This window comes from Shewanella sp. GXUN23E, from assembly GCF_050865035.1.
In the GTDB taxonomy this organism is placed as follows: Bacteria; Pseudomonadota; Gammaproteobacteria; order Enterobacterales; family Shewanellaceae; genus Shewanella.
In genome coordinates this window covers 1-115,343 of sequence record NZ_JBOZWP010000013.1, presented here as the reverse complement: position 1 = coordinate 115,343, position 115,343 = coordinate 1, and the positions used below count along the sequence as shown (strand labels likewise).

The window sequence follows — 115,343 nt, the reverse complement described above, 5'->3', positions numbered from 1 at the left end:
GTCTTTTTTGCTTGAGTCACCCGCATCATAGATATCCACTATGTCAGACACGCTCAGGAACTGGGCTTTTTTTTCATCAACATCAACCGTATTTCCCGATACCCTGAGCAGATCCGTTCCCCGGGCGAATAATCCCAGAGTGTCATCGGCGTTGTGGTCAATCTCGCAGTTTTTGATGGTTAACCCGCCGCGAATGGACTGGAAAATGTAGCCACCGGCTGTACCGGCCATTAACGGATCAGCGGAGCCTTCGATTTTCCGGCGTTTATAATTGACGTTGTCCAGAGTAATATTGCTGCCGCCATTTTGTCCGCGTACAGCCACGGCCGGTGCGTTGGAGATATTGATATTTTTTGCCTTGATATTGGAGCTGTTAAAGAAATACAGGGTTTCTCCGCCAATTTTGGGGGACAGGGCAACCTTCAGGTTAGGGTTGACTCGATGATAATCATAAAGATAATCCCGGGTGATTTGATCCAGTCCGGAGAGTTCATAGTCGCTGCCGTTTAAATGACGTGCGGCGGTAAATTTCAGATCCGATGGTACTTTTTCATAGGTTTGATCTCCGTTGAACGTCACAATATAGCTCTTGTCTTTGTCTTCGTTGATAAACTGTTGCGGTGCGTCATAGCCTGAATCCAGAGTAATGGTGACTGTATCGTCCGATTTTGAGCTGATGGATGATGAAACCAATACTCCCTGGGAAAAAGGATATTTGTCGTAGGTAAAAGACAAGTCTTTGATATCTACATTATTACTACTGTAAACACTGAGACCATTCAGGCCGGTGGGAGTGCCTCCAATATCCTGATTGAAGCCCACAAATTCAACTATGGTTGAATCAATGCCGTTGCCCTGAATGGTCAGCGGATTGGCCGATGTCTTTCCGGCAATAGCGATGCGGGAACTATTGAAGTTGTAATTGGTGTCGGAGTGTTTGCTTTTTACACTGGCCGTTACCGGTGATTCAAATTGATAAGTACCGGTACCAAACTGTAAATTCACGGCTTTAGAGGCTGATTGAGCAATGCCAAAGTCGACCGCGTTTTGCATACAGCTGCTGTTGTCGGTGTTGCCCGGAGAGACTCCCCAGTCGGAAAGCGCAATGGTGCAAGCGGTGCCTGTGTCGGAGGAGCAGCGATTGGGAGTGATACACCCCTGCGCCTGAGCCATTAAGGGGGTTGCCAGCAAAGCCAGCATGAGTGTTGTTTTCCTCATATTATCCTCATTTTAGTCTTCTGTTTTTACTGGGTTACTGCAAATAATATTTATACGATAAATATGTCTACCACAAATGTTTTGATGATGTAAATAGTTGTTGCGGGTTGTATGTTTGTCGGGTCTGCAGCGCCTGTTAAACAATGATGAATAACTTTCAAAAAATACACGGGCTTAGTGCTGGTTAATCAGAACATACCAAGCGTAAGGCATATTTTATGGTGTCTGATTTCCGGTATTTGACCGGCGCAATGGACATGCTGAATTAAAGGCTTATCAGGGGGATAGTCGTTGGCAACAGGTAAGCCGCTGCTTGCTGATTAAATCTTTGCGGGAATGGTGGTGATGGCAAGCGGTCTTATTTTTGAGACGTATTTATCGTCAGTCAATTCAAATTGTTAGCCAAAATTCAGAGCCGCAGATAATAAATATGTCTTAAAAATAAGACGGTATTTATCGGGTAATATGAAAAATCAATCAGTTAATAACGGCATCTAAATTGCTTCTTCAGGTTGGTCATTATTCTCGGATATAAAAACGGGGTAATAAAATGAAGTCAGTTATTGGATTGATGATGCTGTTTGCCAGCTTACTGGCTGGCGGGGCCGAAGCCTCGACCCGTCCATTGTTTGCCGGGCAACACCAACAGATTGGCGAGGTAGACACCTACTTTCAGGGCTCGCAGTTGGTGGTCAGTGTTCAGGTCACCGAAGTTGGCTGGTGTCTGGCGCGTTCTCATCTGTATGTGGGTGACAGTCAACCGCCATCATCGGCACCGGGACAATTCCCCTATAGCCATGAGCTGGGCTGCGCGCTGAGCGATAACTATATGGTAGAGGTTGAGTCGGTTGATCAGTTTGTTGCTTATCATGCAGAAAGTAAGCAGTCCAGCTATCCCATTGGCGGGACAGTGTCTTATTCGGTCAGCTTCCCTGGTGATGATTCATATTTTAACGCAACCATCAATGGCGTGGGGCCTTATAACGCGTGGTGTATGGATCTGGGCCGAACTATCCGTCCGGGAACCACTTATACCAACTGTGAACTGCGGTCATTAAACGATCCGGATTTGGGTATCGTCGATCAGGAGCAGAATCTGGGTTATGTGTCCTGGATTCTGAATCAGGACTGGAGTCTTTATCCCCAGTACTCCTGGCAGGATATTCAGGGGGCAATCTGGAAGCTGACTGATGATACCAACCCTGTCGGCTCTGCCGGCGGTATCAACTGGAATGAGGCGAATGCACTGGCCATAGTAGCGCTTGCCATTGCCAATGGTGGCGACTATCAGGCTGACAATTTTGAAGGACTGGTGCTGCTGTGCCGCAACGAGTCTGGCTCGGTTGCCCAGCAGATTACCGTGGTCGCGGTGCCGGCCTACAATTTCTTTATCGGTGAAGACACCGCCTGGGCTGCCGGTGACAGCAACTGGTATAACCGCAAAGGTAACCGGATTGGTTGGGGCAGTTACTGGATTGAACCTTATTTGACATCCTACTGAATATCTTTATATGCCATGAAGCCGGCGCTATGCCGGCTTTTGCTGTTTCAATGCTGTGGTTGTGTGCGCCTCGCTGGTTTGCCTGAGAGCTGATTGAGCGTATGCAGTGTTTTCAGGCAAAAAGCAGTTGCTTGGCTGATAACATGGCCATAAGTACGCGGGCGTTTGCGATGCCGGCTGACATCACCACAAAGCGCTTTGTTCCTGTTTCCGACTGCCATAAACTACGCCAAACATTACAGGGAGTTAAGTGAATGGCGAAGCACATCAGTTTTGGTACCCCGGTGAATGATGCCGAGCGCTGGGCGTTTGGCTTGCTCAGTGAGGAGTTGCCAAAACATTATCTGCTGCTGACCAATGTTGAGATCCCCACCAAGAGCGGTCAGGCCATGGAAGTGGATGCGCTGGTTGTCGGCGAGTGGGGCGTGTATGTGGTCGATGTCAAAGGCTATATCGGGCGGCTGAATGCCGGATTGCACGCCTGGTCACTGGATGGGCGGGGAGTCGATAACAGCCTGTCCAAAGCCAACTACGTGGCACGGGTACTGGCGGGCAAACTCAAACATCGCATTCCTGTGGGGGTGTATGCCCCCTGGTGTCAGGGCATGGTGTTTGTGACCGGTCGCAAAGGCGAAGAAATTGAGCTGGAAAAAGATGACGGCGCGCTGAGTATCTACACACCCAGGCAGATTGTCGCCGCACTGACCAGTGAATGGGGGCTGACGGCGCCCAGACCACATCCTGTGACCGCTGAGCAGCGGGAAATGGTGCTGGACACCATAGGTCAGGTGGCGGTGATGGAAAGCCGTAATAATCGTATTCAGGACTTTATCAAACTCAGGTGTTTGTTTTTGCATGCGGGTCTGGAGATCTGGCAAGCGGAATACAGTCCCGGCGGCTGGACCGCTCCCTGGCTGTTGAAAATTCTGCTGCCGGTGCAGTTTGACGATGATATTGTTGCCCAGCGTCATGAGCAGCAGCTCAGAGACGAGTTCAAACGGTTGCAGGCGTTGTCGGGCTGTACCTGCGTACCGGCCTGTGCACCACTTATTCAGGATGGTGAGCAGGTGATCCTGCCCATTCGCATGCCCAGAGGCGTGCCCATGAATGTGTTCGAGGCTGAGCGTAAAACCACCTATCAGTTGCTGGAGATCCTGCGCCGCTCGGTGACCGGTCTGCAGCAAATTCACCGGCGGGGATTCTGTGTCGGCGGCTGGGCCGAAAACTGCGTATTTATCTCTGATAGTGGTGATGTGGAGTATATCGATATCACCGACAATCTCAGCCCCGCTGATGATACCCAGGCCTATGCCCGGCGCTTTGCCGCGCTGGCTGAGCTGACCAATCAGCCGAGGATTTACCAGTGGTATCGCCAGGCGGTGAAAGGGGCAACCACTGATTTGGACGCGCTGCGCTGCGATCTCAGTGCGCTGATTGATCTTGGCGTTTGTGACACCTTGCCCGAGTCGGTCACCATCGCGCCTGGCGCCGTGCTGGAACATCACTATCGACTGGAGCGCTTTATTACCGCCAGCGCGCAAAGTCAGCTGTGGCAGGGGACACATATTCAGGGGCGCTATCCGGTTGCCATCAGTCTTTATGAGCAGTGGGATGGAGCGTGGGCCTCACTGAGCTCCCTGTACCGTTCGCTTTCCCGTATCTATCATCCCAATATCGAGCGGGTGCTGGCGTTTGGCCAGTTGCCTCAAAGTCAGACGTTGTTTATCGTGCGGGCCTGGGAAGATGGCTGTTCACTCGATGAGCTGGCCGGTTTTGAGCCGGGTGATGCCAGACGCTGGTTTGGTGAGCTGCTCAGTGCGCTGCAGTACCTGCACCAACTGGATATTCACCACGGCGCTATCTGTCCGAAGAACATCATCATCAGCCGGGGGCGGGCTTATCTGATGAATTTTGGCGTTGGACTGGATATTGCCGCCAGTCACTATGCCAGCCAGTATGCCGATCCGTTGATTTGGGCTGAAGAGAGCCCGGAAGGACAGGATCTGTATGGTCTGGTGGCCAGTTTTGTTGATGCCTTCACCCCGGCCAGTTTGACCGGTAACAAAGATCCGCAGGCCATGCTCAAGGCGCTGTCTGCCTTTGAGCCAGGTTGGCTTGGGCAGGATCTGTACGCGGCCTGTGAGCGGGTATTGCGGCATGAGTTTATGGCAGAGCCGGGACAGTGTTATCTGCAGCAGTTTGGTCTGCCGTCTCATCGGTAATCCGGTAGGGGGCAAACAGCGCCAGTAACCATTGGGTAAAGGCCTGAATTTTGCCTTCTTTGTCCTTGTGTCTGGCTGGCGTCAGCAGGTAGTAACAGTAATCGCTGCGATAGGAGATATCGAAGGGGATCACCAGAGTACCATCAGCCAGTTGCGGCTCTATGAAGAAGCGCGGGATCAATGCGACGCCCATGCCGCTGGCCACCGCCTGTGCCAGCATGTAAAAGTGCTCAACCCCGAATTTTTCCTCTGTGGTCAGGGTGACGCCAGCCTGGTGCGCCCATTCGCGCCAGTTGCTGGGGCGGCTGGTATGTTTGAGCAGGGTCATCTGGTTCAGATCATCCAGTGTATTGAGTCTGGCTGCCAGCGCCGGTGCGGCGACCAGGCACATCTCCTCATCCATCAGCTTAATGTAGTGGCAATTGGCCGGGGGCTTTTTGCCCGAACGAATGGCAATGTCATAGTCCTGGCGCTGGAAATCCAGTTCAAAATCCCCAATGGACAAATCCACAAACAGCCTGGGGTACTGATTTCTGAATTCCTCCAATCTGGGGATAAGCCATTGAATACTGAGGCTGGGCAGTACGTTGATTTTCAGTGTACCGCTGCCCGCCTGTTGCTGTTTCAGTTCGCTGGTGGCATTTGCCAGAGTCTGCAGTGCCGATTGCACATGGGGCAGATAACGATGACCGGCGGCGGTCAGGGTGATTTTTCGGTGCTCGCGGATAAACAGCTCGCAACCGAGAAAGGCTTCCAGCGCCCGGATCTGTTTGCTGATAGCGCCATGGGTCACAAACAGCTCACTGGCCGCCAGGCTGATACTCAGATGGCGGGCAGCAGCCTCAAAGGCCACTACTGCATTCAGGGGAGGTAATGTGGACAAGGCAGAAATCTTTGGTGTGAGGTTTTCTCACAGTTTAACGAAAAATACTCCTTTGTCATCAAGGTTAAAAGCCAGTTTAATACTCACCACTACTATCCAATAACAAGTTTTTCTAAAGTACCCATGGAATTTGAACTGACTCTGCAAATCGCTGCGCTGCTGTTTGCCACCGCAGCGGTGGCCGGATTTATTGATGCCATAGCCGGTGGTGGTGGCCTGCTGACGATCCCTGCGCTGATGTGGGCCGGTTTGCCACCGGCCACAGCACTGGCTACCAATAAGCTGCAGGCCTGTGGCGGCAGCTTTTTCGCCAGTCTTTATTTTGTCCGCAAGGGCATGGTGAAGCTTACCGATCTCAAGTTGCCGCTGGCCTGTGCTTTTGCCGGGGCGGCGCTCGGTACCATTGCGGTGCAGCAGATTGATGCCAGTGTGCTGGAGGTGCTGCTGCCATTCCTGATCCTGGGTATTGCCGCGTATTTCCTGTTTTCCCCCAAGGTGACCGATGATGACAGGCACAGAGTGCTGACCCCCACTGCGTTTTCCTTTACTGCGGCGCTGGGGATTGGCCTGTATGACGGCTTTTTTGGGCCGGGCACCGGCAGCTTTTTTGCGCTGGCGTTTGTGATGCTTGCTGGCTTTGGTTTGGCTAAAGCGACCGCCCACGCCAAGTTATTGAATTTCTCTACCAATATCTCCTCTTTGTTGTTTTTTGCACTGGGTGGCAAGGTGATCTGGACTCTGGGATTACTGATGTTGCTTGGGCAGGCGCTGGGGGCCACGGCGGGTTCGCGCATGGTGGTGACCAAGGGCAGTAAAATCATCAAGCCGCTGGTGGTGACCATGTCACTGCTGATGAGCGCCAAACTTCTGTATCAACAATTCGCCTGATCTGCGTCGCTGATTTCAAGATTTTGTTTTCGCAGGATTTCACTTCATACTAGGGGCAATTTTTCCGGCCTGCCGCGCGGCAGGCTTTTGTGATGGAAAACCTGACCCATGCGCATTCTGCACACCTCCGACTGGCACCTTGGCCAGTCGTTTTACGGCAAAAGCCGCCAGGCCGAACACCGCGCCTTTCTGGCCTGGTTATTGGCGCAAATCGAGCAATTCCAGATAGATGCTCTGATCGTTGCCGGCGATATTTTTGATACCAGCACACCACCGAGTTATGCCCGAACGCTCTACAACCAGTTTGTGGTGCAGATGCAGGGCAGTGGCTGTCAGCTGTTTGTACTGGGCGGCAACCATGATTCCGTGGCCATGCTGAGCGAATCCAGCGAGCTGCTGGCGTGTCTGGGGACTGTGGTGGTGCCCAATGCACAGTCGGATGTTGCCGCTCAGGTATTCACCCTCCATGACAGGCAAGGGCAGGCGGTGGGCGTGCTCGGTGCTGTCCCTTTTTTGCGGCCACGGGATCTGATCACCAGTCAGGCCGGTGAAGATGGCGCGCAAAAGCAGTTGCGGCTGGGGGAGGCGATCAAGGCTCATTATGACGCTGTCTATGCCAAGGCTCATGCCGATGCCAGGGCTCTGGCAAATGCCAAGAGCCAGACACAGAAAGAGGCCGGGGAGGCCTTGCCGGTTATTCTGACCGGTCATCTGACCACAGTCGGCGCCAGCAGCAGTGAATCGGTGCGCGATATCTACATAGGTACTTTGGACGCCTTCAATGCCAGCGGCTTTCCGCCGGCGGATTACATTGCCCTTGGTCATATTCACCGGCCACAGAAGGTCGCAGGCACTGAGCATATCCGCTACAGCGGCTCGCCTTTATGTCTGAGCTTTGATGAACTTGGCAAAGCCAAGCAGGTATTGATGGCCGAGTTTGACGCCCATGGACTCACTGCGGTGCAGGAATTGAAGGTGCCCATGTTCCAGCCGATGGCACAGATTAAAGGCGATCTGGAAGGCATCGCCAGGCAACTGGATGAACTGAGTCTGCCGGGGGCTGTTGCTGAAACTGCCAATGATACTGACAGTATTCATGCTGCGGACCGAAACAGTATTGGTAAAACGCTGTGGCTGGCGGTGGAAGTACAAAGCCAGGAATATTTGTCGGATCTGCAATCCCGGGTAGAGGCGCTGGTGGGCGAGCGGCCATTTGAGGTGCTGCAGCTTAAACGTCAGCGTCAGCAAACCACCGGTATGACGCAAGCCGAGCAGGAAACCCTGAGTGAACTGAGCATTGAAGAGGTGTTTGAGCGGCGTCTGACGCTCGAGCATTTTGATACTGAGGCTGAGCAGGCACGGGTTGAGCGGCTGAAACAGCTGTATCGGACTGTCGCTGCGCAGGTGCAGTCAGCTGACGCAAATGTTGTTACAGATGAGGAGGCCGCGTCATGAAAATCCTCAGTCTGCGATTCAAGAACATCAACTCCCTCAAAGGTGAGTGGAAGATTGATTTCACCAAACCGCCGTTTCTGGATAACGGCCTGTTTGCCATTACCGGCCCCACCGGCGCAGGTAAAACCACCATTCTGGATGCCATCTGTCTGGCGCTGTATCACCACACGCCACGTCTGGGCGGTATATCCAAAACCAGCAATGAACTGATGACCCGGGGCACGGCCGAATCGCTGGCCGAGGTCGAGTTTGAGGTCAAAGGTGTGGCCTATCGCGCCTTTTGGAGCCAGCGTCGCAGTCGGGGCAAGCTTGACGGCAATCTGCAGGATGCGCAGGTGGAACTGGCCCGGCTCAGCGCAGATGGTGATGAGATCCTCGCCAGTCAGGTGAAGGCCAAAAATGAACAGATAGACAGCATCACAGGGCTGAATTTCGCCCGTTTCACCAAATCCATGATGCTCTCTCAGGGGCAGTTTGCGGCATTTCTCAATGCCGATGCAGGCGATCGCGCAGACTTGCTGGAAGAGCTCACCGGCACTGAGATCTACGGGCAGATTTCCCAGCAGGTGTATGAATGTTTCAGCCAGAGCAAACAAGCCTTGGACACTCTGAAAGCCAAAGCCGAAGGGGTGGAGCTGAAAACCGATGAGGAGTTGGCCCTGCTCAGGGAGCAGCAGGGTGAGATTGAGCTGCAGCTGAAAAAGCAGGATGCCGATGTACAGGCGGCAGCCGAGGCGCATCAGTGGCAAAGCCAGTGGATTGCCCTGCAGGAGCGCAGCAATGCGCTGCAGATGGCTGTGCAAAGTGCGCAGGCGCAGCTGACCGCCCACGAGCCTCAGCTGGCACAGCTTAATAGGGCGCTGCCTGCCGATAAGCTCAGGCCCTTGTATCAGTCACTGTCGCAGCTCAGACAGCGACTGCAGGATGACACCAGTCAGCTGGCTCAGCTGGCTGAGCGAAAGCGGCAAACCCAGGCTGAGCTGAGTGACCAACAGGCGCAGCTTTCACTGTGCCAGTCTGAGGTCGCGACGGCGCAAGCCGCGATGTCCGAAACCCGTAAACTGGTGGATGAGCAGCTGCAGCCACTGGATAATCAGCATGCGGTATTGACCGAACGATTGGCTGAGCTGAAACAACAGCAGGTCCACCAGGATGATGAGCTGCACAGGCTGAGCGAGCAACTGAGCAGCAAACAGCAGCAACAGGCTGAGCTTGAGGCCAGCCAACGGGCGCTGGAAACAGCGCTGGTTGGCTATCAGCACGCTCAGGCAATAGACAGTGCGCTAAGTGGCTGGGAGCAGCAGTTGCGGCAGCGCTCGACGCTGATTGCCGACATTCATCGCCTGAGCCAGTTACAGGCCGAGCGGCATCAGACCCAGTCAGGTTTTGCCGCAAGGCACAGGCAACTTGAGCAGCAGGCAATCCAGCATCAGAGTCAGCTGACTGCGTGCCAGGTCGAGGTGACCAGGCTGGCTGAAGCCATGCAATTGGCATTGGGGCAGCAGGATGAGACTGGCCTTAATCAGGCCATCGGCGCCTTGCAAAGCTGCCAGCCGCTGCTGCTTAAGATGCAAAACCCGGTCAATCAGTATCAGCAATTGATGACCGAACGCCATAGGTTGCAGCAACAACTGCAGGCTTCGGCCGATGAGGTGGTGCAGTGGCAATCAGAGCGGCAGCAGCTCAGGCAGGCTTATACCGATAAGCAGCAGGCGGCGCAGGATGTGCAAAAAATGCTGCAGCAGGAGCAGCAAATTGCCGATCTGACGGCGCTGCGTGATGCGCTGGTGGCCAATGAACCCTGTCCTTTGTGCGGCTCGGTCGAGCACCCTCTGGTTACCCAATACAAGCCTCTGGATGTCAGCGAAACCCGCCGTCGTCACGATGAACTGACAACAGCGCTGGAGGAGATCAAGGCCCGGGGAATGATCCTCAAAACCCTGATCGAGCAGCGAGGCACCCAGGATACGGCCACTCAGAACCGATTGAATGAGATATCGGCGGCGCTGGATGCCGCGCAGCAGGAATTTGCACATTTTATGCCGCAGATCCCTGCAGCCGCGATGGACATACTGGGCGTGCAGATAGAAGCGCTGACAATCGCTGACGCTGCTTGCCTGCAGCAGGCTCTGGAGCAGCTGGATATCAGGCTTGCGCCGTTGCTGGCACGCAGGGACGCCTATCGTCTGTCGCAGCAGCAATGGCAACAGGCTCAGCAGCAATATCACGAGCTGCAAAGGTTGGCGCAGGATGCTGCCCATCAACTCAGCCAACTTGCCGCCGAGCAGCTGCACTGGCAGCAAAGCCTGGCGGAACTTGAGAGTCAAAAGCTGGCGCTGACAAGCAGTCTGGATGCGCTCAATACGACGCTTGACAGGGAGCTTGAAGCGGTGGGTCTGGTTTTGCCGGAGCCGGAATTAATTCATGATGCAGGCGTTGTGGCGGAAGCCTGGCTGGCGGAGCTTAAAGACGCGCAGACACGCTGGAAGCAGCTGACTGCCCAGTATCAGCACAATGACAGGGCATTGGCGGCGCTGCAGGAGTCGCTGCCTGTGCTTAAGCGTCAGCATCAGGAGCTGACCGCGGCCAGTGACGCGCTGCATACCAGACAGCAGGCGTTGGTTGAACAGCTTGCCAGCAACCGGCAAACACGCCGCGCGCTCGCCGGTGATACCTCAACTGATGATTTGCTGGCGACCTGCGGGCAAGCTCTGGAGCAAGTCAAAGAAAGACTGGATACCGCCCGGGCTCAGACAGAAGATCTGGCAAAGGCCCTGGCGGGGCTGCAAGGTCAGCAGGCCAACCTGCTGGCATCCACTGCCAAATTGCAGGCAGAGCTGGCTGCGCTGGATGAAAACTGGCAGGCAAAACTGGCGGCCAGTCCTTTTGAGCATGAAGCGGCCTTCCTGCAAGCGCTGCTTGATGAAGCGGCCCTGACGGCCCTTATTGAGCTGAAAAACCGGCTGGAGAAAGCCATTGTTCAGGCAAAACTGGAGCAGAAACTTCATGCCAAGCAGCTGACGCAACACCAGATCTGGGGCGAGGCCAAAGAACTGGTGGACACTGAGTCACGTCCGGCTTCAGAGTATCTTGCTTTGCTTTCAGACAGGCTTGAGGTCGCCAACACTGCGCGCGATGCCCTGCGCATGCGGCTGGGTGAAATGAGTGGCCTGTTGGCAGAGGATGCCAGACGCCGGCAGGGGCAGCAGCAACTGTTCGCTCAGATCGAGGCTGCACAGGAGGCCTATCAGGATTGGGATGCGTTAAGCGGCCTGATTGGTTCACGCGATGGCAAGAAGTTTCGGGTATTCGCTCAGGGACTGACATTGGATCATCTGGTGGCGCTGGCCAATCGTCAGCTGACAAGGCTGCACAGCCGTTATGAGCTGCGGCGTAAATCCGCCGGGGTGCTGGAGCTTGAGGTGCTGGATACCTGGCAGGGCGACACTGCCCGGGATACCAGAACCCTCTCCGGTGGCGAGAGTTTTCTGGTCAGTCTGGCGCTGGCACTGGCGCTGTCGGATCTGGTGAGTCACAAAACCAGTATCGATTCGCTGTTTCTGGATGAAGGCTTTGGCACGCTGGATGCCGAAACCCTGGATATGGCGCTGGATGCGCTGGACAACCTTAATGCGTCGGGCAAGATGATTGGCGTCATCAGCCATGTGGAAGCCATGAAAGAGCGGATCCCGGTACAGATTAAAGTGCGCAAAATGGCGGGGCTGGGTTACAGCCAGCTGGACGAAAGGTTCAAATTCAATGCTCTTGCAGGCGATGGTATGGTTGCAGATTTGTGACATTCGGCGCTGGAGAACGCGGAACTTAGCAGGAATGCTTTTGTCGAATCAGAAAATTTTGCTATAAAACGGGCTGTTGCCCGTTTTTGGCGGGGAGTTGATAAGCCCTTTGATGAGTGGTGAGAAGCAATTTGCAAAAGCGTAAACAACCAAGATGGTTTTTGTCACTGAACCGTTTGCCTCAGGTTCATAAAACGGTATTGCTGACGTCCGGTCTGCTGGTCGGCGCGGCGCTGCTGTGGCCCATTGGTCAGAAACCTTTGCCCAAAACCGTGCCCGTTCCTATAAACGTCGAGGCGTTGCCGTCTGACAGCAGCAGTTTGCTGGCGGCGATCGCGGGCAAACCAGATGCTGAGTTTATTGTTGCCAAAGGCGATACTTTAAGCAGTCTGTTTGAGCGCGCCGGGGTCGATCAGCAAACCATGTACCGGGTATTGGAAGCTGACTTAAATATTCTGGCGCTTGACACGTTGCAGCCGGGCAACCGTTTGCAGTTTTATCTGGATGAGCAAAATGCTCTGACTCGTCTTGAGCTGTATTTTAATCCCGCCCGTCAGGTGGAATTTATCCTCGAAAGTGATGGCAGTTATCGCCATCGTGAGATCATCCATGACGGTTACTGGCGCAACCGGGAGATCAGCGGCGATATCCAGGGGTCGTTTTATCTGTCTGCCCAGCGCAAAGGGCTGACGGCGGCAGAGATCCAGCGAGTGGAAGAACTGCTTAAAGACAAGTTGAATTTCACCAAAGACTTACGGGCCGGTGACACCTTCAATGTGCTGCTGAGCGATCAATTTGTGGATGCAGAAGCGACCGGCGATACCCGGGTGCTGGCGGTGCAAATCGGCAGTGGTAACCGCCAAATCAATGCATTTATGGCGGATGACGGCCAGTTTTATGATGAGCAGGGCCACAGTCTGGCTCGGGCGTTTCAACGGTATCCGCTGGAGAAAAAATTCCGGATCAGTTCCAGCTTCGATCCCAGACGCAAACATCCTGTTACCGGTAAAACCGCACCCCATAATGGCACTGATTTCGCGGTGCCTTCCGGTACCAGGGTGCTGGCCCCTGGCGATGGAGTAGTGAAACTGGTCACTGATCACAGGTTTGCGGGTAAATACATAGTGATAGACCACGGCGGCAAGTACAGCACCCGTTATCTGCACCTGTCCAAACCGCTGGTCAGACAGGGGCAGAAGGTCAGCCGTGGTCAGCTGATCGCGCTGTCGGGAAATACCGGCAGAACCACCGGGCCGCATCTGCACTATGAATTTATGATCAATGGTCGGCCGGTGAATGCCATGACAGCAAAAATCCCCATGGCGCAGAGTCTGGCCAAAGACGAGCTGGATACTTTCCTGGCGAAGGTTTACAGCTATAAAATGCAAATGGGACTGGTGTAATGACCAGCTCACATGAAAAAGCCGGCGTTTAGCCGGCTTTTTGTTGTCTCAGTTTCGCCGCTTCTGCCTTGAGAGCACATTTGCACAGTTTGCCCTTGAGCGCAGGGCAGCCGCCGCATGGCTTACTTTTGTAGGGGCGCATGGCAAAGTGGGCAGCCGGAGCGGCTGACATTGGCCGAAGTTGTGTCACCTGAGCCAAAAACTGTCTGTCGTTGGCGGCATATTGACCGATGAGCGTTTTGAGTCGGCGTCTGAGCTGCCTTTTTTTTGTCGGAAGGTTATAGGATGACAGTGTACTTTGCACTGACATCTGTAATGAGGTTGCCAGCTGTTTACGGGTGCGCCTGAGGGACTGCTTTACGGATTTTGAGGAGTGTCCTGACCGCTGTAATTGCTGCCTGTACCACCTCTTTGCCTGTTTTTTACAGGCCTTTTTCAGAGCCTTACAGACTGATTTTACTTCAGCTACCGTTTGTTGTCTGGCCATCATACTCCGCCTTAACCTTTGCTCTGAAAATCTGCCCGATGGGACAATCAAAACTGGCTAAATTCTAAATGAAAATTATTATCAGTCAAATGATTTATGGGCTGAATGTTTTTGTTGCCTGTGATGCCAGACGATGTGTCTTGTCATGCCAATCCGCGCAGGCGTTTCGCCACTTCGCGGGAATGAAAAGGCACCGAGACTAGGCCGATATTGGCTCCTGGGCAACCGCTCCTGCGTTGCGCTATCTCCTTTCTCTATAGCGTTGAGCAATACCGATATTCGCTACATCCATGTGGCTTGTGGCAAGTTGAAGGTCCATCGGGATAAATCCCTGTTGATTTCCAACATCATTAGCAGCGCAGTATATGTGCCTTTTCAACTTGCCCTCTGATGAGAGCAAGCTTCAGTGCTGATTGGTGTCAGGCCACCCTGGCGCGGAAGTGGCAAACTGCTGGAAAACAGTAATCAGTGAGAAATTTTGCAGCAAAACGAACCGCCCAGCTGAGTGTAAAGTGTCTCTATTGCCAAATCGTCACGTTGGGTATCTGTGATGATCTGGTGAACCCGGACACCAAAGCCGGACGATAAACGTCAGGCAATAATGCAAAGGCATCAGATCAGGGCGTCACGAATAAACCGGTCAAAAACGACGCAGGCTAACGCAAAGCACTGGTGGCTGGACTGATGCTGGCGCCGTTAGTGATAAGCGGGTCAAGCCAATCATTGAGCCGGAAGGGTGGGGGAGCTAAAACCGGTTTTACTCGCCTTGCTGCTGATGTTCCAGCAGAGTGAGATAGAGTCTCAGGTCAAATTCCAGCTGGAAGTAATCCGGCTCCATGTGCTGACACAGTTGATAGAAGGCTTTGTTGTGATCTTTTTCTTTCAGGTGAGCCAGTTCGTGCACCAACACCATGCGGATGAGCGGATCCGGCAACTGTTTGAGTTTGGAGGCAATGCGAATTTCATTCCTGGTTTTAACCTTATTGCCCTGAACTCGACTGGCATAAGTGTGCAAACCAAGTGCCTGATGTTTAAGACTGATCTTGTCATCAAATACCACTTTGGCTAATGGCGGCGACTTTTTCAGATAACGTTGTTTCAACCCCATGGCGTATTGATACAGGGTGTTATCCCGGTTCAGTTCACTGTGGGATTGAGGATAGCGTTGCTTCAGCCAGGGTTCCAGCCGACCCGATTTGAGCAAAGCGGCGACTTTATCCTGAATGTCTGGGGCATAGCCTGCGAGATATTGCATGGTAAAACCTGAAGGGGCATCGCCGCCGGCACAGCTGCACCGGCGGACGTTGAAGATCAGTCTTTGCCGAAAATCTTTTTCATTTGCAGGGCATAAGCGACTTCAAAAGCTGGCTGCTGGAATTTTTTCAGTTCCAGACCGACGAAATCCACCTGAGGTGGATTGCGCTTCAGCAGTGCCTTCACATCATGCGGGGCGATCAGCGTCACCGGCAGATCGCACAATTGAATGGCGGCTTCCAGCTTGAAGCTTGCTGCGCTGCCGGCAAATTTGCCTTTTTGCTCACGGGCAATCAGGGCAACTTCATCAATCCGGTAGTCTTCCAGCAGTTTTTTGAACGCGAAGTGAAAATCCACCATGGATTCAGTGGTTTCGGCATGGGATACCTGGAAAGATTGCTTACGGCAATCCGGGATATTAAAGGTATCGCTTTCCTGACTCAGCAAACAAATAACAGCTTCTGAGCCTTTTAATTCAACACCGCAAATTCGCATGTAACACCTGTCTCTCAATTTCAAGGCCGCTATTGTAACGGGAATCTTGGTTTATACCAATCCGAAGCACAGTGAAATCATGCGCAGAGCGGGAAAGTTTATCCCCTGATGGGCAGACCTTACCGGGCTTGCAGTTTGCACGCTGTCAGGAAGCCGGATTATACATTGATTACACCAAGATGAAGGGCGATTGGACATGCGGTGTTTGGGCGGGGCAGCCTTCGGCGTTGATGAAAAAAATCCGCCACAGGGGCGGATTTTTTGGGGCAGCACACCTGTCTTGCATGCAGGTGTCTTTGTGTTCTTTTACTGGGCGCTGAACTGACCGCCGTTTTCGTTGGCAGAGGCATCACTCATCAGGTACAGATAGACGGGCATGATCTCCTGAGGCGTCTTCAAATCCTGTGGATTTTCTGCCGGATAGGCATTGGCACGCATGCCTGTGCGGGTTGCGCCCGGATTGATGCTGTTTACCCGGACACCGGAGCCGTCACATTCATCGGCCAGCACCTGCATCATACCTTCGGTGGCGAACTTGGAGATGGCATAGGCATTCCAGTAGGCGCGACCTTTGCGTCCCACGCCGGATGACGTGAAGATGATGGAAGCTGTGGGCGCTTTTCGCAGTACCGGCAGCAGTGCCTTGGTCATCATCGCCTGTGCGGTGACGTTCACCTGCATAACATCATTGAAGCTGCCAAAGTCGGTGTGCTCAAAGGGGCCCAATACACCCAGCAGACTGGCATTGTGCAGCAGGCCATCAAGGTGCCCGAATTGCTCAGCGATGGTCTCCGCCATGTCCTGATAGTTCTGCTCGGTGGCACCTTTCATATCCAGCGGTACGATGGCAGGTTGCGGATATCCTGCTTCCACAATGGCATCGTACACGGCTTCCAGTTTTTTGACTGTTCTGCCCAGCAGAATCACCGTAGCGCCATGGGCTGCGTAGGTCATGGCCGCCGCTTTGCCAATGCCATCCCCGGCACCTGTTACCAGGATGGTTTTTCCCTTCAATGCGTCTGCAGCGACTTGATATTCAGACATAGATACGACTTCCTTTTAATCGGGATTACGCCCGAAATGGCGCTCTCCTGAGGGGCTTAACACATGTTTTAAACAAATGACTGATCACAGGGTTGAGTGTAACAAAAATGTGGCTAACTCTATATTTTTACGTTAACTTTGTCGTTAGCTTGGGGCTGAAAAACAGCTCTGTAGATCGAATTGGCTGCCTATTGTGACCAATTTCTCGGGGAAAACAAAATTATTACAACAAGACTTGGGGTAAAACGATGAAAAGACTCTTTCTGGGTGTAGCAATCGCATCTGCACTGGGGCTCACAGGATGTGGCGGAGATACTTACAACGACATCAAAGCAGAAACCACGCCGCTGATCCCCGAGTCGCAAATGGTATTCGATCCTGCCAAAGGTAAAGTGCCTGTCCCGAACGACTTACTCTTCAATGGTACTTTGGATGGCACCCTGAATATGCCGGGTGAGGCTTCCGGAGATTACACCAATCCACAGCTGGCGCTGGGCGCACTCGATGGCTGGTCAACCACATCGCCTATCTCAATTGCACTGGCTCCTGCCAAGGCGCAGGATGGTACGCAGCTGACAGTGGATGCGGCTTCTGCAGCACTGCCGGGTGCGGTGCGGGTATTCGAAGCCACCGTGGGTGGTGCGCTTTCCGGTGACAGTGAATGTAAGGACGCGTTGTCGGTCTCTGCCTGTAAAGTGGGCGCAGAGCTGCAATTCGGGGTGGATTTTGTGACTCAGGCTGCCGGTGACTCGGTGGTGGTGGTGCCGCTGAAACCGCTCAAACAAAATCAATCTTATATTTATGCCCTGACCACGGTTTTGAAAGATTCGGAAGGCCGCAGTTTTACCGCTTCACCAACCTATCGTTCGCTGGAAAACGACATCAATACTCTGCCGCTGGAAACCCCGGAACAACTGTTTTTGCAGGGAGTCATCAACAGCTATGAAAAGGGCATCGCCGCAGCCCATGGTGTTGACCCGCAGTCAGTGATTTACTCAGGTTTGTTCACCACTCAGGCGATCTCTGATGTTTATGAAACCCTGAAGCTGCTGATGGCCAATCCCGCTGCCGGAAATCCATACAAGCCTGCGCTGGTGACGCCACCCACTCCGATTGGCAAAACCGCAGCACAATTGTTGCCACAGCTGGTACCCGGCACTGTGCCTTATATGATGGCGGATATTGCTGATATGTACGCCGCGCAAATCAAACTGCCGGTATACAGTGATTGCAGCAGTGCTGAATGTTTCCAGCGTGATGGCGATGGCAATCTGGTGATTGTCGATGGTAAGCCGGTTGCGCTGATTGATGGCCGTTGGCTGGCAGAAGGTGACAGTCCCGTGAGCGTATTGCTGGCGTTGCAGGCCGGTACGCTGAGTCAGGCCAACTTTATTGAGCAGGCTGTGGCGCAGGGAGTCAATCCTCAGGAGGCTCTGGCTAACCCAAGTTTATTGGCCGGTAAGCACTTTGTACTCGATGAGCTCGATGAAAATGGTGACTCTGTTGCAGTGGACGCCACCAAACATCTGACCAAATTCAACCCTATTCCCGAAATTAAAGGGTATGAAACCGTCAATGTGATGATTGCCATTCCCAATGCACAGAAGCTGGCGGGATTCCTGCAGGCACAAAACCTGCCGTTTGTACCGCCTGTTCAGGGCTGGCCAGCAGTGATGGCGATGCATGGTCTGGGTGGCGGCAAAGAGATGGCGCTGGCTTATACCGGTGCTTATGCGGCTCAGGGGATTGCGGTGATTGCCATCGATATGCCACTGCACGGCAGTCGTGGATTTGATGCCAACAAAGATGGCATCTACGAGGTGTCGGCCTCAGATCCGAAATTCGGTCAGGTGATTGGTCAGCCTGATGCTTTCAAAAACGGCAGCCCGCTGGTATTTGTGAATATTGGTTCAACTCTGACGGTGCGTGACAACTTCCGGCAGGCCGTTGCCGACCATCTGGGTGTACGTCTGGTATTGACCGGTCTTGCCCAGCAGTTGGCGGCTATGCAGCAACCTCAGGTATTTGATATCGGTAAGATCAGTATGCAGGGGCTGAGTCTGGGGGGCATTGTAGGGACTAATTTTGCCACCTATGCCAATTCAGGCCTGGTTAATCCTGCTGACGGCGAAGCCATTACCCCAAATCCTTACGCTATCAACGCCGCTTCTCTGGTGGCACCAAGCGGTGGTCTGGCTGGCTCTTTTGCCGGCAGTGCGACTTTTGGTCCGGTACTGTTTGATACCATCGTTGCGACTCCTGAGTTCCAGGCGCTGGTGGATGCCGCCAACAAGGAAGGCTATCAGCCGAATACGCCTGAATATGCGGCACTGGTGCAGGCGGTATACGCAGGCTTTATTCCATCCTTTGCGCTGGCGGTACAAACCGCGGTGGACGGTGCTGATCCGGTAAATCATGGTGCCATGCTGGCCGCGACAGGGACTCCTGTGCATTTGATTGAAGTGGTCGGCGATGGTGAGGGTAATCTGCCGGATCAGGTGTTGCCCAATGCGGTGGCAGGCTTCCCGATTTCCGGTACTGAGCCACTGATCCGCGCTATTGGACTGGATTGCGTGGACACCACGACTCAGGGCTCAGGTGCGGTGCGCTTTACCAAAGGTCATCACAGCTCTGTGATTGACCCCAGTGAAGTCCCCGGCGTTACTGATGGCATGGCGATGGCAGCGACCGCCGAGATGCAGTATCAGGTCAGTGGGTTTGCCAGAACTGCCGGCCTGGGTGAACCGACCATAGCGGTTGATAATGCCGATGTGTTGAAGGCTTGCGGAAACTAAGCCTTTGGATGATGACAAAGCCCGGCAAATGCCGGGTTTTTTGTGGGCGCGGGTTTCTGCTAGAATGTCGCACCTTATACCTGCCGGTTCCCTGATGCTGTCCGAAGCGGCAGAGGCAAAACCCTGAATGGAGTTGATGTTGGAATTTCTAAGTGAGTATGGCCTGTTTCTGGCCAAGGCGGTAACTGTGGTTGCTGCAGTATTGGCTGTGGTGCTGGTGGTGCTGGCCAGCGCGGTCAGACAGAAAAGTGACAAGGGTGAACTCATCATTACTGACTTGAGTGAGGAGCTGCGGGATCTGACGCACTACCTGAAGCAGGAGTTGATGAGTAAGAAAGCCTTTAAAGCCTATGAAAAGGCGCAGAAGGCCAAGGCCAAGGAAGCAGAGAAAGCCGGCGACGATGAGCAGGGTAAAGTGTTCGTTATTGATTTCAAAGGCAGTATTGATGCCGCTGAAGTTGCCAGTCTGCGTGAAGAGATTACGGCAGTGCTGACCATTGCCGACAATTCCCGGGATCAGGTGCTGGTCAATGTTGAAAGCGGTGGTGGCATGGTACACGGCTATGGTCTGGCGGCCAGTCAGTTGGCGCGGTTGCGTGAAGCGCAGATCCCGCTGACCGTCTGTGTCGATAAAATCGCTGCCAGTGGCGGTTACATGATGGCCTGTGTCGCCAATAAAATTTATGCGGCGCCGTTTGCCATTGTGGGGTCGATCGGTGTGATTGCCCAGATCCCTAACTTTAATAAGTTGCTGAAAAAGCACGATATTGACTACGAACAGCATACAGCCGGTGATTTCAAGCGCACCCTGACCGTATTTGGTGAAAATACCGAAGCAGGCCGGGAGAAGTTCCGTGAGGAGCTGGAAGAAACCCATAAACTGTTCAAGGCATTTGTGGGTAATTATCGTCCTGAGCTGGACTTGGCCAAAGTGGCCACCGGTGAGCACTGGTATGGTCAGCAGGCGATTGAGCTGGGGCTGATTGATGCGATCTCCACCAGTGATGATCTGCTGCTGGCTCATTGTCAGGACAGTCAGGTAATCAAGCTGAGTTATCGTCAAAAACGCAAGCTGTCAGACAAACTGGCGCACGGTGCCAGCGCGTTGACCGGTGCCCTGATGAACAAGCTTGCCGAGAAGAATCAGACAATCGGCTGAGCCTGAAGTGACAGTTTGCTTCAGTGTACGCTGTAATTGGATATAACAGCCTGCTTTTGCAGGCTTTTTTTTGATTTTTTCAAATCCAGGGTGACTTTCATTCCTGCCATTGATAGGGTGAAACTGTTAATCTTGTCACAAAATTATGCGTTGCGTCCTGTCAGGGATAATCAGGGAAATAATGATGGAGTTGTCAAGTTATCAAGCCAACCGAATGTTAGGGGATCAGGGATATCCGGCGTTTGAACTGCGCCATATTCTGGCGTTTACGGCGAGGCACTTTGGGGAATATCAGGCGCAGGCGCTGCTGCGTGCCATTGGGCTGGATAGTAATACGGTGCAGCACAGTCAGTTTGTGGCAGTCTGGCAGGTTGACTATGCACTGCGCATGCTGCATGAGTTATCCCATGATCCGGAAATTGGCGTCAGAATTGGCGCAACCTATCAACTGGCTGGTCTGGATATTTTATTGCCGCACTTTGCCACTTGCCGAACTCTGAGAGATTGCCTGGCGGTGGTCAATCGTATGCCCAGATTGGTGGGCAGCCTTTCTGATACCCTGGTGCTTGAAGAACAAGGTGAACTGGCCATGCGCTGGCTTAATACCGGCAGGCTTGAAATACAGCACTACCATACCATTTTCAGCCACAGCATAGGCGTGTTGCTGACACTGGCGCGGGAGTTGACCGGTGAGCGGGTTGAGTACAGCCGTCTGGCTTTTCAGGTGCCGGCGTTTGCCGGTCGTTATCTCAGCGCAATGACCGGGGCGACGCTTGCATTTGAACAAACCTATTGCGAATGGGCCGTCAGTGAGCAGATGCTGGCCTTGCCGGTGACTTATCCTTTCAGTCATGCAAAGACGCCGGCCGCCCTGCCATTATCCCCGTCGTTGATTGACCTGGTACTTGCACAGCTGCACCGGCATTTTCCGCAGATCCCCAGGCTGGAAGAACTGGCTGCCAGCCTTAACATGAGCGATCGCAGTTTACGTCGCAAACTGGCGGCGCTGGGCACCGGCTATCAGCCGCTGGTGGATATGGTCAGAGCACAACGTGCCATCGCCGCGTTGCTCGCCGGACAACAGAGCATTGCCGATATCGCCGGGCAGCTGGGTTATGTGGATGTCAGTCATTTCCGCCAGAGTTTCAAACATTGGACCGGACAGGCACCCGGTCACTTTGTCCGGCTTAATAGCAGTTCCCCAGAGTGGGAGACAAGCCGTTAATCCACTGGCTGACTAGTTCGACGCCTTCTGTGTGAGTTAATGCCCGCCCAAGAGGTGGCATTCTGTCTTTGGGCTCGCTCAGTTGCTGGCGGTATACCAGGATAGAGTGTTCGGCACTGCCGGGAACTATGTCGTAGTCCAGCCCTCTGGGGCCACCATCCCACCCGGGTGGTTGCTTGCAAATGCCATAGCTGAAACCTGTGTGATCGACAAAATAACCCAGTCTCAACCCGGATACGCTGGCATAGCCACTGTCGCTGTGACAATGACCGCAGTTAATCGCCAGATAGCCTTTGGCGCGCGCCTGCAGCGATACCTGCTGATTGTCCGGCGAACCGCTGAGCGCGATGGTATTGATGGCGGGCAGATTGGTCAGCAGGCCCTGTGCCTGCCACGTGAGCAGTTGATTATCCCCATTGAGCGACGTATTGAGCAGCCAGGGTTTGAGGCCGATTGGCACAATGGTGCTTTGACCTGTACTGTCGGTTTGCTGGTGACAGACCTTACATTCGGCACGGCTGGGGATTGGATAGTCAAAGGTCAGGCTATCTCCCTGATGATTCATGGTATGAGACTGACGACCACCGGCTATCGCCAGAGTGGCTTTGCCCGCTTGCCAGCGGTAGGGCAGAGTGGTCCAGCCTGCGTCACGTTTTATCAGCAGGCGGGTTTCTATCAGGGTTTCGTTTTGCGGTTCTTTGACCTGAGTATCGGCGGGCAGGGCAAAGGTTTTTACCAGCACTGTGCCGGTGGGAAAGGTCAGCGTTTGCTGATCGATATAGCTTATCGTTTGACCGGCAGGGATAAAGATAAAGCGATACTTGCTGGCGTAGTTGCTGAACAGCTCAGTAGACAGGGTATAAAAGATGCCCGGGCTGTTGGGATTGTTGGTGGGGTCCAACTCGTTGACAAACAAGCCATACTGCGCCAAGTCGTCACAATCTGCCTTGGCCAATGCTTGCCAGTTGACGTCACCATTACCGGCGTCGCACACCGAACTGGTTGGCGGAGGCGTTGGCGTTGGTGTAACCGGTGTTGGCGTGGCGGCTGTGCTCTCACCACCGCCGCCACAGGCCGCCAGGAACACTGTCAGCAGCAATGGGCACAGTTTGTTGAAGGTCATATCCGGTTTCCTTATCAAAAGGGTCGGCAATCGCCGACCCTTTGAACATCATGTCTCATAAAGATGACTTAGTTGGAGCAGCTGGCTGCCGGCAGGCGCTTAATCCATTCGTGTATCAGCGCAACACCTTCGTCGTGGGACAGGCTGCGACCAATTTCCGGCATGCGATCCCCCGGCTCGGTGGAATCCATACGGAAATGAGTGATGGACTCGTCCGGCTTGCCCGGCACCACGTCATATCCCAGGCTGCCGCCACCGTAAGCGATGGGCGATTTACAGGTGCCGTGAGAATAACCGCCATCCTCATCGTAGGCGCGCCAGTATTCCAGCTTGAGGCCAGTGTTGGAGGCATTGCCCTGTGGACGGTGACAGTGAGCACAGTTGATATCCAGATAACCTTTGGCGGTCTTCATCAGTTGAGTATCTGTCATCGCGGTCACGTCGCTGACATTGGCATCTTCGTAAGCGGGCTGGGCATCGACTTCACTGAGCGCGGGCTGGCCAGTCAAAATACCGGCCTCAGTCCAGTGAGTCAGCTGATTGATGGCGCCACTGCCATAGTCATGGGTGCGGTTCAGGTGACGGGCTTTGGGACCAATGGGCACGAACACCGCATTGCTGTTTTCATCAGCTTTGTACTGGTGACATTGCTTACACTGGTTGATGCTGGGTACCACATAGTCAAAGTTCAGGGCTGTACCTTTGTGGGTGACGGTTTTGCCCTGGATGGCACCGGCTTTGGCCAGCACTGCGTCTGACTTGTCAGCGGTCCACACATAAGGCAGGGCAGTCCAGCCTGATGCGCGGCGAATGAGCAGGCGGGTCTCAATCAGATCTTCGTTGGCCAGACCGCGGGTGGCGGTATCGGCTGGCAGGGCGAAGGTTTTGCTGATCACGGTTCCAACCGGGAAGTCGAACGACTCGGTGGCATGGTATTGAGCCTGTTTGCCGTCGGGGATGAACACATAACGGTACTTGCTGGCGTAGTCGGTAAACAGCGGGGTGTTCAGCTCATAAGGCACACCGCCTGAGTTGGCGGCGCCTGCCGGATTGGTGGCATCGACAAACAGATTGTAATCCGACAATCTGGGACAGTTGGCTCCACTCAGCGCCGCCCAGTTCACCCCGGTGGAGGCGGCGTCACACAAGGCCACATCGCCATCGCCTACCAGACCTCCTTCGCCTTCACCTATACTGCCACCGCCGCCGACGATATTACCGCCATCGCAGCCTGCTGTGTCATCATCCACGCCGCAGCCGAAGATGTTATCGCCAAAGGTGACAGTATGTACCGGCAGACTGAGCTGCGCGCAGTTTTGCAGTGCCTGCTGGGGTGACTCATACAGGAAATCATAGGGACTGAGCGCCACATTGCCATTGGCTATCAATCGGCCGATGCTGACATCGCCGTTATTCTGGAAGCAGACATTGTCGCTGCCATCGGCAGCAAAGGGTAATTCCCGCAGCCCCAGTTGCTGGGCGGCGCCTGAGTTGGCCAGCATCTCCCCGATACCATCGTACAGAATACCGGGCATAGCGCCACGGGTCAGCACATAGCCCTGGATCAGGTCTTGAATCAGATATCCATTGGGCTTGGCACCGTAATTGGTGATGCTGTTGTCGTGTACATAGACATTGCGCGGGGTGGCGCGCCAGCCATCTTCGATAGCCTGTCCAGGCAACGCATAGTTGCTGACAAAGGCACCGACATCCGGCTCGGCAATATGGAAGCTGGATACGGTCAGGCCCAGCGTGTCGTGATTGTTGATGTCGTTATTGAAGATCTCTACATCCCGGGTGGCGAGAATAATCACCCCCGTGCCCGGGGGCACAATATGCACACCGGCCGGATTGGCAGAGGCATTGGCAAAGTTGTGAGTGTTGTTGTCATACACCCTGTTGTTGAATACCCGTACGCTGGAGCCGTACCTGTCGTTGTTGATTGGCAGGTCAAACACCAGAATGCCGCCGGTATTGCCAAAGGCTTCGTTGTCATATACATCGGCGTATTTGGAGTTTTCAATCTCAATACCGGCCACGTTTTCCTTGGCGATATTGCGGCGCACCACAATATATTCAGACTGACCCACATAGATACCGGCATCAGCGCTGCCGCGTACATAGGTGTCTTCAATCAGAATATTTTCACATTCCACCGGGTACAAACCGTAAGCGCCGTTGTCTTTGTCCAGCGCGCCATCCCAGATAGTGGCAACCCGGCGCAGAATAATGCCATTGGTGTTCTTCAGCTTGATGCCGTTGTTTTTGGCTTCGTTAACGGCCAGATCTTCAATGATGATGTTGATGGCGTTCTGCACGAAGATACCGTCGCCGGAATTGGCTTCGGAGAAGTCCAGCACGGTTTTATCCATGCCATAACCCTTGATGGTAATATTTTTGGCAAATACCCCATCGCCGTCGACATCGCCGTCAAACAGCAGGGTGGATTGGATTTTGAAGTTGCCTTCCGGCAACACAATCACATCACCGCTTTGGGCATTGATCAGCGCTTCCTGAATGCGGGTAGTCAGATTTTCCCCGGCTTCAATCAGAATGGCGCCTTGTGGGAAAGTGGGGCCGGGTGGCGGTGTGGGTGTTACCGGCGTGGTGGGTTCGGTAACTGTATCCTGATTATCTTCAGAGCCACAGCCGCTGATCCCCAAAGCAACGGCGGAAGCTACCAAAGTTGGTAACAACCAGTGAGGTTTCTTGTTGAACATAGCATCTCCTGCCTTTTGTTGTATTTTTGTAACGCTCAAATGTGCAACATCGAACAGCTGTTTAAATTAGGCAATGTGAAATCCGGCCAAATTTAAGCTTCAGTTAAGCCAATGCGTAGTTGGGCTGATGTCCAATGAGGCCTCAGGACAGCAGGCTTGTGCAGAATAAGGTGGGGACAGAGGTCATTCATTGCACCGCGAACCATTGCGCAGGAAACCGCTGTCTGTGGTTGAAGGCCTGTCATTCAATGTGAAGGACTGGCGGACTCAAGCCTTATATCCAGGCTTCACAGATAGGGGAAGCGCGGCATCCTGTGATCTCTGTCCAATCAGGGTGCGACACCTTGTCGCAGTTTGCCGGTTTGCTTTTGTCATCTGCAGGTCGCCCATCCAGAATCACCGTCAACAAGCCGGTTACAGGCTGAAGTCAAATATGTTCCCCAGGGACTGCAAGGTGAGAATGGATGAAACACAATAAATTACTGTTGGCATTGTTAATGACGGGTGGATTTGGCGTGCAGGCGTGGGCAGAAGATGCACCTGCCTGCGAAAAAGCCCAGGGATGTGATGAGCGTATTGTCGTCACCGGTGAACTGATGCGTAAACCGCTCAGTGTGGTGACCGATCCCAAGAAACCCAGATTACCGTTGCCGGCTTACGATGGCGCAGGTTTTCTGAAAACCATTCCGGGATTCAGCATCAGCCGCAAAGGGGGCGCAGGTGGCGATCCGTCTTTGCGTGGTCTGGGTGGATCGCGTATTAATATCGTCAACGATGGCCAGCATGTGTATGGCACCTGTGGTGGCCGTATGGATCCACCAACGGCTTATATTTATCCAGAGTCTTACGACAGCATCGAGGTGATCAAAGGCCCACAGACGGTGCGTCATGGCCCGGTGGGCAGCGCCGGTACTGTGTTGTTTGAAAAGGACCGTCAGCGGTTTGTTGGTCAGGGGGCAACCGGCCGCGCCAGCGTCACAGCCGGCAGCTATGAACGTCTGGACTATATCGTTGAGCTGGCCGCAGGCGATGACAATCATTATCTGGAGCTGGATGCCAATCAGTCCTCCAGCGATCACTATGAAGACGGTGATGGCAATCCGGTGCAATCCAGTTATGACAGACGCAATATGGATTTTGCACTGGGCTGGACTCCGGGCGATGATACCGTGCTGGAGCTGAGCTACGGCAAGTCTGACGGCGAGGCTGAGTATGCTGACCGTGCCAACAAAGCCCGCGTGATTGAAAATGAGAACTTCACCCTGATGGGCGAGCATGACTTCAACGGCGACTATCTGCAGTCGATTGAATTTCAGGCCTACCACAATGAAAACGATCATGTGATGGATCAATTCGATCAGGGTATCAATGCTGGCACCAACGTGCGGCGCAAAACTCAGGGCGGTCATGTGTGGGCACAGTGGCAGCTGGGCAAGTTGTCCATGACCACAGGCGTCGACATGCAGGACTCTACCCACAAGGGCCGCGGTATCAATCCTGCCACAGACAATGGGCTGGATGATCTGCTCAACAAGCCGTTTATGGACAACATGAGTTATACCCAGTTTGGCGTATTCGGTGAGTTTGAATATGACTTCGATCCAGTGGTGCTGATCACGGGTATCCGTTATGACTACTGGGATACCGAGCTGCACGTGGCCCAAAAGGGTGACCGCCAGGATGATCTGGTGTCCGGCTTTGCCCGCATTGAGCATCAGTTTGGTGGCAACCAGTATTATCTGGGCGTCGGTCATGCCCAGCGTATCCCTGACTATTGGGAGATCATGAAGGCCAGCGCTGACAACCCAAGCCAAAAGGCATTTGATCTGGAGCCGGAAAAGACCACTCAGCTGGATGCCGGCTGGATCTACGAAATGTCCTCCGTGACCCTGTCCAGTGCGCTGTATTACGGTGAGATAAACGACTACATCCTGATCGATAACCGTAATGGCTTCAGCAAATCCCGTAATATCGATGCCACTATCTGGGGGGGAGAACTGGGGATGGAGTGGCGTCCCATTGAGGCGTTGCAAACTCAGCTGAGTCTGGTGTACGCCCACGGTGAGAATGACACAGATAATGAAGCGCTGGGTCAGGTGTCACCGCTGGAAGGTCGTTTGACCGTGGATTATCGCATTGGTGACTGGAGCGTTGGCGTGCTGTGGCGGGTTGTGGATTCTCAGGACAGAGTGGCACTGGGCCAGGGGAATATTTCCGGTCAGGATCTGGGGGAAAGTGCCGGCTTTGGGACTGTTGCGCTTAATGGTGGCTGGAAGCACGGCGAGCATTTGCGTCTGAGCTTTGGTGTCGAAAACCTGTTTGACCGCACCTACGCGGAGCATATCAGCCGTACCGGCGCAGGCAATGATATTCCAGGCAGTGTGCCCACTTTCAAGGTTAATGAACCCGGCCGTAACGCTTGGGTGAAACTGGAATACCTGTTCTAACCCTGCCTGTTACGTATTGGTTTTGATTCACTCCAGCCTGCCTTGAGGACAAGGATGTCTTCAAGGCAGGTTTTTTATGGCTGAGCGCAACAATAAATGTACCTATATATCTGTGTTGACATATATCGCGACTCACAAAGCATATCAGCGAGCGGATGTCCCGGGTTTGTGGCAAAGCGCGGATATAGAGATTGTTGTCCCCCTTGACCCTGAAGCTTGCAGCAGGAGAATCTGCACTGCACTGCACTGCACCGCGACTGAGCTGGCTGCCAGCATGAAACTATCGGGCATGAAACTATCCAGCATGCGGGCATGAAACTATGTTGAGCTGATGCTGGTTGTCAGGCTGATAATTCGATGTCGGTCCTTTGCTGATGCTGCGTGAAGGTGCATAACTAACTGCACCCAAGCAAGATATCCCTATCTAAAAGCAGTGTGGTAACAGTTCCCTGTTCAGTGGAGTAATGCCGATGGCGTAGGAGAGGAAGAGACCGTTATCGTTTTGCCGCAATCAGGCTGGTGATGTTTATTTTTGGCGGCTGTTGAAAAAACGCTCGGCATTGGCAAACAAAATGTCACATTGTTTTTTCTGCTGATCGTATTCAGCCGTGCCTTCTGTCAATGTGTCCAGAACTTCTTTTGCTTGATGATACTCTCCAACCAATCTCTCGAATTTTTCATCAAAATTATCTTTACGTATTTTTTTACCGACTTTACGGGTTGGTTTACGCATAGTTTTCTCCTGTTATAGTTCCAGCTTCTTGTTTTGCTCACGCGCTATCAAAATATCTTCAATTCGCTGCCGGATGTGATGACTGTTGCCTGATCTTTTGGGTTTGGTGCTATCACTCTGAGTCTTGTTTGCCGGTACTTTATTACTCATGGATTTGTCCTTTACTGTTTGAAGATCAAACACGCCAAAGATTAAATCACCAGGGTTATTAATTTTGCCGGTATAGTCTGACTTACAAAATGAATGTGTTAAGTCGATACATAGAATGCTGATGTTGGCTGATGTGCCAATTTAACAAGCCCATTTTTAACTGGGAGTATAGATGTCGGCCAATTTGGGGTTGGCACAGGTATAACGACCAATGAACAGACAGCGTTCCTGATTGTTACACCTAAGATTGAAGACGTTGGCAGGTGATGCCTGAGGACCATCTCTGGTATGCAGATTTGCACCTGCCGTGTCATCAACAGCAGGATATTAAGGTGCCTGACTTGCCGGGCCGCAGACACCTTTGACACAATCCGTTACGCCAGTGTGACGTTAGCGGCTTGCAGGCCTTTGTTGCCTTTTTCGACGTTAAATTCAACTCGTTGACCTTCTGCCAGCGTCTTGAAACCGTCGATAGCAATGGCTCTGAAGTGTACAAATACATCTGCGCCACCATTATCCTGAGCGATAAAACCAAAGCCTTTTGTTTCATCAAACCATTTTACTGAACCAGTTGTTTTAATAGACATAAATATCTCGAATAAATAAAAATTGAAGCTACTGAATTGGAAATGAAGAAAAAGCTATCGCAGGATAATTATGACAAACTGATTCAGTTTGAAACTGAGAAAATCTTGAACTAAATATATCAATAGTAACTGTGCTCGTCGAGCAAGTGCACACTATACACTTTGTCAGCATAATAGATAGTTATTTCTCATTTTATTTTCTTAATGCGTCAGTTTGTGCTGTCTGATTTTACCTCTGTAAATATCTGTAAAACCCTTGGTATAAGGTATTTGCAGTCAACAAAACGGCAGCACAGTAGGCTATATCCATATCATCTGCTCCCGAATGAGCGGCATTTAATACTCTATGCCGCGGGGTATGGTCATACTTTCGCCAAAGCAGGAATGATGGAATCGCGATCGCCGAATATATGTGCATCGCTATGATTAACCGGTGAGTTTGGCGCTGAGAGGCCGCAATTTTCCGCTCTTGCTTGACTTCTTTTCAGTCAGGCTTGAGCAAAGTTCCATGATGGGTTACAACACAGGCTTGAATGGCAGTGTGTGGACTGCAGAGAATGATGATAACCGGGAACACAAAATGATTAAGGAAAACGCGTATTTTGACGGCAATGTAAAATCCCTGGGCTTTAGTCAGCATGATGGCGAGAGCACTGTCGGGGTAATGGCGCCGGGTCAGTATACATTTGGTACGGGCGCCCCGGAGCGGATGACTGTGGTCAAAGGGGCATTAACCATTAAACGTGCCGGCGAACAGGACTGGACGACTTTTGCTGCTGGTGACGCGTTTGAAGTCGCAGGAAATTCGTCGTTTGAACTGCAGGTTGAGATCGCCACCGCGTATCTGTGTGAGTTTTTGCCTGTTTAATTGAGGCGACTGTGTGTTGGTGATTCTGTCTTGGCTATCCGGAACGGTATCTGCGGTTGCTGAGCGACGGTTTTCCCGGCACGTCTGACAATGAGAAAAGAGGCGCACTATCACCCTGCAATGCGCCTCTGATTGGTTTCAGTGTTGCAGGTGTGTGTCAAGAAAGACTGAAGCCTTATCCATCGCCATGGCGACGGCCAGTGGGTGGTCATACAGGTCATAATGAGACCAGTTTTCCAGATTGACCGACAACGGTCATGACAGGCTGGGTCATTAGCGTTTCCGCAAACGCAAAGGCATCCCAGCTTAATATTTTTTGTGCATGTGAGAACAACATGCGTGTTGCGCCGCCGTCTGTCTGCCCGCGTGGGGTTTTGTAGTAATCGGTGGCTTCGAACACATCGCGTTCTGTTAACCCATTTTCTTTTGCAAATTCAATCGTTGGCGGAAGCAGCTCGTTTACTTGCAATTCGCCGCCACGCGCTTGTGCGGTGCGTTGCTTCGCCATTGCCTCCAGCGTCCCAACAGGGTTGTAGGTACTGAAGCCCTCACGGAACAGGCGCCCCAAGTTAACGGGCGTAATGGCGACAACGGCTTTCAAGCGCTTCTCGGTTAAGGCTGAATGGATGATGTAACCCCCGCCTGCACAGATACCAATTCCGCCAATCCTGTTCTCATCGACGTAAGGCAAAGTGACGGCATAGTCGATAACCCGACTGACATCCTCAGTACGTTGGCCAGGATCTTCAACATAACGGGGCATGCCGCCGGATCCACCCTGAAAGCTTGCGTCATAGGCGATGACCAGGTAGCCGAGTTCAGCCAGCGCTTTTCCATATACGCTACCTGAGGTTTGCTCCTTACAGCTGCCGAATGGGTGAACGCTGATGATTACCGGGTAACGTTTGGACTCATCAAATCCCGGTGGAAAGAGGATTAGCGCGGACATGTCCCAGGCCATATCCGGGTTTTGGAAGGTGACTTTTTGAATGTTCATATCATTATCCCTAAGTTCAACATTGGCTCATTGGCCATCAAACGGGCTAGATTCCCGGTAAGCCTGTTACAGCGTCCGTTGGAAAAACGGCGCCAGAACACCGATCGCTTCAGCAATTGGCGATTCACCATCATAAAGATCCATATGGTTTGCGCCCTCAACGATATGCATGTGTTTATCTGTGCTTGCAGCGCGGGCCATCAGGTCATCACTCATCCATTTGCTGCCGGCGTTGCGACCCACAACGGTGAGCAGGGGTTGTGTCAGGAAGGCTTCTGCTTTGAAAAACGCATCATAGGTAATGATTTGGTTCAGACTGCGGGCGGTTGCAAACCCCGGTGCGGTGCAATATGCCGCGCGGTCGGTATGGTAGTACTCCCAAGCCTGACGCAGTTCTTCATTGGGTGCGTCTTCTTCAGTCAATGGCGCCAGGGGGATGGTGACAAACCCGGTACCGTTTGCGTCAGAGGTTCTGGCCTGTGAGCCAGCTTCGATATATGGGATCGCGTCGCTATCTTTCACACTGTTGTCCCAGCCGTTGCGGAACATCTGCCCGATATTAACCATGCTGACTGTCGCAACGGCTTTGATTCGGCGGTCATTTATCGCTGCGTTGGCGGTGTAGCCAGCACCTGCGCAAATGCCCATCGCACCAATACGCTCGTTATCCACGTAATCCAGGGTCGTGAGGTAATCGATTACGGCGCTGACATCTTCGGTCCGAATATGAGGATTCTCCAGCTGGCGGGGTTCGCCGGTGCTTTCCCCCTGATAAGAGGCATCGAATGCAATCGTCACCAGACCGTGTTCAGACAGTTTCCTGGCGTAGGTTCCGGCAGTCTGCTCCTTAACGCCGCCACCGGGATGGGAGACAATAACGGCAGGATACGGTTTGGATTTATCAAAGTTGTCAGGGAAGTTAATTACCGCAGAAATGGAGATACCCTGACCATTTAGATTGTTGAACATCACTTTAGACATCACGAAATTCTCCTGTAGCATTTTGCTGTTCAGCCCTGAGTGGAGGGCGTGGGTTTATATTAGTGAGCTGACTGTTATGGATAAATATCGTTTTCCATACATGACTGTTCAGGTATGCTTAACAAATGCCAATAGATCCTTCTTTACTCTCATCACTGACGTGGTTTGCGCATGTCGCCCGCCATCGCAGTTTTACCAAGGCTGCCGCTGAAATGGGGGTCACCCGTGCTGCGCTGTCACAACATATCAAAGGGCTCGAGCAGCGCCTCCAGATCAGGTTGCTGAATCGCACAATCCGAAATATGTCGCTGACCGAAGAGGGCCAGCGTTTATTCGATACACTTCAACCATCGTTGACTGATATTGAGAAGGTGCTGAACGAACTGAATGATCTGCATATTGAGCCCGCCGGACTCATTCGGATCAGTGTGTCAAGGACGGCGGCCCGCCTGCTTATCGAGCCACATCTGGGGGAGTTTTTATCCCGTTATCCGAGAATTCGCCTTGAAATGGTGATGGATGATGGTCTGACAAATATCGTCGCCGAAGGTATGGATGCCGGGATACGTCTGGGGATCAGCCTGGATGAACACATGGCAGCGGTGCCTGTTACCCCAAATCTGACCAATGCGGTTGTGGGGTCGCCGGATTACTTCAGGCAACATGGTAAACCTCAAACACCGGATGATCTGGAGCGGCATAACTGCCTGGCCTACCGTTTTACCTCGAGCAGTACCCTTGATCATTGGTCGTTAACATCGCCACATGCCGACAAACACACTGTGGTCTTTGAACCCAGGGGAAATGCGGTATTCAATGATGACTCCAGTATGATCCAAGCCGCAATCCAGGGGGTTGGGCTTATCAAACACATTGATTTATGGGTATTAAAACACCTTGAAGAAGGCAGGTTGGAGCGGGTGCTTACCGATTGGTGCAAACCCTTCCCCGGATTTTACCTCTATATCCCGTCACGAAATAATATGCCCAGGAAAATCAGAGTATTAATGGATTTTTTAATAGAAAAGCGTGAATTTCTCAAACCGGAAGCGCTGCGCCGTTTGGATTAACCGCCGGGCCCCATCGACCACAGTGCTGACGATGCATCTTGTCAATTGGACTCCCGGGCGGCAGCGGACAACCATTGAAAAAGGCGACACCAGGTCGCCTTTTGTCATTTGAGTGATAAATCGACCAACTGCCTAGCAGCCAGAGGGCAGGTCTGAACCTAATTACAAATCTATGCCAAAGCCAATAATAAACTGGTAATCGTTCTTGTCCGGCATGATGCCATTGCTGCCTGCCTGAGGATTGCCTGTGTGATCCCAGACTACAGACAGGTCCAAATCGAATATGTCGGTCAGATCCACTGACAGTGAAGCGATGGCGTGATGGCTGTAGCCACCTGAATCTTCGCTGGAATACTGCAGTTGATACTTGGTGGTGAAGTCGACATCACCGGACAGCTCAGTATCAAACACGGTTTCCAGCACCACAGAAGCGCTGCCGTCGTGCGGCTTTGCGCCGGTTTCCACCTGATCAAAACGGGTGTAAGTGTAGGCTGGGCCACCACTGATACTCCACTCGGTTTTTTTGCTGTCGATGATGTTGTAACCCAGACCGGCACCCAGAGTAGCCTTGTAGTCAATGTTCAGAAACGGATCTTTGTAAAGCTCGGCAAATACCGGGCGCACATAAAATTGTTTGGAAATGAACCAGTCGAAGTTGGAGTTCACCCTGTGATTATTGACCGTGCTGGTACCGTCACTTTTGGTGTAATTGCCCAGATAGTCGGCATTAAAGCGCGACTCAGTGGTGCGGCGGGTGGTTTTGGCGCGGGCACTGTAGTCGATTTGGTCTGTGTTGCCTGAACGAATGTTGGCGCCCAGGGAGATTTTGGCCGACCAGTAGTTGGCCTCACTTTGCTCTCCGGCGATGATAGTCATGATCTGGCCCGGGTCAAACTCCACACCATCCAGATAGCTGCGTCCATCCTCGACCAGAAGTTTACCGCTGCGGGTCGACAGATCGGTAAAGCCAATACTCACTGTGCCGGCACTTTGCAGCAGTTTGACGTCTTCCCAGTCGATCATCACGGTATCGAGCTCGTCGCTGTCAAATTCCAGTTTGTCGTCGTACAGGGTTTTGATCTCACCACGCAGCAGCTCGTTGGATTTGAGCTTCAGCCAGTCTTTGTGGCTTTGCGCCGGTGGGCGAATAGAGGTTTCAGCCTGGGCACCAGGCAGTGACATCAGGGTACTGACACTGAGTGCCAGCGCGGTATACAGACGGCGGGAATGGATAACAACAGACATGGAAAAGCGGCATCTCCTGAGCGGCTGGATTTGAGCCAAAAATGGAAGCGCACATTGTAATGAAATAACGCCCGGCTTCAAGTCGGGCAGCAAATTCATAACATGTTGATTTCAGGAGAATGTTGTCAAACTCTAACGCGGTTGGCGAAATCTTGAGCGTTAATCCGGGGCGTTGACAGCCTGGCTGATCCAGGGCTGCATCCACTGCGTAATCTGCTGCTGAGCCTGTTCATTGGGATGAATACCGTCGCGTTGCATCAAATCGGGGTGGGGCGCGATATCTGTCATAAAGAAGGGGATCAGGGCAATATCATAATCGTCGGCCAGCTGATGGTAGACCTGATTGAACATCCTGCTGTATCTGGGGCCATAGTTGGGTGGCACCATAATTTCAGTGAGCAGGACAGTGGCACCAGCCTGCTGGCCAAGGTCAATGATTTTTGTAAGATTTGATTTCAACCCGGCAGGATTGAAACCTCTTAGTCCATCGTTGCCACCCAGTTCAATCAGCAATACATCAGGATGGCTGGAATCCAGTAACGACGGCAGTCTGCGCAGACCTCCGGCAGTGGTTTCGCCGCTGACAGAGCCATTGATAATCTCGTGCTCAGGCATGGCCTGCCTTAATAAATTGACCCAACCTTTGGATTCTTCCATGCCATAGGCCGCGCTTAAGCTGTCACCCAGTATAAGGACAGATGCAGCTTTGGCTAAATTGGGTACCATAAGAGCCAGTATCAGCAGCGCGAGCGATATGCTGCGAACGAGGAAATTTTTGCCAGTGAAGGAAGGTAGATCAGTGAACAGTGCCATTAATGTCAGTCGCCTCTGTAAATCCGTTACTACTCAGGAGGGAGAGCTTTCTATCCTCGATGGCATAGAGCTTGATGTCAAGCAGGGAGAAAGCGTCGCAATTACAGGGCCTTCCGGTTCTGGCAAGTCAACTTTACTGGGGCTGCTTGCGGCACTGGATACGCCGACACAGGGGGAAATCTGGCTTGATGGGGTGGCGCTGAGCGGCCTGGATGAAGAGGCCAAAGCGGCGCTGCGTAAAGCCAAACTCAGTTTTATTTTCCAGTCTTTTATGTTGGTCGATACCCTGACGGCCCTTGAGAACGTCATGCTGCCGGCTGAGCTGGCGGGGATAAAAAATGCCCGCCAGAAGGCGCAGGCTATGCTCACCCGGGTCGGACTGTCACATCGTCTGGGACACTTACCCAGGCAACTGTCCGGTGGTGAGCAGCAGCGCGTTGCCATCGCCCGAGCATTTATCAGCGAACCCAGAGTACTGTTTGCTGACGAGCCGACCGGGAACCTTGATCCGGTCAACGGTACCAAAGTCGCCGACATGCTGTTTGAAATGAACCGGGAGTCTGACACCACTCTGGTGCTGGTGACCCATGATCTGGCGCTGGCAGAGCGTTGTGGCCGGCAATTGGTGATGGAAGATGGCCGCCTGACTGAAGTCACTCCCCCGTCCGCTGAGGCGGAAAAACCACAGTCGGCCCCGACAGAGCAAGGGCCATCAGAGCGACATTTATCAGCGCAAGCGCCATCAGAGCAGCAGGTTGCTGACTCAACATCCTCACAGCAGGAGGTGAGGGCATGAGTGGTACGCTGGCACTGCGTCTGTTTCGGCGCGAACTGCAGCAGGGACAGCTACTGCTGATCATTCTGGCAATCATGCTGGCGGTATTGTCTGTCAGTGGGTTGGCCGGGGTGAGTGAGCGGCTGCAGGCGGCTATTAATGGTCAGGCGGCCACGTTCATCGCTGCCGATCGCATCATAGATTCCCCTGAGGCTCTGCCTGACACTATGCTGGACAAAGCCAGCGAGCTTGGGCTCAGGCAGGTCACCAGCATGCGCTTTAACTCCATGCTGTTTGGCGATGACGGCTTTCAACTGGTGACCGTCAGAGCCGTGGGACCCGGCTATCCGCTTAGAGGTCAGATAGAGCTGGGCTCTGGCCCCACTCAATCACTGCCCGGTGACGGTGAGCTTTGGTATGAAAGCCGGCTGGCGCGACTGCTGGGGATGCAGGATAAATCAACACCGGCCAGCATAGAGTTGGGCGTAGCGCAGTTTCGTTTGAGCGAAGAGATCCGCCGTCTGCCCGATGCGGGCTTTAATCCCTTCGCTTCTTCGCCCGTGGTGCTGATGCGGCTTGCTGATGTAGCCCAAACCGGCATTGTGCAGCCCGGCAGTCGGGTGACTTATCTGTACCAATTTGCCGGCAGTGCAGATGCGCTCAATGCCTTTGAGCGTTATGCCAGGCCTTTGCTGACCACCTCTCAACGCTGGGTGGATGTCAAATCCGGTGACTCGCCCATTGCCGGGGCGGTGCAGCGGGCCGAGCGGTTTTTGCTGCTGGCCAGTTTGCTGGGGATAGCACTTGCCTGCGCGGCCATCGGTATCGCGGCCCAGCGGTATTGCCAGCGTCACTATGACGTGGTGGCCATGCTGAAAACCTTCGGTGCTTCCGGGCGGCAAATTCGCCAGCTGTTTGCGCTACATCTGTTGCTGGTGACATGCAGTGGCATCCTGCTTGGGCTGATGGGCGGTTGGTTGCTGGATCTGGGGATCAGCAGCATGTTGCCGGCGCAGTTGGCCGCCTATGATCCCTCCTGGCTGAGGCCTTTGCTGCTGGGGATTAGCACCGGGCTTATCAGTGCCTTTATGTTTTCCGCTTACCCGCTGCTGCGGTTACTTGCCATTCCCCCGCTTAGGGTGCTGCAGCGACAGCTCGAAGGCATGTCTACCGGGGCCTGGTTGCATCTGCTGCTCAGTCTGAGCGCCATGGCGCTGCTGGGGTATCTGTATTCAGGTTCGCTGGCGCTGACCGCGACCGTAGTGGCGGCTGTGTGTGCACTGGCGCTGCTGCTTGGGGCTCTGGGCTGGCTGATGGTGCGCATGGGGCACAGTGTTGGCCTTAAGACCACCAATCCACTGCAACTGGCGCTGGCCGGGCTGCGTCGCCGCGCCAGACAAAATGCGGTGCAGCTGGTGGGATTTTCCACCGCATTATTGTTGCTGCTGGTGATTTTGGCGCTGAGGCAGGATCTGCTCAACGAATGGCAACAGCAATTGCCTCAAAATGCCCCCAACTATTTTCTGGTGAATATCGCCCCTGAGGATGAGGCGCCGCTGGCGACATTTTTCGACGACAATGAGATCCAAACGACCGATATCTATCCTGTGGTGCGCGGTCGCCTGAGCGCAATCAACGGTGAGGCACTGATCACCACTGAGCAGCAGGAGTCAGGTGTTGTCGGCCGGGTAGGGATTGGCCGGGAGCTGAATTTGACCTGGCGTGACAGTTTGCCGCCCAACAATGATCTGCTCAAGGGGCAGTTCAATACAGGTTCAGGTGAAGTATCGATAGAAACCAAGGTGATGGAGCGCCTGGGCCTGCAACTTGGGGATGAACTGACCTTCACCATAGATAACCGGGATTTCACCGTGACGGTTACCAGTGTCCGGGCCGTCCACTGGGAAACCCTGCAACCCAATTTCTTTATGATTATGCGCCAGGAAGATTTGGGCCAGTTTGCCCATACCTCCATGGTGTCTTTCCATCTGGATGACAGTCGCCGGGCGCTGGTAGTGGATTTGATCAAGGCATTTCCCACTATTTCTGTACTGGATGTGGGCGCTATCGTCGGCCAGTTGCGGGAGATCATCGAGCAGGTATCGCTGTCACTGTCGCTGGTGTTGGTGCTGGTAGTGGCGGCCAGTGCGCTGGTGCTGTTTGCCCAGACGGAAGCGGGAATGGCGACCCGTCAGCGGGAACTGGCGGTTCTGCGCACCTTTGGTGGCAGTGGCTGGCTGCTTCGCAGTGCCACCGCGCTGGAATTTGCGCTGCTGGGGGGTATTGCCGGAGTGATTGCCGTACTGGTGGCAGAGCTTACCCTGTATTTGCTGAAAACCCAGGTGTTTGAACTTAATGTGTATATGCACTGGGATTGGTGGCTTTTAGCGCCGTTGGCTGGTGGGACGCTGGTCGCCGCGCTGGGGCTGTGGCGTTGCCGCCGTTTGCTTCGACAAAGTTGCGCTCAGCTGCTGCAATCCTGAGTGGTGTTCAGGCGGCTTGTGGGAAGCTGTTATTGGGGGCGCAGGCAGGCGCCCCGGTATAGTTCCCGACAGTCTGTATTGTCTTTATCCTGTCGTCATCTTGCTCAGGTCATCCTCCTCGCGTTGTTACCCCCATCCGCATCCTGTTTTTAGTGCTCAAGACTTAAATATTTCCCTGTGTTTATCGTGTGAGGTTTCGCCGAATGGCAATTCGCAGCGTCCATGTTGCTGTCGCCGGGTTCCCCTGAGTGGCGGATACGCCGATATGGGCATAAGTCGTGCCAGACATCGGACTGTTGTGGCTGTGCTAAGGTTAATCAGAGGTTCTTGCTGCAAGGGACTGTCTTTCGAGGTCAGGATGAAATCATTTACACAAAGTCTGGTTTGCCGGTTTTCCATCAAACAACGTCTGGGCATTATTTACGCCATGCTGCTGCTGATCGTCATCGGTCTGGTGAGTTTGTGGTTGACCGATACTTATCGCCAGGTCGCGGGGTTTGAGGAGAAACTCAATGGTCTGGAGCTGTTTGCTCCTCTGTATCAGGTGGTGGAATCGGTGCAGAAAACCCGCGGCCTGACCAATCGCTACCTGGCCGGTGATGAGAATGTACTGCCGTCCATCCGGGAGAATCAACTCAGGGTGGAGGAGGGGATAAATCAGATCCAGATCTGGGGTGAGCGAGGCAACAATTGGCGCACCTATCCGACCATTCGCAGTCAGTTTGACACGCTCAAACTGACCTGGCCGCAGCTGACGGCAACGGCCTTTTCAAGGCCTCCTGCTGAAACCTTTGCCGCTTATTCCGATTATGTGGGGCAGTGGCTCAAGTTCTCCAATCTGGTGATCCGTAAAACCGGCCTGAGTTATGACCCTGAATACCGTGCCAGTTATCTGGTCGCCATGTTGTTCCGGGATGCGCCGGTGATGGTGGAGGCCATGGGGGTGAGCCGTGGGTTGGCATCGGGCTTACTGGCCAGTGGCAAACCCCTGACCAATCTGCAGCAGCAAAGATTGGCTATGGTGTCATCGGATTTCAATTATCAGGTATTGGCCGATTCACTGATGCTGGCGTTTGATACCTGGGAGGCAGTACCTGAAGAGTTGCGCAGTGAAGCGCAGGCTTCCAAACAGGCGATTGCGGCCTACTCACAGGCACTGGCCGATGTATTGTCAGGCAAAGGTGGCGGGGTGACATCAGCGGAGATTTGGCGTCTGGGGACTGACTCCATCACGGCAACCAACACGCTGGTGATGAAAGCCCTGCCGGCGCTGACACAGATGCTGGTCAGCCGTATTTACGCCGCCAAGCAGCGACTGTACTGGATCCTGGCATTATCGTTACTGGTCGGCTCGCTGGCATTCTGGGCGATGTTGGCCGTATTGCGGGATGTGTTGTCCAGGCTGCATCAGGTGGTAGCTATTTTTGATGGTATCAAGGAAGGGAATTTTCATCAGCTGATTGATGTCAGTCGGCAGGATGAGCTGGGACGGGTGATGCGGGCGCTGGAAGATATGAAGGTGACACTGGCTCAGGCTGCCATTACCGAAAAACGACAACGTGATGAGATCCTGAAGGTGCAGCAGGCACTCAATCAGGTCAACACCTCCATTATGATGGCCGACAATGATCGCAACATTGTTTATATGAACCGGGCAGCCAAATCTCTGTTTGGCAATATCCGGGATAAGGTGAGTAAATCGGTTTCCGGTCTCAAGGGGGCGGATATTGAGAGCATGAACATGGATATGTTTCATACCGCCCCCAAACATCAGCAGGAGTTGCTGGCCAATCTCACCCATCCCCATAAATCCCATGTGAAAATCGGCGAGTATGGTTTTAACCTCACGGCGGCTCCTGTTTTTGGCGAAGAGGGAGAGCGGATGGGCACTGTGGTGGAATGGGTGGATGTGACTGAACAAATTGCCTCGGAAGAGGATATTGAACACTTGATTGAAGCGGCCGGTCAGGGAGATTTAACCCAGCGTATCAGCCTGGACGGCAAGTCCGGTTTTTATCTGGATGTCGCCAGCAAACTTAACCGTCTGATGGAGCAGATTTCCAGCGCCGTGGATGAAACTGCCAGAGTGCTGGACGCGCTGGCCTGTGGCGAATTGAGAAAAACCGTCAAAGGTAACTTTCAGGGCGTATTTGGTAAGTTGCAGCAGGATGCCAATACCACAGGTAAAAAGCTGACGGATGTGGTGTGCAAGTTGCGGGAAGTCGCATCGGCGGTGACGCTGGGCGCCGATGAGATTGCAGCGGCAAACCGGGATCTCAGTGCCCGTACTGAGCTGCAGTCAGCCAACGTGGAAGAAACCGCAGCCAGTATGGAGCAAATGGCCACAGGTCTGAAAAGCACCTCAGAAATCTCGCGCAATGCCAATGAACTGACCCAGAATACTACCCGCAAGGCCAGTGACGGTACCAATGTCGTCAACAATGCTATCGAAGCCATGCGCGCCATTGATGAATCCAGCCAACGGATTGCCGAAATCATTACCGTTATAGATGAAATTGCGTTCCAGACCAATCTGCTGGCGCTCAATGCTTCGGTGGAAGCGGCCCGCGCCGGTGAGCAGGGACGGGGTTTTGCGGTAGTGGCCGGAGAGGTCAGATCCCTGGCGCAGCGCAGTGCCGCAGCGGCCAAGGAGATTAAACATCTGATTTCAGACAGTGTTGAGCGGGTCAAAACCGGCAGTGAGCTGGTCAATGACTCAGGCAGTAAACTGGAGCAGATCCGCGACTCTATTGGAGAGCTGGCCAATATGATTGCTCAGATAGACATTAATGCCAGAGAGCAGGCCAATGGCGTGGAGCAGGTGTCGGTGGCCGTCTGCCAGATGGATACCTCAACTCAGCAAAATGCTGCCATGGTTGAACAGACTGCCAATGCCAGTGCCATCATGGCAGATCAGGCCAAACACATGATGTCGCTGTTGTCCTATTTCAGCTTCGATACTACGCAGGCAACGGCTGAAGTGGTTACCGATATCAGTCGTCGTTCTTTGAAACCGGCCAAAGGTAAGCGGGGGAAAAAGGGCAATGGCATGCGCCCTGCGGCCGGTGGCGAAGATGGGATGATCTGGGATGAGTTTTAATCCTGCCTGAGGTGTGGCAAGGATATGACTGACAGTGATAAGGTCCGGCAATGCCGGGTCATTTATTAGCCCGAAGTCGTCAGTTGAGTATGCTGCGCGGTAATCTATCCGCTGAATTAGTGCAATCGGTAAATAGGGTTGTATAAAAAATAGTCATGAGACTAGGTTTAACTCATAACCCTCCCACAGATGAGCCGTCGATCTGTGACATATCAACCAACACGACAGTGGGGTGATTACCATGTCATTGAAAGGATCCAGGACAGAGCAAAATCTAAAAGACGCCTTTGCCGGCGAATCTCAGGCCAATCGCCGTTACCTGTATTTTGCCTCTAAAGCAGACGTAGAAGGTTATAATGACGTTGCTGCCGTCTTTCGCTCAACGGCAGAAGGTGAAACCGGCCATGCGCATGGTCATCTGGAATATCTTGAGCAGGTGGGCGATCCCGCTACCGGACTGCCTATCGGGGCAACCTCTGATAATCTCAAATCTGCCATCGCCGGTGAAACTCATGAGTACACAGATATGTATCCCGGGATGGCGAAAACTGCCCGGGATGAGGGCTTTGATGAGATTGCCGACTGGTTTGAAACGCTTGCCAAAGCTGAGCGCAGTCATGCCAATCGTTTTCAGAAAGCTCTTGACCAACTGGATGCCTGACGGGCTGATGCTCGGGGAGCTGCGGCTCCCTGAATATGCCAGATGGAGGTGGTTATGAGCCGAAAAGAGGGGAGTCTGGAAGCGCCAACCCGGCATCCGCTGGACTGGCAATCACCGGTGTTTTATGACCGTGAGGCATTGAATACTGAGTTGGAAAGGGTGTACGACATTTGTCATGGATGCCGTCGTTGTGTATCCCTTTGCAATGCCTTCCCTGTGCTGTTTGAGCTGGTGGATGAGTCCGACACCATGGAAGTGGATGGTGTCGCCAAAACGGATTATAACAGGGTCGTTGATCAGTGCTATCTGTGCGACATGTGTTATATGAGTAAATGCCCCTATGTCCCCCCCCATGAATGGCAGGTGGATTTCCCTCATCTGATGCTCAGAGCCAAAGCCGTCCACTTTCATGAGCAGGGTGCCAGATTCCGCGACCGGCTGATTACCAGCACCGATGCCATGGGCAAAGCAGCGTCCAAACCTGTGATCAGCGCTATCGTCAACGCTGTTAATCAAAATGGTTTATTCCGACAGGCTTTGGAGTCCTCTCTGGGCATTGCCAGTGATGCCCCTTTACCCACATACCATTCCAATACCCTGCGTAAACGTGCAACCATCCTTGCCAAACCGATCATCGGAGCTCAGGTTGGCGAAACGACAGGTAAGGTTGCCCTGTACGCGACCTGCTATGGCAATTACAACAGTCCTCATCTGGCAGAGGATTTCTTCAGGGTATTTCAGCACAATGATGTACACCTTGAAGTGGTGCCCAAAGAGCAGTGCTGTGGTATGCCCAAGCTGGAACTGGGGGACTTGCAGGCCGTAGCCAGACTCAAAGAGGCCAATATTCCGGTACTGGCCAAACTGGTCGACCAGGGGTATGACCTGATTGCCCCGGTACCTTCCTGTGTGTTGATGTACAAACAGGAGTTGCCGCTGATGTTTCCTGACGATCCGGACGTACTCAAGGTGCAGCGGGCTTTCTATGATCCCTTTGAGTATTTATTTCTGCGGCACAAAGGCGGCGCCTTGAAGCTGGACTTCAGGCAGGGCCTTGGAGATATCAGTTATCACGTGGCCTGTCATCTGAGAGTACAGAATATCGGTTTGAAAACCCGGGACGTATTAGCGCTGATCCCGGATACCAAAATTAATGCCATTGAGCGTTGCTCGGGGCATGACGGTACTTATGCGGTAAAGGTCGAAACCCGGGACGCATCAGTCAAAATAGCCCGTCCGGTTGTCCGCAAAGTGGATGAACTCAGGGCGTTGCACGTTGCCAGTGACTGCCCCATGGCTGCGACCCATATAACTCACCTGTCTGAGTCAAATCAGCAGCCAGTGCATCCCATGACGCTGCTGCGACACGCTTATGGATTGTGAACATCAGGAGACAGCAATGCTGACCCATGAAGACTTATGGTCACTGGAAGAGTACGCCCGGCGCCGCAGCGATTTTCGGGCTCAGGTGATGGCACATAAACAGCACAGACAAATCGGTATTGGCGAGCATGTGCGTTTACTGTTTGAAGATGCCATCACCATTCGCTATCAGGTGCAGGAGATGCTCAGAATCGAACGGATCTTTGAACCTGACAGTATTCAGGAAGAGCTGGATGCCTACAATCCGTTGATCCCCACTGGTTGCAATTTGAAAGCGACCTTAATGTTTGAATACACAGATGTGCTGCAGCGCAAACGCATGCTGACTTTACTTAAAGGCGCTGAACATAGAGTCTGGCTTAAAATCGCCGGACATACGCCTGTGTATGCCATCGCCGATGAAGATCTGTCCCGCGCCAATGAGGAAAAAACATCCAGCGTCCATTTTTTGCGTTTTGAGCTGCCGGTGGCTGACCGACATGCTCTGATAGCTGGGGGCGAGGTGATGCTGGGGATTGACAGCGAATTTATCGAGCCTAATTTTACATTGCTTACCAGTGACACTTGTCAGGCACTGAGTGCCGATCTTTCCTCGTCCGCGCTGCAATAATATCAGTGCCTGTCACCTGAACCGTTGTGCTGCGGCCGGTTATAGATTGCCAGCCATTGAGTGGTGATCATGATTGGACGTTGGCACAATTATTCGCGAAAACCTCTTCTGTTCTTGGTTGTGGCAGAAAAGGCTGAGCCTTAATCCACATGCCAATATGAAAACAGCGATGCACTGTGCATCGCTGTTTGAGGCACTCACTGACTTCCAAACCTTTCCAGCCAGTGAGTGTCCGGCTTGCTGATAGTATTTGCTGACGCTACCACCAGTCGTTCAGATTTGTTGGAGCGCTGAAGCACTGTGTTGCTGGAGTGTCCACACTGTTCTATCAGCACGGTCATTTCAGTATGGATAATCAGCATAGTGCACGAGCCTTGTTATCCCAGTGCCAGCCACAGTCCGACGCCGACCATCAGAGAGCCGGCAATGCGGTTCATCCAGCGGATGTTATTACCCCGCTGAAGGAATAAACGCAGGGTTTTACCACCGGAAGCATAGGCCAGCATTGAACTGAACTCGGTCATTAGAATGATGAGTACCAGAGCCGTCAGCTGCGGGGCCACCGCCTGCTCAACATTGATGAACGGAGGCAGTAAAGAGATCATAAAGGCCCAGCCTTTGGGATTGGCTATCGCGGTAATAAATCCCTGGGAGATCAAACCTATGTTACTTACCTCTGGCGCAATGCCATCGACAATGGCCATCTTGCCACGGGCGCGCCACATATTGACCCCGGTGTAGATCAGAAATGCGCCGCCGATCCATTTCAGAAATTCAAATACCACAGGGTACTTCAGCATCAGGGCTGCGACCCCCAGTACCGCGGAAACGGCAACCAGAGCAACACCCATAAGCTCACCCAGCATCATCCACATGGTCCGGCGGACGCCAATACTCATTCCCAGAGTCATGGCAAGAGTCATACACATTCCCGGTGTAATCGCGACAAAGAAGAAGGTGGGAATAAACACCGCAAGCAGCGCAATGTCAGGCATAAATGATACTGTCTATTTTATACAATTGATGGGGAAAGGGATTTTAGAGGATTCCCGAAATGAAGAAAACCGACTTATCTCAGGGATAAGCCGGTTTTTTCAGGTCTGTGACAACGGGTGGGGGTAAACGGCACCGGGAATCATTGCTCTTCTTTGATATCTTCTATGTCAGGGGAGGCGACCGGCGGATATCGCCCTGGGCTAAAGTACGCCCCGGCGCATCTGATCACGCTCGATAGACTCAAACAATGCCTGAAAGTTGCCTTCCCCAAATCCCAGATTATTTTTGCGCTGGATGATTTCGATAAAGATCGGTCCAAACAGATTCTGGGTGAAAATCTGCAGTAGATAACCGGAATCATCACCATCAACCAGAATTTGATGATGTTTGATGCGTTCTCTGTCTTCCGTCACCTGAGGGACTTTGTCGAATATGGTGTCATAGTACTCGGGAATAATGTCCAGAGTACGGATGCCAGTGCCTTCCATCGCGTCCAGTGAAGCAATGATATCGCGACTGCGAAATGCCAGATGCTGCACGCCAGGACCATTGTATTCACGCAGATACTCGTCGATTTGGTTTTTGTCATCTCCTTTGCCTTCGTTGATGGGAATACAGAAGCTGCCATCGGGAGAGCGCAGGGCGTAGGACAGCAGGGCGGTCTGTACGCCACTGATGTCGAAATAACGTACCTCGGTAAAACCGAAAATTTCTTTGTAGAATTTGGCCCAGTGATCCATGGTGCCTTTGTAGACATTGTTGGTCAGGTGGTCCACTTCCATAAAGCCTTTGTCGGCGACAATGACAGGGGAAGCCAGATCTTCAAAATCCGTAACATAGATACTGTGGTCGGCCCCGAAACTGTCAATGAAATAAATCAGGCTGTCGCCGATGCCATAGATGGCCGGATACGGCATGTCTTTATGGCAGTCCTGCGCGGCTTTGGCTCCCCGGGCGATGGCCGTATCGAAGGCAAACCGGGCATCCTCAACCCGCCAGCCCATGGAGCAGATTGCCGGGCCATGGCGTTTGGCAAACTCAGCGCTGAATCCAGCACGCTCGCGATTCAGCAGAAAGTTGATATCGTTCTGCCGGTAATAGTAGATTTCTTTATCTTTGGCTTTTTTCAACATGGAAAAGCCAAAGTCGATAAATACCTGGTGCATAAAATCCGTATCTGGTGTGGCAAATTCGGTAAATTCTATGCCCATCAGTCCCAGTGGATTTTGTTCGCTTGCCATGGTCTGTTCCTCTTTCAATGGGTTGCCGGCTCTGTTGGCCGTTTCAAATGGGTCTGCCGGGTTGAGCCGGCAAATTAGTCTTCCAGCCAGGAGCGGTTGTAGTCGTCGCTCATGGTTTGCTTAACGTTGTCAGTCAATTTCAGCGGGGCGAAGGTGTCCACCATGACGGCGTATTCATAGGTTTCCTTTTTACCGATAGATGCCTCGGTTTTGCCCGGCTGCGGTCCATGCGGTACCCCTTTTTGATGCAGGGTCAGGTAGCCCGCTTCAATGCCTTTGCGGCTCATAAAGTCGCCGTCGACGTAATACAACACTTCATCACTGTCGATATTGCTGTGGTAATAGGGGGCAGGGATCGCCTGCGGATGGAAGTCATACAGGCGAGGCACAAAGTTGCAGATCACGAAGTTGTGAGCGGTAAACAGCAGATGATCTGAAGGCGGCAGGTGGATTTTGCCAACCTTGGGGGCGTACTCCTGGATATTGAATGCCCAGGGGTAAACACAGCCATCCCAACCGACCAAATCGAAAGGGTGCCACTGCAACATGAGTTGCTGGTATCTGTCACCGAATTTGCTGATCAGCGGAAAATGGCCTTTTTCAACGATGGCCGGTTGCAATTGGGGAACCCGGATGTCCCGTTCACAGTAAGGAGCTGATTCGAGCAACTGACCATATTCATTACGGAAGTGTTTGGGGACTTCCACCATGGAGAAGGCTTCGATAACGAACAGACGGACATTGTCCAGGCTGTCAAACCTCAATTGATAAGTGGTACCGCGGGGGATAACCAGATAGTCCCAGCGATTGACCTCCAGCACACCGTATTCGCTGTACAGTTTGCCGCTGCCTTCGTGCACAAAAATGACTTCATCGGCATAAGCATTACGATAAAAACACTTGGTGTCTTCGGTCACCCTTGCGGTGTACATCGCCACGTCATTATTGAAAAACAGTTTATTGCGGGCAGTGAAAAAATTACCGTCGCGATCTGCCTTGCGGGAGTCCAGTTTGTAGTTCTGGATCAGGCTGTCTTGCCAATGCTCTCCGTGCGTCACCGACAGCGCCGACACGTCCAGGGCTTTGGTCGGCATGTTGTGGTGATATTTGTTGGAATAGATGTTGGCAAAACCATGGGTTGAGAACAGCTCTTCGCGGTACAGCTCACCATTGGGCTTTTCAAATGCAATGTGCCGTTTGGAGGGGACTTGTCCCTGCATGACGTAAAATGGCATAGCGGTATTCCTTATCCAGCGCCGTTGGCCCTCGTTCAGAGCATTCCGGAACGGGGCTGCTGTTAATGTGATCTGTTTAACAATTTAGTTGTCGGCAGCAACAAAAAAAAGAATAATAAATCCATCAACATCATCTATTTTTCAGATGGTAACGTTGGTGTTACAGTGCTGTTCCACATTGGATGAATGCCGTATGGCGCCAGGCGCTGTTGGCAGGGGCATGGTGGATAGAGTGTCATGCCAGCGTGACAGGGAGCAGGGATGAAAATCGACATAGAGAGCTTCAAAGTACTGCAGGTTTTGGTGGAGTGCGGCAGCTTCGCCGGAGCTGCAGAGCAGCTGCACAAGGCCCAGTCGGCTATCAGCTATCAGGTAAAAAAGCTGGAGCAACATCTGGGGGTAACCCTGTTTTGTCGGGACAGCTATCGGGCGCAGTTGACTCCGGAGGGCAAGGCCATTCTGGCTGAGGGACAAAAGCTGCTGGCACAAATGGCCAATATAGAGCACCTGGCGCAGAGCTACAGCGAGGGCTGGGAGCCCAGGCTTGAGCTGGTTATTGATGGGGCACTGCCAATGGAGCCAATACTGATTGCGCTCAAGCGTATGGCCGAGCACAGGGTGCCCACCAAAATTCAGTTGTCGGTAGAGTTCCTCGGCGGGGTTCAGCACAGGTTTGAACGGGATAAGGCCAATGTGATGCTGGTAAAGGATTTCCGCCCTGCGCCTCACTATCAGGTCACGCTTTTACCGGATATTACCAGTTTGCTGGTGGTTTCACCGGCTCACCGACTGGCGGGGATGAAAGCCGTGCAACTGCATGAGCTGCGCCAGCACGTTGAACTGACGATTGAAGACTCCTCGCCGGCGCCACTCTATCAGGATGAGATGCAGTTTGGTGGCGACAAGGTGTTTTATCTGTCGGGCTTTATTATGAAAAAAAGCGCATTGCTGAAAGGTCTGGGATTCGGCTGGATGCCCGATTATCTGGTCGGCGATGAGCTGGCTGCCGGTGAGTTGGTGATGGTGGATTTTGCCGCTGGCAACCGCTTTACCTTCACGCCCAAACTGGTTTCAGGCAGCGAGCGTCCACTGGGAAGAGCCGGGCAACTCTTTACCCAGCTGATCCTGGAGGAATTCAGTCGCCCGGGCCTGCCCGGAGAGGCCCTGCGTTAATCCAGTACTTGCCTGTTGATGCTGCTGCGGCGCTGAGGTGAGCTTCAGACGCCTGCCATTCTGAGGATCTGCTGCCATTGCGGCTCTGTCACCGGCTGAATGCTGAGACGGCTGCGATTGACCAGCGCCATCTGGCTCAAATCCGGACAGGCTTTGATTTGCTCAAGCGTCACCGGTGTGGGCAGACGGCTGACAAAGCGAATGTCTATCAGCTGCCAGCGGGGATTATCTGGTGAGGATTTGGGATCAAAGTATGTTGATTCTGGATTGAATGCTGAAAAATCGGCGTAGGGTGCACTGGCCACCTCAGCAATACCAACAACGGCAGGGACTTTGCAGCTGGAGTGGTAAAACAGAATTTGGTCACCAATCTGCATGCTGTCGCGCATATAGTTGCGTGCCTGATAATTGCGGATGCCGGTCCAGGGCTCTGTGCCGACCCGTTGCAGATCATCAATGCTGAACTCATCGGGCTCAGATTTCATCAGCCAGTAATTCATCGCTTTCCTTAAGTTGTGTTCGGTTGTCAGGCAAGGTCTTTGGGTCGCGCTCTATATTGGCCGGTAAGTCCTGCCCGCAGGTTGTCATGGCGTTTACCGGCTATTATCGCCTAATTTCCTGACATTTTGACAAGCCCTTGATCAACCCTCAGACCTTAGCCTTTGGTCTTAGAGAGCGGTTTATTCCTTGTGGCCTTCCGGTGGGATTGGGTAAGGTCACAGGACGCGTCTCCCGGCGTTGGGGATGCCAGAAGATAATAACAAGCAAGGAGGCGATATGTCTGACAACAGGACAAGCAATCAACGAAATTCATTACCTCTGACCACCAGTCTATACCGGGGGGACACAGAGCGGCCGTTAATTCAGCAAACCATTGGCAGTTATCTGGAAGATATCGCATCACGCTACGGTGATAACCCAGCAGTGGTGATGCATCATCAGAATATACGCTGGAACTATCGCCGTTATCTGCAGGAGATAGATCGACTGGCAACAGGCCTGCTGGCATTGGGTATTGGTCAGGGTGATCGGGTCGGCATCTGGTCGCCCAACAATATTGAGTGGTGTCTGACACAATTTGCCACTGCCCGTATTGGCGCCATCATGGTGTGTATCAACCCGGCTTACCGGCCAGAGGAGCTGGAATATGCCCTCAATAACGTAGGATGTCGGGCGCTTATTACCCATGACAAATTCAAATCCAGTGATTATCTGGCCATGTTGGCGGAGCTGGCGCCTGAGCTGGCTTTCTGCGAGCCTGGCAAGTTGCAGGCAAACAGGCTACCAGAGCTGCGCTGCGTGATCCGTACCGGCACCGGGAAAACCGCCGGTATGTTTAATTTCCCCGATGTGTGCCAATTGGGTGGCGAAGCCGAATTGGCCCGGTTGCAGCAAATCGGTACACAACTGCGGGCGGATGATGCGATTAATATTCAATTTACCTCAGGTACCACGGGTAATCCCAAAGGGGCGACCCTGACTCATCACAACATTCTTAATAACGGCCTGCTGGTTGCCGATGCCATGGGGTTTGACGCCAGTGACCGACTCTGTATTCCGGTTCCCCTGTACCATTGTTTCGGTATGGTACTTGGCAATCTGGTGTGTATCGCCAAGGGCGCCACTGCCGTATTTCCCGGCGATGCATTTGACCCGGCCACCACGCTGGCAGTGGTCGAGCAGGAGCGCTGCACGGCGCTGCATGGAGTGCCAACTATGTTTATCGCAGAGTTGGAACTGCCTGATTTCAATCAATATGATTTGAGCAGCCTGCGCACCGGCGTGATGGCAGGGGCCACCTGTCCGGAAGAAGTGATGAAGCGGGTACAGAATCTGATGCACATGAAGGAGGTGGTAATTGGATATGGCCAGACCGAGTGCAGTCCTATCAATAATATGACTGAACGGGAATCATCCCTTGAAAAACAGGTTACTACGGTAGGCAGAGCCTTACCTCATACCGACGTCAAGATTGTTGATGAGTTTGGTGAACTGCTGCCTGTTGGGCATCCCGGTGAGGTGTGCAGTCGCGGTTACTGCATTATGCAGGGGTACTGGAATGATCCGGATAAAACCAGGGCGACGATAGATATCGAGGGGTGGTTACATTCCGGTGATCTGGGCGTTATGGATGCCGAAGGGTATGTGCAGATTGTCGGGCGGATTAAAGACATGATTATCCGCGGCGGCGAAAATATTTATCCCCGTGAGATTGAAGAAAAACTTTATACCCATAGCGATATTCAGGATGCTGCGGTATTTGGTGTGCAGAATGACAGGTATGGGGAGGAGGTATGCGCATGGATCAAGGTGCGTCCCGGCAGTCGCGTGACTGAAGCGGACATTCGCGAGTTTCTGTCGCAAAAGCTGGCTTACTTTAAGGTGCCAAAATACATCAAATTTGTTGAACAATATCCGATGACAGTGACGGGCAAGATCCAGAAGTTTCGTATGCGGGAACTGATGAATGAAGAACTGCATTCAGAAGAAGTCGTATCGTAAATCCTGGCGGGGTGAACGCCCTTTAATCACAGCGATTTCCGATAATGATAAAAGCGCCGCATTTGCGGCGCTTTTTCTGGATTATTCAGCCACGAAAGGCTGGGGACGTGGAGTCTGATGATTTGACGGTGGCAGAATGGGCAGAGTGATTTTTGGCTGCTCACCGGTCAGTGACTTAAGGAACGCCACCATCTGGGCTGTTTGTTTCGGATCCAATGCCTGACCCAACTGAACATCGGCCATCACGTTAACGGCATCTTCCAGCGTCCATACACTGCCGTCATGGAAGTATGGATAGGTCAGTTCAATATTACGCAGCGTTGGCACTTTAAATACGTACTTGTCTGCATCCCTGCCGGTAACGGCCTTGCGGCCTTCTGCCGGGTTGTTGGTATGGAAAGGTTTTACCAGACCCATCTTCATGTACATGGTGCCGCCTGCGGCTGGACCTGAGTGACAGCTGACACAACCTTTGTCTTTGAACAGCTGATAGCCGGCTTTGGCATCGGCGCTAATGGCTTGCTGATCACCCTTAAGATATTGATCAAATGGGCTGTTGGGGGTCACCAGAGTCTTCTCAAAAGCGGCAATCGCATCGGTGATGCGGTCGATATCGACTTTGCTGTCACCGTACACTTCTGTAAACATGGCGCGATAGGCTGGCATGGAAGCGACGGTATCGACGGCCAGCTCATGGGTGAAGCCCATTTCTTTGGGGTTGGCGATAGGGCCTCCGGCCTGCTCTTTGAGGTCTTTGGCACGACCATCCCAGAATTGCGCCAGCATATAGTCCGCATTCAGCACGGTAGGTGCGTTGATGGGACCCTGTTGCCATTGATCACCAATAGAGGTTGGAATGGCATCCACACCGCCAATCGACAGGTTATGGCATGAGTTACAGGAGATAAATCCTGACTTTGACAGGCGTGGTTCAAAGTACAGCATCTTGCCCAGTTCAACTTTTTCAGGCTCGGTGATCTTGGCAGGTTCAATCACCTGAATAGGTTCAGCCAGTGCCGGCACACTCAGTGCAATACTCATACATAGGGTGGACAATGTGAATGGTTTCATCGTTAGCTTCCTTGATGGCCTTGTACTTTGTAAGGTTTTTCAGGAAGTGTAATCTTGATTTAACTTATTGAAAAAACGAATGTTTAGATTGCCGCTATCGCAGCCTTTGATTGCTTTTGTGTGAAGTGTATCGCAGCGTTTGTTGGAATATGCTGATAGGAATAGTGAATTATTCCACCGGAGTCTGTAAGATGAGTCGGCAAGTGTGATTCAGGTCACTGGCCGTGACCCATTTAAACAGCGTCTATCACCATTACTAATCGATTTATGTCACTGTTCCCAGGACGCTGAGTATCATCCAATAATTCCAAGAGCTTTATCATTTCAGCAAACCGCTGAATTCATCCTGTAAAAACAATTGAGTAACACTTGCTGACTATACTGATGAGATATTGTCCGTTATCGCAACATCACGATGGCCCGGGAAAGTGGGCGCGGGAGGAAAAGATGCGACGAACAAGTTACCTGCAAGCAGTACTGTTATTGTTGTTATTGCTGAATCCATTGAGTTTGCGTGCAGATACGCTGTACCTGACCGCAGTGTACTGGCCACCCTATGCCGGTCCGAATCTGACCGAGCAGGGGGCGGTGGTATATGTTGTTAAAAAGGCCCTGGCAAATATGGGGCATGAGTTGAAAGTGGACTTTTATGGTGCCAGCCGAGCACAGAAGCTGGCAGCAAAACCGGGTGGAAAGTATCTGGGGATGTTGCCGGTTTATGAGTATCAGACCGATGAGCTGGTGTTTTCCCGACCGGTTGCAACCAGTCCAATTGGTTTGGTGGAAATGAAGCTGCATCCGTTAAGCTGGCTCGAGTTGGAGGATCTGCAGGCATATACCCTGGGCGTTGGGGAGCAGGTGCTGGCGATGCCAGAGTTGGCGCCCTGGTTTACCAATAAGCGCCAGCCGGTGCGTGAGGCCAGTTCAGATCAACAGAATTTGCGGATGGTGGCCACTGCCAGAGTGGATGCGGCGGTGATGGATATGAATTCAGTGAAGTATTTGCTGCAGACCAACAGTGTGCCAGGCATTGAAGACAAGCTGCAACCCGGTCGTCGCCTGTTGGCGCAGCCTCATTTGTTCGTGGCATTGCAGCGCTCTGACGAAGGGCGGCGCTGGCTGGAGATCCTCAACACGGGGTTGTCTGGTATGGATACCGCTGTGACCTTAGCAGAGTACTGGCAACAGCTTCGCGCCAAATAGTACTGTTGTCTGCCATTTGAAGCATACAAAAACAGCAGACCAGGTCTGCTGTTTTTCATGATGAAACCATCCTGGTTTCTGCGGTATAGCAAGTATCAGGCTCTGGCGACCACAGTTTGGCCTATGGGCATCAAACTCAGCATAGCCAGTTTCAGATGCTGCAGGCCAAACGGAATACCGATAATAGAGAGGAAACAGCCCACGGCCAGTGTTAAGTGTCCAATTCCCAGCCACAGTCCGAATAACAGGAACCAAATGATATTGCCAACAGTTCCGGCTGTACCCGTACCTATATCTTCACGGCCGGTGACTGATTCACGATTGGCTATGTCCTGACCAAAAGGCCAGAAGGTCAGCTCTCCAATCACAAAACAGGCTCGGCCAAAGGGGATCCCGATGATGCTGATAAAGCACAGCAGTCCGGCCAGCCACCATGCAAGCCCCATCACCAGCCCACCGGTAATCAGCCACAGAACATTGAGGATCAGGCGAATCAACGACATATAGAATATTCCTGCAAATAAAGAGAGTTACCCATTCTAAGCAGATACTATGCCAATTTTTAATTCATTGATATTTAAATAAAAATAATTTAGCAGCTGATGGGTGATGAGGTATTTCCCTGAATGTTGGGGAATTTGACCACCCTATTACTGCCATTTCCCTCACAAGCTTCTGGTCCCTTCAGCGCTTGATGTCTGGCAACTGATGGTTGACATTGGTGTCAGGCGCTGCAGGTTTTTCCGCTCATTCTCATTGATATCAATCCCGGCTTATTTCCGGCAGTCACAGACGTCATCGTTGGTTTACTGTGCGCGATGTCAGTCGCAGATGAAAAAGCCCGTATTGCGAGAAGCTGACGGCTGAGGAATGGGGTAAATAGGCTGATAATAAGTCCTGGCAGTTGGTATGGTGTATCGCTTACGGCACTGTGAATGCTCTGATGCGAGCGAAGGAATGAAGTGTGACAGGCGCGCCAATGTGCGTGCATGTGCTCACCTCGGCCATACAATTGATATAAACTTGGCGTTTTTTCCTCGGATGATGAGTCATGTTGTTGATCAACTCGCCCATCGAGCAGCATGAGCTGTTTGGTTTTCCCGTATTTATCAAGCGTGATGATCTGTTACATCAGGCCTTTGGCGGAAATAAAGCGCGTAAATTTGCGGCGCTGCTGGAGATGGACTTCAGTGAAATTGATACCCTGATTGGGTACGGTTCGGCTCAGGCCAACTCCCTTTATACCATGGCGGCACTGGCGCAGTTGAAAGGCTGTCAGCTGGAGTTTTATGTTGATCATATCAGTGACTGGTTGGCTGCTCATCCCAGTGGCAACTATCGCGGTGCTCTGGCACTGGGAGCCCGGGTGGTTCCGGTTGATCAACAGAGTGACAGAGGTGAGCTGAGCGTCGCTGACTATATTGAACAAAAAATACTGCCAGCGCGAACGCGGGCGATATTTGTTCCTGAAGGGGGACGCTGCGCGCTTGCGGCCAGCGGTGTTGAGCAGTTGGCGAAAGAGCTGGCTGATTGGCGCTCGACGCAGGAGTACCAACATGTGAAAGTTATTTTGCCAGCGGGCACAGGTACCACGGCACTGTTTCTGTCCCGCTATTTCCATCGCAATCATCTGGACCTGCAAGTCATTACTGTGCCCGCAGTGGGGGGAATCGATTATCTGCAAAGCCAGTTTACTGAACTGGAGGCGGATGCGTCCTGTCATCCACGAATTGTTGACTTTGGCCGGAAATACCATTTTGGCAAGCTGTATCGGGAATTTGCCGAAATATGGCTGCAGGCGCGAAGCCGCGAGCTGGACTTTGAACTGCTGTATGACCCACTGGGGTTAATGGCGCTCAAACACATTCGGCAGCAAGATCCGCAAGCTTGCCTGATGTACATCCATCAGGGGGGGATTTTGGGCAATGAGACCATGTTGGCCAGATATCGGCGCAAATATCCGGGTCTGTGTTTGCCCTGAGATATTTACTGGTCAGGCTCATCTGCGCATCGCAGATGTGGTCCTGACCGGCTATTGAGAGTACTGCATATTGGGAGGTTAACACTCGCCCCGAGTAATGGTGAAGCAGGGCCGTGATGAGAGTGTCTTTCTGTTAGCGTTGGTTAGGATTAAGCAACCATTTCATGAACTTCAGCGCTTCGGTACGCTTTGAGAAGGTTTGCTTGTTTTTTCCCTGCTTGTCTGTAAACGCGATGGAATTCTTGTTGATAGAAATTGCATCTACCGGAAAACAAACATTAATTTCATAGTTATCTACTTTGTATGACATGGTCACACTCCTTTCTTGTCCTTTTTCGCCTCAGAGGCGAACAAATAGGTTCAATAAACAAATCCTCAGCTTCGTCACCCACGAAGCAGCGATGTTGAGTTCAGGGGAAGAAACGTAATGGCTGGTTGGCCAGAGCGCCTCTTCCAAGCATTGACCCCAAAAACCATTTCAGCAAGTCAACCATATCCAGATGACGGTTATGTGAAGGCCTGAGATTTGGAGTTTTGGCGGGAGAAGTCCCGAAAAGGTCAATCCTGGCGAGATGTCGGGTGGTGAAGAACTACCCGACAAAAGCTATATTATCTATGGTTTTGGGATTGTCAATTCTGTTTCATCAACAATAATGGCGATCCTCCCGGACCGCCGCTGTCAGCGTCAATAGATTAATTCGCCAATAGGATTCAAAAGCTTACTTATCCCTTTGGTGAAGTAGAGCGGTGCATCCACCAGGGTGTAGCACAGGCAACCTGAAGCCGTTCTTGGGGCATGTTCATGCTCACTGCTCATCACGATAAAGTCGCCGGGTTGATAGTTGCTATACTCGTCACTGAACTCTCCGGCCAGCAACAGCGTCACCTCCTGACCTTTGTGAGTGTGAGCCGGGATCTCTCCTCCGGCAGCAATGTGCAGTAAGCTGGCTCGGGCACGATTTTCACCGGTTGCCAACCGCAGCCGATTGACTTTCCCTATACCTTTCCAGTTGTCCTGCAGTTGATGACGAAATACCCGCGGCAAGCTGTAGGTGTCACCGCCTATTGCTATCTGGGGTGACAGAACTGGTGTTGACTCTATTGCCGGTTCCATGGCGGTAATGCCTGTCAGCATGGTGACTGCGTCAAATTCACTTAACTCCGTTGCGCCAAAGGGAGCGACATCAAAGAGTTCTTGGGCGAATTTATCACTCAGCTGAGCGGTACGGGCTTTGCAAACCTCGCACAATTCACAGTGGGCGGCGACTGCGGTCGTCAGTGCCAGCGGCAGCTCGCCGGCGACGTGGGCCTGAAGCAGGGCATCACTGGGGTGGAAATTAATCATGATGTTTCTCCAGGTAGCTTCGTAACTTTTCCAAACCCAATCTCAAGCGTGATTTAACTGTGCCAATGGGGATCCCCAGGCGTTCTGCAAGCTCCTGTTGGCTGAGTTCCTGCAGGTAGACGCCCTGAACCACCTGCCGCTGCAACAGCGGCAACTTATCCATATTTTTAAGCAGCTTTTCTGACAGCATATGATCGCCCAGACCATCGCCACTGTCGCAGTCTTCAAACAAAGGCCAGATGTCATCCCCGTAGGCGTCTTCACGGTTGTGCTGAACCCGGCGCAGCATGTCAAAACACTGATTACGCATGATGGTGAACACCCAGGTGCTGACTGCGCCTTTCTCACCGTTGAACAGATGTGCTTTGGTCCACACTGTGGTCATGGTTTCCTGCAACAAGTCCAGCGCAAGACCTTGCTGACCGAGGCGTTGTACTCCAAATGCCCTGATCTTTGGGGCAAAATGTTTAAAGAGCAGGGCGAATGCCTGTTTGTCTCTGTGACAGGCTACCTGTTCCAGCAGTTGCAGTAACTGCTCAGCCTGTAACCCTGATGCTTCCGCTTCCATAATGATCCCTGTCGAGCAACAACTGCTCTGATGGTAGCTGGACTTTGCACCCCATGTCGTGACTTTTTCCATGTGTCTGTCCGGTTTTCACTGATGAGAGTCGGTACGCATTGAATGCCGGTGTGGATCATTCCTGAAACAGGGTTCTTATAAATTCCAGTGCTCTGTGATGATCGTCTGCGGCGATGCAGGTTTGCTTATCTTTGGCACTGACGGGAATGATTTCCAGCCAGCGCTGACACAACCAACTCAAATCCATAAAGTCACTGTTGTTGTAATGCTGCAGCTGGGCGGGAAGTTGTTTGAGTAACTCGCGCAGCGTGTCACCCAGCCGTACATCGATTTCAGGCAGGCGAGTCGCCGGCCACTGGGGCAGCAGCGAGACAGTGCCACGCCGCAAACCGTCATTTTCAGTGGTCATGCTATTGATGATAAATCTCTGCTCGCCACGCACAGTGATGCCGAGCATGCCATCCTGCAATCGTTCGAAGTCGGTTATATAACAATGGGTACCAAAGGTAAGCACTTGTTTGCCGTCGTCAGACAGCATGCACAGGCCAAAGCCAGCATTATGGGTCAGCGATTCGCTGACCAATCGCTGGTATCTGGGCTCAAAAATGCGAAGCTGGGTATAACCACCCGGCAATAAACAGATTCTCAGTGGAAACAGGGGAAGCTGCATAGACACCTCGATGAAACTTTTGTCCCGCTCAATACGTATGTTTTACTGGCAATGATCACTGGTTGCACTGCTGGAGACAAAGCAATGAAATTGAATCACTTCGAAAAAAGCATAATCAGTCATCCGTTGAGGCTATGGGTGCAGGCGCGTATTGAAGCGCCGCTGTCGCTGTCGATGTTTCCGGCCGGGCCAGGCAATATAGAGTCGGCGCTCGAGATTGGCTGTGGTTTTGGACAGGGTGTTGAATTGATTAAACGTCATCTTGGGGGACGACGTATCGTTGCCATCGATCTGGATGAGGAGCAAGTGGCTTTTGTGAGCCGTAAATACATCAATGACCCCGGGATTGAAGTGCTGATGGCCGATGCGACGGCTCTGCCATTTGCCGATAATCGGTTCGATCTGGTGTGCAACTTTGCCGTTTTCCATCATATTGTCGATTGGCAGCATGCTGTTGCGGAAGTATTCCGGGTATTGCGTCCGGGTGGATATTTTCTGCTGGAAGATTTGTATCGATTGGCCATCTGCAATCCACTGAGCCGCAGGCTGTTTGAGCATCCACAGGTAAACCGCTTTAATCATCAGCAATTGCTCAGCGGGTTGGCATCAGCCGGGTTTGTGTTGATAAAGGAGCGGTGTCTGCTGGATTTAACCGGCGTCATTCTGGTGCAGAAACCCGTCAGGGACTGATTAACCGGTTACTTATCCCAGATTTTGCTATCTTTAGAACAAACAACATTTTGCCGGACACTGGAATGCTCCTGCGGTGTAATTTTGACCGCCCATTTTGAATTTCCTGTCGCCAAAGGGCGTAATCTGGCCACAATGTCGCTATAATTGCTTAAAAATCATATCGGTTGAGTACAGGTTGTTCGAACCTGCCGCGCATGGGATAGCATATGTCAAAAGTATTGGAAACCGTCGATCAGAGAACCCAGCTGGTAGGTGAAAACCGCCTTGAGTTGCTGCTGTTTCGGGTAAATACATCCCAGCTGTTTGCAATCAACGTATTTAAAGTGCGTGAGGTCGTAAAGCTGCCAAGGTTGAATCAAATGCCCGGGAGTCACTCACATATTTGTGGCGTTGCCAACATTCGTGGCCAGTCGATCCCCGTTATCAACCTGAAAGGCGCTATCGGTTTTAAACCGATGGAACTGACCTCTGAGTCCAATCTCATTATCACTGAGTACAATCGTTCCATTCAGGGTTTTTTGGTAGGACAGGTCGAGCACATAGTCAATCTGACTTGGAATGATATTTTGCCACCGCCCAAGTCATCCGGTGCCAATAACTATCTCACGGCGATTACCCGGCTGCAGCATGGTGACCGCATTGATCTGGTGTCCATTATTGATGTGGAAAAAGTGCTGGCAGAAATTATTGACTACGACACCGAAGTTTCCAAAGAGTTGCTGGAGTCCGAAGTGACGGCGAGAATGGCTGGTACTCATGTGCTGGTGGCCGATGACTCAGGTACAGCCAGGCGTCAGGTAAAGGATGTGCTTGAGCCATTAGGGGTGAAGATCACTACGGTCAATGATGGTCTGGATGCTTACAAGTTGCTCAAGCAATGGGCTGAAGAGGGCAAGGTTGACAGTGAGCATCTGCTGATGCTGATCACCGATGCGGAAATGCCTGAGATGGACGGGTACAAGCTGACCCATGAGATCCGTCAGGATCCGTTGCTCAAACATCTTTATGTGGTGCTCAATACGTCGCTGTCCGGCAGTTTTAATAACGCCATGGCGGAGAAAGTTGGCTGTAACCGCTTTATCTCCAAGTTCCAGCCAGACATGTTGGTAACACTGGTGCAGGAGCGTATTCAAATGGTGGAAGCGGGTGACGCTTAAGCTGCGTCATTCAATGGGGATGAACAGACTGATGCGGAAACAGAGTGATTGTGTACTGGCTGAGCTCCCGCGTCATTCGAGCGAAAACAATGAAGAAATAACAATAAACCCCGAGCTGTATTAACGTCCAGGCTTAAGTCCAGGCCGCAGTACTGCCGGTCAAGCCCCTAGCGTGCGTCTTCTGCCAGTTCTCTCAGTACCCGCTGTTTATCCCGCGCACCTGAGGTACGATACAGTCTAGCGAGTTTGAGTGCGTAGCCGAAACGCGGCTGGCCCAACAAATTAATCAGCGACGTGAAAAACTCCCGGTCCAATCCATACAGCGCCTGATAATAATCTCTTGCTTTGCCTACACTGCCGAAAGACAAGCCATTGAAGGCAAACAGAGTGGCTCTATGCTCATCCAGCGCAATGCCATCCAGACTGAGCGGCCAGGGGCTGAAGTTCACTCTGTCTCTGGCGATTTCATACATCATCCAGCCACTTTCCCGGAACCCGGATAAAATCCGGCAGGAGAATCCTGATGCCTCAAGTTCTTCGCGGGTCCAGTTGTCGCCTATGGCCAGGTGTTTGGCATAGCGTTTGATGAGGGCATCTTTGACGCCGCTAAGGCATTCCCATACCGAAGTGGCGGGAGCTTTTACCGCCAGAGCATGGCACTCAGTGCAGCAGGGCAACTTAAGTGATGGGTGAGGGCTGTTTTTACCGGCTTTGAAGTTGAAGCTGGTACTGCCAGGTTCGCCACAGAACCAGCATAAATGTCGGTATTCAAACGGAATATCAATTACTGACATAACAAAAGGGCTGCAGTGGCAGCCCTCACAGGTCAATAACCCTGATTATTTGCTTTCTTCTTCGATATCGGCCAGCTCCTGGGCCAGCTCAATGGGATCCAGCTCAGGGCATTCGTTCTCGCCGTCCCAGTCGATGCCGACCAGCACGCCGTCATCGTTGAAATCAGATACCCAATATTCCAGAAAATCCATCAGTGGGATAGCGGCTGGCTGATAGTTGGCCCACTCATCGCTGCAGTGAGCTTTGGCTTTGTCTTCAGAAGACCAAAGAGGCATCACATCAGTGTCTTCAAACTCCACAGAGTCACAGACAACCCAACCCTCACCGGTCTCGTCCTGCAGGCCCCAAACACACTGGCTGTCTTTGACGTTTTCAATAAATGCTGCCAGAGCAGGCGTTAAATCAGACATGCTTATCCCCTTTGGTTTATTTGCCCCGGCATTATAGCGTGTCCTGCCTGTTCAGGGTCAATGAAATCCGGGTTACAAAGGGCACCATTTTGCGTCTGATTGGTCAAATTTAAGCAAAACAGCCTTGTTCCCCCCAAATCTTGATTGTTATCCCGGTCACATTGGGTCAGGATGAAACACAATTCAACAGGAGTCAGCTGTCTGGCGTGTCAGACAGATAAGTACGGAGTCGCGGAATTGAAGAAGTACCATTCGCTTTTCGCGCTGATGCTGGTGGCCAGTGGCGCCGCAGCAGAGGCGTTGCCGTCACTGGATAAGGCCGGATTTGACCAGTGTCTGCAGGAGTTACAGCAAAAAGCCCGCACCGAAGGTATCGATGAAATCATCATCAGCGGCACCTTGGGCAAATTAACTATGGTCGAACGGGTGATTGAGCTTGATCGCAAACAACCGGAATTTACCCAGACTTTTGCCGGCTATTTCAATAAGCGGGTGACTGACTGGCGGGTAGAGCAGGGCCGCAAACTGCTGAAAGAGCACAGGCCACTGCTGGATAAACTGACCAGAGAATATGGCGTGCCGCCTCAGTATCTGGTGGCCTTCTGGGGTATGGAAACCAACTTCGGTGGTTACAAAGGCAAGATGCCGGTGCTCGATTCGCTGGCGACGTTGGCCTGTGACCACAGACGCAGCAGTTATTTCACCCAGGAATTGATGCAGGCGCTGAAACTCAAGCAAAAATATGGTTTCAGTAATGAGCAGATGGTGGGCTCCTGGGCAGGCGCCATGGGGCATACCCAGTTTATGCCAACGGCCTATGCCAGTTACGCGGTGGACGGCGATGGCGATGGCAAAGCCGATTTGTGGAACAGCACTGACGACGCACTGTCATCGGCGGCACATTTTCTGCAGCAGCTTGGCTGGCAGCGCAATGAGCGCTGGGGCCGGGAAGTGGTATTGCCCGGCGGATTTGATTACGCCCATCTGACCGACGGCAAAACCCGCTCACTCAAACAGTGGGGGGAACTGGGGTTGACCCAGGCCAATGGCGGTAGACTGCCTGCGCTGGACATGCAGGCGACCTTGCACTTGCCGGCCGGGGCCGCAGGTCCGGCATTTCTGACCTATGGTAATTTTGATGTGATGATGCGCTGGAACCGCAGTGTATTTTACGCCCTGTCGGTGGGGCACCTGGCGGACCGTATTATCGGCGCCGGCGCTTTGAAGGTCGCGCCGCCTGAGCAAACGCCATTATCGCGCGATACCCTCAAGCAGTTGCAGGCAAAACTCAATGATTTGGGGTATGAGGTGGGCAAACCTGATGGTATCCTCGGCCCGAAATCCATTGCCGGTCTGCGGGCATATCAGCTCAGTCAGGGACTGGTGGCCGATGGTTTTCCACAGCCACAAACCCTCGAGAAGCTGGGCATTCTTTGATACAACTCAGTCAGTGACACTGAAGGTTAAACATGACAGTACAAGACAACATGGTGGTGCAGTTCCACTACACGCTGAAAGATGAACAAGGTGACGTGCTGGAGTCCAATATCGGACTGGAGCCAGTCGCTTATCTGCACGGCCACGATAACATGATGCCAGGTATTGAAAAGGCGCTGGAAGGTAAGGCGGTGGGCGACAAACTGTCAGTGACTCCGGATCCGGTCGATACCTATGGTGAAGTGATTGAAAACGCCGTGCAGCGGGTGCCGGTTAAGCACCTGATGGGCGCCAAAGTGTGGAAGCCTGGTATGGCGGCTATGGTGCATACCGATCAGGGGCAGCGTCAGGTGACTGTGGTCAAGGTCGGCAAGTTTATGGCGGACATTGACATTAACCATCCGCTGGCAGGCCGGGCACTGACGTTCGATCTGGAAGTGACGGGTATTCGCGAAGCTACAGATGAAGAGATCGCCCATGGTCATGCCCATGGTGTGGGCGGCCATCACCACGGCTAAGTAGGGTAATTACTACATTAGGTAAAGTGCCAGGCCCGGTGAATGCCGGGCTTTTTGCTGTCGATAAGCCATCGGCAGCGCGGAGAGTCGATGATTATTCAATTCAGTCAGGGCCGGTTAATTCTGACGCCCTTTGAAATCCAGGTACGCCTCAATGCTCCCGGCGTCATGCTGCAGGCCATGGTGGAAGATATCAAACTGCACCGGGATGTGCTGGTACTGAGCGCTGATGCCGGCGCGGTCAGGTGGAGCCTGAAGCTGGACCATGTGCAGCAGGCGGATGAGCTTATCGGGTTTCTCGGCGAGCAGATCCTGCTGTAGGTGCAGCAGGACCTGTCCACTTTTTACGTCAGTTATCAACTATCTATCCCGCCTGCCATGGGGAGTTAAGTAGTTAATTTCAGGCCCTATGGGTACGATTCGGGTCGGATTGATTTGCCCGTGGCTGAAGTAATAGTGCTGCTTGATATGTTCAAAGTTCACTGTCTGCGCGATACCCGGTTGCTGGTACAGATCCCTTAGGTAACCGGAGATTGCCGGATAGTCCTCAATACGTTGTCTGTTGGTTTTGAAGTGACCCACATACACGGCATCAAATCGGATAAGCGTGGTAAATAAACGCCAGTCGGCTTCCGTGATGCGGTTGCCGGTTAAATACCTGAGTGAACTCAGTCTTGTTTCCAGCTGATCCAGTGCATTAAACACAGCATCAAATGCCTGCTCGTAGGCGCTTTGGCTGGTGGCAAAACCTGCGCGATATACGCCGTTATTGATATTGGGGTAGATCCACCCATTGAGCTCGTCTATCCGGGTGCGCAGATCGACAGGATAAAAGTCCAGGGTATTGCCTGTTATGTCATCAAACGCGCTATTGAACATGCGGATAATTTCAGATGATTCATTGCTGACTATGGTTTGGGTTTGTTTATCCCACAGCACAGGCACTGTGACCCGTCCAGAGTAGTCTGACGCCGCCTGCTGGTAGAGCTGATACAGGTAATCCAGGCCGTACAGCGGATCAGGTTCAGCGCCATCAATATGCTGCGCCATGTCGCTTTGCGCCGGACCGGCAAATTCCCAGCCGTTTGCCAGCATATGGGGCTCAACCACAGTCACCCCAATATGGTCAGTCAGCCCTTTCAACTGGCGGAAGATAAGCGTCCTGTGCGCCCAGGGGCAGGCCAGTGACACATACAGGTGATAGCGACCGGACTGCGCCGCAAATCCCGGTTGGCCGTCGGGCCCCGGGCTGCCGTCCGCTGTCAGCCAGTTGCGGAATCTGGCTTCTTCCCTGACAAACTTACCGCCGCTTTTGTTGGTGTCGTACCACTGATCGACCCATTGCCCATTTTGCAGTAATCCCATGCTGTGCTCTCCTCTGTTAAGGCCATTGTGAACACAGGTTCAGGTGTGGTAAATAGCGAAATTTCGACAAACTTATTCGCTTTTTGCTGATACGGATGAATTTGCGTATGCTTGCAACTCTTTGTGAAGTACAGATTTTCAGGAGCGGTACATGACGATTGACGCAGTAATCATTGAGCCCCCAAAATCAGCCGATGCCGCCGTGATTTGGCTGCACGGGCTGGGCGATTCCGGGGAGGGCTTTGCCCCCATAGTATCGGCATTTAATCTGGGGCATGCTCACGGTATCCGGTTTATTTTCCCCAATGCGCCTGAGCAGCCGGTAACCATCAACAATGGTTACATTATGCGCTCCTGGTATGACATCAAAAGCATGAATTTGCTGGAGCGGGCGGATATGGCCGGCGTGCTGGCATCAGAGCAGCGCATTCGCGAGTTGATTGAGCAGCAAATTGCCGCGGGTATTCCATCTGAGCGCATTATTCTGGCGGGATTCAGTCAGGGTGGGGTGATGACGCTGTTCACCGCTTTGCGTCTGGAGCACAAACTTGCAGGGATATTGGCGCTGTCCTGCTATCTGCCCACAGGCGATCGTTTACCCGACGGCCTGCATGAGGCCAACAAAGATACACCGATATTGCAGATGCATGGTGAGCAGGACGATGTGGTGCCCGTCTCCGCTGGCTTGCTCGCCAACCATGCCTTGGTACAGGGCGGTTATCGCGCCGGCTGGCAGACTTATACCATGGGGCACAGTGTTCATCCTGAGCAAATAGTGGCTATTCGCAACTGGCTGATGACGCGTTTCTGAGCGCGCGGGAGTGATGGGTTTCGTTGCCCCAATCACATTCAAAGGTATTAAGGTATGGGGCCGGGGCGACATTCCTGTTATCATCCCGCCAGGTTATGGAAGGCTCGGAACTGAGCCGTATTTCTTCCGAGAAAAGGATTTATGTCAATATCTTATCTCCCAAGCACGGCGCTCGCCATGATGGTCTCAGCGTTGCTGTTGGCTGGATGTCAGTCCGCAGTAGCGCCACAAAATTGTGCGCAGGCCGGTGATGCCTGCGTCAGATTCTCAATCCTGCATACCAACGATCATCATGGCCGCTTCTGGCGCAACAAATATGATGAGTATGGCATGGCTGCGCGCAAGACCCTGATTGACGAGCAGCGGGCACAGATTGCTACGGCGGGCGGACAGAGTTTGTTGCTCTCTGGCGGTGATATCAATACCGGGGTGCCCGAGTCCGACATGCAGGACGCCGTGCCTGACTTCATCGGCATGAACCTGATTGGCTACGATGCCATGGCGGTGGGTAACCACGAGTTCGACAATGAAATGTCGGTGCTGGAAATGCAAAGGCAGCTGGCAGAGTTTCCCATGCTGGCGGCCAATATTTTCAAGCGCGACGCCAATCGCAGTGTGACTGCTGAGCACTATTTTGAGCCCTATCGCATCTTTAAACTCAATGGTGTCACGCTGGCTGTGGTGGGCATGACGACCAAAGACACCGCTCATCTGGTGCATCCGGATAATGTGGATGATGTCTACTTTGCCGATCCGATTGAAGTGATGCCCTCTGTGCTCAAGGAGATCCGTGAGTATCATCCGGATGTGCAACTGGTGTTCGCCCTTACCCACATGGGCCATTATGCCGATGGCAACCATGGCAGTGAGGCGCCGGGGGATGTGAAGATGGCCCGCGCACTGATGCCCGGACAATTGCACGGTATTATTGGCGGTCATTCACAAAATCCTGTGTGCATGGAGCCGGGCGGCAAACAATATGCCGATTTCAAACCCGGTGATGACTGCGTGCCAGACCGGCAGAATGGCACCTGGATCATGCAGGCCTACGAGTGGGGCAAATACGTGGGCCGCGCCGATTTCGGCTACTTCAATGGTCAGCTGGAGCTGCTGAATTATCAGCTGATCCCGGTGAATCTGAAGTTAAGAGATGCCAATGGCGAGCGTCAATCCGCAGGGCCGGTGATCCCGGAAGATCCCATGATGCTGCAAACGCTGGCGCCCTATCAGCAGACCGGCGAGCAGTTGCTGGATCAGCGAATTGCTTATTCAGAGGTGCTGCTGGATGGTCAGCGTGACAGCGTTCGCAGTCGGCAAACCAATCTTGGCTATTTGATGGGCGAAGCATTTCGCAATCATGAGCTGGTGAAGGCAGATTTCGCGGTCATTAATGCCGGTGGTGTCAGGGCATCGATAGAGCCTGGCGTGATCAGCTATCGTGATGTGCTCACCGTGCAGCCTTTCGGGAACTTTGTCACCAAGGCTACCATGACTGGCTCGCAGTTGCAGATCTATCTGGATCAGGTCACCTCGCTGACTGGTGGTGGGCTGGCACAGCTCAGTAACATCAAACTGGATGTGGATTGTGATGCCCGGCAGGCAAAGATCCACAGCATAGGTGGTCGTCCATTTTCACCGGCTGAGACCTACAGCTTCGCCATTTCCGGTTTCAGCGCTGCCGGTGGAGATGGTTACCCGATTATCGATGTACTCAATCTGCAACAGACAGACGCGCAGGTATTTCGTGAATATCTGCAGCAGAAAGGCAACATAGTTGAAAGTGAACTGAGCCTGGGCAATAACGTGCGTTATTTTGTTGGCAAGAAGCGGGTCAACAGTTGCGCCGAGCGCTGAACACACTTCATGACTTATCAGGCAGCCCGCGGGCTGCCTTTTTTATGGGCAATTTTTTTGCTTTTTTGGAGCATGTCCCGTCCTGAATGTGACCGCGCACTTTATAGTCAGAACTGCTACTCAACTGCTGGCTAATTAAGCAGGTGATCATGCGCCCTGTTGCTACTATCCCTCCTGCGATGCCAATCGCACCCAGATGATGGAAATAAACCTACAAAGAAGCACTGCATTCTCAATCACGGGCATTGCCCAGGGGAATGACGGTGCCTGATTATAAAAATGGAGTTGGATATGACCAACAAATTGGCCAAAGGGCTGATCACCACTGCGGTTCTCGCTGCGCTTGCCGGTTGCCATGACAATAACGACGAGCCTAATCCACTGCTTTGTTCCGACGGTTCATTGGATTGCACCAAATTTACCGTACTGCATACCAATGATAACCATGGCCGTTTCTGGCACAACAAAGATGGTGAGTACGGTATGGCTGCCCGCAAGACCCTGATTGACCAGATCCGTGATGAGGTTGAATATCATGGCGGGCAAACTATTCTGCTGTCTGGCGGTGATATCAACACCGGCGTCCCCGAGTCAGATATGCAGGATGCGGTTCCCGATTTTATCGGCATGAACCTCATCAGATATGATGCCATGGCCGTAGGGAACCACGAATTTGATAATCCACTGACCACTCTGGATATGCAGGCAAAAATTGCCCAGTTCCCCATGCTGGCGGCCAATATCTACAAGAAAATTGATGGCCAGCCGACCGATGAGCGATACTTCAAGCCCTATCAGGTGTTTGAGGTCAATGGGCTGAATATCGCCATTATCGGTTTCACCACCAAAGACACGCCAAAAGTTGTCAGCCCTGACAATGTCAAAGATCTGCACTTCACCGAGCCACAGGAAGAAATCCACAAGGTGTTGGCTGAAATAGCAGCCAATGAAACCGTGGATATGGTCTTCGCTTTGACGCACATGGGCCATTACGCCAATGGCGAGCACGGCACTGAGGCACCCGGTGATGTGATGCTGGCCCGCTCCCTTGAGCAGGGCAAACTGCAGGCCATTATCGGTGGTCACTCGCAAAACCCTGTGTGTATGGAGCCGGACGGCAAGAGTTACGCCGACTTCCAGCCGGGAGATGAGTGTAAACCGGATATTCAGAATGGCACCTTCATTATGCAGGCCTATGAGTGGGGCAAATATGTGGGCCGTGCCGATTTTGAATATCAGGATGGCAAGCTAAGCCTGGTCAACTACCAGCTCATTCCGGTCAATCTGAAGCAAAAGAATGAGGCCGGTGAACTGGTGTTTGCCACTCAGGAGATTGTGCAGGATGCAGTGGTACTGGACACCCTGAAATTCTATCAGGATCAGGGTCAGGCGCTGCTGGATGAAGTGCTGTCGCACACCGATGGCAAACTCAATGGCGATCGCAATGATGTGCGTGCGCAGCAGACCAATCTGGGGCAGTTGCTGACCCGCGCCTATGGTGAATGGGTGACCGACAACTATGCGGTAACCTCTGATTTCGCGGTGATGAACTCAGGCGGGATCCGCGATTCGATTCAGGCCGGTGATATCACTTACCGTGATGTGATTAAGGTGCAGCCATTCGGCAATGCGGTGTCTTTCGTGACCATGAGCGGCGCGCAAGTGCAGGATTATCTGGCCAATGTGGCAGTCAAAACCGGTGGCGGCATGCCGCAGCTGTATCCGATGGAAATGACAGTGCACTGTGATGCCACTGAGATTAATCCAGATGCCAGCGCCAGTGACATAGTCGCCATCAAGTCTCTGGGCGGTCGAGAGTTTGCCCTAGAAGACAAGTATACCTTCACCCTGATCAACTTCAGTGCCAAGGGCGGGGACAAGTATCCCATCGTCACCGAGCTGCCGACCTATGTTGATACTCAGATAGCCGATGCAGCGGTATTGCGTGAATATTTCGTCAAGCATAAAGACATTAAGGCGGTTGACTATGACCCTGCCCGGGGCGGTCACCCTGTGTTCATGCGTGCCGGTGATGTGGTGAAAAGCTGCGCCAAATAATGGATAGCTGACGTGCATTGTCAAAAGCAGCCTGCGGGCTGCTTTTTTTTATTAGCCTCCCAATGCAAAAAATTTTGTTTGCAGCCCTTGAAACGGCCAATGACGCCCCTATTTCTTATAGTGAGCTCAGTAAGCTCACCAGACTGTGCCTTCGGGGCAGTCGTTTATCCGGTGGCATGATATCCCCGGATGATAACGCGGGTGCGACAGGTGTCGGCCCGACATAACTTAACCCTTCAAGGTTTCAACATATTGCTTAATACAAGGATATGACTATGCGTAACTATGATTTTTCTCCACTTTTTCGCAGTGCCATTGGTTTTGATCGTTTAGCCCGTCTGGCCGAACATGCCGCCGCCAACAATGGCAATGCCAGCTACCCGCCATACAATATCGAACTTTTGGGTGAAAACCGCTATCGCATCACCATGGCCGTTGCCGGCTTTGCGATGGAAGAACTGGAAATCACCAGCGAAGGCGAAAAGCTGCTGATTAAAGGCGTGCGTAAAGAGCCGGATGCCGAGCGTCAGTATCTGCATCAGGGCATTGCCGAGCGCGGCTTTGAGCGTACCTTCCAGCTGGCGGATCATGTGATTGTCACCGGTGCCAATCTGCAGCACGGTCTGCTCAATATTGAACTGGTACGGGAAATTCCTGAGGCGATGAAGGCCCGTAAGATTGAGATCTCCACCAGCCGTTTGCTGGAAGCCGAGACGGCTGAGTAATCAGTATCAGTTTGAAAACAAAGGGAGCCACTGGCTCCCTTTGTCGTTTTTACCCAAGGCTTTGTATCAGCTGGCTTTCATGGCTTTATCGCCACGGGATAAGCCCACCACACCTGAGCGGGAGACTTCCACCACCTTGGTGGCCTCCGCCAGACTGCGGATAAAGGCATCCAGCTTTTCTGTGGTACCGGCGATCTGAATGGTATACAGGCCGGCTGTGACATCCACGATCTGGCCGCGGAAAATATCCGACATCCGCTTAACCTCTTCACGCATATCGCCCTGGGCCTTGACCTTAACCAGCGCCAGCTCACGCTCGATATAAGCGCTGTCGGTAATGTTGGACACCTTGAGCACATCAATCAGCTTGTGCAGTTGCTTCTCGATCTGCTCCAGCACAGATTCGTCAGCCTCCACCGTGATATTCAGCCGCGACAGCGTGGCATCGTCGGTGGGCGCCACGCACAGGCTTTCAATGTTGTAGCCACGCTGGGAAAACAGGCCGACCACTCGGGACAGGGCGCCGGGCTGGTTTTCCAGTAACAAACTAATAATCCGCCGCATCAGCTTTTCTCCGTCTTGCTCAGCCACATCTCATTCATGCCCCCGCCACGTATCTGCATGGGGTACACGTGCTCGGTTTCATCGACACTGATATCGACAAACACCAGGCGATCTTTCATCTCCAGTGCTCTTTTAAGCTGTGGCTCCAACTCATCGGGGGAGCTGATGGCGATGCCCACATGACCATAGGCCTCGGCAATTTTGGCGAAATTGGGCACAGAATCCATGTAGGAGTGGGAGTGACGCCCGGCGTAAATAATGTCCTGCCACTGTTTGACCATACCAAGGAAGCGGTTGTTAAGGTTGATGATTTTCACTGGAGTGTCGTACTGCAGGGCGGTCGATAGCTCCTGAATATTCATCTGAATTGAACCATCACCGGTGACGCACACCACGGTTTCATTGGGCAGCGCCATTTTCACGCCCATGGCGGCTGGCAGACCAAAGCCCATGGTGCCCAGGCCCCCTGAGTTGATCCAGCGACGGGGTTTGTCGAACGGATAATACAGGGCGGCAAACATCTGATGCTGACCCACATCCGAGGTAACATAGGCATCACCGCCGGTCAGTTTATACAGGGTCTCGATCACCTGCTGGGGCTTGATACGGTTGGAGTCCATCTTGTAAGCCAGACTTTTACGTGCCCGCCAGCTGTCGATATCAGCCCACCAGGCATCCAGTACGTCCGGCGCGCGCTCACCACTTCCCTGCTCATCCAGCAACGCCAGCATATCGTTGAGCACGGTATCGGCGCTGCCCACGATGGGAATATCTGCCGCCACGGTTTTGGAAATCGACGAAGGGTCGACGTCGATGTGCAGTACCGTAGCGTCAGGGCAGTATTTCTCCAGATTATTGGTGGTCCTGTCATCAAAACGCACGCCCACCGCGAAAATCAGGTCGCTGTTGTGCATGGTCATGTTGGCTTCATAACAGCCGTGCATGCCCAGCATGCCAACACTGTTGGCGTGGGTACCTGGAAACGCGCCAAGCCCCATCAGGGTCGTCACCACAGGAATATGCAACCGCTCCGACAGCTGGATTATCTGGTCGCTGCAGCTGGCCATAATCGCGCCGCCACCGATATACAGCACAGGCCGTTTGGCTTCCAGCAGGGCCTTGAATCCCCGGCGGATCTGGCCTTTGTGGCCATGCACTGTGGGATTGTAGGAGCGCAGGCTGACTGACTCAGGATACTGGTACTCAAATTTGTGCTGGGGATTGAGACAATCCTTTGGCAGGTCAACCACCACAGGACCGGGGCGGCCGGTGGCAGCGATATAAAAGGCTTTCTTGATGATGGACGGGATATCTCTGGGATCTGTCACCAGAAAGCTGTGTTTCACCACAGGGCGGGAGATGCCTATCATGTCGCATTCCTGAAAGGCATCGTTGCCGATCAGATTGGAAGGCACCTGGCCTGAAAGCACCACCAGCGGAATTGAGTCCATATACGCAGTGGCAATGCCGGTAATGGCGTTGGTGGCACCGGGCCCTGAGGTCACCAGCACCACGCCGACTTCACCGGTGGCACGGGCATAACCGTCAGCCATGTGCACAGCGGCCTGCTCGTGGCGTACCAGAATGTGTTCAATGCCGGAAGTTTCGTGCAGGGCGTCGTAGATATCGAGAACCGACCCACCGGGGTAGCCGAAGATGTGTTTTACACCTTCGTCAATTAATGAGCGCACAATCATACTGGCGCCGGAAAGCGTTTCCATGAAGATCTCCTTGTCATCACCGTGTTGGTAAACCAGTAATGAGTTACAACGACGGTAGTCGCTATAGCCAAAGGGTATTGCCGGTAGGCAATGACCCCAATCCATGTGTTCAACTGCCAAAGGGTGATTTAGTGGTTGAACTTTGTCCGAATTGAGCGAAATTCAACCCTACTTGCGAGTGAATTGTTTTTCAAGTGTTAATTTGGAAGCAGGGGCTAAGTATGAAAAATATTCAGTTTGATAAGAGGATTGTCACCGGTAACGCACAGGATTTTTGACCGCCGCCCTGAAACCGGATACAAGGAAGGCAGACGAATATCAAGGAACACTCAATGGAACGAAAGATCCTGCTGACCGATTGCCCGGATGCCACCGGTCTTATCGCGCAAATTACCAACATTTGTTACAAGCACCAGCTCAATATCATCAATAACCGCGAGTATGTGGATCACTCCAGCGGTCAGTTTTATATGCGCACAGAGCTTGAGGGCATTTTTAACGACTATACCCTGATGCTGGATTTGGATCGGGTGCTGCCCAAAGGCAGTCACAGACGTTTGGTGGGCTCAGAGCGCAAACGCATCGTGGTGCTGGTCACCAAAGAAGCTCATTGTCTGGGGGATCTGCTGATTAAAACCTTTGATGGCAGCCTGGCGGTGGAGATTGCCGCTGTAGTGGGCAACTATCCGGATCTGGCCAATCTGACCGAAAAGTTCGACATCCCTTACGTCACAGTGTCCCATGAAGGCTTGTCGCGGGAGGCCCACGAGCAGGCGATTGCCGATGTGGTGGATAGCTATGCACCGGATTATCTGGTACTGGCCAAGTTTATGCGGATTTTAACGCCGTCTTTTGTCAGCCGTTATGCCCATCGGATTATCAATATTCACCACAGCTTCCTGCCTGCTTTTATCGGCGCCAATCCTTATCGTCAGGCGTTTGAGCGGGGCGTGAAAATCATTGGGGCCACCGCCCATTTTGTTACCAACGATCTGGATGAAGGGCCGATTATTCATCAGCAGGTGATCCCGGTAGACCATAACTTCAGCGCATCCGATATGGCCAAGGCCGGCCGGGATGTGGAAAAAGCCGTGCTGTCGCGGGCACTGGGTATGGTGCTTGAGGATCGGGTCTTCGTTTACGGCAACAGAACCGTGATCCTCTGAGGCGTTTATGCTAGATTAGCGCCGATTTTACTACCCGGAGCCACGATGGATTTCAGCCAAATCAATAAACTCAGTGCCAAGTCATTCAATGACCAGAAAAATCTGATTAAACGCATAGGTAAAGGTCAGACTGTGCATTGCGCCGATTGTGGTCAGGTGCTGCAACTGCGGGTGCCGGGTAAAAACCCGCGCCAGCAGGAGCAAGAGGCGCTGTATGGCATTCATTGCCCCCGGGGCTGCACCGATATTGAACTGGAATTTGAAGCCTGAAATGAGTCCCTGTGCTGATTGATTCAGCACCCGCGGACTCAGGCGCTTAAAAACCATTTCGCCAGCGAAACACAGATAACAGAACCGGGGCGTGTTGCTGGTTAATCAGGCTTATCTGCGCAATATTTTATTCAGCGCAGTCTTTTACTCAGTGAAGAGTAAGCCAGGCCATAACAGCCAAGCACCAGCAGCTGAGTTATGAATATCATGAGTGCAAACGGCCATGCACTGCTGCTGTGAAATCCTGCCAGAATAGGCCCCGCCAGCGCGCCACCGCCAAACTTCAATGTGCTCATCACAGCCGTGGCCGTGCCGGTTTCTTCAGAAAATTGCATGATCACCAGCGCATCGGCATTGACCGAAGCCATGGCCCCGAAGCCAATCAATCCGGCGATCAATACCATCTGCAACCACAATGGCCAGGCCATAAAAGCCGCCAGCGCCAGCAACAGGGCAATAGTGCATGCCAGCAGCGAGCCCAGTTTCAGAATACGTTTCGAGCCCAGGCGGCTAACCAGTCGGGTATTGATGACATTGGCGAGCATCAGTGCGCCGACATTGGCACCAAACACCAGTGCAAAGGTGCTGCTGCTGAGCCCAAAAATTTCCATGTAGAGCACAGGCGCGGCGGTCAGATAGGTAAAAAAGGCAAATGAGGTGAGCATGCTGGCGCCGATCCCGGGCAGTATGTTGGCACGGCCAAAGACCCGCTTATAGCGACCAAAAAAGCTCATCGGCGTGTGCGATAGTGCACGGGGCGGCTCGGCCGGCAGGCGGACACAGCCGCTCAGTATGATCAGCAGCGCTGCATAGGTTGCCAGCAGCACAAATATTCCCTGCCAATGCCACAGCTGCATAATGCCGCTGCCGACGGTCGGTGCGATCAGCGGCGCCAGCATCATGATCAGCGACACATAGGACATGCCCTTGGCGGTGTGCTCGCCATACACCTGGCGGATATAACCTGGGACCACCACAGTGGCAGCAGAGCCAAAGAACGCCTGCAGCGCGCGGGCTGCCAGAAAACTGCCGATGTCCGGCGCCAATACCAATCCAATGCTGGCCAGCATGAAGCCCGTCAGACCAATACGCAGCATCAGTTTGCGGCCCAGTTTGTCGGCCAGCGGGCCAAACAGCAGCATGCCGCAGGCATAGCCAGCCAGATACAGACTCATGGATTGCTGCACCAGTGGCAGGCTGGAGTGAAGATCGGCGGCGATGCGCGACATGGCGGGCAGATACATGTCAATCGCCAGCGGGCTGATGGCAATGATGGCCGCCAGCAGTGGTAGCAGAATTTTAAGGCTGGCGTGAGGGGAGTGCGCGTCCACAGAAAGGCCCGGTAATCGTAATGAGGCGCTATGGTAACCCCGCTCTCAATGACCTGTCATCCATATTACTCGGGCAGAGTGCTGGCAAGGATGCTTTATATCAATGAGTTAGTCCCTATGTGAGGACTCAGGTAGGCTATCAGACGCGGCGCAGCAATCGCCTTTTGACCTTGTGGGCACGACCCTGAGCATCGGCAGGAAAGCAGTACTCCTGGCGGGTTTGCCGGTACTCAGGATAGCGCAGCATGCTTTGAGTAAAGGTGTCAGTGCCGAGCAGCAGTGACAGCCAGGAGGCCAGTTGCGGCAATGGCTGAGTGCGCCACCAGTCCGGCTCAACGGCGGCAAACTGGCGCACAAAGGGCAATACTCCCCAATCTGCCAGTCCCGGGTTATTGCCGCTTAGAAAAGGCGAACGCGCCAGCTGCCTGTCCCATTGGGAGAGGATTATGACGGCCTGTCGGCGGTATTCCGTTGCGGCCTGCTCAGGGAAACGGTCGGCGTATTTGTATTTATCCAGCCAGGGTTTAAACCTCTGATCGCACTGGGTCATCATCTCAATCGCCTGGTGTCGGCCGGCCTGCAGCGCATCTTTGGTCGGACTTTCTGCCATACGCTCAAGCGCATGCAGGGCGATATCCATGCTTTCGGTCAGTACAGTGCCGTCGCTCAGTTGCATCACAGGCACTGTGCCTTTGGGCGACAGTGCCCACAGTTCCTCAGGCTTGTTGCTTAACACCACTTCGCGCAATCTGACCGGCATATTACACACCCGCAATGCCAGTCGGGCGCGGATGGCATAGGGGCAGCGGCGAAAGCTGTAGAGCAGTGGCAAAGACAGTGACATGGTGCGCGGTAATAGCTTATGGGTCGGAGGATTGTGAAAATCCTGTAACAGTAAGTCAATAGTTTGATGCAAGGTGATGCTGCGCGGTCGATAGACGCCTGCACCTGTCTTCATGAAAAGCGAGCTGCGCCATGTTGCTGGGTTAACCGACGCCCATCTGTTACACTGCCGGCTGTTTTTTCTATCCGGTAGTCAGCATGTCATTTTCCTCTTTGGGCCTGAATTCGGGGCTTATCTCTCACTGTGGTTTTTCAGCGCCGACGCTGGTTCAGATGCAAGCCATTCCGCTGCTGCTGGCCGGGCAGGATCTGCTTGCCTGTGCGCAGACCGGTACAGGTAAAACGGCGGCCTTTGCCCTGCCGATTATCCAGCGTTTATGTGAACCGGTGGCCGATGCTGCCGCCGTCACAGCGGCAAGGGGTAATGGCTCGCAAGCGACTGGCCAACCGACAGTGCTGGTGCTGACGCCGACCCGCGAGCTGGCGCTGCAGGTGGGACAGGCCTTTATGGATTTTATTGGCGCTCAGCCGCTTAAGGTGGCTGTGGTGTTTGGCGGGGTGAATATCTCCACCCAGCGCAAGTTGCTGGCGAAAGGCGTGGATATTCTGGTGGCTACGCCGGGTCGCCTGTTTGATCTTATGTACCAGCAGGCCGTGAGTTTGGATCGGGTGGATACCCTGATTATTGATGAAGCCGACCGCATGTTGGATATGGGCTTTGTCAAAGATATTCAGCGGGTAAAGCGCGCATTGCCGATTGCGCACCAAAGCGCCATGTTCTCGGCAACCCTGACGCCGGAAATCTCGGCGCTGGCCAAAACCATGTTGAATGAGCCTGCACTGGTCAACATAGAAGCCAACCGCGCCAATCAACAGATCCGTCAGCTGGGAGTGCTGCTGGACCCACGGCGCAAGTCGGAATATCTGGCGGAGATGATAGGCAAACAGAATCTGAAGCAGGTGCTGGTATTTACCGGCAGCAAGCAGCTGGCCGATCAGGTACTTAACGAGTTGCAGCTCGATGGTATCAGCTGCGTGGTATTACATGGCGATCGTACCCAGGCACGGCGCATCAAGGCGCTTGAAGACTTCAAAAGCGGCGCTATTCGGGCGCTGGTGGCGACAGATGTCGCGGCCCGCGGGCTGGATATTATTGGTTTGCCCCTGGTGGTGAATTTTGATTTGCCGCTAAACCCGGAAGATTACCTGCACCGCATCGGCCGTACCGGCCGCGCCGGTCAGTCAGGTGAAGCGCTGAGTTTGCTGTCGCCTTCTGAGCGACTGGCATTGAAAGCCATTGAAGCCCTGATGGGCGAGACGGTCAGTGTGACTCAGGCCACCGGCTACGAGCCGGGTGCGCCGCTGCCTGCGCGCTATGAGCAGCAATCGTATCAGCAGCAATCGTATCAGCAAGCCGGGAAGGGGGGCAGTCAGCCATCCCGGCGTTCTGGCGATAAGCCCGGTCATGGTGGCCGCTCCCATTTCGCCGCGAAAAACAGCGGTCAACCCCGCAGCGGGGCCAATCGTCGTGGTCAGCAAGCCGGCGGCGCAGCATCCAAAGGGAGTGCGGGGGCTCACAGGGGCAAAGCCCAGCGCTGAGCAATAGGCCCGGGACGGTATGCAGGATGAAATGCGGGATGGCGAGCAGGCTGACAAGTAAAGTGGCTGGCAGGAGTGGGCGATGAAAATACAATCTGTGCCGGTTAATGTGATCACCGGCTTTCTGGGCAGCGGCAAAACCAGCTTTATTCAAAGGTTACTGGCCAGTAAACCGGAGGATGAGCGCTGGGCGGTGCTCATCAATGAGTTTGGCGAAATCGGGCTGGATGCCGCGCTGCTGGGGCGCTCGGCGGGCGATGAGGTGGTTGTGCGTGAGGTCGCCGGTGGCTGCATGTGCTGCGCGGCTGGCGTGCCGACTCAGGTGGCTGTCACTCAGATTTTGACCCGCGCCAGACCCGACCGTTTGCTGATTGAGCCAACCGGTCTTGGGCATCCCGATGAAATTCTTAAATTGTTGCGCAGCGAATTTCTGGCCAATGTGCTCAATCTCAGGGCTACCCTGTGTCTGGTGGATGCGTCCCGGCTGAAGGACACCCGCTATACCGAGCATGAGATTTTCCGCCGGCAGCTGGCGGTGGCAGATCTGGTGCTGGCCAGTAAGGCCGACAGTTACGATGAGCAGCCGCTGCAGCAACTGGCCGAGTTGCTTGATGCCTGGTCGTTGGCCGACACGCCTGTGTATGCCATCAGTGAGCAGTGGCCGCTTGAGCGCGAAATGGTGAAGGCCATACAACTGCCAGCCAAAGTGCCGGTTGCTGGTAATCCTGTAGTTTCATCCGCGGCTTCTTCCGGGGCACAGGTCAGCAAATCAGTCGGCACATCACTCAGTACATCAAGCAGTACGTCCGACAGTAACAACAGGCCGATGCAGGCAAGTTCTCCCCGGCGGGAACCGTCCTTGCTGACGGGGGCAACGGGCGCAGGCGACTCCTGGCTGTTTGCGCCCCGCAGTGACGAGGTGAAGCCAGTGCCTCTGCATTTCGATGAGCATGGCATGATTGAGAAAGCCAATGCCGGTGATGGCTTTTATAGCCTGGGCTGGATTTTTCGCGCCGAACACTGCTTTGATTTCGATCGGCTGATGCAGCTGCTGCAGTCGGTGAATGTGGCGCGCCTCAAGGCGGTGGTCATCACTCTGGATGGCATTGCCGCGTTTAATCTGGCGGATGGTCGGCTGCGAGTCAGCGAGCTTGATGAGACGTTGGACTCGCGAATCGAGTTTATCGATCATAGGCCGCTGGATGCTGAAATTTGGCGTGCGCGTGTGCTTGCCTGTCTTACTGATCACTAAGGGCTTCTGTTGCCATGCATTTTGCCCCGGGATCCGGTAAGATCCGCGCAATTTTATCTGGTGTTGAGTCGTCCCGATGGCAACTTCCACAAACGCGGCAGCAGGCAGTGAACAGCGCCTGCTGACCGATCCTATTCCCAAATTGCTGTGGCGTTATGCTTTGCCAACCGTCATGTCCATGCTGGTCACCGGCATCTATGTGACCGTTGATGGCATGTTTGTTGGACATTATCTGGGCGAGCAGGGGCTGGCTGGCATCATGCTGGCTTATCCTGTCGGGGCGATTTTGTATGCCATGGGCTCCTTGATTGGCATGGGCGCGGCGGCGCTGGTGTCTATTAATCTGGGGCAGGGCAACACCGCCAAAGCCCGGCGTTTTGTCGGTAATGCCTTCAGCCTGGCGCTGCTGACCGGGGTGATATTCGCGATACTGGGAATGCTGTTTTCCCGGCCTATCCTGTTGGCACTGGGGGCTGAGGGCGAGATACTGCAAAGCGCTGATGAGTATCTGTTCTGGTATTTTGCGTTGGGGATCTTCCCGGTATTGTCGCTGACTTTTACCACTTTGCTGCGCAATGATGGCCGGCCTGAGTTTGTCACCGGCGTGCTCATTCTCGGCGGCGTACTCAATATCTTTCTGGATTGGCTGTTTATTGTCGTCTGGCCCTTTGGTCTAGCCGGTGCGGCAATTGCCACCATGTTGTCGCAGGCGGTGACCGCCAGTTTGTGTTTGCAGCACTTTTTCTCCAAACGCACGCAGCTGACCATTACCTCGGCGCAGATGAAACTTACACTGGATAACTGCCTGAATATTGCGCGGGTAGGTTTGCCCAGTTTCCTGATGAATCTGTATCTGTCGATAGTACTGACCTTCCACAATATGGCGTTTCTGTGGGTGGGTGGCCCCATCCATGTGGCTGCCTATGGTGTGGTCAGTTACACCGAGGCCATTTTTTACCTGATTTTTGAAGGGATTGCCTTCGGTGCTCAGCCTATCCTGAGTTTTAATGCCGGCGCCGGACGCTATGACAGAGTCAGACAGACCCGCAATATCGGCTTCGGTGTCACTTTGCTGGTGGCTGTGCTGGGATTACTGCTGATTTACCTCAAACCCCAGTGGCTGGTGTATCTGTTCGCCGGCGATAACCCACAGCTCTCACCGGTTGCGGTGGAAGGGCTATATCTGTACTTCTGGGGCCTGCCGATGGAAGGCTTGCTGCTGGTGGGCGCCAGTTTCTTCCAGGCGATTAACTGCAGTCGTGAAGCCTCGATTCTGACCGCCAGTAAGCTGGTGCTGATAGGCCTGATGTTGTGGGCAATGGCCGCGCTGTTTGGCACCACAGGGGTGTGGATGTCGCTGGCGATCTGCTCCTGCATCCTGAGTCTGTGGATGGCGTTTGCCATTCGCCGGGTTGACCGTAAGTTTGCCGGTATAGCCGTTCGCGCAGGTTGATTTTTACCCATTTTGCGTTAGGGTAATGGGCTGGTTACCGGCATCCTGCTGATGCCGGTAAAGATTTACATTGGTTAAGGATGAACCATGAAATTGAACGCTGTTTTGCCGACTTTGCTGATGATGGGGACTGCCTCGCTGGCGCTCACTGCCTCCTGGTCTGTGAATGCGCAGACCTCGGCCGCGCAGCCTGCGTTTGCCGATGCCCTTGCAGGATACCTCACTGCCGTTGACAATCAGGACGCTCAGGGGCAACTGCTTCAGGCGAGGCTGGCTTATGAACTCGGTAAAGCCGAGTTTGGCCAGAGCCATGTCAACACGGCCAATCTGGCAATGAATTACGCCCATGCACTGGGACTTAAGGCCAACTATTTGCTGCGCTCCGCCCCGGAAGAGGATTTCCCGACACAAACCGAGCTGCTGCAATATGCCGTGTCAGTGTATGAAAAGGAGTATGGGCCGGAGAGCACTGAGCTGGTTGAGCCTTTGCTGAAATTGGCCCGCAGCTACTATATCGACAATGGCCGGGACTTCAACACCAAGAAAAAAAACGTGTTACGGGCAGTGGAGCTGTCCAAAACCTTGCCGCCGCTGGTACGCGCCGAAGTTTACATTCAGGCCAGCCATATCCTGTCATCTGAATATCGTTCTTTGTCCCGTCGTTATGCTGAGCAGGCCTATGATCTGTATGTAGAGCACGCACCGGAAAATGCCGTTGAGCGCAATCTTGCCGCGTTTAATATGGCCAAATTTTACATGGGCGAGCGCCGTTACGATCAGGCAGAATCCATGCTTAAAGATGTGATAGCCCAGTTCAGCGTGCTGCAGTATGACACTCAGGTATCGCTGGCGGCCCATGCCTTTTTGGTGGAATTGTATGAGCGAAAGGGAGAGCGTGAACTGGCAACTGAGCATTGTCTGGCTATTGGCAGCATGACGCCCTGGCTGGAAAATCAGGAGCAAACCCCCATATTCAGGACGCTCCCAGACTTCCCCACTGGCATGGCAAAGAGGAACCGGGATGGTCTGGTTCAGATGAGCTTTACCATAGATAAAACGGGCTTTGTCAAAGATGTGGAAGTGATCAAGTCTGACGGCGGCGCAGCCTTTGAGAGAAGCGCCATCAAGGCGATGCAGGAATGGCGTTATGCGCCCAAATTTGAAAACGGCAAGCCGGTTGAAGCGCAAAGCACAGTGCAGCTGGATTTCCTTATCCGCAGATAATAATCACCGCCTTGTGATGAGAAATTGCCGCCATAACTGGCGGCAATTTTTTTCGGTCTGCCCCGGACTGTTCACTGCAGGGCTTTTACCTGCCCCGGCATTTTACCTGCGTAGCAAGGCAAAGCGGGGCATGTGGCGTAAAAGCGCTTACCGGATAAGGTAAACGTCCAGACTGCAGGCACCATGGGCGCCAACCACCAAAGATTGCTCAATGTCCGCCGTTTTGGATGGACCGGCGATAAAGGCACCACAACTGCCGGATCTCAGTGTCAGCCTGGATACTGCCTGATGCATATTGGCGACCAGCGCGTCCTGTTTCACCGCCAGCAGCAGGTTTTCACAGATAAATGGCGTTACTCTGTGACTTTCTTGTTCAGGTACCCAAACCGCGCCGTTTTCGGCCACCGCCAGCTCACCCTCAATCACTGCAAAATCAATGTCTTTAAGCTCGTGTGGTGTTGCTGGTAATTGTCGATTACCCTGCACACCGTCTACCAGCGACAGCACCTGCATGCCTTCGGCGATCAGGCTGTTGACCTTATCCTGCAGCAGTTCCACAGACGCATTGGCGTGTAAGGTGCCGGCAACCTGGCTCAGGCTGGCTTCAAACTGAGCGGCCAGATCGTCCATACGGGGTTCAATATTGATATCAGGCATGTTATGGGCTGGCAGTGCACTTGCCGCCAACGCTGCCAGAATAGTTTGTTTTCCAGGCATTATTTACTCCTGTGCTGGCTGTACCAGCGCTCAAAGCTGGAAGAGGGGGCCACGGGCAATTCGCGGTATTTGCCCCAGGCGCCGGCGAAAGGCTTAAGCAGGCTGCCGGGCAGATATCGCAGTGACGTACGGGCCACGCTCATGGCACAGTTCAGCGCCAGCGGGCTGGCCATCATTTTGCCGACCAAAGGCATATAAGCCGCTTTACCATAGGGGAGTTGCTGCTCCTGCGCCTTGAGGCGACGTCTGTGATGGATGATTTTATCCAGCGGGACTTTGGTCGGGCAGACACCGGTGCAGGAGGCGCACAAAGTACAGGCCCATGGCATGCTGTTGTCAGCCGGATCGCCCACCGCCAGGCCAATCGGGCCCGGGATGGTATAGCTGTAGCTGTGACCACCGCTGCGACGGTATACCGGACAGGTGTTCAGGCAGCCACCGCAGCGGATACATTTGAGCGACTCGGCCAGAATGGCGTCCTGCAGCATTTTGCTGCGGCCATTGTCTACGATGATAATATGCATCTCGCCGCCGGTTTTTGGGCCGCTGTACATGCTGGAATAGGTCGTGACAGGCTGACCAGTGGCGTTGCGTGCCAGCATGCGCAGCAATACCGCGGCGGCATCCAGATTGGGCACCAGTTTGTCGATACCCATGGAGTGCAGCTGAACATTCGGCAGATTCACGCCCATGTCGGCATTGCCTTCGTTGGTACACACCACCACGGCACCTTTGTCGGCGATGGCCATGTTTACGCCTGTCATGGCGGCATCGGCGGTTAGAAACTGCTCCCGCAGATGGGCGCGGGCCGCGCGGGTCAGATAGGTAGGATCTGATGCCCCGGCCTCAGTGCCGATTTTCTGATGAAACAGTTCACCCACCTCTTCTTTTTTCATGTGGATGGCCGGCACCACGATATGAGAAGGCGGCTGATGTGCCAGTTGAATGATGCGTTCACCCAGATCGGTATCGATCACCTCAATGCCACGCTCCTCCAGATAAGGATTCATGTGACACTCTTCAGTGAGCATGGATTTGGACTTGACCAGCTTCTTAACCTGATGACGCGACAAAATATCATGCACTATCTGGTTGTGCTCGGCCGCGGTGCTGGCCCAGTGCACGCTAATGCCATTGGCGATACAGTTGCGCTCAAAGGTTTCCAGCAGCTGGCTTAAGTGCGTCAGCGTGTGCAGTTTGATTTCACTGCCCAGCTGTCTGAGGGACTCCCACTCGGGAATGGCGGACGCAGCGCGGTCGCGTTTTTCACGCATCAGCCACAGCGCGCGTGAATGCCAGTCAACCCGGGATTCATCACGGCAGAAAATTTCGGCGCGGCTGGCATGGGTACCTTGATTGGAATGTGACATCGCTTCCCCCCTAGAGTGCGCCGTTGATGATTTGCGCGATATGGCGGATCTGCAGCGGCAACTGCTGACGACGGATCATGCCATCCAGATGCAACATGCAGCTCGGGTCATAACCCACCACATATTCGGCACCGGTATCGGCATGGGCACGGGCTTTGTCTTTGCCCATCTTGGCTGATACCGCCCCTTCATCGACGGCAAAGGTGCCACCGAAGCCACAACATTCATCTTTGCGATCCGGGTAGCAGATTTCGATCCCCGGAATGTTGCAAAGTACGGCTTCTACTTTGTTAAAGGCCGGGCCCATAAACTCACTGCCACTGGCCAGTCCCAGCATACGCACACCATGACAGCTCATTTGCAGGCTGATGCGGTGTGGGAAGGCTTTGGTAAACTGCGCAATCGGGGCGACATCGTGCAGAAATTCGGTCAGCTCGTACAATTTCGCGATGACTGCCTGAGCTTGTGGGCTGTTGTCAAATTCGTGGAAATTTTCTTTGGCGGCGACCAGGCAACTGGCGGCAGGGCAGACGATGGCATCACACTCGACGCCTTTGAAACTGTTGAGCAGTTTCAGGGTGGTGTTTCTGGCCTCGTTGTAACAACCCGAATTGGTCATAGGTTGACCACAACAGGTCTGACCCTGGGGAAATATGACCTCATGCCCCAGTTTTTCCAGCAATTCCAGGGTGGCGATAGCCACGTCAGGCATTAACTGGTTGACCAGGCAAGGGATGAAAAGTGCTATCTTCATCTGAGCTTCTCAATATGTGGGATTAACGGCAATGCTGTGATCCGGCTCACCTTAAGGCAAACTAATCCCAATATAGGCTCATCTCCCCCGTTGTTGTAGGGGTAATTCAGTAAAACACCATATTCACTTTCTCAACTATGAGAAGATAGTGATGGGATTATTGCGCATCTTCGCGGCTGCATGCATCCAGCTGGCATGCCAGATGCCGATAACTGATGCCCAAGTGGTGGGTCAATCCCGGCTCGCAGGGGCGATTGATGTAATAACCCAGTTGTACTCCGGCTGGCTGCTGGGCGTGTAAATGTCGCAGCGCCGAGGCATTGATTTCCGGATAATAAAGCCTTGTTCACCGGCGTCGTTGCGGCATTCACGGTTTCCGGGGATAACAACCTCTCTTGCGCAGGTGTTTGCTATCGCCAGCATGGCGGGCTCTGCCTGTAGATGCCTGGCGCTGCAGCCCAGGTGCAGGGCAAGGATATCTTGGCGGCGCAGCGTCCGTTTTCAACGCAGCGACTGGAGCATAAATTCCACCAGATTCAGCAGCGGTCAATTTGTCTGTGGTGTTAATTGATGTGCCGGCAGGGCATCGCCGGCGACAATCCGGCGTTCGTGGTCAGAAGCCGCCCCACAACCATCCCAATGTGCCCGCCAGCAGGGCGTAAGCCAGCGCAACCGGCATGGTTTTGCGAATGATTTCGGCTTCTCTGCCAGCCATACCAACCACGGTGGCCGCAGCGACGACATTCATCACACACATCATATTGCCGGCATTGGCTCCAATACCCTGCAGCGCCAGAATAATCGCCGGATTTTCGCCAATATTTTCGGCCACACTGAACTGCAGGCCGGAAAACATCATGTTGGAAAAGGTTGCCGAGCCGGACAGAAACGCGCCGAAGATGCCGACAATCGGTGCAACCCAGTTCCATACACTGCCCATACTGGCCGCCAGCATATCCGCCAGCGCGATGGGCATAGCGACCAGATTGGCATGATTGTCACCCGAGTTAAGGAATATCTTGACCATGGGCACGGAGGCGCCCAGAGATATGACAGTCGGTACCATGGATTTCAACGAAGTGCCCACCGCCTGACCGATGGCCAAGCGGCGCATTCCAAACAGCCAAAAGCTGAGTACACACACCAGCACGAAGAAAGCACCCGGCGCGTACAGGGTGGCAAACCCCGCTTTAAGTTCGGTGCCCAGCAGGTTGGTCCAGCTGAAATTAAAGCCATTGAGCCAGACCTTGAGGGGACTTACCACTCTGGACAGCACCAGCAAACCGGCCATGACCAGATAGGGTGTCCAGGCCGCCAGTTGGCTGAATTGTGGATGTTGTCCGGCGACTGAAGAGGGCGGCGAGTCATCGACATTGTCACCGGCTTTGTCAAAGTCGAACCAGGGCGTTGCCGGCAATAACCAGCCTTTGCGCGCGACCGGAATGACAATCGCCATCCCAATCAGCGCACCGATAACTGAAGGAAACTCCGGGCCTGCCAGATAATTGATACTCCAGGCCGGAATGGTAAAGGCAAAACCGGCAAACAGCGCGAAAGGCCAGATAGCCAGTCCCTCTTTAAATGAGCGATTACGGCCGAAAAATCCGGTCAGCAGTGAAACGATAACCAGGGGGATCAGGGTGCCGGTAATCAAATCAATGCTGATCATGTGCATGGCGATAAAGCGGGCATAGTCAGTGAAACTGCCACCATACAGTGCAATTTGTGCCGCCGCCATGTTCTCGCCGCCCTGCAGCAGCCCCTGCTCCATACCAAAGAGGACCGGCAGTCCGATGGCGCCAAAGGACACTGAAGCTGAGTCGGCAACCAGCGCCACTACTGCGGCGGCCACCGGTGGAATGCCCAGTAACACCAGCAGGGGCGCACCGATAGCGGCAGGGGTGCCAAACCCGGCGCTGCCTTCGATAAAGGCCCCAAACAGCCAGCAGATGATGATGACCTGGACTCGGGCATCGGCGCTGATATTGGTAAAACCGGCACGGATGGTATCCATTGCGCCTGAATATTTGAGGGTGTTGAGCAGGAACACGGCACCAAAAATGATGGTCAATGGCGTTAGCGCCGACAGCAGGCCTTCAACCACCGAGGCCGCCAGCATGCCAGTATCCATTCGCCAGATAAATGCCGCCGCCAGTGCTGTAATCGCCAGTGAGATGGGCATGGCTCTGGAAGCCGGCAGTCTGAGCAGCACCAGAAATACCATGACGCTGATGACAGGGGATAAACTGGCGATAAGTTGGAGAAAGGTCATGGGCACCTCACAGTGGCAGTTACTGACACAGGTGTTTCCCGGAAAGAGCGGGAAACACCGCGCGTGTACTGCCATTGAACGAGGCCCCATCAGGGCGGCGTCAACGTCACGCCAACGAACGCACTTTAGCATTCAATCATGCTGCAAGTATACAGGCTTGCGCCAAAGTGCCGGGCTAATGACTTGAGCAGGAAAGGAAAATTACTTATTAAAACAGCTTGCTGCCCCAGCCAAGCTTATTACGCAGCACGTGGAAGTAGTTGTAACCTTTGGGGTGGATCAGTCTGAGGCGTTCTGGGCTGCGGTGGATGATAATCTCGTCGCCGGGCAACACTGCCAGGGTGACATGACCATCACAACTGACTTCCAGATTCTCGCCATTATGGGGAGAAACCACCAGTTTGATCATACTGTCGGCGTCGACCACGATAGGGCGGCAGGACAGGGTATGGGGGAACATGGGGACCAGGATCATCGCCTGCAGTTTGGGGGTCAGAATGGCACCACCGGCAGACAGTGAATAGGCGGTTGACCCTGTGGGCGTCGAGACAATCATGCCATCAGCCCGCTGGCTGTACATGAATTGCTCATCAATGTACACCTCGTACTCAATCATATGCGCCACTTTGCCAGGATGCAGCACCGCCTCGTTGACGGCGGTATTACTTGCTTTGAGTTTGCCATGGCGGTGGACTTCGGCTTCCAGTAAAAACCGGTGCTCGGTTTCATACTCGCCCTGCAGTACGGCGCCCAGTTTTTCCTCGAACGCATCCGGCGGTAAATCGGTCAAAAAACCCAGATTGCCACGGTTGACGCCGATGACGCCAACGTCAAAGCGGGCCAGAACCCGGGCTGCGCCCAGCATGTTACCGTCACCGCCAACCACAACGGCTAAATCGCAACGCTTGCCGATTTCCAGCATATCCGCTGATTGCACATGGCTGCCCAGTTCCGAGGCGACCCGCTCTTCCACCAGAATTTCGTACCCTTGCATGGTGAGCCAGTGATGCAGGCGTTTGAGGGTTAAATTGGTCCCGCTGTGATGGGGTTTTCCGATGAGACCAATGGTGTGGAACTCGCTTGTCATATTTCCCTTGGAAAGGCCTTGAATCGTCAAATTTAGTCCCCATAATATGCCCAGAGTATGCAGAAACAAAGCATTTTTAGCTGGAGTAACAATGAGCAACGAACACAAGCAAGCACCACAGGACCAGGTTGAGGAAGTGGTTGAAACTGAGGCCTCCCAGGGGGAAGCTGCACTGGTGGACGAGTTGACCCAGGCGAATTTCCGTATTGAAGAACTGGAGCAGGCACTGGCCGAGGCGCAAAGTGCTGCCAAAGAGGAAAGGGACGCGGCGCTGCGCGCTGTGGCCGAAATGGAAAACATCCGTCGCCGTGCAGCCATGGATGTTGAGAAGGCGCACAAGTTTGCACTGGAAAAGTTCGCCAACGAACTGTTGCCGGTTATCGACAACATGGAGCGTGCACTGGTGGGCTCAGTGGAAGATGACGCTGCCAGAGCGGTGATCGAAGGCGTTGAGCTGACACTGAAAACCCTGATGACTGCGGTGGGTAAATTCGGTATCGCCCAGGTTGATCCTGTGGGTGAAGCCTTCAATCCAGAACAACATCAGGCGATTGGCATGCAGCCAAGCAGCGAGCATCCCGCCAATACCGTGATGCTGGTGATGCAAAAGGGCTATCTGCTGAACGATCGTTTGCTGCGTCCCGCCATGGTTATGGTATCTCAGGGCTGACAGACTATCCCCGGGCACAGCTTCGGGTGATTTCACTGAATCAAAAGGACGCTCTGGCGTCCTTTTGTATTTGTAACCCGTGGCTCAAGTTACACCAACTTCATTCATCGTCTGATCAATTCAGAGAGTCGGGGATTCTGATTGAAAGCGCATTGCTTTTAAAGGGTTGTTCCCTAAAAGCAATGCCACACAGAAGCAGGGGCCTGACAGGCTCACGCGGTGCGGGTTTCAATGACCTTGTATCAAGCGCATTGAACGTCTGCTGAAACAAATTAACGATTAAATGAAATCGGTATTACACCAGCGCGCCAGGCATGACGGCGGTGACGATAAGATCAACGCCCAGCGGGGTGAGCCACTTGGACTCCCGCTCAAGGTCGCTCAGCAACAGGGCAATTTTGCGTTTTCCCCTTGGCAGGGTTACATGCAGACGACGTCCTTCAGCCCGCACGGTTATCATCATACTTTTACCCTGACGGCCCAGGTTAATCATGACACCCAGTCGCAGCAAACATACCAGACGGGCCAGTTGTGGCTGCTGGAGCAGGCTCTCATCCGGGCGTTTGCGGTGGCTGCCGATAAGCAGCGCCAGCTGTTGCTGCAGGGTTTCATCGAATCCGGGCAGATCTGCGTTGGCGATAATGTAGGCGCCATGTTTCTGATGGGCGCGGGAGTTGATGTGGATGCCCACTTCATGCAGCGTTGCCGCGTATGCCAGCAACCGACTGTATCCCCGCAGCTGCCAGGTATCGGCAACCTGTTCAAACAGCTGCATTACGGTATCCCGTACCCTAAACGCATGGCTTCGATCCACATGATACAGCCGGGCGATGCTGTCGACTGTACGCAGGCGGACATCCTGATACTGACCTATCTGCGCCATTTCGTAGAGCACTCCTTCGCGCAGCGCACCGGCAGTAAACCTGAGGGATTTCAGTGATAAACGGCGAAAGAAACTGATGAGAATGGCCAGTCCCGCCGGTAGGATGGTGGCTCGCTTGTCTTCGACATTGTTCAGTCGTCCCTCAAGATTGCCCCATTCAATCAACTGTCGTTTGAGTTTTTTAAGATTGGTAAGGGTAATGTCCGGTGTGCCGTAAAGCTCAGCCAGCGCTTCACTGACTGCTTTGATGGTACCTGAGCTGCCCAGTACCAGATCCCAGTCGCCTTCAAAATAAGCCTTACTCAGGGTCGAGAACTCTTCATCTGCGGCCTGACAGGCGGCGGTAAAACGCGCCAGATCGATAATGCCATCGGCGAAGTACTTCTCATGGAAGCTGACACAGCCGCAATGCAGACTGGTGAGGGTTTTTGATTGCCCAAAGCGGCCAACCACCACTTCGGTGGAGCCGCCGCCTATATCGATCACCAGATTGCGTTTTTCCAGCACTTCGCTGTGGGCGATGCCATGATAGATAAGACGCGCTTCTTCATGGCCGGAGATGACTTCTATGGGATAGGGCAGGGTCTCTTTGACTCTGGTAATAAAGTCGGCACGGTTAACTGCGACCCTGAGGGTGTAGGTGGCAACCAGACGGATCTCGGCATTACTGATATCGGCGAATCTGAGGTTAAAGTCCTTCAGGCACTCCACCCCACGAATGATGGCTTCTTCACTCAGAATGTTCTGCTCATCCAACCCCTGAGCTAACTTAACCTGTTGTTTTTCTTTATGGACAATTTGCAATTGGCCATCCTGCTCACGGGCGATCACCAAATGAAAGCTGTTGGAGCCCATGTCGATGGCCACATAGTGTTTGGGTAATAGGATCAACTGGCTTTCTCCTGACAATTAATGGGCATGCCGCCCTGGCCATCTGCCGCAATGACCGGCTCAAGTGCTCGCCGATAGCCTGATTCCACATCTTCATCCATCGGCGCAATGGCTGCCGCCAGGGTTTTTTCCCGGTTTTGCAGGTAATCCAGAATCGCCAGCTGGGAGCGAACTTTGCGCTTGTTGCCTCTGGGGTGGTAAGGATTAGTCTGATCCTGATTGATGATCCGGTTCTTGGTATTGTCGCTGAACTGAATCGCCAGAATATCCAGAATGGTCTGTTTCAGCTGCTCGTCCAGTATCTGGGTGCCCACCTCGATGCGTTCATCCAGGTTGCGGGTCATCCAGTCGGCAGAGGTAATGAATACCTTGTTTTCGCCACTGTGATGAAAGTGCATGACCCTGGCGTGTTCCAGAAAGCGATCCACGACGCTGTACACCCGGATATTGTCACTGATGCCTTTAATGCCCGGGATCAACGCGCACATGCCCCGCACCATCAGACGGATATTCACCCCTGCCGCGCTGGCCTCATACAGTCTGTCAATCAGTGCCATATCCACCAGATTGTTGACCTTGAGGGTGACCGCTGCAGTTTGACCTGCCTGTGCCATGGCGATTTCATGATCCAGCAGCATATCGATTTTTTGGCGCACATTGTAGGGCGAGACCAGCAACTGATTGAAGTGATAGCGGCGATAGGGATGCTCAATTAGCTCAAATACCTGCTCGACTTCGGCACCAATCTCGGGATGTGCTGTAAACAGTGCAAAGTCGGTGTAGATACGCGCCGTGCTCTCGTTGAAATTACCGGTGCCGATATGCGCATATAGCCGCATACCCTCTGCCTCTTCCCGGCCGATGAGGCACATCTTTGCATGGATTTTTAAGCTGGGAATGCCGTGGTGCACCCGCACCCCGGCTTCTGACAGCCGCCGGCTCCATTCAATGTTGGCCTGTTCATCAAAGCGGGCTGCCAGTTCAATCACCGCGGTCACCTTTTTACCATTTTTCACCGCTTCCATCAGCGAGTGCATGATCTGCGAATGCTTGGCGACCCGGTAGACATTGATTTTGATAAAACGCACCGCCGGATCGTAGGCGGCCTGGCGCAGCAACTCGGTTAAATGGGAGAACCTGTGGTACGGGTAATACAGCAGTATGTCCTGCCGGCGCAGGGCATCAAATTTGTTGACCGAATTGTAGAAAAACGGATTTTTCAGGGCCTTGAGTTTGGGATGTTCCAGATGTTTGCGGCCGGGATTGGGAAAACCGATAAAGTCTTTGAAGGAGTGGTAACGGCCGCCGGGCACCAGACATTCAGTGCCGCTGATGCCCAGTCTGTCCTTGAGCATGGTCAGCATGTGCTCGGGCATTTCCCGGTCATACACCAGACGCACCGGCTCGGCAGTCAGTCGCTGTTTCAGTGCCAGCGAAATCTTTTCCAGCTGACTGTGTTCAAGCTCGGTATTGAGGTCGAATTCGGCATCCCGGGTAATTTTCATCGAATAGACTTCGATGTTGGAATAGTCGAAGAATGGACTGAACAGCTCATGCACACAGTGACGGATGACGTTGTCCAGCAAAATCAGGTACTTTTTGCGTTTGGTTTGTTCCGGCGGCAGGGCAATGAAGCGCGGCACATTTTTGGTCGGCACTTCGATAAGGGCGTACTGGCGCTTATGTTCGCTGTTGAGGCTCACCGCCAGATAGGTGGTATCGTCCCGCAGCAGTTTGGGTAAATTCTGCTGATTGTTGATGATCAGCGGGGCAAAATGCTGCTTGAGATTGTCACGAAAGTGCTTCTTCAACCATTGGCTGTGGCTGTGGGTTAACTGTAATTCGTTCACCAAAAAGATATTGCAGCGCACCAGTTCGCGCATCAGCTCAGCATAAATGGCATCAAATTTTTCCTGCAGCAGCAGTACCTTGGTCTGGATTTTTTGCAGCAGATGGCGGTCTTTTTCCAGCGTTGTGGTGAAACTGCCCAGCTGCAGACGGCGGCGCACCGCAGCAACCCGCACCCGGAAAAACTCATCCATATTGTTGGAGTAGATCCCCAGAAACCGCACCCGCTCGACCACAGGTACACTGGCATCGCTGGCTTCCTGCAGCACCCTTTCATTAAAGGACAGCCAGGACAACTCCTTTTCCACAAAAAACTTATCTGAGCCACTAATCACGACATTGATTCCTTTGCCAAACAGCGGGCAGGCTGTTCCCTGTAAGGTGGGGGAAAAGAGGCATTTTGTCCAACTTTGTTATGACAAAAGGCATCCGGATCCGCACGTACTCTAGCCTGCGACTATGTCAGTCATATGACATTTATGACGCTAGTGTGACATAAAAAACACCGCTTTCCCTGTGTCTTGGCTGGAATTTTTGTGGTATTTTTGCCGGCTTTTTTCAGGACTCTGGAGTCGCCATGTTTGTGGGTTTCGATTATGGCAGTGCCAACTGCGCTTTGGGTGTAATGACGGACGATGGCGTGCACTTGCTGCCGTTGGCCGGTGACAGCCGCTACATCAGTTCCACCCTGTATGCCTACGACAGAGAATTGATCGCCGAAGCCGTGTATCAGCGTCTGGGCAGCGATCAACAGGCCGAATATGCACCCAAACGCAGCGCCGAGCTGAGCCGCGCTAAAGCGGTGCGCCGCGAGCTGGATTTGCTGCCTGCCGATGAAGTGGTGTTTTTTGGCGAAGCGGCGTTTAACGCCTATATGGAAGTACCGGAGGAGGGGTTTTATGTCCGGTCACCCAAATCCTTTCTGGGAGCCACCGGGCTCAGACCCGATCAAATTGGCCTGTTTGAAGACATAGTCACCCTGATGATGATGCACATCAAGCAGCAGGGCGAGCAGGCGCTGGGTCAGACCATCACCCGCGCGGTCATTGGCCGGCCGGTGAACTTTCAGGGCATAGGCGGCGAGCAAGCCAATGTGCAGGCCGAAACCATATTGACCACGGCGGCGATCCGTGCCGGCTTTACCGAGGTTGCCTTTTTGTTTGAACCCATTGCCGCGGGCATGGATTTTGAAGCGCAGCTGACTGAAGATCGCACAGTGCTGGTGGTCGACGTGGGCGGCGGTACCACTGACTGCTCAGTGGTGCGTATGGGGCCATCCCATGTCAGCGCCAGTGATCGCAGCGCCGATTTTCTTGGTCACAGCGGTCAGCGGATTGGCGGTAACGATCTGGATATCGCGCTGGCGATGCACAGCTTTATGCCACACATGGGACTGGGCAGCCAGTTGGTGACAGGCAAACCCATGCCCAGCAAGGTGTTCTGGAATGGCGTGGCGGTCAATGATATCGCTGCCCAGCGGGATTTTGCCTCAGTGACCTGCAAAAAGCTGATTGATGATTTGATGAAAGAAGCCTGCGAGCCGCAGTTGCTCAAACGGCTGTCAAAAATTCAGCGTTTGCAGCTGTCCTATCAGTTGGTCAGACAGGCAGAGCGGGCCAAAATCGCGCTGTCGGATGCAAACAGTATTGAGGCCAATCTTGAGTTTATTGAAGCCAGGCTCAGCCCTGAAGTGTCTGCTGAGCAGTTTGTTTCAGCCATTGATGATCCCCTCAGTCGGGTCGAAGCCCTGATGCAAAGCGCGGTTGATACCGCCGGTGTGATGCCGGATATCGTGTATGTGACCGGTGGCACGGCGCGAAGCCCGGCCATTTACCAGCGCATTGCCCGCTGTTACCCTGAGTGCCGGATTGTGGTCGGTGACCACTTTGGTTCAGTGACGGCGGGATTGACCCGCTGGGCACAAAAGCTTTTTGGTCAACAAGGATAAAGACTCATGAATAAGCCATCTCACCCAGGTTTAGCTGTGCCTGCTGTCAGATTGCCCTGCATTAGATTACTGAGTGTATGTCTGCTGGGCGCACTGGGATTGGCTGGCTGCGGTGGCGGTGATGTTGCCAAGGTCAGTCTGGGGCTGTTTACCACCAAGGATGTGGTGATCGATGCCAGACAGGATCCCAAAATCCCCGGGGTGACCTGTTATATCAGCCGCATTGAAGCGGACTTGTCACTGGCTGATCCGTCCGATATGAGTATCGCCTGTCGTCAGACCGGCCCCATTACGGCGGCTGAGGTAGCCAGCATAGACAAGAGCAAAGGCGGCGAGGTGGTGTACAAGGAGTCCCTGAGCATACTGTTCAAGAATCTCAAGGTGCGCCGCATTTATGATGCCGAACATCAGACGCTTTTGTACTTGTCCTACTCCACCAAGGAGAGCAGCGGCAGCCACAAACATGCGCTGTCGGCCGTACCTTTGTATGGCACGCAAGCCTGGCTGGCGGCTCCTGTCACTCACTGATTGCAGTGGGTAGAGACCAAAAAACGCAGCCATTTGGCTGCGTTTTTTTATGGGTGAATTGGGTTTGCTTACAGCACTACTGAGCCGATGGCAAAACCAAATCCAACCGCCAGGGTGATGGCCAGCAAGCCCGGGATCATAAAGGGGTGATTAAATACCGCCTTGCCGATACGGGTTGAACCTGTGTCATCCATTTCCACCGCCGCCAGCAGCGTGGGGTAAGTCGGCAGCACAAACAGCGCGGAGACTGCAGCAAACGAGGCGACCGCCGTCAGTGGCGATACACCCAGTGCCAGTGCGGCGGGCAGCAGCGCCTTGGTGGTCGCGGCCTGGGAGTAGAGCAGCATGGCGGCGAAAAACAGCACCACAGCCAGCATCCAGGGGTAGGCGTTGAGCAGTGAAGAGGCCGTATGCTGAATGGTATCCAGATTGGCTTCGACAAAAGTGTCACCCAGCCAGGCCACCCCCATTACACAGATACAGGCTGACATGCCGGAGCGGAAGGTGGCCGCCGTGACAATCTGCTCGGCATCCAGTTTACATACCAGAGTAATGGCCAGCGCCGCAGTCAGCATCAGTGCGATAATCGCCTGATCCCGACTCATGCTGGGATCGCTGATCAGGCCAACGGTTGGTGACACCGCAGTGGCATAAGCCACCACCGCGATAATAGCGATGACAAAAATACCCACCGAGGCGCGGGCACCGGCTTTGATTTCCACTTGCTGCTGATGGGGCGCAGCCACTTCGCCATTGGCCAGCCGGTGCTGATAAACAGGGTCATCTTTGAGTTCACAACCCAGATGATTGGCGACCAGCGAGGTCAGGATCACGGCGGCCAGGGTCGAGGCGATACACACGGCAAGCACCTGCAGATAGCTGACGCCGCGGGGCTCCATCAAACTGGTGAAAAAAACCATGGCAGCAGAGACGGGTGAAGCGGTAATGGCAATCTGGGATGCAATGACCGATACCGACAGTGGCCTTGATGGGCGGATATTTTGCTCTTTGGCAACCTGGGCGATCACCGGCAGGGTGGAAAATGCAGTATGACCGGTACCCGCCAGCAGAGTCATAAAGTAGGTGATAAGCGGGGCGACCAGAGTGATTTTATCCGGGTGACGGCGCATCATACGTTCGGCCAGATGCACCAGATAATCCATGCCACCGGCCATTTGCATGGCAGCAATGGCCGAAATCACTGACATGATAATCAGGATCACATCCCAGGGAATATTGCCCGGATGCACCCCGAGCATGGCCAGCACCATGACTCCCAATCCACCGGCGAAGCCAATAGCCACGCCGCCAAGGCGCGCTCCCAGGAAGATACTGAGCAGCACTATGCCCAACTCGATCCATAACATAAATGGTGATCTCTGATTTGCAGGAAACACTGAGGGCGGAGGCGGGCAGACTGCTCAGGCAAGGCCGGGCATAGTTGCACTGTCCTTGCGCACATCAGTAAAAAGAATATTAATTTTACCTGAAATGAGCGCAAAGTTGGCCTGATCCGGATCAGGCCATGGCAGGAAAATGTGAAACCGTGATCTGGATCGGTCAGTTATTTTGCATCACGGCATTAAAACGGGCGAAGCCGGCTTCCAAATCGGCAATCAGGTCTTCGGGAGCTTCCAGACCTATGTGCACCCGGATCAGCGGCTTGCTGCTGTCCCAGCGGGTGGCACTGCGGATTTTGTCGATGCCGCTGATCGCCAGAATAAGGCTTTCATAACCGCCCCAGGAAAATCCCATCTTAAAGTGCGCCATGCCTTCCACAAAGGCGGTGGCGGCGGCCAGGTTGCCTTGCTTCAATACAAAGGAAAACAAGCCATTGCTGCCGCTGAAGTCGCGCTTGAAAAACTCATGACCCGGACAGGACTCAAACGCCGGATGGCGCAGATGATCCACCTCGGGGCGGCTCGCCAGCCAGTGGGCCACCGTCAGCGCATTTTTCTGATGTTGCGCCAGTCGCACGCCCAGGGTGCGCAGTCCGCGGGCTGCCAGAAATACATCATCCGGGCTGGTGCACTGGCCCATCAGGTATGAGTTTTCCTGCAGCTGTCGCCAGTATTTTTGATTGGCGGTCGCCGTGCCCATCATCACATCCGAATGACCCACTATGTACTTGGTGGCGGCCTGAATGGAGATATCCACCCCCATTTCAAACGGGCGGCTGTTGATGGGCGAGGCCCAGGTATTGTCCAGTATGGTCACCAGATCATGTTCATGGGCGATGCGGCACAACGTAGGTACATCCTGCACTTCCATGGTGATGGAGCCGGGGGATTCGAGAAACAGTACTTTGGTGTTGGGGCGGATTAGCTGGCGTATACCGTCGCCGATCATCGGGTCATAGTAAGTGGTTTCCACGCCAAAACCCGCCAGCAGCTTGTTGCACAGATCCCGGGTGGGCTCGTACACGCTGTCAACCATCAGCAGATGATCACCGGCCTTGAGAAATGACAGCAGGGCTCCGCTAATGGCCGCCGCGCCCGACGGATACAGGGCGGTGCCGACGCCACCTTCCAGTTCGGCAATCGCCGATTGAAAAGCAAAGTGAGTGGGAGTGCCGCGGCGGCCATAGAACATGCCGCCGTCAGCCTTTTGCGCGGCGGCCTGACGCATCTGCTCCATGGTGTCGAACACTATGGTGGAGGCGCGAAATACCGGCGGGTTGATCACCCCTTTGGTCCATTGACTGTCTCTGCCGGCGCTGACGATAAGGGTATCTTTTTTGACTTTGTGACTCATGTTTGCAACCGCTTCCCTGTTTGTCTGAACTGCTAATCTGGTTATCGAGCCTACCATCTTAACGGCTGTCTTGCCATCTGGACGGCTGAGTTTGTATAAGCTGTAAGCGCCTGTCTTTGAGGCGCAGACGGCTCAATCTTTATGACTTTTTTCGGGTTTGGCCAGGGGCAATGACAAATACAGGCAGACGCCCAGACCATCGGCCCGGTTACTGGCCCAAATTTGCCCCTGATGAAAATCGGCGACCAGTCTGGCGATATACAGGCCCAGCCCCAGATGGGGTTTATCACTGCCCTGGGGCGGACGCACCGACACCATGGACTCAAATATCTGGGTTGCCATTTCCCCGGGCAGCAAGGGGCCCTGATTGCTGACTTCCAGCACGGCCTGCTTACCCTGGACAGTGAGCGAGACTTCAATGGCGCTTCCTGGCTTGCAAAACTCGCAGGCATTGGCAATCAGCTTATCAAGCAGCTGGGCGATATATTCAGGCACGCCACTGACCATCAAAGGTGCATCCGGCACTGTCACTGAGAATCTTTGCTGCGGAAAAGTGAGCTGATAGCCCTGCATGCAGCCGCGGATCACCTCTGTCAGCGGGAAAAGTACCGTTTCTGAGTGTGCCAGACTTTGCTCCAGCCGGGTGGCTTCACTCATGTTGTTGAGGATGAGACTGAGGCGGCTGACCCCTTCGCTGGCTCGCTGAACGTATTTGGCACTGCGTTCATCCAGCCCCTGCAATTCCAGATGCTCGAGGGAGGAGCGTACTACGGCCACTGGGGTGCGCAGCTCGTGGGACAGACGCGAAGACATATTTTCCAGATAATGGGTGTACTGCCCCAGACGCTGCACTGTACTGGCAAAGCTGCGGGACAGATCGCCAATTTCATCCTGCACCCTGGATGGCGTGATGCCCTGCTGGATGCGGCCCTGACTGTCGATGGCCCGCTCGGCATCATCCCGCAGACGGCGAATGCGGCGGGAGATGTTGGAGGCGAACAGAAACAGCGAGGCGGTACCCATACCCATGACGATCAGTATGATATTGAACAGTTTCTCCAGTGCCTGATTGCGCAGGGTGCGGATGCCGTGAGTGGTTTCCTCTGCAATCACCACGCCCATCACCTGATCGTCAATCCAGATAGGGCTGGCCGCGGCCAATACCACAGCTTTGTTGTCGGGAGTGAGGCGCCAGGTCGAGCCCAGTTGCCCCTGCAGTGCCTTGTCGATATGGCTGCCGGAAAGTTCGGTGGAATCCTGCAGTGAGTCGATAAAATCCCGCGGCGGCTGAGTCAGGATCCGGTAATACAGTGGCCGCAGGTATTGGCGGCTGAATTCACCCCACAGACTGGAGTCACCTTCAGGCTCGCTTTCCCGGGTCCAGACGCTGGAGGTTGAGCGAATATCGCCGGATTTGGCCAGCACCCGGCCATGTTTGTCCACCACCCAGATGCGCGAGGTGTTGTGGCGCATGCCTTTGATGATCTCTTCAATTTCCGGTGAGGGCACCAGCACAGTACCCAGCTTGAGCTGGTCGTCTGTGGCCGAGGTGCCGACAATGGCGTCCAGTTGACCCGAGCGCTTGTCATTGACGTCATACAGGGCAAAGCCCAGTTTGCTGCCCAGCATGGACAAAGGTATACGCAATTCAATCACATAACCGTCTGCGGACGGTTGCCATTGCCCCTGGATACGGGTCTCCGGGGCGACAGGTGAGGTCAGCGCCGGATCGGCTGGCAGTTCATAAGCACTTATCCAGCCGTCTCTGATGGGGGTGATCAGATAGCGTTTGAACTCACCGGACGCGGTCAGGGTGGCTATCATCAAACGGTCGCTGCGTTCAATGCTGAGGCTGTTAGCTCCCCGGTATACAGGGAAGGGATCGGTGACATCGAAAAAGCCATAAAGAAAGCCATTGTACTTGCCCACCATATGGGTGAATGCCAGCGCCAGTGGCTTGCCGTCATCCTGTTTGTAGATTTCATACTCCTGACCATAACGCAAAAACCGGTGCGCATAGTCGCTCCAGTCATTGAGCTTGCCATCCAGCTGGATGGGACCGGAGAGCGGGTAGGCATAGAGATCCCGGCCTTTTTCCACCTGAGTCAGAAAACTGGCCTGGGTGTGAAACAGTTTGGGGCGCTCATGCAGGGCGGTGGCCAGTGCCTGAGTGGTGCCTTCGAGCGTGCGCTCCTGACCGTTTCTGAGGGTTTTTTCCATCTCCCACACGTATTCGTAGCCAAGCCAGGGCAGGCACAGCAGAAACAGTGACAGAATAACGACTTTGGTGCGCAGACCGATCCTGGGATGCCACATATCAGCTTGCTGCGTGCCAGCGATAGCCCATGCCATAGACGGTATCTATGCAGTCAAATTCCGGGTCAAGAGCGATAAACTTCTTGCGGATCCGTTTGATATGGGAGGTGATGGTGCTGTCATCCACATAGATTTTGGCGTCCTGCATCAACTCGCTGCGATTGCGCACGTGGCCGGGGTGTTTGGCCAGCGCATGTACCATCCAGAATTCAGTGACGGTCAGCTCCACCGTCATCGCTTTCCACTGTGCCTGAATACGGTTGCTGTCTATGGTCAGTGCTCCCCGTTGCAGCAGACACTCCTTTTGCGCGGCACTGTCCATCGCCTGCAAACGGCGAAACAGTGCCGCCAGCCGCGCCAGCAGATGGGGGAAGCTGACATCCTTGGTGAGGTAATCATCGGCCCCCAGACGCAAACCGCACACGGTATCAAAGTCGCTGTCTCTGGCCGTCAGAAAGATGATGGGCAGGGTGGGTGACAGGGAGCGCAGCGCCTGACACAGGGTAAAGCCGCCATCAATTTCACTGCCAAGGCCGATGTCGATAATCGCCAGATCCGGCAGGCGGGTACTGAACGCCAGCATGGCCTCGGGGCGACTGGCGTAGGTCTGCACACTGTAACCCTGGGCACTGAGCGCATCTTTGTAGTTTTCCCGGATCAGGGCTTCATCTTCGACTATGGCAATTCGTTTCATCTGATGTGGGTTATTCACTGCTGAGTTGGCTTGGATGTGAGCTGACTATACAGCAATTTGGCCACCTTGAAAGACGCCGGGGGCAATTGCCATTTTGTTGCCACATTTGATTGTTGGATTGCCATTTTTGTTCCCCTTCAATGCCTTTTCTCAGCGTTTTAATGAGTGTCATCGAAAGCCTGCTGCCGGCAAACACACCGCAGCAACAACCCATGAAGGAATACAGGATGACATCATTCAATCAAGGCCAGCCAAGCAACCACAAATCTGTCCATTTCACCGGTCGCCGAGCGGCGGCGCTGCTGCTCAGTGGCTTGCTGTTGTCACAATCGGCCCATGCCAGCCAGATGCAGGAGCGGGAACACACACAGGAGCTGATCGGTGTCGGCTCAGGCTTGGTGCTCGGGGCTGTGGTCGGCGGGCCAGTAGGCGCCTTTATCGGCGCGCTGACTGGTGGGCTGATTGGTCAGTCGGTGGGGGATGAAGAGGAAATCAAATATCAACAGATGCAGTTGGCACTGAGCCAGACTGAGCTGCAAACCCTGAGCGCCCAACATCAGCAATTGCAGCAGGATGCCGAGCGTCTGGCGGAGCAGAGTGAGCGCCGCATTCAGGCCCAGCTGGATGCGCTGGCATTGGGGCTGAATGTGCAGTTTCGCACCGGCTCATCCGAGATTGAGCCGCATTTTCGCCAGCAACTGGATGATGTGGCCCACGCCATGCGGCTGTCGCCTGAGCTCACCTTGGATTTGACCGGATATGCTGATCGGCAGGGCAACACTGACTACAACCAGGCCTTGTCTGAGCAGCGACTGGCGGAGGTGCGCAGTTATTTGATTGAGCAGGGCGTTAACGCCGGGCGCCTGCATGGTCGCGCCTATGGTGATCAGTCGCCGCTGCATGCCGAAGCGTCGCTGGAGAACAATTTCTTTGACCGCAGGGTGACCCTCAAGCTGCAGGGCACAGGTGACGCCATGACCGCGGCGCAGTGAATTGCGCAGTGAGCTGCGAAGAGTGCCGCAGGGAAAATTGCAGAATGAGCCGCGAACTGACGAAGGAAGGCAAGCATGGACAATCAGACAATCAGGCTGGGGAGCAGGTGCAGAGTTGTCCTGCTGCGGTTGGGGCTGCTGTTAGGGCTGGCCAGCGCCGTAAACCACGCCCTGGCCGGGGAGGCATCGAGCGAGATCCCTCTGACCGCCGCGCAACTTGTGTATCAGACAGAGGATGGCAGTGAGATCATCGATTTGCCCGTCTCCACCCGGGTGCGTATGCAGGTGAGTGGGCTGCTTAATCGCATTGAGGTGGAGCAGACCTTTCGCAATGACACTCAGGTGTGGCTGCAGGGTCAGTATCAGTTTCCTCTGCCTGATAAATCCGCCGTTGATGGCATGGATCTGTGGATAGGTGAGCGGCATATTGAGGGGCAGATCCGCCAAAAGGATGTGGCCCGGGCCGAGTTCGTCAAAGCCCGGGAGTCAGGACGGCGGGCCAGCCTGGTGGCTCAGCACAGACCCAATGTGTTTACCACGGACATCGCCAATCTGGCGCCGGGGGATGAACTGAAAGTGGTGATCCGACTGCTGCAGACAGTGCACTTTGATGGCGGCACTTTCAGCCTGCGCTTCCCGCTCTTGGTCGCCCCCAGATATCAGCCGCGAAGCGGTAGCTGCCTGCCTGTCGAGGATACTGCTGATGATGGATTACCGCCCGCTCGCTATCTACCCGCAGCGTCTGCTGAGGGGCTGGCGGACGAGCAGGGTCATTCCACAGGCGCAGGGACGGTGGATATTCAGGTGCGGTTTGACGGCGCGGACCAACTTGGGCAGGTGAACAGCCCCTATCATTGGGTCAGTCTGGTGCCGGCGGCCAACAACAGCTTGCAGGCTGAGCTCATCAGGGCGGTGGCCAACCGGGATTTTGTGCTGCAGTGGCAAATGGCGGATCCTGCTTCGCCCAAGGCGGTGAGTTATCGGCAGCAGGGTATGAGTTATCCTTCTGCGTCACCGGAGATAGCTGCGCTGGAGGCCAGTACTGATTATCTGCTGCTGATGCTGGTACCGCCAGCAGCTGACAAACATGTCGAGCATGTGGCGCGGGAATTGGTGCTGGTAGTGGATGTCTCAGGTTCGATGGCGGGGGAGTCCATCCTGCAGGCCAAAGCGGCACTGCTGTTTGCGTTATCGACCCTGGGGCAGCATGACAGCTTCAACATTATCGCGTTCAGCGACAGGCTCTCGACTTTTGCCCAGGAAAGTGTGCCTGCGACCGCCGAAAACCTGCAAAGCGCCACCAATTTTATTCGGGATTTGAGCGCTGACGGCGGCACTGAGATGGGCATGGCTCTGCAGCGGGCGCTGAAGTCTTCCAGCGCCGACAAGCTGCAGCAAATCATCTTTATGACTGATGGCGCCGTCTCCAATGAGCAGCAGCTGTTTGCCATGCTGCGCAACCGTCTGGCCGACAGTCGGTTGTTCACAGTGGGGATAGGATCCGCGCCCAACAGCTTTTTTATGGAGCGGGCAGCCAGACTGGGACGTGGCAGTTTTACCTACATAGGTGCCCAGGGGGAAGTGAACACACGTATGAGCGCCCTGATGCAGCGCATTGCCAGCCCGGTACTGACCAACCTGCAGCTGAGCTATGAAGATGGCACTGTACCGGAATATTGGCCGGTACAAATTCCGGATCTTTATGGTGATCAGCCCATCACCCTGAGTATCCGGCAGGCCGGTGGGCGTCATACAGCGCTGAAGATCAGCGGCGAGCTGGGCATGGCATACGGCCAACGCCGGTTCTGGCAGCAACAGCTGACATTGCCAGATCAGGCGGGTGATAAGCAGGGGTTGGATTTGATATGGGCCAGGGAACAGATTGCAGAACTCAATTTGCAGCGGGATAGCACAGAGATTGAGCGGCGCCGGCAACAAATCACTGCACTGGCACTGAAATATCATCTGGTGAGCCCTTACACCAGTCTGGTGGCGGTGGAGACTGAGCCATCCCGTCCGCAAAGTGCCGAACAGAAGCTGGTCAGCACCGGGTTAATGCTGCCTGACGGGTGGCAACCGCCTTCTGGTATGCACTTACCACAAACGGCTACAGACAGCCGTGGGCAGTTGTTGCTGGGCACTTTGCTGTTGCTGACAGGACTGGCCGGGCTTTGGTTTACCCGACGGTGGCAGCGAATGCCATGTTGAGGTTGGCTAAATTGAGCGCGCTGATGCTCTTGCTGATCGGCGCTATCTTACTGTTCAAAGGAGGATATATGCAGGCTAAAGCACATTTTGCTCAGTTTCTGGTAGCGCAGGCCTGGCAGAAAACCCTGGATGATGGTCTCTGGCATAAACCCTGGGGCTGGGCAGATACCTATCCGGTGGCCAGGCTTTACCTCGACATCAACAAAGATACTAACGATGCGTCACAAAAGTCACTTTACGTACTTGCCGGCGCGGTGGGGCGCACACTGGCATTTGGCCCCGGGATGCTGCTGTCCGGAGCGCGCCCGGGTGAGAGTGGAAATACTGTGATTGCCGGGCACAGGGATACTCACTTCAGAGCGCTAGAATACGTTAAACCCGGGCAAAAACTGGAGCTGCAGATCTCCTCGGGAGAAAGTCTTGGATATCAGGTGTTTGATGTTGGGATTTACCACCAATCAGATGCCTGGTTGATGGCAGAAACCAATGAAACTGTGCTGACACTGATCACCTGTTATCCCTTTGATGCTTTGTTTGCCAATACGCCACATCGCTATGTGGTCAGGGCCAGACGGGTACAGTGAGGGCACGGATGATTTCCCCCCAAGGCAACAACTCCCGACGCAATTTGCGCCAGCGTCATTGCTGCACTCGGGAGTGAACTAATTGGTAATCGGCATAACCCGGTTGCGACCCAGGCGTTTGGCTTCGTAGAGCAGGCTGTCTGCCTGCTCTATCAGTTTCAAAGCGCTCATACCGGTTTGCCACTGGGCCACGCCAAAAGAGGCCGTTATGCTGTCAATGGTGCCGCCTTTGCGTCTGTCTTTGATACTGAGCTTTTCAATACCGCGGCGCAGTGACTCGGCCAGATGGCGGGCTCGTTTGAGTTCGCTGGCGGGCACCAGTATCACAAACTCCTCGCCGCCAAAACGATACAGCTTGGCACCATTGCGACAGAAATCACTCAGTCTTTGAGCGACGGATTTCAGTACCTGATCGCCCAGCAAATGGCCAAAGGTGTCGTTGAATGCCTTGAAGTGATCGATATCGGTCAGAATAATGCAACAGCCATCCGGCGATTGACTGAGTATCCCCTGAATGTCCGCATCGAATGCGCGCCGGTTGAGGGCTCCTGTCAGGGCGTCGTGCAGTGAGTCCTTCTCTGTTTTTTCGAGTCTTTCCCTGAGATGATGAATTTCATTTTCCGCTTTCTGCAGCTGGCCGATGAAATATGCGGTAGATGCCCGGATCTTGTCTGACTCGTTGATGAAATTACGCACCAGATCCATCACCTGCTCCAGTGACAGCGCCTCCTGCTCCAGCCTGCCCAGTTTGGAAAAGTTGGTTTTAACCTGTTGCTGAAACATATCTGCATCCCGGTTGGTATCTTTTACCGACTGGGATAACTCGATAACCATGGCCTCAAGATTCTGCTGCAGCTCCCGTACATCCAGCTCCACAGGATCCGACACAAACTCGCGATACAGTAACTCACTGCGGGCTGGCGGGCAGGTCTGGTAATCGCGCAGCACCTGATCCATCGCCTGATTTAACGCGGGAGATTTCTCCCCGACATAGGTGTACCAGACGGCATAATTAGTTGGTGTGGTGGGAATTTGATGTTTGAGCATCAGCGGCAGGGCTTTTTTGAGGTTGGCTGCAGCCACTTTCATCAGATCTTCTTGCATGGAACGACTCTGGGCAGGTTATTGATGTTATGTGATTAAGCATAATGTGTCCGGTCAACGGCTGCCAAAAAAGTGACTGGGTTTCCTCATCAGACGGGCATAAAAAAACGCAGTCAATGGACTGCGTTTCAGAAGGAGGCGGATTATTCGGCCGCTTTGATCTCTTTGATCACCTTGGTGCGCTTGGCTGCTTCAGGCATGGGCGCTTTGGGGCTGGAAGCACAATCCTTGTTGAACATCCCCAGACGGATCCGGATAAAGTGCAGGATCTGCGCGGCAATATCCACATCCAGACAGGACTCCAGGCCCTCAAAACCGGGTGAAGAGTTGGCCTCACAAATCTTGTAGTGACCGTTATCAAACAGCAGGTCGATACCGGATACATCCAGATCCAGAATGTTGGCGGTTTGGGTTGCCAGCCATTCAATTTCCGGAGTTACCTCAAATGGACGGGCAGAGCCGCCGGCGCTGACATTGGCCTTGAAGCTGTCTTCCTGGCCACGGCGCTCATAACAACCCACTACACGACCGCCGATGGTGAATACCCGCAGGTCACGACCATGGCTGTTGGAGATAAACTCCTGCAGAATGATGTTGGCGTTTTTATTGGTCGCCTCAATCAACTGCATCAGGTCATCAAATTCCCGTGCTTTGTGCGACAGGAACACGCCACTACCCTGGGAGCCGGACAGGGTCTTGATGACCACAGGAAAACCCAGGTGATGCTCTACCAGGTTGATATCAACCGGGAATTTTACCAACATGGTTTTTGGAGTAGGCAGGTTTTTTTCAGCCAGCAGCTGTTGTGAAAACAGTTTGTCTTTCACTGTTTCAATGGCTCTGGATGAATTTAAACAATATACCCCAAGTCTTTCCAGGTGGCGGATAATCGCCAGTGCAAAGTAGGTGGTACCTGAACCCATCCGTGGAATAATGAAATCGGGCAACTCAACTGGTTGCCCGTTCAACAAGATACTCTTACTGTCCTCTCTGGTTACCGTCAGATCAAAGTCTTCCGGTGCATACACTTCCAACTCAATGTTGTCCGCTTTTGCTGCCTCCAGGAGTCGTTCGATTTCATACAATTCAGGTTTCAGCAGGGTGGCGGTTTCTTTATACAAAATCCAGCCGCGCATTAAATGCAAACCTCAATTTTCATTAGTCTTCCTCAAGCCCTCGATAGTGAGAGTCGTCCGGGTCGTACAATATGTTACTTGAATTCAGCCCCTGACTCCGTGGACTATCGCTGACGGAGTAGAAGGGCTTGCCACTGCACAGTTTACAGTATTTGAGCCAAATAAGCTCGAACAAACTCTTTGCTTCGCGCTTACCACTCAAAACTTCGACAAACTGAGTTTCTTCTACTGTCGAGGGCAGTCGTTTGCCATCAGCCAGTTCCTTCATCGCGACACCGTGGAGCTCAAGAATTTGTGCTTCTTTAGTGGTTAGATCACCGCAGCGATTGAATCCTTTGGGAAAATGTTGATCATCATAGAACTTGCGATGTGATAAAAAGGCGCCTGACCCGGTAACGGGTTGCTCTGCGCCGGCAAAGTCCGAAGTGATTGCTGTGCTGCCCATGGTTATTCCTTTAATCAGTTCGCAGTAATGCGTTGCAAAGATTTTCACGCAGAGTATTGGTGAGTATTATTCATTTATAAATCAAAATAATTTGACGTTCTCGGTAAAGAAATTTTATGGATACAGATTTGCTGAAAACCTTTCTTGAGGTGGCAAGGACCCGCCATTTCGGAAAAGCGGCGGAAAATTTATATCTGACCCGCAGTGCAGTGAGCTTCAGAGTTAAACAGCTGGAAAGTGTGCTGGGCGTGGAGTTGTTTGAGCGTCAGCGCAACAACATCAAACCGACCAGCGCCGGGGAGCGGATGCTTATCCATGCCGAGGCGATTCTCACCGCCTGGGAGCGGGCCAAGCAGGACATTTCATTGAGTCGGGAACAGAGTATGCAGCTGGCATTGGGGATGGCTCCTAATGTCTGGAGTGCCTATATGCAGGGAGCACTCAAGAGTATGCTGCATGGCATGCCGGATGTTGCACTGCGCACTGAAGAGCTGCCTCACAACGTGATGGGACGGCAGTTGTTGGGACGAACTCTGGATATGATGATCTCTTTTGATGCTCCGCAACAGGATGAGCTGGATGCGGTGAAGCTTGGAGAAGTGAGCTTGTGTCTGGTATCCAGTGCCGGGGCATTGTCATTGGAGCAGGCGACGGCAGTGCCCTATGTCAAGGTCAACTGGGGAACCGTATTCAATATCCAGCATGCCAAAGAATTTGCCTTTTTACCCATTCCCGTGATGCACACGGGCAGTGCGGCAATTGCACTTGAGTTTATCCTGGACACTCCGGCGACGGCATTTTTACCCCGCAATATGGTGACCGACTTGCTGGCATCCGGGCGACTGCATCTGGTCGACAATGCCAGAGAGTTAACCCGTAGTCTGTATCTGGGGTACTGGGGTGAGAATGACAGGTTGGATATTATTCGGGTTGCTGCTCGCCTGTTAAGCGAAGCAGCAACCCATAATGAAGCGCTTGCAAAGCACTCAGAGCAGTAATGGGAGCAACACCAGACCCCAGGTCAGGCCGCACAGACACAGGGACAGAAATACAGCGGCAGAGGCAATGTCTTTAGCCCGGCCTGACAGGGGATGGATCTCATCGCTGATCCGATCTACCACAGCTTCCACCGCTGAGTTGAGCAACTCGACAATTAACACCAGAAACAGGGTGAAGATCATCAGCAACTTTTCCACTGTGCTGACATTGACCAGCAGGGCCACAGGTAACATCAGCAATGCCAGGATTAACTCCTGGCGGAAGGCGGCTTCGTGTTTCCAGGCGGCAATCAAACCTTGCATGGAAAATCCGGTGGCGCGAAAGATTCGCTTCAGTCCATGATTATTGGCGGGTTTCATCTCAAAAATTCGGTATGCAGGTAAAAAATGCCAGCGAGTATAACATTGGCCGGGCGTCTGAGTAAGTGCGGGATCACAATTGCTGCCCTATGGGCTAAGCTGATGTCTGTAAGGGGTTTCCTTCTTTAATTACAGTCACAGGGAAAGTGCTGATGAGATACCTGCTGCAACGCTTTTTGTCATGCCTGATATGTTTTCAGGCCATCATTGTTTTTGCCGCGCCGGCGCCGGAAATACAGTTGGCTGTCGAATACCAGTCCGGGCAAAATCTGCCATCTTACTGGGTCAGTGAAAAGCTTGATGGTGTCCGTGGCCGCTGGACCGGCACTATGATGTTGACCCGCTCCGGCCGGCAGATTTCATTGCCTTCCTGGTTTACCCGGGATTGGCCGGTAATCCCCCTGGATGGGGAGTTGTGGCTTGGCCGAGGTCATTTTGATCAGATATCGGCCCTGGTACGCAGTAGTAATACGTCTGACAGCGACTGGCGTGATGTTCGTTTTATGGTGTTTGATTTACCGGACAGTGAGTTACCCTTTGATGGTCGCTTGCAAAAACTGCGGGAGCTCATCGGGCAATCCGGGCCTCAGCTTAATCTTGAGCTGATTGAACAGGTTCGGGTAAGCAATGAGCAGACCCTGATGGGGTTACTCGAAGAGGCGGTGGCGCAGGGCGCGGAAGGATTGATGCTGCATCATCAGCAGGCTTTGTATGTCAATGGCCGTCAACCTTTGCTGATGAAGTTAAAGCCTGAGTTTGATGCGGAAGCCACAGTGATTGCGCATGTGCCGGGAAAGGGCAAATATAACGGTATGCTGGGATCGCTGACAGTCAGGATGGCTGATGGCCGGGAGTTCAATATAGGTACCGGCTTCAGTGATGAGCTACGCCGGCAACCTCCGCCTATTGGCAGTCAAATCACGTTTAAATATAAAGGCCTGACGGGAAACGGCCTGCCCAGATTTGCCAGCTATTATCGGGTTAGGGTAGATCCGTAAGCCAGACGTTGAGCTTGTAACAGAACTCAATCAGAGTTCATTAAAATCAAAGCGCTGCAATTACAGATACAGAGCCGCTTGCTGCGAGTGTGCGGCTGAGCAATGCAGCTGAACAAATGTGCAGCCAGACAAATGTACAACCAAATAAGTGCAACCAAATAAGTGCAACCAAATAAGTGTGCGCCGAAACAAGTGTTCAGCTAAATAAGAGTTCAATACCAGATGAGTGAACATCCATCAATTTTGTTTGTGTGCATGGGGAATATTTGCCGCTCGCCGACGGCAGAGGCGGTGTGTCGTAAAATGGCTCATGAAAGGGGTATAGATCTTGAAATCGATTCTGCCGGCACCATTGCCTATCATGCCGGTGAACGGCCTGATGCCCGCAGTGAGGCTGCAGGAGTAAGGCGTGGCTATGATTTCACCGGGATGACAGCCAGGCAAGTGACCGACAGCGACTTCAGCCATTTCGATTATATTCTGGCGGCCGATCTGAGTAATCTTGCGGATCTTAACAAACGTTGTCCGGCCGAGTATCAGCACAAGCTGAGCCTGCTCCTGGCGCCATTAGGGCATGACGCCGAGGTGCCGGATCCTTATTATGGCGGTGCACGGGGTTTTGAGCAGGTACTGGATTTGCTGGAGCAGGCCTGCGAGCAATGGCTTAGCCAAATATCCGGCCGTTAAGTAATAACTTGCGTGGTTATTAACAACATTCAGCTGCCAAAAAGCCTGCCAATGCAGGCTTTTTCATGAAGTTTTGTGCCGCTCAATGATGGTTGCAGGGCTCAGTGACGTTTCCCTGAGCGCTTGAGCTTATCGGCCGCTTTTTTGGCTTCTTTTTCCGCCGCCTTTTCCGCCAGGATACGTTCGACTTCTGCTTTTTCGACTTCGGCCATCGCCGGGGTTTCCAGACTCAGCAGGCCAATTTTACCACTGCGGAACTCGTGCAGCAGCAACTCGGAAACCTTGTGCAGATCCACCCGGCCACCGGCGCGTCTGGCGCCCCGTTTGGCACCAATCTCTTCCAGCAATTCGATATCCGTCTGCGGCAGTTCATCAATCTTGTAGCGCTCCTTGATGGCGTCCGGATAAGCCTTGAGGAAATATTCAGCGGCAAACATGGCCACATCTTCGTATTCCATGGCGGTGTCTTTAATGGCGCCGGTCACGGCCAGTCGGTAACTGGAGGCTTCATTGTCCACCTTGGGCCAGAGGATCCCAGGGGTGTCTGACAGCACTATACCATCGCCCAGATTGATGCGCTGCTGAGCTTTGGTAACCGCCGGCTCATTACCGGTTTTAGCTATGGTGCGGCCCGCCAGGGTATTGATAATGGTGGATTTACCTACGTTGGGGATGCCCATGATCATGGTGCGCAGCTTTTTTTCCTGACCAACACGCTCAGGCACCAGCTTGCGGCACAGATCCGGAATTTTTTTAATCATGGCCGGCTGCAGAGTGGTGACCGCCATCGCTTTTACGCCCTGTTCGCGCTCGAGATATTCGATCCACTGGGCGGTGATCTCTGGATCAGCCAAATCGCATTTATTCAACAGTTTGATACAGGGCTTATCGCCCCGTAATTGTGCCACCATGGGGTTTTCACTGGAGTAAGGAATACGGGCATCGAGCACTTCGATAACCAGGTCGATTTGGGGCATCGCCTCGGCAATTTCCTTGCGGGCTTTGTGCATGTGTCCGGGAAACCAATGAATGGCCATGGGAGAACTGTCCTCTTAGAGCAATGGCATATAGAGCGGATTGTGTCGCGGCTGCTATTGTAGCCGGTAACGGCGTGATGTCATAAAAAAAGCGCCGAATGGCGCTTTTATTGGCGAGTCTGCTCAGATAACGCCCAGTTCCCGTAGTCGTTCCTGCAGATAACTGTTGGCGGTATGCCGCTCCGACAGGACCACGTTGGGTTTGGGGTGCAGGAATAGCGGCAATGACAATCGGGATTTCGCCATGTCCGCCCCTTTGGGGTTGATGACTCTATGGGTGGTGGACGGGAAATAACCGCCGGAGGCTTCTTTGAGCATGTCACCACTGTTGATGATGAGGTTGCCAAAATCACAGGGCACATCCAGCCACTCACCTTCGAGAGTTTTCACCTGCAATCCGGGATTGTTGGCGGCCGGCAGAATGGTCAACAGATTAATGTCTTCATGGGCGGCTGCGCGCACCGCGCCGATTTCTTCATTGCCGGACAGTGGTGGATAGTGCAGGACGCGCAATAATGTTTTCTGACTGCCCAGGATCATTTCCGGCAGTGGCATGGAAAAGCCGGCCATGATCTCTTCCGGGCACTCCTGATCCACCCAGTCCAGCAACTCGGTAGCCAGACGATTGGCATCGTCATAATAGCCGAGAATATCTTGCCTGAGGGATTCAGGAATGCGGCCCCAGGGGTACACATGAAAGTATTCTTTGATGTCTTTGACGCTGTGGCCTTTGGCGGTCTCTGATACTTCGCTGGGAAAGAAGCCATCCTGGGTTTGTGGATTGAACAGGTAATCCAGCTTGCCCTGGCTATTAAAAAAGGCCTGCCAGTCAGCATAAATGCGATTGACCAGCTGTTGATTGATGGGGTGGTTGGTCAGTACGGCAAAACCTGTAATTCGCAGAGATTCGACAAACTGTTTGGCGCTGTCCGCTGCGCGGTAATCTATGACGGAAAGTTTCATAAGCAATCACTTCACTGTTAGTTGCGGTGCCGATTTTACCCGCCGAACAAATGTGACGCAAATCAATATGATCTATTCCTGATTGGCTGCAGTAAACTGGAGAGTGAAATAAAGGTGTGTTTGCCCGGGTCTATCCTGACCCGCATGAAGAGGAGTGCTGTGATGCGCAAACTGACTGATTTTGAACGCTATGTCATTGAAGAAAAAGGCACTGAACGACCTTTCTCGGGTGAATATCATCAATTTGATGCACCCGGGGTTTACCATTGTCGCAAGTGCGATGCGCCTTTATACCTGTCTGAACACAAATTTCAGGCCCATTGTGGCTGGCCGGCGTTTGATGATGAGATACCGGGCGCAGTGGCTCGCCGTCCTGACGCTGATGGACGGCGCACTGAGATTGTCTGCGCTGCCTGTCATGGGCACCTTGGCCATGTGTTTGAGGGCGAGTATCTGACAGATAAAAACCTCCGTCATTGTGTTAACTCTGTCTCCATGATTTTTAAAGGTCGGGGTGAGGGCGAGCGTCCGGGCAGCAATCTGCAACTGGCGACTTTGGGGGGCGGATGTTTCTGGTGTATTGAAGCAATTTTTGCCGCCCTTAGGGGCGTGACGTCAGTCAAATCCGGCTACGCTGGCGGTGATGCGGATAGTGCGGATTATCGCAGTGTCTGTTCAGGTGACACAGGCCACGCAGAAGTGGTACAGATCACTTATGATACTGACATCATCAGCTACCGGGAACTGCTTGACGTGTTTTTTACCAGCCATGATCCCACCACCTTGAATCGTCAGGGCAATGATAAAGGCACTCAATATCGCAGTGTAATATTTGCCCATGACGCAGCGCAGCAGGAGGTGGCGGCAGAGGTTATCACTGCTCTGGATGCCTCGGGCTTATGGTCCTCACCTTTGGTTACTGAATTGGTAGCCTATCGCGGGTTTTATCCGGCGGAAGAGTATCATGATGAATATTTTGCCAGAAATCCTGATCAGGGTTATTGCAAACTGGTGGTAGCGCCCAAGGTCGACAAGGTCAAAGCCATCTTTGCTGACAAGTTAAAGTTTTGATGTGCAAACACTGAGGTAGATAGATTGAGATGATGACTGTCACCGGATAAACAGGCGGGCTGGTCTAGATTGCCCGCCTGCTATCTGGTTAACACTGAATCGAGTACCGCGTATTTGCTGATGTTGAACTCAGATTTTGCGGCATATCGCCGCTGATAGGGCTTGCCACTAACAATACGCTCTCATGAATCCAGTTTGTCATCGGCAACCTTGTAGGATGGGTCTTCCAGCAGGTTAACTTCAACCAGCCCCGCCGCCTTTTTCAGCACTCTGGCACAGTCAGCAGACATATGACGCAGGTGCAGACGCTTGCCGGCGGCTGTGTATCGCTCCGCCAATGTGTCTATCGCCTCAAGCGCCGAGTGATCTGCCACCCTTGACTGACCGAAGTCGACAATCACATCCTGCGGGTCCTCCTGGGCATTAAACAGTTCCAGGAAATTGGCAGTTGAGCCGAAAAACAGTGGGCCGTTGAGCTCATACACTTTCCAGCCCTGAGGGTTGATATGGCTTTTCACGGCAATATGTTTGGCATGCTGCCAGGCAAATACCAGTGCAGAAACAATCACCCCGACAAATACCGCAAAGGCAAGATCGGTAAATACCGTTACCACGGTCACCAGCACAATAACAAAGGCATCCGAGCGCGGCACTTTGCGCATCATCTTAAAACTGGCCCACTCGAAGGTGCCCAGCACTACCATAAACATCACACCCACCAGTGCAGCCAGTGGAATGATTTCGATAAAGGCGGCGCCGAACAGAATAAATGTCAGCAATGCCAGGGCTGCGGTAATGCCAGACAGCCGACCTCGACCACCAGAGTTGATGTTGATCATCGACTGACCAATCATGGCACAGCCACCCATGGCGCCGAAGAATCCTGAGATGATGTTGCCTGTTCCCTGTCCTACACACTCTTTGTTGGAGCGGCCACGGGTGCCCGTCATTTCATCGACTACGGTTAAGGTCAGCAGGGATTCAATGAGTCCAACGGCGGCGAGGATAAAGGAATAAGGCAGAATGATCTGTAAGGTTTCCCAGCTCAAAGGCACATCGGGAATAGCGAACATTGGCAGCGTTCCGGCTATGGTTGCCTGCTCATCGCCACTCATGCCCCGCAGAAAGTCCAGTACTGTGCGGGTATCCATCTCCAGTCCCACCACCAGAGCGGTGACAGTCAAAATGGCGGCCAGGGAAGAGGGCACAGCCGTGGTGAATTTCGGCAGGAAATGGATGATGGCCATGGTCAGGGCCACCAGGGCCAGCATGGTGGTCATCTGGGATGCCGGCAACCATTGTAAAACGCCCTGTGCATCGGGCATCTTGAATTGTCCCAGTTGCGCCAGAAAGATCACAATCGCCAGGCCATTTACAAAGCCTATCATCACAGGGTAGGGGACGATACGGATAAACTTGCCCAGTCTGCAGGCTCCTGCAGTCACCTGAATAATGCCGGCCAATACCACGGCTGCAAACAAATACTGCACACCATGTTCGGCAACCAGTGCCACCATCACAACGGCCATGGCACCGGTCGCGCCGGATATCATCCCTGGTCTGCCGCCAATCACTGCGGTGACCAGACCCATGATAAACGCAGCATACAGACCAACCATAGGTTCGACCCCGGCCACGAAGGCAAAGGCGACGGCTTCAGGTACCAGGGCCAGTGCCACGGTTAACCCTGATAATAAATCAGCCCTGTGGCTGGCGGTCTTGTGACGAATGATATCGAACATTGAACCTCTGCTTCTAATTGTGTGATCTTGTTAACGATTTGAAGCGGCGCATACTAACAGAAAAACCTGCCAATGACAGTACTCATGTTTTCTGCCACAGATAATCTATATTTGTCTGATGTTGGCACTGGCTGGTGCTGCAAAGGGGAAGGGATGGCACAGAAAGTTGTGACTAAAGCGGCTGTGGTATTGACGAGCAAAGTCAAAGATAAGGTACGGTCAAATCCTCACTGCACTCTGGCTTTAGCGTCGAAGCGAGTTCGGGGTTTTCAGATAAAGGAAGGCTGGTTGCCTTTCAAGGCTGAAAACCGAAGCTGCGAAAATATTCGAAAGTTCAGGAGGCTGACAGCCTTATCTGCTTTGTTGCAGCGCTTGATAGGGGCTCGGCATCAACGTCAAACTGCGCCGCATATTCAAAGGTTGTCAGCTGTCGCAGAGCAGGCACGGCCGCTTCATTGGCACAACAGGATT

Annotated in this window: 96 protein-coding genes (1 of these 96 running past the window's edge); 47 read left to right on the top strand and 49 right to left on the bottom strand. The window is 53.4% G+C overall.

Translation table 11 applies throughout. The features are described 5' to 3' along the window. Positions 1-1,218: the 5' portion of a hypothetical protein gene (locus tag ACRRUX_RS12820; RefSeq protein WP_432530891.1), read on the bottom strand. Its footprint begins 696 nt before the window's first position; 1,218 of the gene's 1,914 nt are visible here — the first part of the coding sequence; it begins with the start codon at positions 1,216-1,218; the stop codon falls past the left edge of the window. A gap of 550 nt (positions 1,219-1,768) precedes the next feature. On the opposite strand from ACRRUX_RS12820, the gene ACRRUX_RS12815 reads away from it, so the two are divergent. Beyond that, positions 1,769-2,719, top strand: a complete 951-nt coding sequence (locus ACRRUX_RS12815; protein ID WP_432530889.1) for a hypothetical protein — start codon at positions 1,769-1,771, stop codon at positions 2,717-2,719. 254 nt (positions 2,720-2,973) lie between these two features. Then, positions 2,974-4,941, top strand: a complete 1,968-nt coding sequence (locus ACRRUX_RS12810) for an NERD domain-containing protein (protein ID WP_432530887.1) — start codon at positions 2,974-2,976, stop codon at positions 4,939-4,941. Here ACRRUX_RS12810 and gcvA read toward each other — a convergent pair. Next, positions 4,883-5,824: a transcriptional regulator GcvA gene (gcvA, locus tag ACRRUX_RS12805; protein ID WP_432530885.1), complete on the bottom strand. Its 942-nt coding sequence runs from the start codon at positions 5,822-5,824 to the stop codon at positions 4,883-4,885. The two genes, ACRRUX_RS12810 and gcvA, sit on opposite strands and share 59 nt — an antisense overlap. Positions 5,825-5,947: 123 nt before the next feature. Between gcvA and ACRRUX_RS12800 the strand changes: the two genes are divergently transcribed. From ACRRUX_RS12800 to ACRRUX_RS12785, 4 genes are all read left to right on the top strand, one after another. Then, a complete protein-coding gene (locus ACRRUX_RS12800; RefSeq protein ID WP_432530883.1) occupies positions 5,948-6,712 on the top strand; it encodes a TSUP family transporter in 765 nt (254 codons plus the stop codon). Between the two features lie 108 nt (positions 6,713-6,820). Next, entirely contained in the window at positions 6,821-8,167 is a 1,347-nt protein-coding gene (sbcD, locus tag ACRRUX_RS12795; RefSeq protein ID WP_432530881.1) for an exonuclease subunit SbcD, read from the top strand. Beyond that, the gene (locus ACRRUX_RS12790) at positions 8,164-11,964 is read left to right on the top strand and encodes an AAA family ATPase (RefSeq protein ID WP_432530879.1); all 3,801 of its coding nucleotides are present in this window, start codon (positions 8,164-8,166) and stop codon (positions 11,962-11,964) included. Before sbcD ends, ACRRUX_RS12790 begins: the two co-directional genes overlap by 4 nt. 161 nt (positions 11,965-12,125) lie before the next feature. After that, a complete protein-coding gene (locus ACRRUX_RS12785; protein WP_432530877.1) occupies positions 12,126-13,367 on the top strand; it encodes a peptidoglycan DD-metalloendopeptidase family protein in 1,242 nt (413 codons plus the stop codon). Positions 13,368-14,611: 1,244 nt separating this feature from the next. Here the strand turns inward: ACRRUX_RS12785 and ACRRUX_RS12780 are convergent. From ACRRUX_RS12780 to ACRRUX_RS12770, 3 genes are all read right to left on the bottom strand, one after another. Continuing rightward, on the bottom strand, positions 14,612-15,109 hold the full coding sequence (locus ACRRUX_RS12780; protein WP_432530875.1) for a M48 metallopeptidase family protein: 498 nt from the start codon (positions 15,107-15,109) through the stop codon (positions 14,612-14,614). A 56-nt stretch (positions 15,110-15,165) separates the two neighbouring features. Next, complete coding sequence (locus tag ACRRUX_RS12775; RefSeq protein ID WP_432530873.1) at positions 15,166-15,603, bottom strand: DUF3010 family protein; 438 nt, start codon at positions 15,601-15,603, stop codon at positions 15,166-15,168. Positions 15,604-15,909: 306 nt separating this feature from the next. After that, a complete protein-coding gene (locus ACRRUX_RS12770) occupies positions 15,910-16,647 on the bottom strand; it encodes a YciK family oxidoreductase (protein WP_432530871.1) in 738 nt (245 codons plus the stop codon). A 248-nt stretch (positions 16,648-16,895) separates the two neighbouring features. Between ACRRUX_RS12770 and ACRRUX_RS12765 the strand changes: the two genes are divergently transcribed. The 3 genes from ACRRUX_RS12765 (at position 16,896) to ACRRUX_RS12755 (ending at position 21,826) form a co-directional block, all read left to right on the top strand. After that, positions 16,896-19,442: a VolA/Pla-1 family phospholipase gene (locus ACRRUX_RS12765; protein WP_432530869.1), complete on the top strand. Its 2,547-nt coding sequence runs from the start codon at positions 16,896-16,898 to the stop codon at positions 19,440-19,442. A gap of 139 nt (positions 19,443-19,581) precedes the next feature. Further along, a complete protein-coding gene (gene sohB, locus ACRRUX_RS12760; RefSeq protein ID WP_432530899.1) occupies positions 19,582-20,601 on the top strand; it encodes a protease SohB in 1,020 nt (339 codons plus the stop codon). Positions 20,602-20,782: 181 nt separating this feature from the next. Then, complete coding sequence (locus ACRRUX_RS12755) at positions 20,783-21,826, top strand: AraC family transcriptional regulator ligand-binding domain-containing protein (protein ID WP_432530867.1); 1,044 nt, start codon at positions 20,783-20,785, stop codon at positions 21,824-21,826. On the opposite strand, the gene ACRRUX_RS12750 is transcribed toward ACRRUX_RS12755, so the two are convergent. Together ACRRUX_RS12750 and ACRRUX_RS12745 are read right to left on the bottom strand one after the other, a co-directional pair. Continuing rightward, complete coding sequence (locus ACRRUX_RS12750; protein ID WP_432530864.1) at positions 21,789-22,949, bottom strand: SO2930 family diheme c-type cytochrome; 1,161 nt, start codon at positions 22,947-22,949, stop codon at positions 21,789-21,791. The two genes, ACRRUX_RS12755 and ACRRUX_RS12750, sit on opposite strands and share 38 nt — an antisense overlap. Before the next feature lie 68 nt (positions 22,950-23,017). Next, positions 23,018-25,669 carry a parallel beta-helix domain-containing protein gene (locus tag ACRRUX_RS12745; RefSeq protein ID WP_432530862.1) on the bottom strand — a complete coding sequence of 884 codons (2,652 nt, stop codon included), beginning with the start codon at positions 25,667-25,669 and terminating at the stop codon, positions 23,018-23,020. A 464-nt stretch (positions 25,670-26,133) separates the two neighbouring features. Between ACRRUX_RS12745 and ACRRUX_RS12740 the strand changes: the two genes are divergently transcribed. Further along, positions 26,134-28,116 carry a TonB-dependent copper receptor gene (locus ACRRUX_RS12740; RefSeq protein WP_432530861.1) on the top strand — a complete coding sequence of 661 codons (1,983 nt, stop codon included), beginning with the start codon at positions 26,134-26,136 and terminating at the stop codon, positions 28,114-28,116. Between the two features lie 526 nt (positions 28,117-28,642). Here ACRRUX_RS12740 and ACRRUX_RS12735 read toward each other — a convergent pair. From ACRRUX_RS12735 to ACRRUX_RS12725, 3 genes are all read right to left on the bottom strand, one after another. After that, positions 28,643-28,849: a hypothetical protein gene (locus ACRRUX_RS12735; RefSeq protein WP_432530859.1), complete on the bottom strand. Its 207-nt coding sequence runs from the start codon at positions 28,847-28,849 to the stop codon at positions 28,643-28,645. 12 nt (positions 28,850-28,861) lie between these two features. Then, on the bottom strand, positions 28,862-28,999 hold the full coding sequence (locus ACRRUX_RS12730) for a hypothetical protein (RefSeq protein WP_432530857.1): 138 nt from the start codon (positions 28,997-28,999) through the stop codon (positions 28,862-28,864). A gap of 374 nt (positions 29,000-29,373) precedes the next feature. After that, a complete protein-coding gene (locus ACRRUX_RS12725) occupies positions 29,374-29,586 on the bottom strand; it encodes a cold-shock protein (RefSeq protein WP_432530855.1) in 213 nt (70 codons plus the stop codon). Between the two features lie 580 nt (positions 29,587-30,166). Here ACRRUX_RS12725 and ACRRUX_RS12720 point away from each other — a divergent pair. Then, positions 30,167-30,454 (top strand): pyrimidine/purine nucleoside phosphorylase, encoded by a 288-nt coding sequence (locus ACRRUX_RS12720; protein ID WP_432530853.1) that lies wholly within the window; start codon positions 30,167-30,169, stop codon positions 30,452-30,454. Between the two features lie 217 nt (positions 30,455-30,671). Here ACRRUX_RS12720 and ACRRUX_RS12715 read toward each other — a convergent pair whose 3' ends face one another. Beyond that, on the bottom strand, positions 30,672-31,451 hold the full coding sequence (locus ACRRUX_RS12715) for an alpha/beta hydrolase (RefSeq protein ID WP_432530851.1): 780 nt from the start codon (positions 31,449-31,451) through the stop codon (positions 30,672-30,674). Positions 31,452-31,517: 66 nt separating this feature from the next. Next, a complete protein-coding gene (locus ACRRUX_RS12710; protein ID WP_432530849.1) occupies positions 31,518-32,432 on the bottom strand; it encodes an alpha/beta hydrolase in 915 nt (304 codons plus the stop codon). Positions 32,433-32,557: 125 nt separating this feature from the next. Here ACRRUX_RS12710 and ACRRUX_RS12705 point away from each other — a divergent pair, with 125 nt between their 5' ends. Next, positions 32,558-33,502: a LysR family transcriptional regulator gene (locus ACRRUX_RS12705; RefSeq protein ID WP_432530847.1), complete on the top strand. Its 945-nt coding sequence runs from the start codon at positions 32,558-32,560 to the stop codon at positions 33,500-33,502. 162 nt (positions 33,503-33,664) lie between these two features. On the opposite strand, the gene ACRRUX_RS12700 is transcribed toward ACRRUX_RS12705, so the two are convergent. Further along, complete coding sequence (locus ACRRUX_RS12700) at positions 33,665-34,747, bottom strand: DUF481 domain-containing protein (RefSeq protein WP_432530845.1); 1,083 nt, start codon at positions 34,745-34,747, stop codon at positions 33,665-33,667. A gap of 159 nt (positions 34,748-34,906) precedes the next feature. Continuing rightward, on the bottom strand, positions 34,907-35,473 hold the full coding sequence (locus ACRRUX_RS12695; RefSeq protein WP_432530843.1) for an arylesterase: 567 nt from the start codon (positions 35,471-35,473) through the stop codon (positions 34,907-34,909). 28 nt (positions 35,474-35,501) lie between these two features. Here ACRRUX_RS12695 and ACRRUX_RS12690 point away from each other — a divergent pair, with 28 nt between their 5' ends. The 6 genes from ACRRUX_RS12690 to ACRRUX_RS12665 all read left to right on the top strand — a co-directional run bounded on the left by ACRRUX_RS12690 (position 35,502) and on the right by ACRRUX_RS12665 (position 44,572). After that, complete coding sequence (locus tag ACRRUX_RS12690; RefSeq protein ID WP_432530841.1) at positions 35,502-36,356, top strand: ABC transporter ATP-binding protein; 855 nt, start codon at positions 35,502-35,504, stop codon at positions 36,354-36,356. Next, a complete protein-coding gene (locus ACRRUX_RS12685) occupies positions 36,353-38,818 on the top strand; it encodes an ABC transporter permease (protein WP_432530839.1) in 2,466 nt (821 codons plus the stop codon). Before ACRRUX_RS12690 ends, ACRRUX_RS12685 begins: the two co-directional genes overlap by 4 nt. A 358-nt stretch (positions 38,819-39,176) precedes the next feature. Then, complete coding sequence (locus ACRRUX_RS12680; RefSeq protein WP_432530837.1) at positions 39,177-41,918, top strand: methyl-accepting chemotaxis protein; 2,742 nt, start codon at positions 39,177-39,179, stop codon at positions 41,916-41,918. Positions 41,919-42,159: 241 nt separating this feature from the next. Next, positions 42,160-42,579, top strand: coding sequence for a rubrerythrin family protein (locus ACRRUX_RS12675; RefSeq protein WP_432530835.1), 420 nt, complete (start codon positions 42,160-42,162; stop codon positions 42,577-42,579). Positions 42,580-42,633: 54 nt separating this feature from the next. Next, positions 42,634-43,962 carry a heterodisulfide reductase-related iron-sulfur binding cluster gene (locus ACRRUX_RS12670; RefSeq protein WP_432530833.1) on the top strand — a complete coding sequence of 443 codons (1,329 nt, stop codon included), beginning with the start codon at positions 42,634-42,636 and terminating at the stop codon, positions 43,960-43,962. A 16-nt stretch (positions 43,963-43,978) separates the two neighbouring features. After that, the gene (locus ACRRUX_RS12665; RefSeq protein ID WP_432530831.1) at positions 43,979-44,572 is read left to right on the top strand and encodes a DUF3501 family protein; all 594 of its coding nucleotides are present in this window, start codon (positions 43,979-43,981) and stop codon (positions 44,570-44,572) included. A gap of 377 nt (positions 44,573-44,949) precedes the next feature. Here ACRRUX_RS12665 and ACRRUX_RS12660 read toward each other — a convergent pair whose 3' ends face one another. The 3 genes from ACRRUX_RS12660 to ACRRUX_RS12650 form a co-directional block, all read right to left on the bottom strand. Next, entirely contained in the window at positions 44,950-45,567 is a 618-nt protein-coding gene (locus tag ACRRUX_RS12660) for a LysE family translocator (protein WP_432530829.1), read from the bottom strand. Between the two features lie 201 nt (positions 45,568-45,768). After that, on the bottom strand, positions 45,769-46,809 hold the full coding sequence (gene hppD, locus ACRRUX_RS12655) for a 4-hydroxyphenylpyruvate dioxygenase (RefSeq protein ID WP_432530827.1): 1,041 nt from the start codon (positions 46,807-46,809) through the stop codon (positions 45,769-45,771). A 74-nt stretch (positions 46,810-46,883) separates the two neighbouring features. Continuing rightward, the gene (locus ACRRUX_RS12650; protein ID WP_432530825.1) at positions 46,884-48,044 is read right to left on the bottom strand and encodes a homogentisate 1,2-dioxygenase; all 1,161 of its coding nucleotides are present in this window, start codon (positions 48,042-48,044) and stop codon (positions 46,884-46,886) included. Positions 48,045-48,305: 261 nt separating this feature from the next. On the opposite strand from ACRRUX_RS12650, the gene ACRRUX_RS12645 reads away from it, so the two are divergent. Further along, positions 48,306-49,217 carry a LysR family transcriptional regulator gene (locus ACRRUX_RS12645; protein WP_432530823.1) on the top strand — a complete coding sequence of 304 codons (912 nt, stop codon included), beginning with the start codon at positions 48,306-48,308 and terminating at the stop codon, positions 49,215-49,217. 44 nt (positions 49,218-49,261) lie between these two features. On the opposite strand, the gene ACRRUX_RS12640 is transcribed toward ACRRUX_RS12645, so the two are convergent. Further along, positions 49,262-49,717 (bottom strand): EVE domain-containing protein, encoded by a 456-nt coding sequence (locus ACRRUX_RS12640; RefSeq protein WP_432530820.1) that lies wholly within the window; start codon positions 49,715-49,717, stop codon positions 49,262-49,264. 277 nt (positions 49,718-49,994) lie between these two features. On the opposite strand from ACRRUX_RS12640, the gene ACRRUX_RS12635 reads away from it, so the two are divergent. Continuing rightward, positions 49,995-51,719 carry an AMP-binding protein gene (locus ACRRUX_RS12635; RefSeq protein WP_432530818.1) on the top strand — a complete coding sequence of 575 codons (1,725 nt, stop codon included), beginning with the start codon at positions 49,995-49,997 and terminating at the stop codon, positions 51,717-51,719. Positions 51,720-51,800: 81 nt separating this feature from the next. On the opposite strand, the gene ACRRUX_RS12630 is transcribed toward ACRRUX_RS12635, so the two are convergent. Continuing rightward, positions 51,801-52,790 carry a cytochrome-c peroxidase gene (locus tag ACRRUX_RS12630; protein WP_432530817.1) on the bottom strand — a complete coding sequence of 330 codons (990 nt, stop codon included), beginning with the start codon at positions 52,788-52,790 and terminating at the stop codon, positions 51,801-51,803. A 447-nt stretch (positions 52,791-53,237) separates the two neighbouring features. Here ACRRUX_RS12630 and ACRRUX_RS12625 point away from each other — a divergent pair, with 447 nt between their 5' ends. Next, positions 53,238-53,993, top strand: coding sequence for a substrate-binding periplasmic protein (locus ACRRUX_RS12625; protein WP_432530816.1), 756 nt, complete (start codon positions 53,238-53,240; stop codon positions 53,991-53,993). 95 nt (positions 53,994-54,088) lie between these two features. Here ACRRUX_RS12625 and ACRRUX_RS12620 read toward each other — a convergent pair whose 3' ends face one another. Continuing rightward, positions 54,089-54,496 (bottom strand): YccF domain-containing protein, encoded by a 408-nt coding sequence (locus ACRRUX_RS12620; protein ID WP_432530815.1) that lies wholly within the window; start codon positions 54,494-54,496, stop codon positions 54,089-54,091. A 548-nt stretch (positions 54,497-55,044) separates the two neighbouring features. Here ACRRUX_RS12620 and ACRRUX_RS12615 point away from each other — a divergent pair. Then, positions 55,045-55,974: a pyridoxal-phosphate dependent enzyme gene (locus tag ACRRUX_RS12615; protein WP_432530813.1), complete on the top strand. Its 930-nt coding sequence runs from the start codon at positions 55,045-55,047 to the stop codon at positions 55,972-55,974. A gap of 133 nt (positions 55,975-56,107) precedes the next feature. Here ACRRUX_RS12615 and ACRRUX_RS12610 read toward each other — a convergent pair whose 3' ends face one another. The 4 genes from ACRRUX_RS12610 to ACRRUX_RS12595 all read right to left on the bottom strand — a co-directional run bounded on the left by ACRRUX_RS12610 (position 56,108) and on the right by ACRRUX_RS12595 (position 58,569). Further along, positions 56,108-56,284, bottom strand: coding sequence for a hypothetical protein (locus ACRRUX_RS12610; protein ID WP_432530810.1), 177 nt, complete (start codon positions 56,282-56,284; stop codon positions 56,108-56,110). A gap of 375 nt (positions 56,285-56,659) precedes the next feature. Further along, the gene (locus ACRRUX_RS12605; RefSeq protein WP_432530808.1) at positions 56,660-57,319 is read right to left on the bottom strand and encodes a ChrR family anti-sigma-E factor; all 660 of its coding nucleotides are present in this window, start codon (positions 57,317-57,319) and stop codon (positions 56,660-56,662) included. After that, complete coding sequence (locus ACRRUX_RS12600; RefSeq protein WP_432530806.1) at positions 57,312-57,887, bottom strand: sigma-70 family RNA polymerase sigma factor; 576 nt, start codon at positions 57,885-57,887, stop codon at positions 57,312-57,314. The genes ACRRUX_RS12605 and ACRRUX_RS12600 overlap by 8 nt, the downstream gene beginning before the upstream one ends. A 127-nt stretch (positions 57,888-58,014) precedes the next feature. After that, positions 58,015-58,569, bottom strand: a complete 555-nt coding sequence (locus tag ACRRUX_RS12595) for an LON peptidase substrate-binding domain-containing protein (protein WP_432530804.1) — start codon at positions 58,567-58,569, stop codon at positions 58,015-58,017. An 84-nt stretch (positions 58,570-58,653) separates the two neighbouring features. Here ACRRUX_RS12595 and ACRRUX_RS12590 point away from each other — a divergent pair, with 84 nt between their 5' ends. Next, positions 58,654-59,259 carry a class I SAM-dependent methyltransferase gene (locus ACRRUX_RS12590; RefSeq protein ID WP_432530802.1) on the top strand — a complete coding sequence of 202 codons (606 nt, stop codon included), beginning with the start codon at positions 58,654-58,656 and terminating at the stop codon, positions 59,257-59,259. 209 nt (positions 59,260-59,468) lie between these two features. Further along, positions 59,469-60,419, top strand: a complete 951-nt coding sequence (locus tag ACRRUX_RS12585; protein WP_432530800.1) for a chemotaxis protein CheV — start codon at positions 59,469-59,471, stop codon at positions 60,417-60,419. Positions 60,420-60,586: 167 nt separating this feature from the next. Here the strand turns inward: ACRRUX_RS12585 and ACRRUX_RS12580 are convergent, their stop codons facing one another. Then, positions 60,587-61,213 carry a hypothetical protein gene (locus ACRRUX_RS12580; RefSeq protein WP_432530798.1) on the bottom strand — a complete coding sequence of 209 codons (627 nt, stop codon included), beginning with the start codon at positions 61,211-61,213 and terminating at the stop codon, positions 60,587-60,589. A gap of 45 nt (positions 61,214-61,258) precedes the next feature. Continuing rightward, on the bottom strand, positions 61,259-61,624 hold the full coding sequence (locus ACRRUX_RS12575) for a DUF2750 domain-containing protein (RefSeq protein ID WP_432530796.1): 366 nt from the start codon (positions 61,622-61,624) through the stop codon (positions 61,259-61,261). Between the two features lie 267 nt (positions 61,625-61,891). On the opposite strand from ACRRUX_RS12575, the gene ACRRUX_RS12570 reads away from it, so the two are divergent. The 3 genes from ACRRUX_RS12570 to ACRRUX_RS12560 all read left to right on the top strand — a co-directional run bounded on the left by ACRRUX_RS12570 (position 61,892) and on the right by ACRRUX_RS12560 (position 63,900). Beyond that, the gene (locus ACRRUX_RS12570; RefSeq protein WP_432530897.1) at positions 61,892-63,061 is read left to right on the top strand and encodes a lytic murein transglycosylase; all 1,170 of its coding nucleotides are present in this window, start codon (positions 61,892-61,894) and stop codon (positions 63,059-63,061) included. A gap of 32 nt (positions 63,062-63,093) precedes the next feature. Next, positions 63,094-63,579: an FKBP-type peptidyl-prolyl cis-trans isomerase gene (locus ACRRUX_RS12565; protein ID WP_432530794.1), complete on the top strand. Its 486-nt coding sequence runs from the start codon at positions 63,094-63,096 to the stop codon at positions 63,577-63,579. A 90-nt stretch (positions 63,580-63,669) separates the two neighbouring features. Continuing rightward, positions 63,670-63,900: a DUF3389 family protein gene (locus ACRRUX_RS12560; protein WP_432530792.1), complete on the top strand. Its 231-nt coding sequence runs from the start codon at positions 63,670-63,672 to the stop codon at positions 63,898-63,900. 39 nt (positions 63,901-63,939) lie between these two features. On the opposite strand, the gene ACRRUX_RS12555 is transcribed toward ACRRUX_RS12560, so the two are convergent. Continuing rightward, on the bottom strand, positions 63,940-64,944 hold the full coding sequence (locus ACRRUX_RS12555; RefSeq protein WP_432530790.1) for a glutathione S-transferase family protein: 1,005 nt from the start codon (positions 64,942-64,944) through the stop codon (positions 63,940-63,942). A gap of 151 nt (positions 64,945-65,095) precedes the next feature. On the opposite strand from ACRRUX_RS12555, the gene ACRRUX_RS12550 reads away from it, so the two are divergent. The 4 genes from ACRRUX_RS12550 to ACRRUX_RS12535 all read left to right on the top strand — a co-directional run bounded on the left by ACRRUX_RS12550 (position 65,096) and on the right by ACRRUX_RS12535 (position 70,392). Next, a complete protein-coding gene (locus ACRRUX_RS12550; RefSeq protein WP_432530788.1) occupies positions 65,096-65,755 on the top strand; it encodes an alpha/beta hydrolase in 660 nt (219 codons plus the stop codon). A gap of 177 nt (positions 65,756-65,932) precedes the next feature. After that, the gene (gene ushA, locus ACRRUX_RS12545) at positions 65,933-67,609 is read left to right on the top strand and encodes a bifunctional UDP-sugar hydrolase/5'-nucleotidase UshA (RefSeq protein WP_432530786.1); all 1,677 of its coding nucleotides are present in this window, start codon (positions 65,933-65,935) and stop codon (positions 67,607-67,609) included. Between the two features lie 291 nt (positions 67,610-67,900). After that, positions 67,901-69,667, top strand: coding sequence for a bifunctional UDP-sugar hydrolase/5'-nucleotidase UshA (gene ushA, locus ACRRUX_RS12540; protein WP_432530784.1), 1,767 nt, complete (start codon positions 67,901-67,903; stop codon positions 69,665-69,667). A gap of 275 nt (positions 69,668-69,942) precedes the next feature. Further along, on the top strand, positions 69,943-70,392 hold the full coding sequence (locus ACRRUX_RS12535; RefSeq protein WP_432530782.1) for an Hsp20 family protein: 450 nt from the start codon (positions 69,943-69,945) through the stop codon (positions 70,390-70,392). A 66-nt stretch (positions 70,393-70,458) separates the two neighbouring features. On the opposite strand, the gene ilvN is transcribed toward ACRRUX_RS12535, so the two are convergent. After that, on the bottom strand, positions 70,459-70,956 hold the full coding sequence (gene ilvN / locus ACRRUX_RS12530; RefSeq protein WP_432530780.1) for an acetolactate synthase small subunit: 498 nt from the start codon (positions 70,954-70,956) through the stop codon (positions 70,459-70,461). Further along, positions 70,956-72,677, bottom strand: coding sequence for an acetolactate synthase 3 large subunit (locus ACRRUX_RS12525; RefSeq protein ID WP_432530778.1), 1,722 nt, complete (start codon positions 72,675-72,677; stop codon positions 70,956-70,958). Before ACRRUX_RS12525 ends, ilvN begins: the two co-directional genes overlap by 1 nt. 332 nt (positions 72,678-73,009) lie before the next feature. On the opposite strand from ACRRUX_RS12525, the gene purU reads away from it, so the two are divergent. Both purU and ACRRUX_RS12515 read left to right on the top strand, forming a co-directional pair. Beyond that, the gene (gene purU / locus ACRRUX_RS12520; RefSeq protein WP_432530776.1) at positions 73,010-73,843 is read left to right on the top strand and encodes a formyltetrahydrofolate deformylase; all 834 of its coding nucleotides are present in this window, start codon (positions 73,010-73,012) and stop codon (positions 73,841-73,843) included. 45 nt (positions 73,844-73,888) lie between these two features. Then, complete coding sequence (locus tag ACRRUX_RS12515) at positions 73,889-74,113, top strand: hypothetical protein (RefSeq protein WP_432530774.1); 225 nt, start codon at positions 73,889-73,891, stop codon at positions 74,111-74,113. Positions 74,114-74,244: 131 nt separating this feature from the next. On the opposite strand, the gene ACRRUX_RS12510 is transcribed toward ACRRUX_RS12515, so the two are convergent. Together ACRRUX_RS12510 and ACRRUX_RS12505 are read right to left on the bottom strand one after the other, a co-directional pair. Further along, positions 74,245-75,444, bottom strand: a complete 1,200-nt coding sequence (locus ACRRUX_RS12510) for a multidrug effflux MFS transporter (RefSeq protein ID WP_432530772.1) — start codon at positions 75,442-75,444, stop codon at positions 74,245-74,247. Between the two features lie 139 nt (positions 75,445-75,583). Further along, on the bottom strand, positions 75,584-76,402 hold the full coding sequence (locus ACRRUX_RS12505) for a glutathione S-transferase (RefSeq protein WP_432530770.1): 819 nt from the start codon (positions 76,400-76,402) through the stop codon (positions 75,584-75,586). Positions 76,403-76,485: 83 nt separating this feature from the next. On the opposite strand from ACRRUX_RS12505, the gene ACRRUX_RS12500 reads away from it, so the two are divergent. From ACRRUX_RS12500 to ACRRUX_RS12485, 4 genes are all read left to right on the top strand, one after another. Next, a complete protein-coding gene (locus tag ACRRUX_RS12500; RefSeq protein ID WP_432530768.1) occupies positions 76,486-77,886 on the top strand; it encodes a DEAD/DEAH box helicase in 1,401 nt (466 codons plus the stop codon). An 82-nt stretch (positions 77,887-77,968) separates the two neighbouring features. Next, positions 77,969-79,138, top strand: coding sequence for a CobW family GTP-binding protein (locus ACRRUX_RS12495; protein ID WP_432530766.1), 1,170 nt, complete (start codon positions 77,969-77,971; stop codon positions 79,136-79,138). Positions 79,139-79,214: 76 nt separating this feature from the next. Next, positions 79,215-80,591 carry an MATE family efflux transporter gene (locus tag ACRRUX_RS12490; protein WP_432530764.1) on the top strand — a complete coding sequence of 459 codons (1,377 nt, stop codon included), beginning with the start codon at positions 79,215-79,217 and terminating at the stop codon, positions 80,589-80,591. An 87-nt stretch (positions 80,592-80,678) separates the two neighbouring features. Continuing rightward, entirely contained in the window at positions 80,679-81,815 is a 1,137-nt protein-coding gene (locus ACRRUX_RS12485) for an energy transducer TonB (RefSeq protein ID WP_432530762.1), read from the top strand. A 147-nt stretch (positions 81,816-81,962) separates the two neighbouring features. Here ACRRUX_RS12485 and ACRRUX_RS12480 read toward each other — a convergent pair whose 3' ends face one another. From ACRRUX_RS12480 to nadK, 5 genes are all read right to left on the bottom strand, one after another. Then, complete coding sequence (locus tag ACRRUX_RS12480; RefSeq protein ID WP_432530760.1) at positions 81,963-82,532, bottom strand: LutC/YkgG family protein; 570 nt, start codon at positions 82,530-82,532, stop codon at positions 81,963-81,965. Further along, a complete protein-coding gene (locus ACRRUX_RS12475) occupies positions 82,532-83,902 on the bottom strand; it encodes a lactate utilization protein B (protein WP_432530758.1) in 1,371 nt (456 codons plus the stop codon). Before ACRRUX_RS12475 ends, ACRRUX_RS12480 begins: the two co-directional genes overlap by 1 nt. Positions 83,903-83,912: 10 nt before the next feature. After that, on the bottom strand, positions 83,913-84,656 hold the full coding sequence (locus ACRRUX_RS12470; RefSeq protein WP_432530756.1) for a (Fe-S)-binding protein: 744 nt from the start codon (positions 84,654-84,656) through the stop codon (positions 83,913-83,915). A 613-nt stretch (positions 84,657-85,269) separates the two neighbouring features. Continuing rightward, positions 85,270-86,928 (bottom strand): L-lactate permease, encoded by a 1,659-nt coding sequence (locus tag ACRRUX_RS12465; protein ID WP_432530754.1) that lies wholly within the window; start codon positions 86,926-86,928, stop codon positions 85,270-85,272. A 208-nt stretch (positions 86,929-87,136) separates the two neighbouring features. Then, positions 87,137-88,015 (bottom strand): NAD(+) kinase, encoded by an 879-nt coding sequence (gene nadK / locus ACRRUX_RS12460; RefSeq protein ID WP_432530752.1) that lies wholly within the window; start codon positions 88,013-88,015, stop codon positions 87,137-87,139. Between the two features lie 91 nt (positions 88,016-88,106). Between nadK and grpE the strand changes: the two genes are divergently transcribed. Continuing rightward, entirely contained in the window at positions 88,107-88,685 is a 579-nt protein-coding gene (gene grpE / locus ACRRUX_RS12455) for a nucleotide exchange factor GrpE (protein WP_432530750.1), read from the top strand. Between the two features lie 295 nt (positions 88,686-88,980). On the opposite strand, the gene ACRRUX_RS12450 is transcribed toward grpE, so the two are convergent. Together ACRRUX_RS12450 and ppk1 are read right to left on the bottom strand one after the other, a co-directional pair. Beyond that, a complete protein-coding gene (locus ACRRUX_RS12450) occupies positions 88,981-90,423 on the bottom strand; it encodes an exopolyphosphatase (protein ID WP_432530895.1) in 1,443 nt (480 codons plus the stop codon). A gap of 32 nt (positions 90,424-90,455) precedes the next feature. Then, on the bottom strand, positions 90,456-92,642 hold the full coding sequence (ppk1, locus tag ACRRUX_RS12445) for a polyphosphate kinase 1 (RefSeq protein ID WP_432530748.1): 2,187 nt from the start codon (positions 92,640-92,642) through the stop codon (positions 90,456-90,458). Positions 92,643-92,884: 242 nt separating this feature from the next. Between ppk1 and yegD the strand changes: the two genes are divergently transcribed. Continuing rightward, the gene (gene yegD / locus ACRRUX_RS12440) at positions 92,885-94,255 is read left to right on the top strand and encodes a molecular chaperone (RefSeq protein ID WP_432530746.1); all 1,371 of its coding nucleotides are present in this window, start codon (positions 92,885-92,887) and stop codon (positions 94,253-94,255) included. A gap of 6 nt (positions 94,256-94,261) precedes the next feature. Next, entirely contained in the window at positions 94,262-94,783 is a 522-nt protein-coding gene (locus ACRRUX_RS12435) for a CreA family protein (protein WP_432530745.1), read from the top strand. Between the two features lie 68 nt (positions 94,784-94,851). Here ACRRUX_RS12435 and ACRRUX_RS12430 read toward each other — a convergent pair whose 3' ends face one another. From ACRRUX_RS12430 to pdsR, 4 genes are all read right to left on the bottom strand, one after another. Next, complete coding sequence (locus tag ACRRUX_RS12430; protein WP_432530743.1) at positions 94,852-96,150, bottom strand: anaerobic C4-dicarboxylate transporter; 1,299 nt, start codon at positions 96,148-96,150, stop codon at positions 94,852-94,854. A gap of 193 nt (positions 96,151-96,343) precedes the next feature. Beyond that, positions 96,344-97,537, bottom strand: a complete 1,194-nt coding sequence (locus ACRRUX_RS12425; RefSeq protein WP_432530741.1) for a cystathionine beta-lyase — start codon at positions 97,535-97,537, stop codon at positions 96,344-96,346. Positions 97,538-97,669: 132 nt separating this feature from the next. Then, entirely contained in the window at positions 97,670-99,853 is a 2,184-nt protein-coding gene (gene pdsS, locus ACRRUX_RS12420; RefSeq protein WP_432530739.1) for a proteobacterial dedicated sortase system histidine kinase, read from the bottom strand. Position 99,854: 1 nt separating this feature from the next. Beyond that, on the bottom strand, positions 99,855-100,547 hold the full coding sequence (gene pdsR / locus ACRRUX_RS12415) for a proteobacterial dedicated sortase system response regulator (RefSeq protein WP_432530736.1): 693 nt from the start codon (positions 100,545-100,547) through the stop codon (positions 99,855-99,857). A 227-nt stretch (positions 100,548-100,774) separates the two neighbouring features. Between pdsR and pdsO the strand changes: the two genes are divergently transcribed. The 3 genes from pdsO (at position 100,775) to ACRRUX_RS12400 (ending at position 104,331) form a co-directional block, all read left to right on the top strand. Beyond that, the gene (gene pdsO, locus ACRRUX_RS12410) at positions 100,775-101,539 is read left to right on the top strand and encodes a sortase-associated OmpA-like protein PdsO (protein WP_432530734.1); all 765 of its coding nucleotides are present in this window, start codon (positions 100,775-100,777) and stop codon (positions 101,537-101,539) included. A gap of 75 nt (positions 101,540-101,614) precedes the next feature. Further along, positions 101,615-103,747, top strand: a complete 2,133-nt coding sequence (locus ACRRUX_RS12405) for a marine proteobacterial sortase target protein (protein WP_432530732.1) — start codon at positions 101,615-101,617, stop codon at positions 103,745-103,747. Beyond that, entirely contained in the window at positions 103,741-104,331 is a 591-nt protein-coding gene (locus ACRRUX_RS12400) for a class GN sortase (RefSeq protein ID WP_432530730.1), read from the top strand. Before ACRRUX_RS12405 ends, ACRRUX_RS12400 begins: the two co-directional genes overlap by 7 nt. A 78-nt stretch (positions 104,332-104,409) precedes the next feature. Here ACRRUX_RS12400 and ACRRUX_RS12395 read toward each other — a convergent pair whose 3' ends face one another. The 3 genes from ACRRUX_RS12395 to ACRRUX_RS12385 form a co-directional block, all read right to left on the bottom strand. Beyond that, the gene (locus ACRRUX_RS12395) at positions 104,410-105,435 is read right to left on the bottom strand and encodes a GGDEF domain-containing protein (RefSeq protein ID WP_432530728.1); all 1,026 of its coding nucleotides are present in this window, start codon (positions 105,433-105,435) and stop codon (positions 104,410-104,412) included. A 143-nt stretch (positions 105,436-105,578) separates the two neighbouring features. Next, positions 105,579-106,571, bottom strand: a complete 993-nt coding sequence (locus ACRRUX_RS12390) for an ATP-grasp domain-containing protein (protein ID WP_432530726.1) — start codon at positions 106,569-106,571, stop codon at positions 105,579-105,581. A gap of 22 nt (positions 106,572-106,593) precedes the next feature. Continuing rightward, positions 106,594-107,016, bottom strand: coding sequence for a DUF413 domain-containing protein (locus ACRRUX_RS12385; protein ID WP_432530724.1), 423 nt, complete (start codon positions 107,014-107,016; stop codon positions 106,594-106,596). Positions 107,017-107,132: 116 nt separating this feature from the next. On the opposite strand from ACRRUX_RS12385, the gene ACRRUX_RS12380 reads away from it, so the two are divergent. Beyond that, complete coding sequence (locus ACRRUX_RS12380; RefSeq protein WP_432530722.1) at positions 107,133-108,014, top strand: LysR family transcriptional regulator; 882 nt, start codon at positions 107,133-107,135, stop codon at positions 108,012-108,014. On the opposite strand, the gene ACRRUX_RS12375 is transcribed toward ACRRUX_RS12380, so the two are convergent. Next, positions 108,003-108,374: a diacylglycerol kinase gene (locus ACRRUX_RS12375; protein ID WP_432530720.1), complete on the bottom strand. Its 372-nt coding sequence runs from the start codon at positions 108,372-108,374 to the stop codon at positions 108,003-108,005. The two genes, ACRRUX_RS12380 and ACRRUX_RS12375, sit on opposite strands and share 12 nt — an antisense overlap. Positions 108,375-108,526: 152 nt before the next feature. On the opposite strand from ACRRUX_RS12375, the gene ACRRUX_RS12370 reads away from it, so the two are divergent. Together ACRRUX_RS12370 and ACRRUX_RS12365 are read left to right on the top strand one after the other, a co-directional pair. Beyond that, on the top strand, positions 108,527-109,372 hold the full coding sequence (locus ACRRUX_RS12370) for a DNA ligase (RefSeq protein ID WP_432530718.1): 846 nt from the start codon (positions 108,527-108,529) through the stop codon (positions 109,370-109,372). A gap of 222 nt (positions 109,373-109,594) precedes the next feature. Next, complete coding sequence (locus ACRRUX_RS12365) at positions 109,595-110,059, top strand: low molecular weight protein-tyrosine-phosphatase (RefSeq protein ID WP_432530716.1); 465 nt, start codon at positions 109,595-109,597, stop codon at positions 110,057-110,059. Positions 110,060-110,160: 101 nt separating this feature from the next. On the opposite strand, the gene ylqF is transcribed toward ACRRUX_RS12365, so the two are convergent. Both ylqF and ACRRUX_RS12355 read right to left on the bottom strand, forming a co-directional pair. Continuing rightward, a complete protein-coding gene (ylqF, locus tag ACRRUX_RS12360; protein ID WP_432530714.1) occupies positions 110,161-111,096 on the bottom strand; it encodes a ribosome biogenesis GTPase YlqF in 936 nt (311 codons plus the stop codon). Positions 111,097-111,219: 123 nt separating this feature from the next. Continuing rightward, positions 111,220-112,059: a 2OG-Fe(II) oxygenase family protein gene (locus tag ACRRUX_RS12355; protein ID WP_432530712.1), complete on the bottom strand. Its 840-nt coding sequence runs from the start codon at positions 112,057-112,059 to the stop codon at positions 111,220-111,222. Between the two features lie 162 nt (positions 112,060-112,221). On the opposite strand from ACRRUX_RS12355, the gene ACRRUX_RS12350 reads away from it, so the two are divergent. Beyond that, positions 112,222-113,130, top strand: coding sequence for a bifunctional methionine sulfoxide reductase B/A protein (locus ACRRUX_RS12350; protein ID WP_432530711.1), 909 nt, complete (start codon positions 112,222-112,224; stop codon positions 113,128-113,130). 182 nt (positions 113,131-113,312) lie between these two features. On the opposite strand, the gene ACRRUX_RS12345 is transcribed toward ACRRUX_RS12350, so the two are convergent. Further along, complete coding sequence (locus tag ACRRUX_RS12345; protein ID WP_432530709.1) at positions 113,313-114,872, bottom strand: SulP family inorganic anion transporter; 1,560 nt, start codon at positions 114,870-114,872, stop codon at positions 113,313-113,315. Between the last annotated feature and the right edge of the window lie 471 nt (positions 114,873-115,343).

Bases quoted from the DNA above. Each gene is read 5' to 3' on its own strand.
- ACRRUX_RS12500 (WP_432530768.1), top strand. From the start codon at position 76,486: ATGTCATTTTCCTCTTTGGGCCTGAATTCGGGGCTTATCTCTCACTGT.
- ACRRUX_RS12490 (WP_432530764.1), top strand. From the start codon at position 79,215: ATGGCAACTTCCACAAACGCGGCAGCAGGCAGTGAACAGCGCCTGCTG.
- ACRRUX_RS12670 (WP_432530833.1), top strand. From the start codon at position 42,634: ATGAGCCGAAAAGAGGGGAGTCTGGAAGCGCCAACCCGGCATCCGCTG.
- ACRRUX_RS12390 (WP_432530726.1), bottom strand. From the start codon at position 106,571: ATGCGCGGCTGGATTTTGTATAAAGAAACCGCCACCCTGCTGAAACCT.
- purU (WP_432530776.1), top strand. From the start codon at position 73,010: ATGGAACGAAAGATCCTGCTGACCGATTGCCCGGATGCCACCGGTCTT.
- hppD (WP_432530827.1), bottom strand. From the start codon at position 46,809: ATGGCAAGCGAACAAAATCCACTGGGACTGATGGGCATAGAATTTACC.
- ACRRUX_RS12480 (WP_432530760.1), bottom strand. From the start codon at position 82,532: ATGCCTGGAAAACAAACTATTCTGGCAGCGTTGGCGGCAAGTGCACTG.
- ACRRUX_RS12620 (WP_432530815.1), bottom strand. From the start codon at position 54,496: ATGTCGTTGATTCGCCTGATCCTCAATGTTCTGTGGCTGATTACCGGT.
- ACRRUX_RS12705 (WP_432530847.1), top strand. From the start codon at position 32,558: ATGCCAATAGATCCTTCTTTACTCTCATCACTGACGTGGTTTGCGCAT.
- ACRRUX_RS12650 (WP_432530825.1), bottom strand. From the start codon at position 48,044: ATGCCATTTTACGTCATGCAGGGACAAGTCCCCTCCAAACGGCACATT.
- ACRRUX_RS12730 (WP_432530857.1), bottom strand. From the start codon at position 28,999: ATGAGTAATAAAGTACCGGCAAACAAGACTCAGAGTGATAGCACCAAA.
- ACRRUX_RS12435 (WP_432530745.1), top strand. From the start codon at position 94,262: ATGAATAAGCCATCTCACCCAGGTTTAGCTGTGCCTGCTGTCAGATTG.
- ACRRUX_RS12555 (WP_432530790.1), bottom strand. From the start codon at position 64,944: ATGGGATTACTGCAAAATGGGCAATGGGTCGATCAGTGGTACGACACC.
- pdsO (WP_432530734.1), top strand. From the start codon at position 100,775: ATGACATCATTCAATCAAGGCCAGCCAAGCAACCACAAATCTGTCCAT.
- ACRRUX_RS12370 (WP_432530718.1), top strand. From the start codon at position 108,527: ATGAGATACCTGCTGCAACGCTTTTTGTCATGCCTGATATGTTTTCAG.
- ACRRUX_RS12425 (WP_432530741.1), bottom strand. From the start codon at position 97,537: ATGAGTCACAAAGTCAAAAAAGATACCCTTATCGTCAGCGCCGGCAGA.
- ACRRUX_RS12565 (WP_432530794.1), top strand. From the start codon at position 63,094: ATGACAGTACAAGACAACATGGTGGTGCAGTTCCACTACACGCTGAAA.
- ACRRUX_RS12475 (WP_432530758.1), bottom strand. From the start codon at position 83,902: ATGTCACATTCCAATCAAGGTACCCATGCCAGCCGCGCCGAAATTTTC.
- ACRRUX_RS12685 (WP_432530839.1), top strand. From the start codon at position 36,353: ATGAGTGGTACGCTGGCACTGCGTCTGTTTCGGCGCGAACTGCAGCAG.
- ACRRUX_RS12625 (WP_432530816.1), top strand. From the start codon at position 53,238: ATGCGACGAACAAGTTACCTGCAAGCAGTACTGTTATTGTTGTTATTG.
- sbcD (WP_432530881.1), top strand. From the start codon at position 6,821: ATGCGCATTCTGCACACCTCCGACTGGCACCTTGGCCAGTCGTTTTAC.
- ACRRUX_RS12660 (WP_432530829.1), bottom strand. From the start codon at position 45,567: ATGCCTGACATTGCGCTGCTTGCGGTGTTTATTCCCACCTTCTTCTTT.
- ACRRUX_RS12395 (WP_432530728.1), bottom strand. From the start codon at position 105,435: ATGCAAGAAGATCTGATGAAAGTGGCTGCAGCCAACCTCAAAAAAGCC.
- ACRRUX_RS12695 (WP_432530843.1), bottom strand. From the start codon at position 35,473: ATGGTACCCAATTTAGCCAAAGCTGCATCTGTCCTTATACTGGGTGAC.
- ACRRUX_RS12355 (WP_432530712.1), bottom strand. From the start codon at position 112,059: ATGAAACTTTCCGTCATAGATTACCGCGCAGCGGACAGCGCCAAACAG.
- ACRRUX_RS12560 (WP_432530792.1), top strand. From the start codon at position 63,670: ATGATTATTCAATTCAGTCAGGGCCGGTTAATTCTGACGCCCTTTGAA.
- ACRRUX_RS12525 (WP_432530778.1), bottom strand. From the start codon at position 72,677: ATGGAAACGCTTTCCGGCGCCAGTATGATTGTGCGCTCATTAATTGAC.
- ACRRUX_RS12575 (WP_432530796.1), bottom strand. From the start codon at position 61,624: ATGTCTGATTTAACGCCTGCTCTGGCAGCATTTATTGAAAACGTCAAA.
- ACRRUX_RS12630 (WP_432530817.1), bottom strand. From the start codon at position 52,790: ATGAAACCATTCACATTGTCCACCCTATGTATGAGTATTGCACTGAGT.
- ACRRUX_RS12720 (WP_432530853.1), top strand. From the start codon at position 30,167: ATGATTAAGGAAAACGCGTATTTTGACGGCAATGTAAAATCCCTGGGC.
- ACRRUX_RS12710 (WP_432530849.1), bottom strand. From the start codon at position 32,432: ATGTCTAAAGTGATGTTCAACAATCTAAATGGTCAGGGTATCTCCATT.
- ACRRUX_RS12765 (WP_432530869.1), top strand. From the start codon at position 16,896: ATGAAAAGACTCTTTCTGGGTGTAGCAATCGCATCTGCACTGGGGCTC.
- ACRRUX_RS12665 (WP_432530831.1), top strand. From the start codon at position 43,979: ATGCTGACCCATGAAGACTTATGGTCACTGGAAGAGTACGCCCGGCGC.
- ACRRUX_RS12745 (WP_432530862.1), bottom strand. From the start codon at position 25,669: ATGTTCAACAAGAAACCTCACTGGTTGTTACCAACTTTGGTAGCTTCC.
- nadK (WP_432530752.1), bottom strand. From the start codon at position 88,015: ATGACAAGCGAGTTCCACACCATTGGTCTCATCGGAAAACCCCATCAC.
- ACRRUX_RS12375 (WP_432530720.1), bottom strand. From the start codon at position 108,374: ATGAAACCCGCCAATAATCATGGACTGAAGCGAATCTTTCGCGCCACC.
- ACRRUX_RS12740 (WP_432530861.1), top strand. From the start codon at position 26,134: ATGAAACACAATAAATTACTGTTGGCATTGTTAATGACGGGTGGATTT.
- ACRRUX_RS12345 (WP_432530709.1), bottom strand. From the start codon at position 114,872: ATGTTCGATATCATTCGTCACAAGACCGCCAGCCACAGGGCTGATTTA.
- ACRRUX_RS12535 (WP_432530782.1), top strand. From the start codon at position 69,943: ATGCGTAACTATGATTTTTCTCCACTTTTTCGCAGTGCCATTGGTTTT.
- ACRRUX_RS12385 (WP_432530724.1), bottom strand. From the start codon at position 107,016: ATGGGCAGCACAGCAATCACTTCGGACTTTGCCGGCGCAGAGCAACCC.
- ACRRUX_RS12645 (WP_432530823.1), top strand. From the start codon at position 48,306: ATGAAAATCGACATAGAGAGCTTCAAAGTACTGCAGGTTTTGGTGGAG.
- ACRRUX_RS12450 (WP_432530895.1), bottom strand. From the start codon at position 90,423: ATGGGCTCCAACAGCTTTCATTTGGTGATCGCCCGTGAGCAGGATGGC.
- ACRRUX_RS12605 (WP_432530808.1), bottom strand. From the start codon at position 57,319: ATGATTAATTTCCACCCCAGTGATGCCCTGCTTCAGGCCCACGTCGCC.
- ACRRUX_RS12470 (WP_432530756.1), bottom strand. From the start codon at position 84,656: ATGAAGATAGCACTTTTCATCCCTTGCCTGGTCAACCAGTTAATGCCT.
- ACRRUX_RS12380 (WP_432530722.1), top strand. From the start codon at position 107,133: ATGGATACAGATTTGCTGAAAACCTTTCTTGAGGTGGCAAGGACCCGC.
- ushA (WP_432530786.1), top strand. From the start codon at position 65,933: ATGATGGTCTCAGCGTTGCTGTTGGCTGGATGTCAGTCCGCAGTAGCG.
- ACRRUX_RS12675 (WP_432530835.1), top strand. From the start codon at position 42,160: ATGTCATTGAAAGGATCCAGGACAGAGCAAAATCTAAAAGACGCCTTT.
- ACRRUX_RS12725 (WP_432530855.1), bottom strand. From the start codon at position 29,586: ATGTCTATTAAAACAACTGGTTCAGTAAAATGGTTTGATGAAACAAAA.
- ACRRUX_RS12775 (WP_432530873.1), bottom strand. From the start codon at position 15,603: ATGCGAATTTGCGGTGTTGAATTAAAAGGCTCAGAAGCTGTTATTTGT.
- ACRRUX_RS12550 (WP_432530788.1), top strand. From the start codon at position 65,096: ATGACGATTGACGCAGTAATCATTGAGCCCCCAAAATCAGCCGATGCC.
- ACRRUX_RS12350 (WP_432530711.1), top strand. From the start codon at position 112,222: ATGCGCAAACTGACTGATTTTGAACGCTATGTCATTGAAGAAAAAGGC.
- ACRRUX_RS12495 (WP_432530766.1), top strand. From the start codon at position 77,969: ATGAAAATACAATCTGTGCCGGTTAATGTGATCACCGGCTTTCTGGGC.
- ACRRUX_RS12780 (WP_432530875.1), bottom strand. From the start codon at position 15,109: ATGCAATATCTCGCAGGCTATGCCCCAGACATTCAGGATAAAGTCGCC.
- ACRRUX_RS12615 (WP_432530813.1), top strand. From the start codon at position 55,045: ATGTTGTTGATCAACTCGCCCATCGAGCAGCATGAGCTGTTTGGTTTT.
- ACRRUX_RS12505 (WP_432530770.1), bottom strand. From the start codon at position 76,402: ATGAAGACAGGTGCAGGCGTCTATCGACCGCGCAGCATCACCTTGCAT.
- ACRRUX_RS12585 (WP_432530800.1), top strand. From the start codon at position 59,469: ATGTCAAAAGTATTGGAAACCGTCGATCAGAGAACCCAGCTGGTAGGT.
- ACRRUX_RS12635 (WP_432530818.1), top strand. From the start codon at position 49,995: ATGTCTGACAACAGGACAAGCAATCAACGAAATTCATTACCTCTGACC.
- ACRRUX_RS12800 (WP_432530883.1), top strand. From the start codon at position 5,948: ATGGAATTTGAACTGACTCTGCAAATCGCTGCGCTGCTGTTTGCCACC.
- ACRRUX_RS12365 (WP_432530716.1), top strand. From the start codon at position 109,595: ATGAGTGAACATCCATCAATTTTGTTTGTGTGCATGGGGAATATTTGC.
- ACRRUX_RS12810 (WP_432530887.1), top strand. From the start codon at position 2,974: ATGGCGAAGCACATCAGTTTTGGTACCCCGGTGAATGATGCCGAGCGC.
- ACRRUX_RS12570 (WP_432530897.1), top strand. From the start codon at position 61,892: ATGCTGGTGGCCAGTGGCGCCGCAGCAGAGGCGTTGCCGTCACTGGAT.
- pdsS (WP_432530739.1), bottom strand. From the start codon at position 99,853: ATGTGGCATCCCAGGATCGGTCTGCGCACCAAAGTCGTTATTCTGTCA.
- ACRRUX_RS12580 (WP_432530798.1), bottom strand. From the start codon at position 61,213: ATGTCAGTAATTGATATTCCGTTTGAATACCGACATTTATGCTGGTTC.
- ACRRUX_RS12755 (WP_432530867.1), top strand. From the start codon at position 20,783: ATGATGGAGTTGTCAAGTTATCAAGCCAACCGAATGTTAGGGGATCAG.
- ACRRUX_RS12400 (WP_432530730.1), top strand. From the start codon at position 103,741: ATGTTGAGGTTGGCTAAATTGAGCGCGCTGATGCTCTTGCTGATCGGC.
- ushA (WP_432530784.1), top strand. From the start codon at position 67,901: ATGACCAACAAATTGGCCAAAGGGCTGATCACCACTGCGGTTCTCGCT.
- ACRRUX_RS12640 (WP_432530820.1), bottom strand. From the start codon at position 49,717: ATGAATTACTGGCTGATGAAATCTGAGCCCGATGAGTTCAGCATTGAT.
- ACRRUX_RS12610 (WP_432530810.1), bottom strand. From the start codon at position 56,284: ATGTCATACAAAGTAGATAACTATGAAATTAATGTTTGTTTTCCGGTA.
- ACRRUX_RS12405 (WP_432530732.1), top strand. From the start codon at position 101,615: ATGGACAATCAGACAATCAGGCTGGGGAGCAGGTGCAGAGTTGTCCTG.
- ylqF (WP_432530714.1), bottom strand. From the start codon at position 111,096: ATGGCCATTCATTGGTTTCCCGGACACATGCACAAAGCCCGCAAGGAA.
- ACRRUX_RS12680 (WP_432530837.1), top strand. From the start codon at position 39,177: ATGAAATCATTTACACAAAGTCTGGTTTGCCGGTTTTCCATCAAACAA.
- ACRRUX_RS12430 (WP_432530743.1), bottom strand. From the start codon at position 96,150: ATGTTATGGATCGAGTTGGGCATAGTGCTGCTCAGTATCTTCCTGGGA.
- ACRRUX_RS12590 (WP_432530802.1), top strand. From the start codon at position 58,654: ATGAAATTGAATCACTTCGAAAAAAGCATAATCAGTCATCCGTTGAGG.
- pdsR (WP_432530736.1), bottom strand. From the start codon at position 100,547: ATGAAACGAATTGCCATAGTCGAAGATGAAGCCCTGATCCGGGAAAAC.
- grpE (WP_432530750.1), top strand. From the start codon at position 88,107: ATGAGCAACGAACACAAGCAAGCACCACAGGACCAGGTTGAGGAAGTG.
- ACRRUX_RS12815 (WP_432530889.1), top strand. From the start codon at position 1,769: ATGAAGTCAGTTATTGGATTGATGATGCTGTTTGCCAGCTTACTGGCT.
- ACRRUX_RS12515 (WP_432530774.1), top strand. From the start codon at position 73,889: ATGGATTTCAGCCAAATCAATAAACTCAGTGCCAAGTCATTCAATGAC.
- ACRRUX_RS12600 (WP_432530806.1), bottom strand. From the start codon at position 57,887: ATGGAAGCGGAAGCATCAGGGTTACAGGCTGAGCAGTTACTGCAACTG.
- ACRRUX_RS12790 (WP_432530879.1), top strand. From the start codon at position 8,164: ATGAAAATCCTCAGTCTGCGATTCAAGAACATCAACTCCCTCAAAGGT.
- ACRRUX_RS12465 (WP_432530754.1), bottom strand. From the start codon at position 86,928: ATGACCTTTCTCCAACTTATCGCCAGTTTATCCCCTGTCATCAGCGTC.
- ACRRUX_RS12735 (WP_432530859.1), bottom strand. From the start codon at position 28,849: ATGCGTAAACCAACCCGTAAAGTCGGTAAAAAAATACGTAAAGATAAT.
- yegD (WP_432530746.1), top strand. From the start codon at position 92,885: ATGTTTGTGGGTTTCGATTATGGCAGTGCCAACTGCGCTTTGGGTGTA.
- ACRRUX_RS12700 (WP_432530845.1), bottom strand. From the start codon at position 34,747: ATGTCTGTTGTTATCCATTCCCGCCGTCTGTATACCGCGCTGGCACTC.
- ilvN (WP_432530780.1), bottom strand. From the start codon at position 70,956: ATGCGGCGGATTATTAGTTTGTTACTGGAAAACCAGCCCGGCGCCCTG.
- ACRRUX_RS12595 (WP_432530804.1), bottom strand. From the start codon at position 58,569: ATGCAGCTTCCCCTGTTTCCACTGAGAATCTGTTTATTGCCGGGTGGT.
- ACRRUX_RS12485 (WP_432530762.1), top strand. From the start codon at position 80,679: ATGAAATTGAACGCTGTTTTGCCGACTTTGCTGATGATGGGGACTGCC.
- ACRRUX_RS12715 (WP_432530851.1), bottom strand. From the start codon at position 31,451: ATGAACATTCAAAAAGTCACCTTCCAAAACCCGGATATGGCCTGGGAC.
- ACRRUX_RS12690 (WP_432530841.1), top strand. From the start codon at position 35,502: ATGCTGCGAACGAGGAAATTTTTGCCAGTGAAGGAAGGTAGATCAGTG.
- ACRRUX_RS12750 (WP_432530864.1), bottom strand. From the start codon at position 22,949: ATGACCTTCAACAAACTGTGCCCATTGCTGCTGACAGTGTTCCTGGCG.
- ACRRUX_RS12770 (WP_432530871.1), bottom strand. From the start codon at position 16,647: ATGTCTGAATATCAAGTCGCTGCAGACGCATTGAAGGGAAAAACCATC.